This window comes from Mesorhizobium sp. M8A.F.Ca.ET.208.01.1.1 (assembly GCF_004791315.1).
GTDB lineage: Bacteria > Pseudomonadota > Alphaproteobacteria > Rhizobiales > Rhizobiaceae > Mesorhizobium.
In genome coordinates this window covers 111,545-223,172 of sequence record NZ_SRUT01000006.1, presented here as the reverse complement: position 1 = coordinate 223,172, position 111,628 = coordinate 111,545, and the positions used below count along the sequence as shown (strand labels likewise).

General features: G+C 62.9%; 114 protein-coding genes, 2 tRNA genes and 3 pseudogenes (2 of these 119 cut by a window edge). 58 read left to right on the top strand and 61 right to left on the bottom strand.

Features of this window, described 5'->3' with window-relative positions:
* Together EN851_RS25115 and EN851_RS25110 are read left to right on the top strand one after the other, a co-directional pair.
* Positions 1-389, top strand: partial view of a LacI family DNA-binding transcriptional regulator gene (locus tag EN851_RS25115; protein ID WP_189521931.1) — the end only. Its footprint begins 733 nt before the window's first position; the window shows 389 of its 1,122 coding nt (coding positions 734-1,122); the start codon falls outside the window, past its left edge; the stop codon is at positions 387-389.
* A gap of 109 nt (positions 390-498) precedes the next feature.
* Positions 499-1,299 carry a class I SAM-dependent methyltransferase gene (locus tag EN851_RS25110; protein WP_135921933.1) on the top strand — a complete coding sequence of 267 codons (801 nt, stop codon included), beginning with the start codon at positions 499-501 and terminating at the stop codon, positions 1,297-1,299.
* Positions 1,300-1,332: 33 nt separating this feature from the next.
* On the opposite strand, the gene EN851_RS25105 is transcribed toward EN851_RS25110, so the two are convergent.
* The 5 genes and pseudogenes from EN851_RS25105 to EN851_RS25085 form a co-directional block, all read right to left on the bottom strand.
* Positions 1,333-1,818, bottom strand: a complete 486-nt coding sequence (locus tag EN851_RS25105) for an SRPBCC family protein (protein ID WP_135921934.1) — start codon at positions 1,816-1,818, stop codon at positions 1,333-1,335.
* Positions 1,815-2,132 carry a metalloregulator ArsR/SmtB family transcription factor gene (locus EN851_RS25100; RefSeq protein WP_135862671.1) on the bottom strand — a complete coding sequence of 106 codons (318 nt, stop codon included), beginning with the start codon at positions 2,130-2,132 and terminating at the stop codon, positions 1,815-1,817. The genes EN851_RS25105 and EN851_RS25100 overlap by 4 nt, the downstream gene beginning before the upstream one ends.
* A 150-nt stretch (positions 2,133-2,282) precedes the next feature.
* On the bottom strand, positions 2,283-3,047 hold the full coding sequence (locus tag EN851_RS25095; RefSeq protein WP_135921935.1) for an SDR family NAD(P)-dependent oxidoreductase: 765 nt from the start codon (positions 3,045-3,047) through the stop codon (positions 2,283-2,285).
* A gap of 465 nt (positions 3,048-3,512) precedes the next feature.
* Positions 3,513-4,202: pseudogene (locus EN851_RS25090) on the bottom strand (HAD family hydrolase); the annotation flags it as partial.
* A gap of 579 nt (positions 4,203-4,781) precedes the next feature.
* A complete protein-coding gene (locus tag EN851_RS25085) occupies positions 4,782-5,465 on the bottom strand; it encodes a hypothetical protein (protein WP_210212391.1) in 684 nt (227 codons plus the stop codon).
* 87 nt (positions 5,466-5,552) lie between these two features.
* Here EN851_RS25085 and EN851_RS25080 point away from each other — a divergent pair, with 87 nt between their 5' ends.
* Positions 5,553-6,197, top strand: coding sequence for a TetR/AcrR family transcriptional regulator (locus EN851_RS25080; protein ID WP_189343555.1), 645 nt, complete (start codon positions 5,553-5,555; stop codon positions 6,195-6,197).
* 95 nt (positions 6,198-6,292) lie between these two features.
* Here the strand turns inward: EN851_RS25080 and EN851_RS37350 are convergent.
* The 3 genes and pseudogenes from EN851_RS37350 to EN851_RS25065 form a co-directional block, all read right to left on the bottom strand.
* A pseudogene (locus EN851_RS37350) lies at positions 6,293-6,382 on the bottom strand (DNA-3-methyladenine glycosylase I); the annotation flags it as partial.
* 3 nt (positions 6,383-6,385) lie between these two features.
* The gene (locus EN851_RS25070) at positions 6,386-6,670 is read right to left on the bottom strand and encodes a YciI family protein (protein WP_127275267.1); all 285 of its coding nucleotides are present in this window, start codon (positions 6,668-6,670) and stop codon (positions 6,386-6,388) included.
* Positions 6,671-7,012: 342 nt separating this feature from the next.
* A tRNA-Ser gene (locus EN851_RS25065) sits at positions 7,013-7,099 on the bottom strand.
* Between the two features lie 296 nt (positions 7,100-7,395).
* Here EN851_RS25065 and EN851_RS25060 point away from each other — a divergent pair.
* Genes EN851_RS25060 through EN851_RS25050 form a run of 3 tightly spaced genes read left to right on the top strand, consistent with a single transcriptional unit; the run spans position 7,396 to position 11,623 of the window.
* Entirely contained in the window at positions 7,396-10,317 is a 2,922-nt protein-coding gene (locus EN851_RS25060; RefSeq protein ID WP_135930203.1) for a DNA methyltransferase, read from the top strand.
* A 26-nt stretch (positions 10,318-10,343) separates the two neighbouring features.
* Positions 10,344-11,207, top strand: coding sequence for a hypothetical protein (locus EN851_RS25055; protein ID WP_135930202.1), 864 nt, complete (start codon positions 10,344-10,346; stop codon positions 11,205-11,207).
* Positions 11,204-11,623 carry a hypothetical protein gene (locus EN851_RS25050; RefSeq protein WP_135930201.1) on the top strand — a complete coding sequence of 140 codons (420 nt, stop codon included), beginning with the start codon at positions 11,204-11,206 and terminating at the stop codon, positions 11,621-11,623. The genes EN851_RS25055 and EN851_RS25050 overlap by 4 nt, the downstream gene beginning before the upstream one ends.
* 7 nt (positions 11,624-11,630) lie before the next feature.
* Here the strand turns inward: EN851_RS25050 and EN851_RS37735 are convergent, their stop codons facing one another.
* From EN851_RS37735 to EN851_RS24995, 11 genes are all read right to left on the bottom strand, one after another.
* Positions 11,631-11,762, bottom strand: coding sequence for a hypothetical protein (locus EN851_RS37735; RefSeq protein ID WP_281041096.1), 132 nt, complete (start codon positions 11,760-11,762; stop codon positions 11,631-11,633).
* 402 nt (positions 11,763-12,164) lie between these two features.
* Entirely contained in the window at positions 12,165-12,731 is a 567-nt protein-coding gene (locus tag EN851_RS25045) for a hypothetical protein (protein ID WP_135930200.1), read from the bottom strand.
* A 561-nt stretch (positions 12,732-13,292) separates the two neighbouring features.
* The gene (locus EN851_RS25040; protein WP_135930199.1) at positions 13,293-13,748 is read right to left on the bottom strand and encodes a hypothetical protein; all 456 of its coding nucleotides are present in this window, start codon (positions 13,746-13,748) and stop codon (positions 13,293-13,295) included.
* Between the two features lie 56 nt (positions 13,749-13,804).
* Positions 13,805-14,341 carry a thermonuclease family protein gene (locus tag EN851_RS25035; protein WP_135930273.1) on the bottom strand — a complete coding sequence of 179 codons (537 nt, stop codon included), beginning with the start codon at positions 14,339-14,341 and terminating at the stop codon, positions 13,805-13,807.
* Positions 14,342-14,441: 100 nt separating this feature from the next.
* Entirely contained in the window at positions 14,442-15,764 is a 1,323-nt protein-coding gene (locus EN851_RS25030) for a DUF6575 domain-containing protein (protein WP_135930198.1), read from the bottom strand.
* A gap of 1,278 nt (positions 15,765-17,042) precedes the next feature.
* Positions 17,043-18,905 (bottom strand): hypothetical protein, encoded by a 1,863-nt coding sequence (locus EN851_RS25020; protein WP_135930196.1) that lies wholly within the window; start codon positions 18,903-18,905, stop codon positions 17,043-17,045.
* Between the two features lie 224 nt (positions 18,906-19,129).
* Positions 19,130-19,537, bottom strand: a complete 408-nt coding sequence (locus tag EN851_RS25015) for a hypothetical protein (RefSeq protein WP_135930195.1) — start codon at positions 19,535-19,537, stop codon at positions 19,130-19,132.
* Positions 19,534-20,559, bottom strand: a complete 1,026-nt coding sequence (locus EN851_RS25010) for a site-specific integrase (RefSeq protein ID WP_135930194.1) — start codon at positions 20,557-20,559, stop codon at positions 19,534-19,536. Before EN851_RS25010 ends, EN851_RS25015 begins: the two co-directional genes overlap by 4 nt.
* Positions 20,560-20,659: 100 nt before the next feature.
* Positions 20,660-20,736, bottom strand: a tRNA-Arg gene (locus tag EN851_RS25005).
* A 199-nt stretch (positions 20,737-20,935) separates the two neighbouring features.
* On the bottom strand, positions 20,936-21,862 hold the full coding sequence (locus EN851_RS25000; protein ID WP_127275266.1) for a DUF1003 domain-containing protein: 927 nt from the start codon (positions 21,860-21,862) through the stop codon (positions 20,936-20,938).
* 403 nt (positions 21,863-22,265) lie between these two features.
* Positions 22,266-23,159 carry a D-alanyl-D-alanine carboxypeptidase family protein gene (locus EN851_RS24995; RefSeq protein WP_135930193.1) on the bottom strand — a complete coding sequence of 298 codons (894 nt, stop codon included), beginning with the start codon at positions 23,157-23,159 and terminating at the stop codon, positions 22,266-22,268.
* A 228-nt stretch (positions 23,160-23,387) separates the two neighbouring features.
* Here EN851_RS24995 and EN851_RS24990 point away from each other — a divergent pair, with 228 nt between their 5' ends.
* From EN851_RS24990 to EN851_RS24975, 4 genes are all read left to right on the top strand, one after another.
* A complete protein-coding gene (locus EN851_RS24990; RefSeq protein WP_135930192.1) occupies positions 23,388-25,199 on the top strand; it encodes a methyl-accepting chemotaxis protein in 1,812 nt (603 codons plus the stop codon).
* A gap of 123 nt (positions 25,200-25,322) precedes the next feature.
* Positions 25,323-26,414, top strand: a complete 1,092-nt coding sequence (locus tag EN851_RS24985) for a hypothetical protein (RefSeq protein ID WP_135930191.1) — start codon at positions 25,323-25,325, stop codon at positions 26,412-26,414.
* A gap of 81 nt (positions 26,415-26,495) precedes the next feature.
* Positions 26,496-27,122: a nucleoside triphosphate hydrolase gene (locus EN851_RS24980; protein WP_135882679.1), complete on the top strand. Its 627-nt coding sequence runs from the start codon at positions 26,496-26,498 to the stop codon at positions 27,120-27,122.
* 114 nt (positions 27,123-27,236) lie between these two features.
* Complete coding sequence (locus EN851_RS24975) at positions 27,237-27,584, top strand: hypothetical protein (protein ID WP_127871246.1); 348 nt, start codon at positions 27,237-27,239, stop codon at positions 27,582-27,584.
* Positions 27,585-27,610: 26 nt separating this feature from the next.
* Here the strand turns inward: EN851_RS24975 and EN851_RS24970 are convergent, their stop codons facing one another.
* From EN851_RS24970 to EN851_RS24960, 3 genes are all read right to left on the bottom strand, one after another.
* Positions 27,611-28,315 (bottom strand): glutathione S-transferase N-terminal domain-containing protein, encoded by a 705-nt coding sequence (locus EN851_RS24970; RefSeq protein ID WP_127275260.1) that lies wholly within the window; start codon positions 28,313-28,315, stop codon positions 27,611-27,613.
* Positions 28,316-28,497: 182 nt separating this feature from the next.
* Entirely contained in the window at positions 28,498-29,706 is a 1,209-nt protein-coding gene (locus tag EN851_RS24965; protein WP_127275259.1) for a beta-ketoacyl-[acyl-carrier-protein] synthase family protein, read from the bottom strand.
* A 4-nt stretch (positions 29,707-29,710) separates the two neighbouring features.
* A complete protein-coding gene (locus EN851_RS24960) occupies positions 29,711-29,965 on the bottom strand; it encodes an acyl carrier protein (RefSeq protein ID WP_127275258.1) in 255 nt (84 codons plus the stop codon).
* Between the two features lie 201 nt (positions 29,966-30,166).
* Here EN851_RS24960 and EN851_RS24955 point away from each other — a divergent pair, with 201 nt between their 5' ends.
* The 5 genes from EN851_RS24955 to EN851_RS24935 are packed head-to-tail and all read left to right on the top strand — an operon-like array spanning position 30,167 to position 32,528.
* Positions 30,167-31,009 carry an urease accessory protein UreD gene (locus tag EN851_RS24955; protein ID WP_127871248.1) on the top strand — a complete coding sequence of 281 codons (843 nt, stop codon included), beginning with the start codon at positions 30,167-30,169 and terminating at the stop codon, positions 31,007-31,009.
* A gap of 28 nt (positions 31,010-31,037) precedes the next feature.
* Positions 31,038-31,340 (top strand): urease subunit gamma, encoded by a 303-nt coding sequence (locus EN851_RS24950; RefSeq protein WP_127275256.1) that lies wholly within the window; start codon positions 31,038-31,040, stop codon positions 31,338-31,340.
* A gap of 10 nt (positions 31,341-31,350) precedes the next feature.
* Entirely contained in the window at positions 31,351-31,605 is a 255-nt protein-coding gene (locus tag EN851_RS24945) for a DUF1272 domain-containing protein (protein WP_135930190.1), read from the top strand.
* A 23-nt stretch (positions 31,606-31,628) separates the two neighbouring features.
* Complete coding sequence (locus EN851_RS24940; protein ID WP_135930189.1) at positions 31,629-32,216, top strand: HupE/UreJ family protein; 588 nt, start codon at positions 31,629-31,631, stop codon at positions 32,214-32,216.
* Positions 32,217-32,222: 6 nt separating this feature from the next.
* Positions 32,223-32,528 (top strand): urease subunit beta, encoded by a 306-nt coding sequence (locus EN851_RS24935; protein ID WP_127871251.1) that lies wholly within the window; start codon positions 32,223-32,225, stop codon positions 32,526-32,528.
* A 74-nt stretch (positions 32,529-32,602) separates the two neighbouring features.
* Here EN851_RS24935 and EN851_RS24930 read toward each other — a convergent pair whose 3' ends face one another.
* Entirely contained in the window at positions 32,603-33,097 is a 495-nt protein-coding gene (locus tag EN851_RS24930; RefSeq protein ID WP_135862650.1) for a hypothetical protein, read from the bottom strand.
* A gap of 114 nt (positions 33,098-33,211) precedes the next feature.
* On the bottom strand, positions 33,212-33,589 hold the full coding sequence (locus tag EN851_RS24925) for a hypothetical protein (RefSeq protein ID WP_135930188.1): 378 nt from the start codon (positions 33,587-33,589) through the stop codon (positions 33,212-33,214).
* Positions 33,590-33,753: 164 nt separating this feature from the next.
* On the opposite strand from EN851_RS24925, the gene ureC reads away from it, so the two are divergent.
* The 9 genes from ureC to EN851_RS24885 all read left to right on the top strand — a co-directional run bounded on the left by ureC (position 33,754) and on the right by EN851_RS24885 (position 40,058).
* Positions 33,754-35,469: an urease subunit alpha gene (gene ureC / locus EN851_RS24920; RefSeq protein ID WP_189521937.1), complete on the top strand. Its 1,716-nt coding sequence runs from the start codon at positions 33,754-33,756 to the stop codon at positions 35,467-35,469.
* Positions 35,470-35,567: 98 nt separating this feature from the next.
* On the top strand, positions 35,568-36,161 hold the full coding sequence (locus EN851_RS24915; protein WP_135930186.1) for a hypothetical protein: 594 nt from the start codon (positions 35,568-35,570) through the stop codon (positions 36,159-36,161).
* Complete coding sequence (locus EN851_RS37345; RefSeq protein ID WP_348630732.1) at positions 36,158-36,586, top strand: glutathione S-transferase N-terminal domain-containing protein; 429 nt, start codon at positions 36,158-36,160, stop codon at positions 36,584-36,586. Before EN851_RS24915 ends, EN851_RS37345 begins: the two co-directional genes overlap by 4 nt.
* Positions 36,513-36,839 carry a glutathione S-transferase C-terminal domain-containing protein gene (locus EN851_RS37340; protein WP_245520806.1) on the top strand — a complete coding sequence of 109 codons (327 nt, stop codon included), beginning with the start codon at positions 36,513-36,515 and terminating at the stop codon, positions 36,837-36,839. Before EN851_RS37345 ends, EN851_RS37340 begins: the two co-directional genes overlap by 74 nt.
* Positions 36,840-36,907: 68 nt before the next feature.
* Positions 36,908-37,471 (top strand): urease accessory protein UreE, encoded by a 564-nt coding sequence (locus EN851_RS24905; RefSeq protein WP_135930185.1) that lies wholly within the window; start codon positions 36,908-36,910, stop codon positions 37,469-37,471.
* Positions 37,464-38,135 carry an urease accessory protein UreF gene (locus EN851_RS24900; protein WP_135930184.1) on the top strand — a complete coding sequence of 224 codons (672 nt, stop codon included), beginning with the start codon at positions 37,464-37,466 and terminating at the stop codon, positions 38,133-38,135. Before EN851_RS24905 ends, EN851_RS24900 begins: the two co-directional genes overlap by 8 nt.
* The gene (locus EN851_RS24895) at positions 38,132-38,572 is read left to right on the top strand and encodes a DUF3995 domain-containing protein (RefSeq protein WP_135930183.1); all 441 of its coding nucleotides are present in this window, start codon (positions 38,132-38,134) and stop codon (positions 38,570-38,572) included. Before EN851_RS24900 ends, EN851_RS24895 begins: the two co-directional genes overlap by 4 nt.
* A complete protein-coding gene (gene ureG, locus EN851_RS24890; protein ID WP_127275244.1) occupies positions 38,569-39,210 on the top strand; it encodes an urease accessory protein UreG in 642 nt (213 codons plus the stop codon). The genes EN851_RS24895 and ureG overlap by 4 nt, the downstream gene beginning before the upstream one ends.
* 80 nt (positions 39,211-39,290) lie before the next feature.
* A complete protein-coding gene (locus EN851_RS24885) occupies positions 39,291-40,058 on the top strand; it encodes a class II aldolase and adducin N-terminal domain-containing protein (protein WP_127275243.1) in 768 nt (255 codons plus the stop codon).
* A gap of 217 nt (positions 40,059-40,275) precedes the next feature.
* Here EN851_RS24885 and EN851_RS24880 read toward each other — a convergent pair whose 3' ends face one another.
* Positions 40,276-40,908: an HAD family phosphatase gene (locus EN851_RS24880; RefSeq protein ID WP_127275242.1), complete on the bottom strand. Its 633-nt coding sequence runs from the start codon at positions 40,906-40,908 to the stop codon at positions 40,276-40,278.
* Positions 40,909-41,151: 243 nt separating this feature from the next.
* On the opposite strand from EN851_RS24880, the gene EN851_RS24875 reads away from it, so the two are divergent.
* Positions 41,152-42,111 carry a sugar-binding transcriptional regulator gene (locus EN851_RS24875; RefSeq protein WP_127275241.1) on the top strand — a complete coding sequence of 320 codons (960 nt, stop codon included), beginning with the start codon at positions 41,152-41,154 and terminating at the stop codon, positions 42,109-42,111.
* 25 nt (positions 42,112-42,136) lie between these two features.
* Here the strand turns inward: EN851_RS24875 and EN851_RS24870 are convergent, their stop codons facing one another.
* Positions 42,137-42,322 carry a hypothetical protein gene (locus tag EN851_RS24870; protein ID WP_127275240.1) on the bottom strand — a complete coding sequence of 62 codons (186 nt, stop codon included), beginning with the start codon at positions 42,320-42,322 and terminating at the stop codon, positions 42,137-42,139.
* A 110-nt stretch (positions 42,323-42,432) separates the two neighbouring features.
* On the opposite strand from EN851_RS24870, the gene gcvA (EN851_RS24865) reads away from it, so the two are divergent.
* The 9 genes from gcvA (EN851_RS24865) to EN851_RS24825 all read left to right on the top strand — a co-directional run bounded on the left by gcvA (EN851_RS24865) (position 42,433) and on the right by EN851_RS24825 (position 52,448).
* Positions 42,433-43,338 carry a transcriptional regulator GcvA gene (gene gcvA, locus EN851_RS24865; RefSeq protein WP_135930182.1) on the top strand — a complete coding sequence of 302 codons (906 nt, stop codon included), beginning with the start codon at positions 42,433-42,435 and terminating at the stop codon, positions 43,336-43,338.
* Between the two features lie 221 nt (positions 43,339-43,559).
* Positions 43,560-44,870, top strand: coding sequence for a sugar ABC transporter substrate-binding protein (locus tag EN851_RS24860; RefSeq protein WP_127871260.1), 1,311 nt, complete (start codon positions 43,560-43,562; stop codon positions 44,868-44,870).
* A gap of 124 nt (positions 44,871-44,994) precedes the next feature.
* Positions 44,995-45,867 carry a sugar ABC transporter permease gene (locus tag EN851_RS24855; RefSeq protein WP_127275237.1) on the top strand — a complete coding sequence of 291 codons (873 nt, stop codon included), beginning with the start codon at positions 44,995-44,997 and terminating at the stop codon, positions 45,865-45,867.
* Positions 45,868-45,878: 11 nt separating this feature from the next.
* The gene (locus tag EN851_RS24850; RefSeq protein ID WP_127275236.1) at positions 45,879-46,703 is read left to right on the top strand and encodes a carbohydrate ABC transporter permease; all 825 of its coding nucleotides are present in this window, start codon (positions 45,879-45,881) and stop codon (positions 46,701-46,703) included.
* A gap of 50 nt (positions 46,704-46,753) precedes the next feature.
* Complete coding sequence (locus EN851_RS24845; protein WP_135930181.1) at positions 46,754-47,758, top strand: ABC transporter ATP-binding protein; 1,005 nt, start codon at positions 46,754-46,756, stop codon at positions 47,756-47,758.
* A gap of 10 nt (positions 47,759-47,768) precedes the next feature.
* The gene (locus tag EN851_RS24840) at positions 47,769-48,539 is read left to right on the top strand and encodes an L-iditol 2-dehydrogenase (RefSeq protein WP_127275234.1); all 771 of its coding nucleotides are present in this window, start codon (positions 47,769-47,771) and stop codon (positions 48,537-48,539) included.
* Between the two features lie 148 nt (positions 48,540-48,687).
* Positions 48,688-50,166: a mannitol dehydrogenase family protein gene (locus EN851_RS24835; protein WP_135917085.1), complete on the top strand. Its 1,479-nt coding sequence runs from the start codon at positions 48,688-48,690 to the stop codon at positions 50,164-50,166.
* A gap of 15 nt (positions 50,167-50,181) precedes the next feature.
* Positions 50,182-50,865 (top strand): HAD-IA family hydrolase, encoded by a 684-nt coding sequence (locus EN851_RS24830; RefSeq protein ID WP_135862634.1) that lies wholly within the window; start codon positions 50,182-50,184, stop codon positions 50,863-50,865.
* Positions 50,862-52,448: an FGGY-family carbohydrate kinase gene (locus tag EN851_RS24825; RefSeq protein ID WP_135862633.1), complete on the top strand. Its 1,587-nt coding sequence runs from the start codon at positions 50,862-50,864 to the stop codon at positions 52,446-52,448. The genes EN851_RS24830 and EN851_RS24825 overlap by 4 nt, the downstream gene beginning before the upstream one ends.
* Positions 52,449-52,455: 7 nt before the next feature.
* On the opposite strand, the gene ugpC is transcribed toward EN851_RS24825, so the two are convergent.
* The 6 genes from ugpC to EN851_RS24795 form a co-directional block, all read right to left on the bottom strand.
* On the bottom strand, positions 52,456-53,541 hold the full coding sequence (gene ugpC, locus EN851_RS24820; RefSeq protein WP_127279274.1) for a sn-glycerol-3-phosphate ABC transporter ATP-binding protein UgpC: 1,086 nt from the start codon (positions 53,539-53,541) through the stop codon (positions 52,456-52,458).
* A gap of 2 nt (positions 53,542-53,543) precedes the next feature.
* Positions 53,544-54,590, bottom strand: a complete 1,047-nt coding sequence (locus tag EN851_RS24815) for an NAD(P)-dependent alcohol dehydrogenase (RefSeq protein WP_135930180.1) — start codon at positions 54,588-54,590, stop codon at positions 53,544-53,546.
* Positions 54,591-54,605: 15 nt separating this feature from the next.
* Positions 54,606-55,418, bottom strand: a complete 813-nt coding sequence (locus EN851_RS24810; protein WP_135930179.1) for a carbohydrate ABC transporter permease — start codon at positions 55,416-55,418, stop codon at positions 54,606-54,608.
* Positions 55,415-56,281: a sugar ABC transporter permease gene (locus EN851_RS24805; protein ID WP_135930178.1), complete on the bottom strand. Its 867-nt coding sequence runs from the start codon at positions 56,279-56,281 to the stop codon at positions 55,415-55,417. Before EN851_RS24805 ends, EN851_RS24810 begins: the two co-directional genes overlap by 4 nt.
* Before the next feature lie 145 nt (positions 56,282-56,426).
* Positions 56,427-57,698, bottom strand: a complete 1,272-nt coding sequence (locus tag EN851_RS24800; protein WP_135917084.1) for an extracellular solute-binding protein — start codon at positions 57,696-57,698, stop codon at positions 56,427-56,429.
* A gap of 242 nt (positions 57,699-57,940) precedes the next feature.
* Positions 57,941-58,858 (bottom strand): AraC family transcriptional regulator, encoded by a 918-nt coding sequence (locus tag EN851_RS24795; protein WP_135930177.1) that lies wholly within the window; start codon positions 58,856-58,858, stop codon positions 57,941-57,943.
* Between the two features lie 243 nt (positions 58,859-59,101).
* Here EN851_RS24795 and EN851_RS24790 point away from each other — a divergent pair, with 243 nt between their 5' ends.
* A complete protein-coding gene (locus tag EN851_RS24790) occupies positions 59,102-60,505 on the top strand; it encodes an MATE family efflux transporter (RefSeq protein WP_135930176.1) in 1,404 nt (467 codons plus the stop codon).
* A 29-nt stretch (positions 60,506-60,534) separates the two neighbouring features.
* Here EN851_RS24790 and EN851_RS24785 read toward each other — a convergent pair whose 3' ends face one another.
* From EN851_RS24785 to speB, 13 genes and pseudogenes are all read right to left on the bottom strand, one after another.
* Positions 60,535-61,116 carry a cupin domain-containing protein gene (locus EN851_RS24785; protein ID WP_135921947.1) on the bottom strand — a complete coding sequence of 194 codons (582 nt, stop codon included), beginning with the start codon at positions 61,114-61,116 and terminating at the stop codon, positions 60,535-60,537.
* A gap of 1 nt (position 61,117) precedes the next feature.
* A complete protein-coding gene (locus tag EN851_RS24780) occupies positions 61,118-62,374 on the bottom strand; it encodes a cysteine desulfurase-like protein (protein WP_135930175.1) in 1,257 nt (418 codons plus the stop codon).
* A gap of 64 nt (positions 62,375-62,438) precedes the next feature.
* Complete coding sequence (locus EN851_RS24775; protein ID WP_245520805.1) at positions 62,439-63,203, bottom strand: cyclase family protein; 765 nt, start codon at positions 63,201-63,203, stop codon at positions 62,439-62,441.
* On the bottom strand, positions 63,200-64,378 hold the full coding sequence (locus EN851_RS24770; protein ID WP_135921950.1) for an ABC transporter substrate-binding protein: 1,179 nt from the start codon (positions 64,376-64,378) through the stop codon (positions 63,200-63,202). The genes EN851_RS24775 and EN851_RS24770 overlap by 4 nt, the downstream gene beginning before the upstream one ends.
* Positions 64,375-65,424 carry a branched-chain amino acid ABC transporter permease gene (locus EN851_RS24765; RefSeq protein ID WP_135930174.1) on the bottom strand — a complete coding sequence of 350 codons (1,050 nt, stop codon included), beginning with the start codon at positions 65,422-65,424 and terminating at the stop codon, positions 64,375-64,377. Before EN851_RS24765 ends, EN851_RS24770 begins: the two co-directional genes overlap by 4 nt.
* Positions 65,421-66,323 carry a branched-chain amino acid ABC transporter permease gene (locus tag EN851_RS24760; protein ID WP_135921952.1) on the bottom strand — a complete coding sequence of 301 codons (903 nt, stop codon included), beginning with the start codon at positions 66,321-66,323 and terminating at the stop codon, positions 65,421-65,423. The genes EN851_RS24765 and EN851_RS24760 overlap by 4 nt, the downstream gene beginning before the upstream one ends.
* On the bottom strand, positions 66,320-67,051 hold the full coding sequence (locus EN851_RS24755; RefSeq protein WP_135930173.1) for an ABC transporter ATP-binding protein: 732 nt from the start codon (positions 67,049-67,051) through the stop codon (positions 66,320-66,322). Before EN851_RS24755 ends, EN851_RS24760 begins: the two co-directional genes overlap by 4 nt.
* Positions 67,038-67,853 carry an ABC transporter ATP-binding protein gene (locus tag EN851_RS24750; protein ID WP_189521930.1) on the bottom strand — a complete coding sequence of 272 codons (816 nt, stop codon included), beginning with the start codon at positions 67,851-67,853 and terminating at the stop codon, positions 67,038-67,040. The genes EN851_RS24755 and EN851_RS24750 overlap by 14 nt, the downstream gene beginning before the upstream one ends.
* 153 nt (positions 67,854-68,006) lie before the next feature.
* Positions 68,007-68,121: pseudogene (locus EN851_RS37335) on the bottom strand (amino acid ABC transporter permease); the annotation flags it as partial.
* A 145-nt stretch (positions 68,122-68,266) separates the two neighbouring features.
* Positions 68,267-68,914 (bottom strand): amino acid ABC transporter permease, encoded by a 648-nt coding sequence (locus EN851_RS24740; RefSeq protein ID WP_135930172.1) that lies wholly within the window; start codon positions 68,912-68,914, stop codon positions 68,267-68,269.
* Positions 68,911-69,567 (bottom strand): amino acid ABC transporter permease, encoded by a 657-nt coding sequence (locus EN851_RS24735; protein WP_135921955.1) that lies wholly within the window; start codon positions 69,565-69,567, stop codon positions 68,911-68,913. Before EN851_RS24735 ends, EN851_RS24740 begins: the two co-directional genes overlap by 4 nt.
* Before the next feature lie 6 nt (positions 69,568-69,573).
* Entirely contained in the window at positions 69,574-70,383 is an 810-nt protein-coding gene (locus EN851_RS24730) for a transporter substrate-binding domain-containing protein (protein ID WP_135930171.1), read from the bottom strand.
* 81 nt (positions 70,384-70,464) lie between these two features.
* A complete protein-coding gene (gene speB / locus EN851_RS24725) occupies positions 70,465-71,526 on the bottom strand; it encodes an agmatinase (RefSeq protein WP_135930170.1) in 1,062 nt (353 codons plus the stop codon).
* 210 nt (positions 71,527-71,736) lie between these two features.
* Here speB and gcvA (EN851_RS24720) point away from each other — a divergent pair, with 210 nt between their 5' ends.
* The 8 genes from gcvA (EN851_RS24720) (at position 71,737) to EN851_RS24680 (ending at position 80,531) form a co-directional block, all read left to right on the top strand.
* A complete protein-coding gene (gcvA, locus tag EN851_RS24720) occupies positions 71,737-72,708 on the top strand; it encodes a transcriptional regulator GcvA (RefSeq protein ID WP_127871275.1) in 972 nt (323 codons plus the stop codon).
* Positions 72,709-72,827: 119 nt separating this feature from the next.
* The gene (gene pncB / locus EN851_RS24715) at positions 72,828-74,132 is read left to right on the top strand and encodes a nicotinate phosphoribosyltransferase (RefSeq protein ID WP_135930169.1); all 1,305 of its coding nucleotides are present in this window, start codon (positions 72,828-72,830) and stop codon (positions 74,130-74,132) included.
* A gap of 181 nt (positions 74,133-74,313) precedes the next feature.
* Positions 74,314-75,582, top strand: coding sequence for a hypothetical protein (locus tag EN851_RS24710; protein WP_245520804.1), 1,269 nt, complete (start codon positions 74,314-74,316; stop codon positions 75,580-75,582).
* 157 nt (positions 75,583-75,739) lie between these two features.
* Positions 75,740-77,044 (top strand): ABC transporter substrate-binding protein, encoded by a 1,305-nt coding sequence (locus tag EN851_RS24705; protein WP_127278104.1) that lies wholly within the window; start codon positions 75,740-75,742, stop codon positions 77,042-77,044.
* A 220-nt stretch (positions 77,045-77,264) separates the two neighbouring features.
* Positions 77,265-78,146, top strand: coding sequence for a branched-chain amino acid ABC transporter permease (locus tag EN851_RS24695; RefSeq protein ID WP_135882705.1), 882 nt, complete (start codon positions 77,265-77,267; stop codon positions 78,144-78,146).
* On the top strand, positions 78,143-79,105 hold the full coding sequence (locus EN851_RS24690; protein WP_135930168.1) for a branched-chain amino acid ABC transporter permease: 963 nt from the start codon (positions 78,143-78,145) through the stop codon (positions 79,103-79,105). Before EN851_RS24695 ends, EN851_RS24690 begins: the two co-directional genes overlap by 4 nt.
* Positions 79,102-79,827, top strand: coding sequence for an ABC transporter ATP-binding protein (locus EN851_RS24685; protein ID WP_135921961.1), 726 nt, complete (start codon positions 79,102-79,104; stop codon positions 79,825-79,827). Before EN851_RS24690 ends, EN851_RS24685 begins: the two co-directional genes overlap by 4 nt.
* Positions 79,824-80,531 (top strand): ABC transporter ATP-binding protein, encoded by a 708-nt coding sequence (locus EN851_RS24680; RefSeq protein ID WP_135930167.1) that lies wholly within the window; start codon positions 79,824-79,826, stop codon positions 80,529-80,531. The genes EN851_RS24685 and EN851_RS24680 overlap by 4 nt, the downstream gene beginning before the upstream one ends.
* On the opposite strand, the gene EN851_RS24675 is transcribed toward EN851_RS24680, so the two are convergent.
* Together EN851_RS24675 and pncA are read right to left on the bottom strand one after the other, a co-directional pair.
* On the bottom strand, positions 80,532-81,956 hold the full coding sequence (locus tag EN851_RS24675) for a sodium:proton antiporter (RefSeq protein WP_189521928.1): 1,425 nt from the start codon (positions 81,954-81,956) through the stop codon (positions 80,532-80,534).
* A gap of 28 nt (positions 81,957-81,984) precedes the next feature.
* Positions 81,985-82,599 carry a bifunctional nicotinamidase/pyrazinamidase gene (gene pncA, locus EN851_RS24670; RefSeq protein WP_127871280.1) on the bottom strand — a complete coding sequence of 205 codons (615 nt, stop codon included), beginning with the start codon at positions 82,597-82,599 and terminating at the stop codon, positions 81,985-81,987.
* A 332-nt stretch (positions 82,600-82,931) separates the two neighbouring features.
* On the opposite strand from pncA, the gene EN851_RS24665 reads away from it, so the two are divergent.
* Genes EN851_RS24665 through EN851_RS24640 form a run of 6 tightly spaced genes read left to right on the top strand, consistent with a single transcriptional unit; the run spans position 82,932 to position 89,993 of the window.
* A complete protein-coding gene (locus EN851_RS24665; RefSeq protein ID WP_135930165.1) occupies positions 82,932-83,786 on the top strand; it encodes a xanthine dehydrogenase family protein subunit M in 855 nt (284 codons plus the stop codon).
* 2 nt (positions 83,787-83,788) lie between these two features.
* Positions 83,789-86,536, top strand: coding sequence for a molybdopterin-dependent oxidoreductase (locus EN851_RS24660; protein WP_189521936.1), 2,748 nt, complete (start codon positions 83,789-83,791; stop codon positions 86,534-86,536).
* Positions 86,533-88,074 (top strand): 6-hydroxynicotinate reductase, encoded by a 1,542-nt coding sequence (locus EN851_RS24655; RefSeq protein ID WP_135930163.1) that lies wholly within the window; start codon positions 86,533-86,535, stop codon positions 88,072-88,074. The genes EN851_RS24660 and EN851_RS24655 overlap by 4 nt, the downstream gene beginning before the upstream one ends.
* Positions 88,074-88,958 carry a UPF0280 family protein gene (locus tag EN851_RS24650; protein ID WP_135917073.1) on the top strand — a complete coding sequence of 295 codons (885 nt, stop codon included), beginning with the start codon at positions 88,074-88,076 and terminating at the stop codon, positions 88,956-88,958. The genes EN851_RS24655 and EN851_RS24650 overlap by 1 nt, the downstream gene beginning before the upstream one ends.
* Positions 88,951-89,535 (top strand): amino acid synthesis family protein, encoded by a 585-nt coding sequence (locus tag EN851_RS24645; protein ID WP_135917072.1) that lies wholly within the window; start codon positions 88,951-88,953, stop codon positions 89,533-89,535. Before EN851_RS24650 ends, EN851_RS24645 begins: the two co-directional genes overlap by 8 nt.
* Positions 89,532-89,993 (top strand): MarR family transcriptional regulator, encoded by a 462-nt coding sequence (locus EN851_RS24640; RefSeq protein WP_135930162.1) that lies wholly within the window; start codon positions 89,532-89,534, stop codon positions 89,991-89,993. The genes EN851_RS24645 and EN851_RS24640 overlap by 4 nt, the downstream gene beginning before the upstream one ends.
* Before the next feature lie 275 nt (positions 89,994-90,268).
* Here EN851_RS24640 and EN851_RS24630 read toward each other — a convergent pair whose 3' ends face one another.
* The 3 genes from EN851_RS24630 to EN851_RS24620 are packed head-to-tail and all read right to left on the bottom strand — an operon-like array spanning position 90,269 to position 94,130.
* Positions 90,269-91,237 carry a substrate-binding domain-containing protein gene (locus tag EN851_RS24630; protein ID WP_135930161.1) on the bottom strand — a complete coding sequence of 323 codons (969 nt, stop codon included), beginning with the start codon at positions 91,235-91,237 and terminating at the stop codon, positions 90,269-90,271.
* Complete coding sequence (locus EN851_RS24625; RefSeq protein ID WP_135930160.1) at positions 91,234-92,547, bottom strand: ABC transporter permease; 1,314 nt, start codon at positions 92,545-92,547, stop codon at positions 91,234-91,236. The genes EN851_RS24630 and EN851_RS24625 overlap by 4 nt, the downstream gene beginning before the upstream one ends.
* Complete coding sequence (locus EN851_RS24620) at positions 92,544-94,130, bottom strand: sugar ABC transporter ATP-binding protein (RefSeq protein ID WP_135930159.1); 1,587 nt, start codon at positions 94,128-94,130, stop codon at positions 92,544-92,546. The genes EN851_RS24625 and EN851_RS24620 overlap by 4 nt, the downstream gene beginning before the upstream one ends.
* 218 nt (positions 94,131-94,348) lie before the next feature.
* Between EN851_RS24620 and EN851_RS24615 the strand changes: the two genes are divergently transcribed.
* Complete coding sequence (locus EN851_RS24615) at positions 94,349-95,365, top strand: LacI family DNA-binding transcriptional regulator (RefSeq protein WP_135930158.1); 1,017 nt, start codon at positions 94,349-94,351, stop codon at positions 95,363-95,365.
* A 67-nt stretch (positions 95,366-95,432) separates the two neighbouring features.
* On the opposite strand, the gene EN851_RS24610 is transcribed toward EN851_RS24615, so the two are convergent.
* From EN851_RS24610 to EN851_RS24590, 5 genes are all read right to left on the bottom strand, one after another.
* Positions 95,433-96,227 carry an inositol monophosphatase family protein gene (locus EN851_RS24610; protein WP_135930157.1) on the bottom strand — a complete coding sequence of 265 codons (795 nt, stop codon included), beginning with the start codon at positions 96,225-96,227 and terminating at the stop codon, positions 95,433-95,435.
* Between the two features lie 84 nt (positions 96,228-96,311).
* Positions 96,312-97,313 carry an LLM class flavin-dependent oxidoreductase gene (locus tag EN851_RS24605; protein ID WP_135930156.1) on the bottom strand — a complete coding sequence of 334 codons (1,002 nt, stop codon included), beginning with the start codon at positions 97,311-97,313 and terminating at the stop codon, positions 96,312-96,314.
* Positions 97,310-98,143 carry an arylamine N-acetyltransferase gene (locus EN851_RS24600; protein ID WP_127278268.1) on the bottom strand — a complete coding sequence of 278 codons (834 nt, stop codon included), beginning with the start codon at positions 98,141-98,143 and terminating at the stop codon, positions 97,310-97,312. Before EN851_RS24600 ends, EN851_RS24605 begins: the two co-directional genes overlap by 4 nt.
* A 70-nt stretch (positions 98,144-98,213) precedes the next feature.
* Positions 98,214-99,383 (bottom strand): AI-2E family transporter, encoded by a 1,170-nt coding sequence (locus tag EN851_RS24595; RefSeq protein ID WP_127278269.1) that lies wholly within the window; start codon positions 99,381-99,383, stop codon positions 98,214-98,216.
* Between the two features lie 184 nt (positions 99,384-99,567).
* Positions 99,568-100,659, bottom strand: a complete 1,092-nt coding sequence (locus tag EN851_RS24590; RefSeq protein WP_135930155.1) for an LLM class flavin-dependent oxidoreductase — start codon at positions 100,657-100,659, stop codon at positions 99,568-99,570.
* A gap of 221 nt (positions 100,660-100,880) precedes the next feature.
* Between EN851_RS24590 and EN851_RS24585 the strand changes: the two genes are divergently transcribed.
* Complete coding sequence (locus tag EN851_RS24585; protein ID WP_127873285.1) at positions 100,881-101,309, top strand: DUF6481 family protein; 429 nt, start codon at positions 100,881-100,883, stop codon at positions 101,307-101,309.
* Between the two features lie 163 nt (positions 101,310-101,472).
* Here the strand turns inward: EN851_RS24585 and sugE are convergent, their stop codons facing one another.
* Positions 101,473-101,787 carry a quaternary ammonium compound efflux SMR transporter SugE gene (gene sugE, locus EN851_RS24580; RefSeq protein ID WP_135930154.1) on the bottom strand — a complete coding sequence of 105 codons (315 nt, stop codon included), beginning with the start codon at positions 101,785-101,787 and terminating at the stop codon, positions 101,473-101,475.
* Positions 101,788-101,989: 202 nt separating this feature from the next.
* Positions 101,990-102,115 carry a hypothetical protein gene (locus EN851_RS37730; protein WP_127278273.1) on the bottom strand — a complete coding sequence of 42 codons (126 nt, stop codon included), beginning with the start codon at positions 102,113-102,115 and terminating at the stop codon, positions 101,990-101,992.
* Positions 102,116-102,366: 251 nt separating this feature from the next.
* On the opposite strand from EN851_RS37730, the gene EN851_RS24570 reads away from it, so the two are divergent.
* Positions 102,367-103,326 (top strand): cation diffusion facilitator family transporter, encoded by a 960-nt coding sequence (locus EN851_RS24570; RefSeq protein WP_127278274.1) that lies wholly within the window; start codon positions 102,367-102,369, stop codon positions 103,324-103,326.
* A 116-nt stretch (positions 103,327-103,442) separates the two neighbouring features.
* Positions 103,443-103,847 carry a GFA family protein gene (locus EN851_RS24565; protein ID WP_127278275.1) on the top strand — a complete coding sequence of 135 codons (405 nt, stop codon included), beginning with the start codon at positions 103,443-103,445 and terminating at the stop codon, positions 103,845-103,847.
* Positions 103,848-104,092: 245 nt separating this feature from the next.
* On the opposite strand, the gene EN851_RS24560 is transcribed toward EN851_RS24565, so the two are convergent.
* A complete protein-coding gene (locus tag EN851_RS24560) occupies positions 104,093-105,346 on the bottom strand; it encodes a DNA recombination protein RmuC (RefSeq protein ID WP_127278276.1) in 1,254 nt (417 codons plus the stop codon).
* A gap of 103 nt (positions 105,347-105,449) precedes the next feature.
* On the opposite strand from EN851_RS24560, the gene def reads away from it, so the two are divergent.
* From def to truA, 4 genes are read left to right on the top strand one after another with little or no spacing between them, the layout of a single operon-like run.
* Positions 105,450-105,980 carry a peptide deformylase gene (gene def, locus EN851_RS24555; RefSeq protein ID WP_127278277.1) on the top strand — a complete coding sequence of 177 codons (531 nt, stop codon included), beginning with the start codon at positions 105,450-105,452 and terminating at the stop codon, positions 105,978-105,980.
* Positions 105,981-105,985: 5 nt separating this feature from the next.
* Positions 105,986-106,939, top strand: a complete 954-nt coding sequence (gene fmt, locus EN851_RS24550) for a methionyl-tRNA formyltransferase (RefSeq protein WP_135862582.1) — start codon at positions 105,986-105,988, stop codon at positions 106,937-106,939.
* Positions 106,936-107,442: an N-acetyltransferase gene (locus EN851_RS24545; RefSeq protein ID WP_127280837.1), complete on the top strand. Its 507-nt coding sequence runs from the start codon at positions 106,936-106,938 to the stop codon at positions 107,440-107,442. The genes fmt and EN851_RS24545 overlap by 4 nt, the downstream gene beginning before the upstream one ends.
* Positions 107,443-107,465: 23 nt before the next feature.
* Positions 107,466-108,215, top strand: coding sequence for a tRNA pseudouridine(38-40) synthase TruA (truA, locus tag EN851_RS24540; RefSeq protein ID WP_135930153.1), 750 nt, complete (start codon positions 107,466-107,468; stop codon positions 108,213-108,215).
* Between the two features lie 30 nt (positions 108,216-108,245).
* Here the strand turns inward: truA and EN851_RS24535 are convergent, their stop codons facing one another.
* The gene (locus EN851_RS24535; protein ID WP_135930152.1) at positions 108,246-108,878 is read right to left on the bottom strand and encodes a transporter; all 633 of its coding nucleotides are present in this window, start codon (positions 108,876-108,878) and stop codon (positions 108,246-108,248) included.
* Positions 108,879-108,883: 5 nt separating this feature from the next.
* The gene (gene dapE / locus EN851_RS24530; RefSeq protein ID WP_127873291.1) at positions 108,884-110,077 is read right to left on the bottom strand and encodes a succinyl-diaminopimelate desuccinylase; all 1,194 of its coding nucleotides are present in this window, start codon (positions 110,075-110,077) and stop codon (positions 108,884-108,886) included.
* A gap of 124 nt (positions 110,078-110,201) precedes the next feature.
* On the opposite strand from dapE, the gene EN851_RS24525 reads away from it, so the two are divergent.
* Positions 110,202-111,245: a 2-dehydropantoate 2-reductase gene (locus EN851_RS24525; RefSeq protein ID WP_135917059.1), complete on the top strand. Its 1,044-nt coding sequence runs from the start codon at positions 110,202-110,204 to the stop codon at positions 111,243-111,245.
* On the opposite strand, the gene EN851_RS24520 is transcribed toward EN851_RS24525, so the two are convergent.
* On the bottom strand, positions 111,145-111,628 hold the 3' portion of the coding sequence (locus EN851_RS24520) for a hypothetical protein (protein ID WP_127873293.1). 293 nt of this gene lie beyond the right edge of the window; only the last 484 of its 777 coding nucleotides appear in the window; its start codon lies off the right edge, out of view — the gene reads right to left on this strand; it ends in the stop codon at positions 111,145-111,147. The genes EN851_RS24525 and EN851_RS24520 overlap by 101 nt on opposite strands.

Sequence of the window (111,628 nt, the reverse complement as noted above, 5' to 3'; positions counted from 1 at the left end):
CGTTCGACGGCGAATTGGTGGTGGAGGGCGACTGGTCGGCCAGCGCCGGCTACGCCGCGACTGTGAAGCTGCTGGCCCTGAAGGACCGCCCGACCGCCATCTTCTGCCAGAACGACCGCACCGCGATCGGCTGCTACGAAGCGCTGAAGGAAGCCGGCCTGCACATCCCGCAAGATATCTCCGTCGTCGGCTACGACGACGAGGAAATCGCCCGCCATCTCTTCCCGCCGCTGACCACCTCGATCCTGCCGCATATGGCCATGGGCCAATGGGCGATCGAGCAGCTGGAAGCGCCGGCGGTGGCGGGACGGGGGCGCTATCCCATCACCAAGCTGGAGTGTCCACTGGTGGAACGGGAGAGCGTGGCGACGTTCAGGGGCTTCGCATAAACCGCCGGTCCCTTGTCCCGTCCCGGATGCAGGCATTCACCGTGCTCCCCGCGTCTTGGCTTCATCTCGATAGGGGTCTAGCCTGCGCCTGCAGCCGGGGGAGGCGCCTATGACATCGAGTTTCACCGTTCATGACGCGTCCGGCTACGAGCAACTCATGGGCCGCTGGAGCCGAAAGCTCGCGCCCAAGTTCATCGGCTTCGCCGGACTTGCCCCTGGCGAAAAGATACTCGACGTTGGCTGCGGCACCGGCAGCCTGACGTTCGAGCTGGCGAAATCCGCCGAACTCGCGTCGATCGAGGCAATCGACTTTTCGCCTGTTTTCGTCGAGGCGGCAAAGCGGCGCAACGCCGATCCGCGCATCGCAATCCAGCAGGCGGACGCCACCGCCTTGCCGTTCGCGGACAATGCGTTCGACCGTGCGCTGGCCCTGCTGGTGCTTCATTTCGTGCCGGAAGCCGGCAAGGCGGTTGCCGAAATGCGCCGTGTTACGCGGCCGGGCGGCGTGGTCGCGGCCGTGGTGTGGGACCATCTCGGCGGCATGGCGGGCATGCGCATGATGATCGACACTGTGGCGGCGCTCAGTGAGAGCGGACGCCAGCTGCGCGGCCGCTATTGCTTCCAGCCGATGATGCAGCCCGGCGAAATGAAGCGGAGTTTCGTGGAACAGGGGCTGGCCGACGTGACCGAAACCGAGCTGATGATCCGCATGGATTACCAGGACTTCGCCGATTTTTGGGCGCCGATATCAGCCGGCGAGGGCCCGCTCGGCAAATACATGAGCACGCTGGAGGCAGCCGAGCGCGAGCGCACCGAGGCTGCCGTCCGCGATGCCTATCAGGCCGGACGACCCGACGGGCCGAGGTCGTTCGCCAATGTGGCCTGGGCGTGCAGGGGCGTGGTGCCCTGACCGCAGGCGGCGAAGCGCCTTTAAAAGCTGCTGTCAGGCCTGCCGTGCAACCAGATCGACATAGCGTTGCAGGTAGAGCGGCCAGCCCTGATCGCCGGCGACGGCATCGCGGACGCCTTCCCAGCCCTGGCCATGGCGCTCCAGGTTCCTGTGCTCGATCTCGACGCGGGTACGCTCAGCCGTTTCGGCGGTGAACCGCACCTCCCATTCGCTGGTTCTGGCCGGATCGGTCTCGATGCGCCATTGCGGGCTGATGTCCCAGCTCAGGAGCACGCGGTTGGGCGGCTCATAGGCCAGCACGCGCGCCCAGCGGCACTCGCTGCCGTCGACGCCGCGATCATAGACGTGGCCACCGACCCGAGGCTCGAACACCGTCTCGGCGACCTCGGCTGCAAGCAGATTGTGCTCTGGCGGTTTGAAACTGCCGAATTCCTCGGTGAAAACCTTGAAGGCGCGTTCGATCGGCGCCTCGACCACGACGGACTGTTTCACGGAGGCGATGGGGACCTGGGTGTTCATGGTGACTCCTCTGGTGGGGTCTCGACAGCCAGCTTGTAGGCCGCGAGAGTCTTGCTCCAGAACCGGTCGAGCCAGGCGCGCATCTGGCCAAGCCCGTGCGGATCGATGTGGTAGACGTTGCTGGCGCCCTTCGGCTCCGCGCGCACCAGCCGCGAATCCCTGAGCACCTTCAGGTGTTGTGACACCGCGGACTGCGACACGCTGACCTGCCGCGTGACCTCCGCCACGGAGCGCGGCCGCTCCGCGATCAGCTCGAAAATCTGCCTTCGGGTCGGATCGCCCAAGGCGGCAAGCTGTGGACTATCAACAGTCATGACTTATGATTAGTGCAGACTGATGATTGAGTCAAGCGGGCGCACCTAGTAGGCCCTGTTTGGCAGTGCGGGAATTTCTCCCGAAAGAGAGATCGCATTCGTTTGGATGGAAGGAATTACGTCAGGTCGAGATCCACCCGGCCGCGAGATCTATCCCTTGCGTTCTTCAAGGCTGTTGCCGCCGTCGACGACGAGCAAGGCGCCGTTGATATAGCTGGCGCTCTCGGAGGCCAGGAACACGACTGCCGCCGCGACCTCGTCCGGCCGGCCGGCGCGGCCCGGCGGCGCATGCAGGGCCGCTATCCGCTCCGGCTCGCTCGAGGCGCCTGTCTCGATCCAGCCCGGCGCCACGGCATTGGCGGTGACGCCGTGGCGCGCCACTTCCAGCGCCAATGTCCGGGTCAGGCCGACCATCCCGGCCTTAGCCGCGGAATAGGCGGCGGTGCCCTGGTAAGAGACCAGCGGCCCGGTCACCGATGCGACATTGACGATGCGCCCATACCCCGCTTCGACCATCGCCGGCAGAAACGCCCTGGTGACGAGAAACGCCGTCTTCAGGCTGGTGTCTATGCCCTGGTCCCACTCGGCCTCGCTCATCGTCAGGAACGTCTTGTCGACGGACGGCGTCGCCAGCGATCCCATGCCGGCATTGTTGACCAGGATATCGACAGTACCGACCTCTGCCCGCAGCCGCTCCACCTCCGCGGCGATGGTGAGATCGGCGATAGCGGCTTTGGCATCGATGCCCTCGCCGCGAAGCCCGCCGGCGCGCTCAAGCACCCGCGCGCTGGCGCCGGTCAGGAAAACGGCATGCCCGGCCTGGCCAAACTGGCGCGCAATGGCGAAGCCGATGCCGTCGACAGCGCCGGCGCCGGTGATCAGGACACGCCTGGTTTTGGGGGTGGTTGCGGCCAAGTCAGGCTCCAAAACCCGTTCGGGCCAAACGTGTCACCTATGTCTCCGGTACAAACCGTAACCTGTGTGTCGGGAACGGACCCTATGGAACTGGCATCCCACGGTGGAGGAAAGCGACAACTAAGTCCACACCACACCCCAGCAATAACGGCCTCAATCACCCAGCTACGGCTTGCGGCGCGATGTGCTGCGAGGGGACGCTATGATAGGCCTGCTGCGATTGAGAGGCAAAAGCGCCTGCCGGCGCGAAGATTGGCTCCTGCCGAACGGACTCCCGGAGAGGCTGGGACGGTGGTGAGCGGTCGGCGCGAGCGAACCGGCCGACGAGCTCTTGCATCGGACCCTGGGGCCGCCCTTACGGCGAGGGTCCGGAACGGGAGGTCGGTATGGCAGCGAAAAGGAGCGATGGTTCGGTCCCAGGGAGATAGCGCGGCGTCACCACCAAGGCGCGCTGCCGAGCAAGCCTTAGTCGGCGATTTCGAATGGAAAGACCTTCTTCCAATCCTGCTTCATGTCGACGACAATCCAGCCCCGCTTGGTCGCCTGGTCCCAGGCCTTGTCAAGCTTGCCGACCGGCGAATTTCGGTCATAGGCGTATTCGCGCTTGGCGTCGGTGTGATGCACGATCCCCATGAATCGCGCTCCATTGCCGGAGGCGGTCCATTCCAACATCTGCTGGTCACCATCCGAATTGCCGAAGGCAAGGATCGGCTTGCGCCCAATGAACCTGTGGATACCGACAGGCTTGCCCGGACCATCGTCGATGAAATCGACTTTCGCATCCTTGACCAATGCCGGCGTTCCATCCGGCTGAACCGTGAATTTCGTAATCCCTGACGAGCCGACAATCCTTTCGGGCGGAATGCCGTAGACCTGCTCCACCCAGGGGCGCATGAAATCAATTCCACCGCCCGAAACGATGAACATCTTGAGCTCGTTTTGCCGCAGATACTCCAGCAACTCCAGCATCGGCTGGTAGACAAGTTCGACATAGGCGCGATTAAAGCGTGGGTGCCGGGCGTTTTTTGTCTATTCGACGACCGCCTTTGTGAACTCCTCCGTGGTCATTCCGGCGTGCGTCGCCGCCATGATCTCGAAAATCCCCTTCTCGCCCGAAGCGAGCCAGGCCTTCTGGTCGTTGGAAATCACCGATTTGGCGCCATCGATCAACTGCCTGATGGCGCGCCGCGCCGGGTGATGATGAGAACTACGTCTACGCTATAGCCCTCCTTTAGGCAGTTTCGCACCGAGGATTTCAGCAGACCGCCGATTGCCCCGTTGCACAAAGCGGCTGACGAAGGAGGACTCCATGCAATCGGGCAACGTTTGAAGGTCTGAATGGGGCCGACTCCAGAAAGGCCGGTTCCGGCCAGACGACCTGAATAAGCCGACATTCGGCTCACGGTCCCATGTCTGCCATTCAACAACCTATTGCCTGTCGCCAAATGGGCCATCGGAACTCGAGCAAGTGGCGACCTGAACCCGAGTGTCATTGACCGAACCGATTGGTCGGCAGCCCACCTACCCGCACCGCGACCGCAATGTCGCAGAGCGCGCATAGACGACAACTGGAAAAGTGCCAAGAGTGTTGGACAGGGCGTGGAAGACCGCTCCTCCCAACGCTTGGCAGCAGGGCTTGTTAGAGCTGTGCCTTATCAACGAGGCATCTTAGAAGGCCGAGCGTCTCTGATGCGCAGACGCTCGGCTATCTAGCGTTATTTCAGTCGGGAGAGGCTACCAGTTGTCGGCAGGTCGAGAATTTGCGAGATCACCATAATATACAGACGGAAGTGCCTTCGCGAGGAACGAGAACTCCGAATGGCAATGGCGCATCAGCCCCAGTCCGATCTCGTCCGGGACAGCGTGGCCGCCCTTGTCGCTATCGAGACCAAGAACGAATCTGCTTCGCAGAACGAGGCCATCGGGCGTGTCCCGTGTGACGTGCATCATCCGGCCGCTTGTTGGAATTCCATGCTCGTCAACCTCAACATCATCGCCAAAGCCAATTCCGGCGTAGAAAAGTGCGGATACGCCGCCCACCTTCTTTGCGGCATCGATGTCCGTGGCACTGAAGTATGCGGCTGGGCTTAGGAATTTGATGGTTGCTTTGACCGGAGGAACCTCTCCTAGCGACTCCGTCGCCCTTATCGTCGCGCCGATGTAGTTCTCACCTTTTTTCCAAAGCTCGTCCCAACCGAAATGGCGCTTGTGATCAATTGGGTGCCACCAGCGAAGGTGTTCGTCGGTTTCAAAATACTTGAACCACCATTCCAGCATCGCTCCATTGCACCCTGGCATTATCGTTCTGCAGGCGACCGTGAGGGTGCCGGAGGCGAAGCGCTCGATACCCATTTCGAGTCTAATTGGGTCGGCGTGCAGCAGTGCGACAGGGATTGCTGCGTCCAATTCATGTTGCATTTCCATCTCCCATATTTAGGAAACGTTCTTCGTTTCCTAAATATGATCGGTATACCGTTCGTACAACGTTGGTCAAGGAGATCAAGTTTGGAAAAGCGAGCGAGAGGGCGTCCGGCCCGTAATCGGCTTGAGGTGGAACGCAAAATTCTCCAAGCCTCAACACAGCTTCTGTTTGACCAGGGATTTGCCAAGTTCAGCATAGATGCGGTGTCGCGTAGCGCAGGAGTTGCCAAAAAGACTGTTTACGCTATGGCGGCCAATCGTGAGGAACTGGTCGGGAAAATCGTAGCGTCCTGGACTGAGCAACTCCAAACCAGTGGAGATCACCGGCCGGGCGAGCCGCGTCCTGATCCGGGGAGCTTGCGGGAGCTATTGAGCAGGATTTTTCGGATCGCCCTATCCAAGGAAGCTGTAGCCCTTTTCCGTCTCATCTGCGCTGACACGGAGGGCCGAGAACGGCTCGCAGAAATCTATAATCGAAACGGAGTCGAGCGGGGAGTGCTGGCCGTGGCGAACTGGCTGCGCGAGTACCAAGCCGATGTCCAATCATTTGATGGCATCCGATCTGCCCGGATGATCCTTGCCGCTCTTGTTGCTGAACCCTTGCGCAGGGCCGCTATCGGCCTTGAAACACCATGGAACGATAGCGATGAGGAAGTCACCGCACGGGTTGGAGAATGCGTGGAGTTCTACGCACGTATATTGTTCAAAGAGTTGGGCACGGCACCATAGCGGCCATCGTGGCGCGTCTGGTGATAAAGTTTCGTCTCTGATCGACTGGGATGAGCCGCATATCGACGTGCACGACCTTGACCCCGTCTTGCCCCATCGGTGTCGTGATAAGCGAGGAATTCGGGCGCGGCCGCGCACCAGCGGCAACGCGGGCGTCCGTCCGGCCCGAGGATCGTCGCGCTCATCACTCAGCCTTTCAGAAAGGCGAGGCGTTCGTCGGTACGGCCCGGTGTGATGGGGAGGATTTCAGCGCTGACAATCCCCTCGGCGACGAAGGGGTCATCCTGCACACGAGCCTCGATCTCTTCAGGAGACGCATTGTGCGCGAGGATCGCACCGCCTGCGCTCGGCTGAAGGCTGCCGGTCAGCAGGAAAACGCCATCGTCGAAGCCGCGTTTGATCCAGGCGTTGTGCCCATCCATGAATAGGGGCGCTTTGGTCTTGTCAGCAAAGCGAAGGGTGACGACGAACATGGTCTCTCCATCAGGCCGAGAAACGCCTTGTCCCGCTGCCAATAGAAGACGATCCCGCCAGCGTTCACGGGCCCCTGGTCATCCATGCCGCGCAGTTGCGAGACCGCCCCTTGGGCCGTGCAGGCACCTGGCTTCTCGACAATCTCAAGGCGCGGTTCAATGCGATCGCGGTGCGCCCCGGTTAGAACCTATGGGCAGCGGTCCGGCTGACTTCTCGGCCGTGTGGGAAAGAGATTAGTGAGCCCAGCTGAACGCGAACCGTCGATTCGGATTAGCAGCTTAAGGCGTGGCGCGATCCGGGGGATTTGAACCCTCGATCTCAACCTTGGCAAAAAAGAGAAATGGCGCACCCGACAGGATTCGAACCTGTGACCTCTGCCTTCGGAGGGCAGCTAGGCAGTGGTTGCGACCAAGTATTGAGCTGCTTGCATCCCGGAAATAACTCATTCGCTACAACCGGTTGACGGAAGCAGAGGTACCCCGACCCATATAACTCGTCAAGGTCGGAAGCTCCGAATTTTGTGACAGATGTGACTTAGTTGTGACGGCCGACAATCCACAAGGGATGGCATGGGGGGCAACCGACTTTGCGTGATTATTGATACCCTCGCGAAAAAATCTGTCGTTTTCGTAGGGAGGGCGCGGCAAGCTTGTCGTCTTCCAGCTCACTGGTTAAGGGTACTGCGCGGGCTGGCTTCTCGGCCAAATGGGGGGAATACGTGCAGATGACGCCACAGGCCTTCATTGCCAAATGGCAGAACTCCCAACTGAAAGAGAGGGCAGCAGCACAAGAACACTTCCTTGACCTATGCCGCATGTTGGGTGAGCCAACCCCTGCCGACGTCGATCCTACAGGCAAAGACTACGGATTTGAGGTTGGCGCATCAAAGTCAACGGGTGGAAACGGGTTCGCGGATGTCTTCAAACGCGGTCACTTCGGATGGGAGTACAAGGGGACCGCAGCGAACCTTGAGACGGCCTACGCTCAACTTCAGCGCTACGCGGTGGCCCTCGACAATCCTCCGCTGTTGATCGTCTCTGACATCGGCACAACCATTCGTATTCATACGAATTGGACAAACTCAGTTTCCAAAACCTACGACATACCAATTGCTGATCTCAATGATCCGGAGAAACGTGGCTGGCTTAAGTCGGCCCTATCCGATCCTGAGGTACTACGCCCGCAGAAGACCCGTCAGGAGCTTACTGAAGAGGTTGCAGGTGCTTTCGCGGACCTCGCACGCTCTCTTCGCAACCGTGGACACGCTCCGGACCGAGTGGCTCACTTTATCAACCGGCTAGTCTTCTGCATGTTCGCGGAGGACGTGAAGCTTCTTCCTAACATGATGTTCACCCATATGCTTGAGCGGGCAATGGAGGACCCCAACGAGTTCGCGAGCTTCGCCCGCGATCTGTTTGTTGCCATGAAGTCAGGCGGCCGCATCGGCTTTGAGAAAGTAGCTTGGTTCAATGGTGGATTGTTCGATGACGACCTTGTGTTCGAGCTAACCAAAGATGAAATCAAGCTGGTGCATCGCGCCGCGACCCAGTACTGGGGCGACGTCGATCCGTCCATTCTTGGTACTCTGTTCGAACGCGGGCTCGACCCCGACAAACGCAGTCAGCTCGGTGCACACTACACCGACCGCGAAAAAATTATGATGATCATCAACCCGGTGATCGTAGAGCCGTTGACTGGCGAGTGGGAGCGAACCAAAAACGAGATCGCCTCTTTGATGGCGAAAGCTGCAAACTCGAATGGGTCAGCCTCCACCCGCGCCCGCAATCAGGCGCAGGGCCTGTTGGAAACGCATCTGAAGCGGCTAAAGGACTTCAGGGTACTCGACCCTGCTTGCGGCTCAGGAAACTTCCTATACCTCGCTCTACGCGCCTTGAAAGACCTTGAGCACAAAACTCAGGTAGAGGCTGAAGCGTTGGGGTTACCGCGCGGTTTTCCGCAGATCGGACCAGAGGTGGTGAAGGGCATTGAGATCAATGCCTATGCTGCCGAACTCGCACGCGTGTCCGTATGGATTGGTGAGATACAGTGGATGCTAAGGAACGGCTTCGCTGCAAGCCAGAATCCTGTCCTGAAACCGCTGGACAACATCGAATGCCGCGATGCCCTTATGACACGTAGGAGCGACCCTGCAAACGGTGAGGAAAGATGGGTGGAAGCGGACTGGCCGAGAGTTGACGTTATCGTTGGAAATCCACCGTTCTTGGGATCGAAATTCTTCCGCAAGGGTCGTCCCCAAAAGAAGGGCGCACCACGTAGCGGACTTGGGGACGGATACACAGACACACTGTACCGTGTGTTCAAAGGAAAGGTCAGGGGCTCCGCCGATTTGGTGACATACTGGTTCTACAAGGCTGGCCAAGCGGCTGCGAAAGGCGATGCGCAAGCATTCGGTTTGATAGCTACCAAATCCATCACGAAGGGCGCGAGTAACCAAGTTCTGCGTGCCGCATTGAAAACTAGCCATTTTCGTATCTTCAGCGGGGCAACAAATGAGCCTTGGGTAGTGGACGGTGCCCAGGTTCGTGTTTCCGTAGTATGTGCCAGCCGCTCACCAACAGGGTTTGTGTTGAATGGCTGCGAGGTTTCGGCAATCAATCCTGATCTGACAGACGGAACTGCATTAGCAGACGCCCACAAGCTGAGGGAGTTAGCTGGGCTCGCCTTCCAAGGTGTTAAACTCAATGGTCCGTTCGCATTGGACGGAGCCACCGCACGGAACATGCTACTTGAGCCTCAGAACGCAAACGGCCGGTACAACCTAGAGGTAGTGCGCCCATTCCTTCAAAATGACGATGTTACAGCGAGACCAGAAGATGAGTGGGTCATCGATTTCACTGAGCATTCCGCTGAAGCTGACGCGTCTCTGTATCAGGTCCCGTTCGAGTGGGTCACCGCTCGCGTCAAGGAGCATCGAGCAAAGCAGGACATAAGTGCGGCGACTGAGACCGCGAGACTTGCACGGTATTGGGTGATGCAACGTCCCCGGCCCGAGCTGCGGGCCAAGCTTCATGGCATGGAGCGGTGCATCATCGTCCCAGAGACTTCCGAACACCTACTGTTCGTATTCCGCGGTACGCGCGCGGTCTTTAGCGGTAGTTTGTTTGTCATCGCACGTGATGATGATACGACCTTTGGCATTCTCTCTTCCCGAGCGCATTGGCTTTGGTCGCGCGCACAAGGCAACCGCATGGGGAAAGGCAATCAGAGCAGATATAACGCCACACGCACTTTTCAGACCTTCCCGTTTCCTCAAGGTCTGACTCCCAACATTTGCTCGGACGACTACAAGCATGACGCTCGATCAGTTGCGATTGCAGACGCTGCCTTTCGCCTGAACCAGTTACGCGAGAATTGGCTTAATCCGGCCGACCTCGTAAGGCGCGAGCCGGAGGTAGTTCCGGGCTTTCCTGATCGTCTCTTGCCGATTAGCGAGGAAGCCGCAGGGAAGCTCAGAACGCGCACTCTAACCAGTCTCTACAACGATCGCCCCTCGTGGCTTCAAAATGCACACAAGGCGCTGGATGACGCCGTGGCGACTGCATATGGATGGCCAACCCATCTGTCTGATGATGAAGTGCTCACGAGGTTATTTTTGCTAAACCAAGAGCGTGCCAATCACGCTTAGCCGTGGCGGAAATCAGGGAAGCGCAAATGGCAAATCCTACAGTCGCATACCGGTTGACGCTTTGCCTATATCTGCTCAGCACGGGAGCATTTGCCGCTGAGCATTGCCAAGGGCAAGCCCCTTTGACTCATGACTTAGGAGTAGAGAACTTCCTGACCACCAGCCGCGTGTACAGGGGCAACGGCGTTGAAATCTATGAGACATGCGTTGAAAACCGGGGCGCGGGCGATCTCTGGGTAAACTGGCTTGTACCCGGCCCCACAACTTGGCTGCCACCCGGCACTGCGGTTGCGCAACCGCGCCCGTTCATTGAGCGCAACACTATCGACGCCAGTGGCTGCCTTGAATACGGGAATATTGGGGCAACCATTAGAGAGCGATTTATCGGCCACGCGTCCGACGCTGACGCCCTAAAAAAAGAAGAGGCAGCAGGCTGTGCAGCTGCCATATCCGCTTCCTCTCACGTTGCAGGTCAAACAGCTCCCCAAGAAATTGCCGCTCCAATACGGTTGTTTGTACCCTCTGACAAACACAACCCATCAAGTACGATGCTGGAATTCACGGCATTGGCCACGGCCAGTTCGAGCGGTGCCGCGCAACCATACAAGCTTGGAATAGCCTACTCGCTCAGCCCTCTGGAAGGACGTAGCGCCGGCAACCCCAACACGATGACGATTCGACTATCCCCGGGCTACTTAACGGGTTGGTTGATGGACAAAACAGAGAGTACAGACATCTTCAAAGGTGTCACCCTTGGTTACAAAAACGAGATCGGTCTTCAGCTTCTCCTCAACGAAAAACCCCAGTTGCGATCTGCAAGATACGAGATTCTAGATCAGAACAACGAACTAGTGGGCGCGTTCATGGCACCAACCTGGGGGCCTCCATGAAGATTGATTGGGTGAATGCATTAACGACGGCGGGTCCCGGCGGAGTAGTAGCCTGTGTTTCCAAGTGGACCGACTTACTGACCGACATCGGACTCGCACACCCTCAATGGAAAGCTCAGGCGGATAACTTAGGTTTCGTGCTTGCTGTGATTTTGGTTCTGATCACAGCCTTAGTCCTGACCCTGCATGGGGCACGCTATCTAACCCGGTTTGCCGTGACCCTTGTCGGCGTATTCTTGATCGCTCTCGTGCTCGGGTTCGTATTACGACAGTACGCTCATATCGCCGCTACCCAGGCTAGCGCAGATATGTACAAGTCGTCTTGGTATTGGGCTTATGTGGCCGTAGTCGCCACCTTCGCTCCCGCAGCCGGTACACTCAGCACCGCAATTCGCTATGCAGTGGCCAGACCTTGATTGAGCCTCATACACGGTTCCATGGTGCTCGGTGGGCAAACCGAAGCGCGGTCTCGATTGCTTTGTACTCGTCAGTTTGATGGAACCAGAGTGACAGCACTTCCTCCCTGAGGGCCGACTGGAAGATCAGGTTGTTCATGCGGACGTTCGTCTCTTGACCACCCTGGTAGCAGTTCTTCGGAGAGATGCTTCCATATCCCGTGTTGTAGCGTCGCGACAGGTTGTTCGTCTCTCCGATGTATCTAATCTCATCACCTACGGTCAGCGCATAGACGGCCCGGATTGGTATATGTAGTGGGGATTTTGAACTTACAGAACGGGCCAGCGCCGTACCTGTTCAATGGATAGATGTGGCGCTTTTCATACCTGTCCTGAGGTAACAGCGTCAGAACGTCTCCGTCTGATGATCGCATCGCTTCGATGTTACAAACATGCACGAACGTGTAGCCACTAATTACCATTTCCTCTGACCCAATGGCTCGACTGCGCGAACCTGAGAGCTATCCAGTAGTCGGGCCGCTTCAGTTCTGGCAGATGCAGGTCATTTGTGGAGTAGCCAAAAGAGAACAACCAACCCAGCGATAGTTATCAAAGCTAGTTTTCCGCCCCCGCCACTGTTGACTGAGGGCGTACGGTAGCCAGGGGCTTCTAGCCGTACACCGGATACGCTCTTGTCGATGAGAAGTTCAAGCTCGTGCTTGCCGACTTTTACGACCTGAGCAAGCCGAGAAGTACGACCTCCATGCTGCCCCTTAATATGTTCTAGGAGAACCGGCATTTGGATGCGAGCTGCCTCAACCACCATAGCACGTTCCGTTGATCTGAGGTGGTTGAGCAGTTCCTGCTTCACGCCAACATCGCCGGCCGCAAGCCAATTGAATCTGCGCTCGATCTGCTCGGGTATGCGATACTGCGTTACAACCTCGTCTATGTGCCGCCGTGCAAGTTCGACTACCTGCTCAAGGTCCGCGTCGAGCCCTACTCGCATGATACGTTTTGAGCTTGGTCCGAAGTGATGCCAGAGGCCTTCAGTGAGCTTGTACTTCTCTGTAAGAGGCATTCTCGGCGGTAGAAGATTGAACAGTCGCTCAGCGACGGTCCCGCTCATCTTTGTCTGCCCGGTCCGCCATTTGTGCATAGTATCTGAGGCATACTCTTGCGCCTGATACCCGTACCGGCGTCCGTACTCGCCCAAAATGGTGGCCAGCTCTGAGTTTGGAAGTGAAAAGAAATATCGCTTTACGTCCTCGTCAGTCCCGCCCAACTCGTGGCTTAAGCGTCTCGCATCTTCAATATGCTGAAGCGCTCTTTCGCGCCCATAGTCCCGACCATAGGTACGCTTTGCGTAACGGCGATCGTATCTCGGCATCATTGACCCATCAGGCTACGCGCAATGCGGCTCAACCAAGACTTTGGGGTGCCGACTCCATAAAGAAGCTGCAACTCGTACTCTTCACCCTTTATCTCTCGGGAGAGCGACATCTGGCTGCCTTGCGCAGCAAGGTTTGATCCTCGCTCGGTCACTATGCGAAGGACAGCCCGTACCTGCCCCATCATTTCCGCGACTGTCGAATCTGGGAGACCTGCCCTAGTGCCATCTTTATGCAGGGCAGCTAACTTGCCCTCAATGTCCACATTGTCAGATAGCTCCAGAGTTGCTCTGTACACGTCAGCGACCACCCAAGGCGATCGCTATCACGATCAAAGCGACTATCCCCGCGATGACATAGTAAGGGGTCCAATCTCGCTCTCCTGTCTGAGAACGTGAAAGCTTCCCGGCCGTGGCAGCGTCGGTGTTGCCCATAATCACTTCGGTACGACCAAACTGGCTGTTCTGGACGTGGGTGAGCGTTACTGAGTTGCCATCCTGCGCGACCTGTTTCGTCGTCTCTCCTAGGGTGCCAAGCGTACTGCGAAGGACCGAGACCTCGATGCCCAATTCCTGCGCTCGCTTGCTGACGTCCAGCGCGCCCTTGGCATAGTCGGTTAGTAGCGCCCTACGCTGGTCTTCTGGCATCCACGAAAGATCGATCTGAGTACTCTGACCTAGCGGAATGGTGGTTGGAACTTGCCCCAACGGTTCCGTATTCGTCGTAAGGCTCTTCGATTCGTTCTTGTCTGCCATCACACACCCCTACCTTTCGAGAATTGCAGCCTATAGAACCCCACGTTCGGTCCGTCTCAATTCTTCTTACCCGCTCGACGGTACTCCGCAGGATTCTCGAATGAGCCGGCCCATAGGCCGACGCCCATAGTTCGTGCCGCGTCTTCAAGCGGTACGTACTCAAGAGAATATTTTCTGTATGCTATAGCCCACCCCCTACGAACCATTTCAGCGCTGACGTCAGTCTGCGCGACAGTACACTTCGCTATGGTTCGCCTATATCTATCCGTGTCTAGTTTGACACATACTACCGTCTTGTCAGCAAGAATCTCGTCAAGTGCAAACGCGGCCTTCTGTCCGCAACGGTAGGACGTTCCATTTGCATCGCACTTTTGCGAAGCCTCAGGCGCGTCGATACCATTCAGGCGGATACGAATGCCGTGAATTTCCAGCGTATCGCCATCAACTACGGAAGCCTGGCCTGTGATAGAATTTTCCGTTGCGACGCTCTGCGGACCACCGCCCGGCACGGCCACACTGCTAGGTGAGACTACGCTGGTAGGTGCGGCCACGCCGGCACTCTCTTGTGCAGTCGGATGCCTGTGCAAGACCATCAGGGCAACCGCGAGCGCCAGGGGCGCGCAGAACGCCACTACCGCAACACGATTCATCGAAAGTGTATTCTGGGCACTCGACCCCGCAGTGCCAAGGATGTCATTGAGGTTGCTCGTCGTCGAGAGCCGAAATTTTTTTCAACGTGTAGCGCTGATACTCTTCACCTGTCGCTTCGTTCAATTCAGTGCGAACGCCGATGATAGCAACATGCATCATGTTAACACGTTTCTGATCAACTTCTTTTAGGCACTCTTCCGCAATTCGACCTTCATAACTCTCTTTCTCATTTTCTAATAGAAACGTTCTGCTCTTCAGACTGACGCCCACAAGCCGCCCCTCAAAGGTGATGTCCGCGTCATCCTTTTGCACTACCGAATCGAGCCATTGGTAGACAGCTTCTGCCTCATTAGCTCGCATGCTTGCTTCAAGGATGGATGGGGTGCCTGGAACGCCAGCCGAGAAATTCAAATCTGATCCGGTCTTCGCGACAGCCTTAACAAACATCTTGTAATGCAAAAGTGCCCTTTTGTGCACATTCTCCAAAGCTGCGCGCAGCACGCTTTCGTCTCGTATCGCTATCAACGAAACCATTAGTTCCACGGCGCGTTGTCCGCCCGTATCGCCAAACATGCTCGTCTCACGAGTTTCGATACGTATGCCAAAGGACGAAGGGAACGGTGCGACCGCGTCAAGCTTCGTCCATTGCGCAAGAGCCGATCCAATCGGCCCTCTCATACCACCTGAAGGCGGCTGTCCCAGCGCGTCAACTAACCTCTGCGTCGTGGCAAGCAGTGCGCCCAGAGCAGCCAACGGAACATTTGCCGCACTCTCCGCCTGCTTCAGAACAATATCAGCCACAACTCTATGACTCCGCTCGGCAGCGACGTGAACCGGAGTCCGCATTCTCTTTAAATAGTCTATTACAACCGGAGAAATCTCCCACATAGGCGCAGATTCAGAGGCGATAGCCAAAACGCGGCCCGCATCCAAATCCTCAAATTCATACGATTCATTACTCAGCGTCGCATAGTTCGATGCAGAATCAACTTTCTGAATTGGTTTAATTATGCTTGTGAGAAATGTATGCCTTTCCGGCATAATTTCATTTTGTATTTTGTCGGATCGTGTCGTTTCGATTCGGTCAAAAAATCCATTCTTGAAATACACGATATCAATATGCCCAGATTCTGCTTTTCGAAAAGCGTCATAAAGGTCCAAATGACCCTGTTTCAACTGACGCAAGCGCCTAGTGCTAAGACGGACATAAATCCACTGATCACTTCGCTCGTCTTCGAACGCATGCACCGCCAGAAAATGCGAACCGGTAGCATCCTTGCAAGTGAACAGTTGCGGGCTGTCGTACTCGATAAACACCTTATCAAGTTTTAGCGGTCCAAGCGGAGAGCTGGGAGGCGGCAACATTAGGGAATCACAGCGAAGTAGGTGTGTCTAGGCAAACCTTTTCTTGGCCACCATGACCAATGATCGTCCTGGACTTTCTCTGAGGTATCCATTATCACACCAACTAGAGGGGTTATGACACCAGAAGAAATCTTCCGATCTTTGAAGGCAGGCACGAAACGTCGAAGTTCTTTACTAGCATCCAGTGATCCCGAGACCGACAGACTGCAGCGCTGGCAAGGATCTTTGTCTTTGTGATTGTTCAGTTCATGCGCAGTCCGAAAATCGTGCGCCGTGGGCGGGTCATTTCGCACAAGACGGTAGACCACCTTTTGTATCTTCTGCGCGCTATCGGGCGGGCAGCCAAGGGGCAGATAGTCCTCGTACGAATCGGGCAGCTGAACCAATTCAGTTCCAATGGAAGGAAGCCCAGTTTGCCCCTCCGAGTTCTTTGCCATAGTTCCATCGGCCAAGCTTGTAAGCGCGCCTATGTCCTTACCTGCCATTTCTTACTACCCGTTTTTCCCAGCATGTCTGCATATGCTAATCTAGAAGAGCCGGAAGTAATAGATGCGTCAACGGTCGACTGATAAACCTCGTGAACAGCCTACGATTGCGGCCCACCGGACCGAATTGCCCCAAGTCAGCGTTGCTGATACCCAGCGGGACATCGAAGGGAGGCATTTCGCCTTCCTGCCTTGCCGGCATGCCGGCCACATTGGGCTATAGCCGATGGGTGGCTAGCCTGTTATGCCCGCCAGCTACGCTGGATTGTACGCTTCATACAGATATTCGGCGAAAGACGGGGCACTAGGCCCCGCCCTTCATTCGGTTTTCCCGCCGCCAGAGCGGTTGTAGGTTCGTGTAATAACAAAGCTGGATGAGGTGATCTAAGTTCCTGGCCAATGCCAGCGGTACTATGTGATCAACCTCCCACTGCCGGTAGCTGTCCCACGACATCCCGACTCGGAACTGTGCCACGATATGATCTCGGAGCTTGGAGTGATTGCAGCCGAGTGCATAGGCAGGACTAGCGCGCCCGCTAAGGGCCATTCCGGTGCGGCGGAGGGTATTCCTGTACATTCTAAACGAAGGGTCTCGATACCCTCTCTGAAGATCGCGATTGCGTGCCTGATGGGCATTGCAGACCACGCACTGCCGGTTGCCGACAAAGCGTTCGGCGCGATGGCCTTCTCTGCACAATTGCCCCGTATAGAAACGAGAAAGGCCGCTCATGGCGGCCTCTGTTCTGCTCAGCACGGTTGGTGTGCTGACACTATGTAGTGACATTTGAGTCTCCTATTGTTTGGTGAAATACGCCTCCCTTCCTCGTCCTGCGGTCGAGTGATAGCGGACTCTGAGTGCCGCCAATTTTTCTGCCATTGGCGATGGTTTGCGAAGTTCGGCAGTCATGCGCTCAAAACTTCGGGTATTGGTTCGCAATCCGCTTACAACAGCAGACTTCAAGTGGATGCCCTCAGGGGCTTGCTCGAAGTATGCCAGCAGCCGCGCTTCTGCCGGTGCCTTACGTGCCTTCCGCTTTGTGGCGCCCGTTTCCCATTCTCTGACATCTATGCCCGGCATTTGGTGCCGAATGGCCTTGGTGATCAGATCGCTCGTCTCGCCTTTCGCAGGAAGAAGCAGGTAGACGTCCGTAGGATCGCAGTTCCCAGCTCTGTCGATGGGCTTGCGACATCTCGTGCGATTTATGGCTTGCACCATGCTTGTGGCGATGAAGCCATCTTGCAGCGATCGTCGTATGTCAGCGAACTCACCGAAGCTGCGATTGCTGGTGAACCAGTCATCGCTCTTAGGCCCTTGATGAGCAAAATAGGCGTGTGTAGGCGCTATATCGTCGAGGTAAGGGAGCCCGAAGAAAACAGCAGCGTCACAATCACCCCACTCATTCTTCCCATCAAGGTTGCCCCAGTGGGCAAGCTCCAAGGGACTGTTGGTGCTAAATTGCTGCACCACTGTCTTCACGTCTCTGTGTGTGCAGACCAAGGGCCGCTTGGCGGTTAACGTCCGTGAGAGCTGGCCCCAGATGACCGGCCAATGCTTAGCCGCAGTCTGAACGAGATGTTCTTTCCCTACGCGATGCCCATATGACAGGTGAAGCCTCACGTTGGTGTAAGAACGAATGCCTTCCGGACGTGGAAGCACCCGTACTTGCGTCCCCATCAGCGAATAAGTGGGGTCGATGTCGGCAGTGGCATCGAGGATCACACCATGTTTGCCACCCACTTCAAGCAGTGACCTAGAAGTATGTAACAACGCCTTACCGCGCCTATTGGTGGTCCAGGCAAAGCCGATCCGTGCGATGGTTTCCAACTCCGACATTAGGTTCAGGTATCGGGTCTTAAACGGAGTGCGGGTTTGAGCTACACCAAACACTTGATCGGTGCGCTCCTGGGTATCGTCCCAAGCCGCGAATGCATTCTCAGGCAAGCTCGCAATAGCTTCTTGCAGGCTTCCGAACTCAATTCGGGCTAACAAGTCGAACTGCTCGCCACCCAGCATCTTGTCGGCTTTTGCACGAGTGTCTTCGGTTAATGCAGTCGCCAGACTGTGTAGCCGTTCTGCATCAGCTCGTGCCGATCCCTGTACCAATCCCGCAAGGTCTCCGCACATGGAACGCATGTCACCAAGCTCGATGTCATGCGCATCAACCCAGTCAAAGGCTTCGTCTATGATGACCCATTGGCGGCCGATCATGCCGGCGTAATAATGATCCAGCCTAGGGCTGTTCCCGCTGTCAGCCACCTCCTTCAGAGCCAGCCTATATGCTGAATGGGTTATCACTAGGACTGGAATGGACCCTAGTTGATCAAATGGCCAAGGTGCCTCGCTATGCACTGATCTAGCCATGGCCCAACCTGCTAGCTCATTGATGCCGAGAGCGATTTGGTCCGCCTCATCGTTGAACTTGGTGACGATGAGAATGTGAGGATGCGATATCGGGTGCTGTACAGAACACAGGACTTTAAGAGCCTCGGTCTTTCCTGAGCCCGTTGGTAGCTGCACTACCTGCCATTGTTCGGCACCGTCGGCTATCCGTTCAGTAGCTTGTTCGAGCTGCAGCCAGCCTTCGACAAGAGGTTCTGAGAGCGACAATCCCAGTTTATAAGTCCAGTGTTCGATCATGCGATTAATAAATGTCATGCCTTGATTCTCCCCATTAGAAACGGAAAAGGCCCACCGGTTTTGAAGCCGGCAGGCCCTACAGCGAAAATCCCGCAGATATCCTAAGTAATTTATAGGGAGAAATGCGGGGGTTTACGGACCAGATGTGGCTAGCCCGAATAGCAGCAGTTCTGGAGGGTGAGACCGTTTCACAAATCTGGCCCCAGAACGTTTTATTCCTTATAGGGAGCAATAGGATTTTCTTAGCCAGCCGGTGTGAGCGGACGACCTGGCAAGCTGATGCATTCTCCCATTCTGGTAGTCGCTGCAACTGTCCAGGCCATGGCCCGGATATTGGTATTTAGCGCCAGTAGGAACTGCAAATCGCTTGGACCATAGGGAACTGGCATCACCTCCCGTAGGTAGATGTCGGTTGCCCTCATGCTGGCATCCAACTTCGCTATCGCAACAGACACCATAGGCTTTTCGCGAAACCAACCCTTCTGGGCCATGCACATAATAACTACGGAAAGCTCCGTCCCATCTTGATAGCGAAGCTGTGCGGTTATGACGTCCTTGTGCTCGTCTGACGGGTTCAATCCAAGCTGCGTCAGACATAGCTTTACGAGCTCGGCAACGTAGTCAGGCATCAAGAGTGCTGTGTTCGTCATGCCGCCACCTGCTGGCTGGCTTTCCTAAGTTTCGCAACGATATCTTCTGGCTTGAGATGCGTGTACCGGAACAGCATTCTTGGGTCCTTGTGCCCGCTGATGGCTGCGACCTCTGGTACGTTCAAGCCTAGCTCAAAGAACCGGCTTACAGCCTCATGCCTGAGGTCGTGGAATCTCAAGTCTACAATGCCCGGCTTGTCCTTTGCGGCTCTGCGCTTGCACCTTTCCCATGCAAGGCGGAACGCATTTGCCGAGACCGGGAACAGTCGGTCGTTAGTTGCCGCGTCCATCAAGCTTCGCAGTATGACCACTGCGTTTTCAGACAAGGGAATGGTGCGCGGAATGTCGGTCTTTGTTTCCGGTATCGACAGCAGGCCATTGGCTAGGTCGAGGTCCGCACGGCGTATGTTTAGAAGCTCGCCACGACGCATCCCAGTCTCGATCGCAAGCTTGATACCCGGCTCCAGCCATTCTGTCCGGCCATCTGCGCAAGCAGCCAACAGCGCCGCAAACTCATCAGCGTGAAGCCGCCTGCTACGTCCGCTAGCTGCCTTGGGCTTGCGTACGCTGGCAACTGGATTTGCATGTAAGGGTATGTCCCATTCTCGACGTGCGACCTCAAACACGGTGCGCAATAGGCCGAGTTCCCGGATGACCGTTCCGGCTTCTACCTCTCTTAGCCTCTTGTCTCGGTACCGGGTGAATGCCTGCGGAGTGATCCGAGCTAGGGTTAGGTTGGCCCAGTCGTACCGTAGAAAAACCTCTATGCGTTTGGCTTCCGAAGCATGGCCGCGTTTGCCCGGTGTTACATCACCCCCGTAGCGGCGTAGTAGGTCTGCAACCGTCGTACGTTGTAAGGTAGATGGATCGTAAGCTAGCGCTGAGCGGTCTAGCTCCTGTTCCGTCTGTCGTATCCATCTCAGTGCGTCAGCACGGTTGATGAAGGTTTTGCTTATCAGGGTATGCCCAGTGCGGCGGACCTGTGCCTGCCACTTGTCGTTTCGCTTGCGTAGAGACGCCATCGGCGCTGCTCCTTGTGACCAGATTGTGACTGGCTGCTTTGAGAAGCATTTCAAGGAATGAAGCAGTCGCTCGAAACCCTTGCTGTATAAGGGTTTGAGTTGGCGCACCCGACAGGATTCGAACCTGTGACCTCTGCCTTCGGAGGGCAGCGCTCTATCCAGCTGAGCTACGGGTGCTTTCGGGACAAGGAGTCCGGAAAACGAACCAGCCGGTGAACCGGCAAGTCACGGCTTCTTAGCGGAAGCCGGCGCGGGCTTCAACGGGCAATTGGCGATTGCCCTCTCACGGCGTGCGCTTGTTGGATATGGCGCTCCCCCTCTCCGTCTCGGCTTCGCCGAGCCATCTCTCCCCCACTGCGTGGGGGCGAGGAACTCCTCACTGTGGCCCCGCCGCACCCTTCGCCGTGCGCCGCCGGCGCACCGCGCGTTTGGCTTTCTTGGCGCCGGCCAGCTCGTTCATCGCATCGAGCTGCATCTGCTGCATTTCGGCCAGCCGTGTCCATTGGCGCGAGATCAAATAGTCGAGCTTTTCGTGCAGGTGGCGCACTTCGAGCTCGGCCTTGAGGTTGACGCGGTATTCGTTGAAGGAGCGCAGGCGGTCTTTCACCTCCTGGCGCTTCTGGCTCATCATGATGACCGGCGCCTGGATGGCGGCGATGCAGGAGAGCAAGAGGTTGAGCAGGATGAACGGGTAGGGGTCGAAGGCGCCGTTCAAGCCCTCGAACAGGTTGATGCCGATCCAGACCAGAAGCACGGTGGCGAACGAGATCAGGAACCACCAGCTGCCGCCGAAGGCCGCCATGTTGTCGGAGACGCGGTCGGGAAAGGTCCTGTGCTCCTCGAATTCCTCTTCCGAGTTTTCGGAGATCGTGTCCTGCTTGGCGATCGATTCCACCACCTGGCGGTCGAGCTCGGAGAATTCGCCGTGCTCCTGCTGCAGGAGCTCCTCCATGTAGCGCATGCGGTAGCGGCCGAGCTCCTCGCGGCTGACGCGCGCGCCCTTGGGCAGGTCCGGATGGTCGGAGCGGATACGGTCGGCAAGGCTCGGGCGCAGCGTGTCGATGCGCACCAGGTCGCGCTTGCGGAATTTGCGGCCCGAGATCGCCGACGGTTTCTTCCTGGGCTTTATCCGCGACGCGTCGGGCGGCGTCGGTTCGGAGTCCGGCACTTCGGGTGTGTCGAAATGCTCGTCCGAAACCTCCTGCAGATTGGCCTCGGTGGTCGGCGCCTCGAAATACTCGCCGCCGCTGTCGTTCTGGTTGTCGGCGCCCTGCTGCTCGGATGCCTTGGGAACGGTGCTCATGATGGGCTCCTGCTGTCGCGCTGTAAGTTAGGATACGCCATGGCGGCGGGGCAGTGCCACCATGGGTTTTCGCAGCGTATGGCATGCCTTCCGCACGATTGCGTGACAATCGTGAAACAATAGCCGGCTGCAGGGTTTTTGTTAGCTTCTTGGCGGCGACGGCCTCCGCAGGCGCTTCGTCATCCACGGGCGGAGCAGCCGCGCAGCGGCGTCGCGGAGACCCGAGGATCCATGCCGCGACTTTTGTCGGAGGGTGCAACGGTGCAGAATTCTGGACCGTGGCGACAGCTTCAGAGTCCCGGCATGGATCCTCGGGTCTGCGCCGCGTCGCTACGCTCCTTGCTCCGCCCGTGGATGACGAATTCGGGGGAGGCTCCGCGCAATCGCCGGCAACAAGGCCAGTTTACTGCTGTTCGGCGTACATCAGCCTTGTCTTGGTGTCGGCCATGGTGGGCGACAGGCTGCGCTGGATCAGCGCTTCGACATGGTCGTTGCGCTGGCGGGCTGAGTCGGCGCCCATCACCACCACGATCAGCTGACGGCCGTCGGCATCGTAGGAGGTGACGATGTTGAAGCCGGAAGCCCTGATATAGCCGGTCTTGATGCCGTTGACGCCTCGCACGCGGCCGAGCATGTCGTTATGGCCGCGCACCAGCCTGCCGCGGAACATGAAGTCGCTTTCGGAGAAATAGTGGAAGTGCTGCGGGAAGCGCCGCTGCAACGACATGCCGAGCACCGCCATGTCGTGCGCGGTCGTCATCTGGCCGTCGTCGGGCAGGCCGGATGCGTTGCGGAAGGTGGTGCTGCTCATGCCGAGCTGGCGCGCCTTGGATGTCATCATGGCGGCGAACTGGTCTTCCGAGCCGCCGAGATATTCGCCCACTGCCACCGCCACGTCGTTGGCCGATTTGACGACGATGGCGCGGATGGCGGAATCGACGTCGATCGTCTCCCCGCGCCGGAAGCGCATCTTGGTCGGCGGCTGCGAGGCGGCGTGATCGGAAACCGGGATCTGCGTCTCCTTGGTGACGCGGCCGGTGTCCATCGCCTCGAACAGCAAATAGAGCGTCATCATCTTGGTCAGCGACGCCGGATAGCGCTGCGCCGTCGAATTGACCTCGAACAGCTGCTTGCCGCTCTTTCCATCGACGACGATGGCGGCGTATTTCTGCGGCGGCGCCGGCACGGCCAGCACCGAGTCGGGGGGGGCTGTGGTCGAGCAGCCGGCAACCAAGGCCGCCAGGGCCAGGACAGCCAGGATTTTCTGGAAGAGCGGAAAGAGACGCGGAAAGGACAAGGGCTGACTGTTCTGGCGATGCTGTTGCTGAGATAAGGCGAAGCTAACGTAACGCGGCGGATGCGTCCATTTGGTTAATGCCGGTTAGCCCTGGGAATGTCGAGTGGGGCGAGGAACTCGAGCTCCGCTTCCGCCGCCCCGAAATCGCCCCGTTCCTGTCTTTCCTTGCCAGAGCCGCGTTTCCCGTGGGAAGGAGCGTGGCATCCGGCGGCTTGGGGGGGTGCAAAAATGACTGACATCGGGGCTGGCGCCACGCCGTCATTGATCAGGGCATCGCTCAGTCGCACCGGCAAATGGGCCGGCAGCGTCGCCTTCATCGGCGGCGCCGTTTCCGACATCCTCAACCCGCTGGCGCCGTTTGCCGCCTATATCGCGCTGGTTGCCTCGATCGCGGCCGTGATCATCGCCATTGCCATCGTGCTCAGGCTGGTGCTGGCGGCCAAGGCGCTGCCGGCGCTGGTGTTCGCCACCAGTGCGGCGGCGGTTGCCGGCGGCGTCTACGCCGTGCAGAAGGAGACCAGTTCGCAGAACGGCATCATCGCCGGCCTGGTGCCGGCGGTCGCGCAACTGCAGAAGTCGATGGGCATCGTCGCCGAAAAGGTGGCCAGGATCGAGCAGACCGTCACGCAGACACAGAAAACCGTCGAAGAGGTCAAGAAATCGACCGACACGGCTGCGCAAAAAACCGATCAGATCGCCTCCAACCAGCAGCGGCAGACTGTACAAGGGGCCGAGACGCAAAAGACCGTCGAAGCGGTCAAGCAGACGACCGAGACGCTCGCCGCAGGCCAGCAGCAGCAAGTGGCCCAGGCCGAAAAGCTGCAGGCGACGACCGAACAGATCGCCGCCTCGATCGACACGATCGCCAAGGGGTTTGCCACCTTGGCCGCGCAAGGCGGCGCCATCGCCGAACCGAAACGGCCGGACGAATTCTACCACAATGCCCGTGTCTACGAGCTGTCGGGCGACATGCTCAACGCGCGGCGCTCCTACCTCGCCTTTGCGGGTTTCGACGTCGACGCCATCGACCCCTATACGCGCTTTGCCACGCTGCTGCGGGTCCAGGACGGCAAGGCGGGCGCCCGCGAAGTGTTCGGGGCACTGGCCGACAAGGGCAAGGCGCTGTCGATCAAGCTGGTGCATATCATGCAGTTCGACGACGCGCAGCGGCTCGACAAACTCAGCGCCTTCATATCGGCCAATCCGGATTTCGCGCCGGCCTATTACCTCGAGGCGCAGGAGTTTTCGGAAGATCGTCTCGGCAGCCAGACGCTGGCCGACAAACGCAGCGAAGCCCAGGCGCTGACCAAATTCGTCTCCTACGAAAAAGATGGCGGGCTGCTCAAATATTTCGTCGACCAGACCCAGCTTGCCGACTGGCTGGACCGCAGCCGCAGCCGGCTGGCGGCCCTTGGCGACGTCCTCGACCCCGCCCGCTTCGTGCCTTCGCTGACGCCGATGCGCTCCAACCAGGGCTGGTCGATGACCATTTCGCTGCCCGAGCCGGCAACCGCGATATCCTGGCGTCTTGGCGACACCGGCCCCTTCACCGACACCGGCCCGCTGGCGCTCAACGACCAGCGCACCGGCAAGCCGATGCCCAATCCGAGCTTTGAGCTGCCCGACAGCACGGCGGCGACCACCATCGCCATCAAATATATCGACATCAGGGGGCGCGAGGCCGGCCCGTTCGACATCCGCTTCGATCCGGATGCCGCCCTGCAGCAAGGCAACAAGCAGATCCTCGACCAGTTCTGGACGTCATGGATCGCCTTCGACGCCAGCGGCAATCATGGGCTGGTCTATTTCACGCAGATGCTGTCCTACCGCTGCGCCATCAAGGAGGTGCGTTACAGCCTGAATGGCGCCGTGCTCGACAAGGCGCTTGCCATGCCGCCCTGCAATGCCAAGGACCCCTACGCCATCCCCGATGATTTCCAGCCCTATTTCAAGGTTGCCGACAGCGTGAAATCGATGTCGGTGCAGGTGACCTATACCGACGGGACAAAATCCCCGGTGCGGGAATACAAGCGGCAGTAGGGCCGGCACCTTTAGGCGTGTGGGAAGGCGGATATAAATCTGATGCAAAATGCGCGCCCGCGCGCTTGCGCGGTGCGCCGAACCGGTTCTTCTTGGCACCCGTCAGATTCGGGTGAGAGCGCCATGGATACAGTTACGATCAAGGCCAAAGGCATTTCGGTTTCGCTCGACCTCACGGTCGGCCACGTCGCCGACATGAGCATCGAGAGCGGCGGGCGCCAATTGCGGCCACTGCACCGCGCGCCATGGGTCGACGCAAGCGAGACGCTGCCTCAAGACCTGCCGCAGGGCACCGTCCGGCTCTCCGGCGACTTTCTCTGCGCGCCTTTTTCGCGCAGCGATGTCGAGGAGGCGCCGCTGCATGGCTGGCCGGCCAACAGCGCCTGGGATGTGGTCGAAAGCGGCGCCACGGATGGCGGATGGCGCGCCGTCTTCCGGCTGCGCCACAAGGTGATGGGCGCCAGCGTCGACAAGATCTTCACGCTGCGCGACGACCATCCCTTCCTCTACCAGGAACACGTATTTTCCGGCGGCCATGGCGGGATCTCGGTCGCCCATCACCCGATGACGGCGATGAAGGGCGGCGGCAGGCTGGCTTTCTCGCCGAAGCGGTTTGCCGCCACGCCTGCCGATCCGCTGGAGCCGGATCCTGCACGTGGCCGATTCATGCTGGCCTATCCCAGCCGGTCGTCCGACCTAGCGCACTTCCCCGCTGCCGGCGGCGGCACGCTGGATCTCACGGACTACCGCATGGAGGATCGGCGCGAGGATTTCCTCACCTTGGTCGAGGCCGATCATGGCGGACCTGGCTGGACCGCGCTTGCGCGCCAGGCCGAGGACGATCTGGTGCTGGTGCTGAAGAACCCGGCCGAACTGCCGGTCACCATGCTGTGGTTCAGCAATGGCGGGCGCGACTACGCGCCGTGGAGCGGCCGCCATCTTGGCGTGCTCGGCATCGAGGATGGGCGCACGGCGATCGGCCATGCCGCCTCGCTCGGCGACAACTGGCTGAAGCGCGAAGGCGTGGCGACGGCATTCGCGCTCGGCGAGGGCGTCTCGTTCCGCCATGTCATCGGTGCGTTGCCGCTGTCGGGTGGCGAACCCCCACGAGAGATCACCACGGCGGATGGCCGCCTTCGGCTGGCTGGCTCCGCGGCCTCGGAGGTGCCGTTCGACAGTGATTTCCTGCGCATCGGCCAGCCAGCGGCGGCATAGTGCAACTCAGCCAACGGCAGGGTTTGAAATTTCCGCCAACTGCCGACAAGATGCGTCTGAAATCGTGCGGAAGGAGCCAAAATGTCCGAAATCGCCCACCTCGCCGCCACCATCTTCAAGCGCGCCGGCAAGGCCAAGCGCTTCATTGTTGCCATTGCCGGACCGCCGGGCGCCGGCAAGTCGACACTATCGGCGGGCCTGCACGACCTTTTGCCGGAAGGCGCGGTGGAAGTCGTGCCCATGGACGGCTTCCACTTTGACGACATCGTGCTCGAGCGGCGCGGCCTGCGCGCGCGAAAGGGTGCGCCGGACACGTTCGACTTCGGCGGCTTCGAGACGCTTCTGAAGCGCATCCGCGCCGGCGAGCCCGACATTGCCATTCCGGTCTTCGACCGCAGCATGGAATTGTCGCGCGCCGCCGCGGCGATCGTCGATGCCGAGACCAAATTCATCCTGGTCGAAGGCAATTACCTGCTGCTCGACGAGGAGCCGTGGTCGCGCCTTGCGCCGCTGTTCGATTTCTCGATCTTCGTCGACGTACCGCGCAATGAGCTCGAACGCCGCCTGATGGAACGCTGGCACGAGCATGGCCGTTCCGAAGCCGACGCGCGGGCCTGGATAGCTTCCAACGACATGCCCAACATCGAACGCGTGCTGGCACGACGCCGGGCGGCCGACCTGGTCATTGGTCAACCCGGGTTCGATTAACCCGGGTCAATCTGGATTAACCTGTTTAATTTTCAGTATTTTTCGACGGGAACCTTAAGACTTACAAGGCGTTATCCTGGTCAGGCAATCATGCCAGAAGAGGGATTCCGTCCGATGGCAACCAAGGCAAAAAAGCCCGTCAGGGGCAAGTCAGCTCAACCGAAAGCGACGCAATCGAAGGCCGGGGCTGGTCCAGCGGTCGCCCAGCGCTCAAAGGATGCCAAGCCGGCCTTCGGCAAGGCATCGCCCAAGAAAGTCGTGCCAGGCAGCGCGTCGAAGGTGACCGCGCCCAAAGCGGCAGCGAAGACCGCCCAGGCGAAGAAACCGGCTGCGGCCGGCGGCTCGAAGGTTCGCACGGCAGCCAACGTCGCGGCCGGAGCGGTCGTGGCCACGGCGCGGAGTGTCGCGTCTCTCGCCGCATCCGTCGTCGGCAAGGGCGGGTCCAAGGCGAAAGCAAAGTAGCGACGCGCTTCCCGGCGGGGGCAGATTCAGCTTCGCGCCGGGATGGTCAGGCCCTTCTGTACCGCCGGCCGCGCCAGGCCGCGCTCCAGCCACGCTGCCAGATTGGCGAAATCGTCGAAGCCGACCAGGTCGCGCGCCTCGTAGAAGCCAATCAGGTTGCGCACCCAGCCGAGCAGCGAGATGTCGGCGATGGTGTAGTCATTGTCCATGATCCACTTGCGGCCCTTCAGCCTGACGTCGAGAACGCCGAGCAGGCGACGCGATTCGTCGCGGTAACGCTCCAGCGGCCGCTTGTCGGCGATCTCGCGGCCGGCGAATTTGTGGAAGAAACCGACCTGGCCGAACATCGGCCCGATCGCCGCCATCTGGAAGAAGACCCACTGGATCGTCTCATAGCGCCGCGCCGCGTCAACGGGCATGAGCAGGCCGGTCTTCTCCGCCAGGTAGAGCAGGATGGCGCCGGATTCGAAAAGGCCGATCGGCGCGCCGTCCGGGCCGTCGGGATCGATGATCGCCGGGATCTTGCCATTGGGGTTGAGCGACAGGAATTCCGGCGTCCAGCTCTCGTTCTTGCCGATGTTGATCAGATGCGGCTCATAGGGCAGGCCGAGTTCCTCCAGCGCGATCGATATCTTCACTCCGTTCGGCGTCGTTGCCGAATAGAGCTGGATCTGGTCGGGATGCTTGGCAGGCCAACGGGTTGCGATCGGAAAGGCGGACAGGTCGGCCATCGAGAACTCCTGAGCGGGGGGATTCGCACCAAGCGGCGCGGTGTTGGCGGGTCGGCCAAGAATTAGGGCTGCGGTCGGGCCGGATCAATATGGCGGCGACGCTTTCACCGTGCATGGATAGTCAATCGATCGGATCGCCCGGGCGGATAGTAGCCGCCCGAACAGGTGGTGACCGCCCGGTACTAGATGGCCTTGAAGGCCAGCACCGCATTGGTGCCGCCGAAGGCAAAGCCATTGCTGATGGCGGCGCGCACCTTGCGCTCGCGCGCGACATTCGGCGTCACGTCGAGATCGCAGTCGGGATCGGCCTCGCGGTAATTCGCCGTTGGCGGCACGACGCCTTCGCGGATCGCCATGACGCAGGCGATCATCTCCAGCCCGCCCGAGGCGCCGAGGCAATGCGCGTGCATCGACTTGGTCGATGAGACGGAGAGCGCGCGGGCATGGTCGCCGAAGACGCGCTTGATCGCGAGGGTTTCGATCTGGTCGTTGGCCTTGGTGCCGGTGCCGTGCGCGTTGAGGTAGTCGACATCCTCGGGATTGAGGCCGGCATCGGCCAGGCAGAAGCGCATGGCGGCTTCCGGGCCCTCGACGGTCGGCGCGACGATATCGGAGGCGTCGGCCGAAAGGCCGGCGCCGGCGATCTCGGCCAAAATGGTGGCGCCGCGCGCCATCGCGTGGTCGTAGCTTTCCAGAACCGCCATGCCGGCGCCTTCGCCCAGCACTAGGCCCTGGCGGTCGGCCGAGAACGGCCTGCACGTGTCGGGCGACAGAACGCGCAGCGCCTCCCAGCCCTTCAGCACGCCCCACACCAGCGGCGCATCGGTGCCACCGGCCACCATGACGTCGGCGCGGCCGAGCCTGATCTGGTCGACCGCAGAGGCGATGGCATGATTGGCTGACGAACAGGCCGAAGTGACGCCGAACACCGGTCCGCGCAAACCCAGATGCATGCTGACCTGGCCGGCGGCCGCGCCCGGCATGACCCGGGGAACGGTGAAGATGCCGGCGCGATTCTTGCCCTCGATCAGGATGGCGCGATAGTTCTCCTCGACCGTCTCGAACCCGCAGACGCCAACACCGACGATGGTTCCCATCCGATAGGTATTGTCCGCATGCGGCACCAATCCGGACTGCCGCATGGCTTCCTTCGCCGCGATCACCGCCAGCAGGCTGAAGCGATCCATCGACACCAGTTGCTTGCGCTCGATGCCGTGATCCGGCAGTGCCTTGATCTCGCAGCCGGTCTTGACCTTCAGGTCGTGCAGGAAGGGATTGTCGATCGGGCCGATCGCCGACCGGCCGGCCCGCATCTCGGCCCAGATTGCCTGCGCATCGGTGCCCAATCCGCACAGCCCGCCGATGCCGGTAATGACGACGCGCTTCAGCATTCGGTCAGGCTTTTTTTTCGATCAGCGCGCGAACGGCCTCGACCATGTCGCCGACATTCTTGAGATTGCTCCAGGCATCGACCGTGTTCATCTCGATCTCGATGCCGTATTGCTCCTCGAGGTCGAAGATGATCTCGGTCAACTCCAGCGAATGGATGCCGAGCGCCGTCAATTCGGTGGTGGTGGTGATTTCCTCGCCGCCCGGCTCGGCATGGGCCTTGATCTTCTCGATGATGTCCGTTGCCAGCTGGTCAGCCATTCGGTTTCTTCCCCACTTGTCGTTTCCCGGCGCCAACTGAACAGCGCCTTCTTATCCTCGATATCAGGCCGCGATCTTCGCCTTATACCCCCGTCAAGCGTCGCCCGACCGTACCAAGGTGGTTCCCTCTATAGAAACGGAAACGCCATCAAGCAACAAGCTATATGTCGACAAAACCGCCACAGTGCTTAACCTGACGGCGTGGATACGATCGAAAATACGAAGTTATCAGGTCAACTGGCCCAGCGCGCGGCGGGCAAGGCGCAGCTTGGTTGCGCCAGCGTCGACGGCCGCACGCGGCTGCGGCGCCTCTATCAGGACGGCTCGGCCAAGATAAGGCTGCCGGCCGTTTCGGCCGGTCCGCTGGAGGCCGTCCTGATCAACACCGCCGGCGGGCTGACCGGCGGCGACCGCCTCGGTTGGGACGTGGATGTCGGCGCGGATGCCAGCGCCGCGATAACAACCCAGGCCTGCGAAAAAGTCTATCGCGCCGCATCGGACCATGCCGAAGTGCGGGTCAAGCTGACCGTCGGCGAGAACGGCAGCATCGCCTGGCTGCCGCAGGAAACCATCGTCTTCGACCGCGCCGCCTTTGCCCGCACGCTCGATGTCGAGCTTGCGGCCGGAGCCGAGGCGCTGGTGCTGGAAGCGGCCGTCTTCGGCCGCCTGGCCATGGGCGAACGTGCCGCGCAGGGCACTTTTCGCGATCGCTGGCGTATCCGGAGGCAAGGAGCCCTCATTCATGCCGAGGATTTCCGCATCGGACCAGCCATCGCCGACACCCTGGCCCGTACGGCGATATCCGGTGGCGCGATCGCCGTGGCAACGCTGCTGCTGGTGTCGCCGCGAGCCGAGGCCCTGCTCGATCCGGTCCGGGAGATCATTGGCGACCGAGGTGGCGCCAGTGTCTGGACCGTGAAGACATCTGGCAAGCTTCTTGCGAGGCTCTACGCCGAGGACGGCTACCAGCTGCGCCAACGGCTGGTCCCGCTCGTCGGATTGCTCAACGGAAGGGCGGGGTTGCCCAAATTATGGTCACTGTGACTGTGTCCGCATCATTTCAGGAAGACGCATGAACCTGACGCCAAGGGAAAAGGACAAGCTGCTGATCGCCATGGCGGCGATCGTGGCGCGCAAGCGGCTGGAGCGCGGCGTCAAGCTCAACCATCCGGAAGCCATCGCGCTGATCACCGATTTCGTCGTCGAGGGCGCCCGCGATGGCCGCCCGGTGGCCGAACTGATGGAGGCCGGCGCCCATGTCGTCAGCCGCGCGCAGGTGATGCAAGGCATCGCCGAGATGATCCATGACGTGCAGGTGGAAGCGACCTTTCCCGATGGCACCAAGCTGGTGACCGTGCACGAACCGATCAGGTGAGGAGGCCGACATGCTTGAGCTGCGCCCGAACTGCGAATGCTGCGACAAGGACCTGCCACCGGAAGCCCGGGATGCGCGGATCTGCACCTTCGAGTGCACCTTCTGCGCCGGCTGTGTCGAAAACGTGCTTGGCGGCGTCTGCCCGAACTGCGGCGGCGATTTTACAGCCCGGCCGATCCGTCCCGCCGCGATGCTGAAGAAATATCCGGCTTCGACCAAACGCGTGCTCAAGGCCGAGGGCTGCGGTCCCCGCAAGGCCGCCTGACACCGCAAACGAAAGGCAAGTAAATGATCCCTGTCAAACGCCTGTGCCTCTCGGCGATCCTGCTCGTGGCGGCAGCCATGCCTGCCTACGCCCATGTCGGCATCGGCCCGACGTCCTCCCTCATGGCCGGCTTCACGCATCCATTGTCGGGCCTCGACCACATGACGGTGATGCTCGCTGTCGGCCTGTGGGCGGCCCTCAAGGGCGGCAAGGCGATCTGGGCCTGGCCGGCGGCGTTCGTCGGCATCATGCTGGCCGGCGCGGCCCTTGGCATGGCCCATCTGCCGTTGTCGTTCGTTGAGCCGGGCATACTGGCCTCGGTCGTGGCGCTCGGGCTACTGGTCGCGCTGGCGGTCGATCTCCCCGTTTCGGCCGGTGTCGCTATCATCGGCCTGTTTGCGCTGTTTCACGGCCACGCCCATGGCACGGAAGTGCCGGAAAATGCCGGCGGGCTCGAATATATGGCCGGCTTTGCCACCGCCACCGTGCTGCTCCATGCCATAGGCATCGCCGCCGGGCTTGGCCTCGGCATGAGATTTCGTGGTGTGGCCCGCATCGTGGGTGCCGCCTGCGCGGCGATCGGCGTCGGCCTCGTCTTCGGCGTCGTGTGAGGTCCGATGATCCCCGGCGAAATCATGCCTGCCCAAGGCGACATCGAACTCAACAAGGGTCTGCCGACCGTCACCCTGAAAGTGGCCAACAGTGGCGACCGGCCGGTCCAGGTCGGCAGCCATTATCATTTCTTCGAAACCAATGAGGCGCTGACATTCGACCGCGAGAGCGCGCGCGGCATGCGCCTCGACATCGCCGCCGGCACCGCCACGCGCTTCGAGCCGGGGCAGGAACGCGACGTCACGCTGGTGCCGCTTGGCGGCAAGCGCGAGGTCTATGGATTCCAGCAGAAGGTAATGGGTAAGCTGTGAGGACGTCTCGTGCTTCGCGCGCAAGGCCGGCGAGCGACTTCAGCGCAGGCATGAACGCACGCGCTGCGCGTCGCTCAGTCCGATGGCTTGGCGGCCGCGTAGATGACGATCTTTCCGGGATCGTCGAATTCCACGGCGAGAACGTCTTGCGCAAGCACGCGCCGCGACTCGATGGCGTTGAAGAGCAGCGCGTTGGCCTCGATCTCCTTGCGCAGCTCGGTAACATCGTCCTGATGCTGCCGGACCTTGTTCTCGATGACCGGCGGCGGGCCGCCTTCGCTGCGCGCCGCATCGGTCAGGAACACGATATCGACCTTGTCGAGCTTGGAAGTCTTGCGCACCGTGCTGATATTTTCCCGCGTGCGGTCGATCGCCGAATTGACCTTTCCAATCTCAGCGGTCGTCTTGGCCTCTTCCTGGTTGACTTGCGAGCCGACGATGCGGTCGACGGTTTCCGGGCTCTGAAGGCCCTGCGCGTTCAGCGCGGCCTGGGGGAGGCTCACTGCCAGAAACGCAGCGGCTGCAACGGCATGCAGCCAACGGATATCGGGCAAGGTGGTATCGGTCATCGGTCACTTCCGCGGTTTGTTCCAACGCTCAGGAAACAAAACGACGCCAGCCCTGCCACGGTTCCCTCTCCGATTCGGTGGGCGGACCGGATACCGGCCCGCCGCGCCGGGCCTTTAACTCGCCTTCTTGGTGATCAGGGTCAGCGCGCCGTTTGGCTCCATGCTGGCCGCGACCACCTGAGCCGAGGTCATTCCCTTGGCCTGGAGGGCGGACTTCACCTTGGGCGTGGCATCGATCGAGCTGCGCAGCTTCTGCAGGCCGGCATCGCCACGCTGGGAGATCACCTGGTTGACCTGCGTCTGGGTGTCCTTCGGCAACTCGCTGATGTCGACGATGTTGACGCTCTGAATCGCCGGGGCGGCCTGCTGGCCGCCAGGGGCGGCTGGGGCCGGCGCGGTCGGAGCGGGCTGTTGAGCAGGCTGCTGCTGGGCACTGGCGGCACCCGCCAGCATCATGCTGGCGGCGGTTGCAAGAACTATCGTTTTACGCATGGATTTTCCTTCCATCGGTTTGGCAAACGGTCGTTTTGGGGTGGCCTGCCAACCTCAACCGCCAAATGGGATCAGAAGGTGTCGCCCAGCGGGTCATTGCGTGACCATTGGGTGGCGGCAATGTGCAGCCGGGTTTCGACCATACCGCATTTCGGGAGCAATCGCTGATGGCCAGACTAAGCCGTGCCGCCTACGCCCAGATGTATGGCCCAACGGTCGGCGACAGAGTGCGGCTTGCCGACACGGAGCTGATCATCGAGGTCGAGAAGGATTTCACCATCCATGGCGAAGAGGTGAAATTCGGCGGCGGCAAGGTCATTCGCGACGGCATGGGCCAGAGCCAGGTTTCCCGTGCCCAAGGAGCGGTCGACACCGTCATCACCAACGCGCTGGTGATCGATGCCAGCGCCGGCGTCTTCAAGGCCGACATCGGCCTCAGGGACGGCCGCATCGCCGCAATAGGCAAGGCCGGCAATCCCGACACTCAAGGCGGCGTCACCATCATCATCGGACCCGGCACCGAAATCATCGCCGGCGAAGGCAAGATACTCACCGCCGGCGGCTTCGACGCGCATATCCACTTCATCTGCCCGCAGCAGATCGAGGAAGCGCTGATGTCGGGCATCACCACCATGCTCGGCGGCGGCACCGGCCCGGCGCATGGCACGTTGGCCACCACCTGCACGCCCGGGCCATGGCACATGGCGCGCATGATCCAGTCCTTCGACGCCTTTCCGATGAATATCGGCCTGTCGGGCAAGGGCAACGCCTCTCTGCCGGCAGCGCTCGAGGAGATGGTGCTGGGCGGCGCCTGCTCGCTCAAGCTGCATGAGGACTGGGGCACGACGCCGGCGGCGATCGATTGTTGCCTGTCGGTCGCCGACGACTACGACGTGCAGGTGATGATCCACACCGATACGCTCAACGAATCCGGCTTTGTCGAGAACACTGTGGCGGCGATCAAGGGCCGCACCATCCATGCCTTCCACACCGAGGGCGCCGGTGGCGGCCACGCACCCGACATCATCAAGGTCTGCGGCCTACCCAACGTCATCCCGTCCTCGACCAATCCGACGCGGCCCTACACGGTCAACACCCTGGCCGAGCATCTCGACATGCTGATGGTCTGCCATCATCTGTCGCCATCGATTCCCGAGGACATCGCTTTTGCCGAAAGCCGCATCCGCAAGGAGACCATCGCGGCCGAGGACATACTGCACGACATCGGCGCCTTCTCGATCATCTCGTCGGACAGCCAGGCCATGGGCCGCGTCGGCGAGGTGGCGATCCGCACCTGGCAGACCGCCGACAAGATGAAGCGCCAGCGCGGGTCATTGCCGCAGGAGACCGGCGACAACGACAATTTCCGCGTCCGCCGCTACATCGCCAAATACACGATCAATCCTGCCATCGCCCATGGCCTGTCGAAGGACATCGGCTCGATCGCGGTCGGCAAACGCGCCGACCTGGTGCTATGGAACCCGGCCTTCTTCGGCGTCAAGCCGGACATGGTGCTGATCGGCGGCATGATCGCCGCCGCCCCGATGGGCGACCCCAACGCCTCGATCCCGACGCCGCAGCCGATGCACTACCGGCCGATGTTCGGCGCCTATGGCAAAGCCCGGACCAATTCGTCCGTGACCTTCGTTTCGAAAGCCGCGCTCGAGTCGGGGCTGCATGGCCGGCTCGGCGTCGACAAGCAGTTCGTCGCCGTCGAAAACACACGCGGCGGCATCGGCAAGCACTCGATGGTGCTCAACGACGCGACGCCGCATGTCGAGGTCGATCCCGAAACCTACGAGGTGCGCGCCGATGGCGAACTGCTGACCTGCGAGCCGGCGACCGTGCTGCCGATGGCACAGCGGTATTTTCTGTTCTGACGCGAAATCGGCGACTGCCTCAAGTGGTTCAAAATCCATTGCAGGAGAGGATTCCACACCGCAATATGCGGCCTCGAAAAGCCGTATTGTGATTAGGCATGGCCAGCGAAATAGCCTCCGCCCACGACATCTTCCCGCATATTCGCATCGTCATGGGCATGGTGATCGGGCTCGGCGTCACTCGCCTTCTGTCGGGGCTGGCTCGCATCGTCCAGCATCCGGGCCAGTACCGGCTCTATCCCGTGCACCTCGCCTGGGTCGGTTCGGTGCTTCTGATGATGGTGCATTTCTGGTGGTGGGAGTTCGGCCTTTACGCCATCGAAACCTGGACCTTCGGCAAGTACCTGTTCATCATCTTCTACGCCATCACGCTGTTCCTGCTGTGCGCGCTGCTGTTTCCGGATTCGATGCTCGATTACACCAGCTACGAGGATTTCTTCTATTCGCGCCGCGCCTGGTTCTTCGGCCTGCTGGCGGCGACTTATCTGCTCGATGTGATCGACACCCTGCTGAAAGGGCCGGAGCATTTCGCCCGCTTCGGCGACGAATATCTGTTCCGAACGCCGATCTTCGTCGCGCTCTGCATCGCCGCGATCCTGGTGCGCGACCGCCGCTTCCACATCGCCTTCGTCACGGCGGCGCTGATCTACCAGATATCGTTCATCCTGCGGCTCTTCGACACGATCGTATGACGCCAGCCGATGATCTAGAGTTTCGGGGAAAGGCAGGTTCAGCGATGTACAAGGCCATTGGATCGCGTGGGTCCCGGGTCAGCCGCGTCCTCTGGATGCTCGAGGAACTCGGGCAGCCCTATGAATTCGTCGAGGTCAAGCTCCGCTCGCCGGAAGCCTATGCGCTCAATCCGTCGGGCAAGGTGCCGATCCTCATCGACGGTGAGCTGATCGTGACGGATTCGCGGCGATCTGCGTCTATCTCGCCGACAAGCACGCCGATAAAGGCATGGGTGCCAATCCGGGCCTTGCGGGCCGTGCCGAGATGGATTCCTGGATGCATTTTGCCCAGAGCGAATTCGAGGCGCCGCTGTGGAACAAATTGCGCCATCGCTTCCTCTTACCCAGGGAAGTGCGGGTCGAGTCGGCCCCGCGGCGGCCTATGACTTCGCCACAGAACTCAAGGCGCTGGATCGCCGGCTCGGCGACAAGCCTTTCGCACTCGGCGACCGGTTTTCCGCCGTCGACGTGCTGCTCGGCGATATGGGCGGCTGGGCCCGAGCCGGCCGCTTCCCGATCGAATCCGACCGCGTCAACGCCTATTTCGACCGCGTGCTGGGCCGCCCAGCCCGCGCCCGTGCCCAAGCCAATGCATCGGCCCGAAAATCGGAATCGATTTTCGGAAAGCACGATGCATAGATTCAAACATGTTAGAGCGTCCTGCGCGTCCAAGGGGACGCGCGGCGCTCTAATGGCGGAGCCATGAAATGAAGCTCAACCTCAACACCGACTTCACCAAATTTCCGCGCGCCGTCTCGGTGCTGCCCGCCGGCACGGCCGCGACCACCGTGCCTTCCGGCCGTGCGATCCTCGCCCATGACGAGCGGCATCTGCGCCGCCGCGCCATCGAACTTGCCGACGGCGGCAAGGTGCTGGTCGACCTGCCCGAGCCCGTTGCCCTGAACGACGGCGACCGGCTGGTGCTGGAGGACGGCGGTCATATCGAGATTATCGCGGCGCCCGAAGAGGTCTATGACATCCGCGCCCGCGACGCCGTGCATCTGACCGAACTCGCCTGGCATATCGGCAACCGCCACCTCGCCGCCGGCATCGAGGCGCACCGTATCCTCATCCTGCGCGACCATGTCATCAAGGCGATGCTGGAGGGGCTCGGCGCCACGGTGCGCGACGTCTCGGAGCCGTTCAAGCCGGTGCGCGGCGCCTATTCCGGCGGGCATGGCCATGCCCACGCCGAGGCGCACAGCCATGGCCACGGCGAATCCCATTCGCACAGCCATGCGCATTCGCATCACGATCATCATCATGACTGACCAGCCCTCCGGCATCGCCCTGCTGCGGCTGATGGCATGGCTGTCGCCGGCCTTTCCGGTCGGCGGCTTTGCCTACAGCCATGGTCTGGAGCGCGCGGTGCATGACGGGTTGGTGGCCGATGCCGCCGGCCTTGCCAGCTGGCTGGAGACGCTGGTCGAGATGGGCTCCGGCTGGAACGATGCCGTGCTGTTCGCCGAGAGCTGGCGCCGCGCCCGCGAAGGCAGCGATCTGGCCGAGGTCGCCGCGCTGGCCGAGGCACTGGCCGGCTCGCGCGAACGCCACGCCGAGGCCACGCTGCAAGGTGCGGCCTTCCTTAAAGCGGCCGGCGCCTGGCCCAATTCCGTGCTGGAGCGGTTGCCGGCCGAATGCGCCTATTGCGTCGCTGTCGGCGCTGTCGCCGGGGGCAATGGCGTTGCGCTGCAGGACGCGCTGTCCGCCTTCCTGCAAGCCTTCTTTTCCAACCTCGTCCAGGCCGCCATCCGGCTCGGCGTCATCGGTCAGAACGAAGCCACCGCGCTGCTTGCCGGCTTCGAGCCGCTGGCGCTGTCGACCGCGGCGCGCGCGTCCCGCTCGACATCGGACGATCTCGGCGGCTGCGCCTTCGTCTCCGACGTCATGGCGATGAAGCACGAAACCCAGTATTCGCGATTGTTCCGCTCATGATCCTACTCGCCTTCGTCCTCTCATTCGTGCTGCTGCTGATCACGGTACTGCATGTCTATTGGGGCATCGGCGGCATCTGGCCGGGCAGGGATGCCGCGTCCTGCGCCCATGCCGTCGTCGGTTTTCGCGGCGTCGACGAGATGCCGACGCCATTCGCCAGTTTTGCCGTTGCCGCCTGCCTTGGCCTGGCTACGCTGTGGCCGCTGGCGCTCATCGGGTTCTTCGCCTCGCCCTTTCCCAAGGAGGGCCTTGCCGCCACGTCGATGCTGATCGGTCTGGTGTTCCTGGGGCGCGGCATTGCCGGTTTCACGCCCTGGTGGCGCCGGCTGGCGCCGCAACAGCCTTTCGCGTGGCTCGATACCAGTCTCTATTCGCCGCTGTGCCTGCTGATCGGGCTCGGCTTCGCGGCTCTTGCCATTATGGAGTTTCCGATATGACACAAGCTAACGGTCCTCTTCGCATCGGCATTGGCGGCCCCGTCGGTTCCGGCAAGACGACGCTCACCGAAAAACTCTGCAAGGCGCTGCGCGACGAGTTTTCCATCGCCGTCGTCACCAACGACATCTACACCAGGGAAGACGCCATGATGCTGGTCCGGCTGCAGGCGCTGCCGGAGGACCGCATCGTCGGCGTCGAAACCGGCGGCTGCCCGCACACCGCCATCCGCGAGGACGCCTCGATCAATTTGCAGGCGATCGCCGAACTGAACCGCAAATTCCCCGATCTCGACATCATCTTCATCGAATCCGGCGGCGACAACCTGGCCGCCACCTTCTCGCCGGACCTTGCCGACCTGACGCTCTATGTCATCTCGGTCTGCCAGGGTGAGGAGATTCCGAGAAAGGGCGGCCCGGCGATCACCCGTTCCGATTTCCTCATCATCAACAAGAGCGACCTGGCGCCCTATGTGAACGTCAATCTCGATGTCATGGAGAGCGACGCCGGCCGCATGCGCGGCAAGCGGCCGTTCGGCTTCACCGATCTTTCACGCGGCAAGGGCCTGCGGGAGGTGATCGATTTTATCGTCGAGCACGGCGGACTGCGGACCATTGGCGCCGCAAGCACCGCGGCATAGCTGGCCGTCTGCACCAAGCGAAAGCGGTTGCGGGCACCAGCGGAGCGCGGCATTCTTGCCGAAACCGGAGGAATTTTAGCATGAGCATTGCCCGCCTGCAGAAGGAAAAGCTGACCAACCTGCCCTTCTACGAAGAGCGCGTCGATCTCGCCTGCGCCTTCCGCTGGACGGCGCGGCTCAACATGCACGAAGCGGTGGCCAACCATTTCTCGCTGGCCATCAACGACGACGGCACCAGGTTCCTGATGAACCCCAACCAGGTGCATTTCTCACGCGTCAAGGCGAGCGACCTGATCGAGATCGACGCCAACGACCCCGACACGCTTTCGGGGCCTAATGCACCCGACCCGACGGCATGGGGCTTGCACGGCGCCGTCCATCGCAACGTACCGCACGCGCGCTGCGTCATGCATGTCCATTCGATCCACGCCACCGTGCTGGCCTCGCTGGCCGACTCGACGCTGCCGCCGATCGACCAGAATTCGGCAATGTTCTTCAACCGCCATGTCGTTGACGCGCACTATGGCGGGCTGGCCTTCGAGGAAGAGGGCGAACGCTGCTCGCAGCTTCTCGCTGACCCCAAGGTCAAGGTGATGGTGATGGGCAACCATGGCGTGCTGGTCATCGGCGACACCGTCGCCGACGCCTTCAACCGCATGTTCTATTTCGAGCGCGCCGCCGAGACCTACATCAAGGCGCTGTGGACCGGTCGCCCGCTGCGCACGCTCTCCGACGCGATCGCCGAGAAGGCGGCGAGCGAGATGGACGACTATCCCGGCCAGGCCGAGCGTCACCTCGCCGAGTTGAAGGCGATCCTCGACGAGCAGGAGCCGGTGTACCGGAATTAAGCGATCATTTCGCAACGCCGGTAATTGGCGAAACCGTCAGCACCGCCACTTTCTCCCCGTCACTATACGGGGAGAAATGTCCGGCAGGACAATGAGGGGCGGCACCAAGGTCTCAGAAATCAGAACCTGCACGCCGACGTTTTGCCAAGTCAGCGCTGCCCCTCATCCGCCTGCCGGCACCTTCTCCCCGTATAGTGACGGGGGAGAAGGAGGCTACTCACAGCCCGAGCTGAGCCCGCAATTCCCCGGCGCTGTTGATGACGATGGCGCCGGGCGGTCCTTCCATCGGCTTTTCAGGCCAGAAGATGGTCTTCATTCCCGCCGCCAGCCCCGCCATGGCGCCCGGCCAGCTGTCGTCGACCGCGACGGCGTGCGCGGGATCGACGTCGGCCAGATAGGCGGCGCGCAAGAAAGGCTCGGCGTGCGGCTTGCCGTCGCGCACGTCGTTGCGGCTGATCGTCTTCATGCCGGGATAGGTGAGGCCGACCATGCGCAGATTGGCGTCGACGATCATCCGGTCCGAATTGGACACCACCGCCTGCTGCACGCCGAGCGCGTGCAGTTCGTGGAAGACCTCGATAGCGCCTGGGCGCGGCTTCAGCCCTTCGACCAGCGGCAGGTAATGCTCATATTTGTGAACGATCCACTCGTCGAAGGGCAGTCGCAGCCCGAACTCGTCGCGCATCATTTCGTAGACCGGCCAGGCGGCGACGCCCAGCACGCGCTCATGCAGATCGTCAGGCGGCGTCAGGCCGGCATTGCGCATCGCTGCAATGAGGGCTGCCTCATGCAGCGGTTCGCTGTCGACCAGCGTGCCGTCCATGTCCCAGAAAACCGCCTTCGGTGTCATGCAGCGCTCCTTTTTGCGATCCCTTAAAGGGTTTGCGGCGGGAGATAAACCTTTGGCGGCCATAGAACATGCCTTCAAAGCGAAACGGAACCGGCCGCGTTTTCTCCGACCGGGTATTGGCCGAGAAACCTCCGCTGTATCAGCGTAGGCATTTGCTCTTGAGATTGACAATTGCGCAGGCGGCCATTCCCTGCGAAACTGATACGGATCGCCTGATGATCGGCGGGTTTCGGGAGGCAGGACGTGAATAGCCGGCAGGATGGCGGCAGCAACAGGCTGGACGACGCGGCGCGCGCCGGCTGGCTCTATTATGTTGCCGGCAACACACAGGACCAGATCGCCGCCACGCTCGGCATATCGAGGCAGACGGCGCAGCGGCTGGTGTCGCTGGCGGTGTCGGAAGGCTTGATCAAGGTCCGCGTCGATCATCCGATCGCCAACTGCCTGGACCTTGCCGCGCGGCTGAAATCACGCTTCGCGCTCGACCTTGTCGAGGTGGTGCCGAGCGATCCCAACTCATCCTCCACCACCATCGGCATCGCCGAAGCGGCCGCCGCCGAGATCGAACGGCGGCTGCGGTCGCCGACACCGATCGTCATGGGCATCGGCACCGGACGCACGCTGAAGGCGGCGATCGAACAATTGCCGCCGATGGAATGCCCGCAGCATAAGGTGGTGTCCTTGACCGGCAACATCTCGCCGGACGGTTCGGCCGCCTTCTACAACGTCATCTTCACCATGGCCGACAGGGTCAAGGCGCGGTCCTTCCCGATGCCGCTGCCGGTCATCGCCTCCTCGCCGCAGGAGCGCGAAATGCTGCTCAACCAGCCGATGATCCAGCCGACGCTGGCGCTTGCCGCCGAGGCCGATGTCACCTTCATCGGCATTGGCGACCTCGGCCCGAAGGCGCCGCTCTACGAGGACGGCTTCATTTCCGAAAGCGAGCTGAAAGCCTTGCAGAAGGCGGGCGGCGTCGCCGAAATCGTCGGCTGGGTGTTCGATCGCGAGGGCCGCATGATCGAAGGCATCACCAATGACCGGGTGTCGTCGGCGGCGCTGCCGTCGCGCGAGAAGTCGCTGGTCATCGCGCTCGCCATGGGCGAGCGTAAGCTGCCGGGAATCCTGGCGGCCGTGAACCGGCGGCTGGTCAACGGGCTCATCACCGACGAGCGGACGGCGACCGCCCTGCTGGCCGGTATTTGACGGCTTCCTGATAAAGCCAGGAAGGCTATTGGTGCCGGCCGAAAGGGTCGTTGCCGTCGAGAAAACCGAGGTCGCGCTGCAGATGGGGTGACAGGTCCCTGATGTCGAGATGCGCCTTTTTTCGGGGCGCGAACCAGCCGAATCCGTCCACCAACCACGAAATCCAGCGATGATCGGGAGCGGGAGTGCATTTTTGCTGCGTCATGGTCATGATCGTCAACCTTCGCTATCCTGAACCCGAATGACGGGTTGAGGATGAATGTCGGCCTTGCCGGCCGCCTTTGCCAATCGAACGTCGATAACGACCCATAAGGAGGCTTTATGCCTGACCTCAGCGCGCCGCAGGTTTCGCAACTGCCGCCATTGCAGGCGATCCGGGTGTTCGAGGCGGTGGCGCGGCATCTTTCTTTCACCAAGGCCGCCGGGGAACTCGCCATGACGCAAGCCGCGGTCAGCTACCAGATCAAGGTGCTGGAGGAGCGCGTCGGCGCGCCGCTGTTCCTGCGCCGGCCGCGACAGATCGAACTGACCGAAGCGGGCCAGCGCCTAGCGCCGGCTGTCAGCGAGGCCTTTGCCATCCTCAGCCAGGCCTATGCCGCCGCGCGCGGCGGCGCGGACGGGCTGCTATGTGTCACCACGGTGCTGACCTTTGCCTCGAATTGGCTGGCGCATCATCTGGGCGCGTTCCAGATCGCGCATCCGTCGCTTGCCGTGCGGCTCGAGACGTCGAGCCGGCTGACGGATTTCTCCCGCGAGGACGTCGACCTCGCCATTCGTTCTGGCGGCGGCAAATGGCCCGGGCTGGAAGCCCACAAGCTGCTCGATGCCGATTTCACGCCGATGCTGAGCCCGAAGCTCGCGGCGAGCATCGGCGGCATCAACGAACCGGCCGATCTGCTCAAGCTGCCGATCCTCGATCCCAGCGATATCTGGTGGACGCAATGGTTCGAGGCCGCCGGCGTGCACAGCCACGACCTTGCCAGGCGGCCCGGCAGCAGCATGGGCGCGCAAGCCTATGAAGCCAACGCGGCCATATCGGGCTATGGCGTGGCCATCCTGACCCGGGCCCTGTTCAAGGCCGAACTCGCCGACGGCCGCCTGATCCAGCCGTTCGACCTGGTCGGCGACGACGGCCACGCCTACTGGTTGGTCTATCCGGAAGCCCGCCGCAACGTGCCCAAGATCCGCGCCTTCCGCGATTGGCTGCTGGCCGAGATCGCCTGCTGACCGGTTCGTCGCGCCCGCTTCGATCCTGGACCCCTTCCTGTCCCGTTGCCTGATATCCGGCACGCGCGCGGCTCGTCGTCTCCAACTTCCATCCGTCGGCGGTCCATCGGCAAGCCCGGTGCTGCGCTGCAGCATCGAATCCGGCTTGACATAATTCACACTTAGTGAGTAATTGCTCACAGCCAAGGCAAATGCTCATCTTGGTCCATGGGAGGAATTTGATGAAACTTCGTACGCTCATCCTGGGCTTGTGCTCGGCCAGCGCGCTGGCTTTCGCCGCACATGCCGAATCCATCACCATCGCCACCGTCAACAATGGCGATATGGTCCGCATGCAGAAGCTGACCGACGACTTCACCAAGGCCAACCCCGACATCCAGCTCAACTGGGTCACGCTCGAAGAGAACGTGCTGCGCGAGCGTGTCACCACCGACATCGCCACCAAGGGCGGCCAGTATGACGTGATGACCATCGGCACCTACGAGGTTCCGATCTGGGCCAAGCAGAGCTGGCTGCTGCCGCTCGACAAGCTCGGCGACGACTACGACGCCAAGGACATCATCCCGGCCATCGCCGGCGGCCTCTCGGTCGACGGCAAGCTCTATGCCGCGCCGTTCTACGGCGAAAGCTCCTTCGTCATGTACCGCAAGGACCTGATGGAGAAGGCTGGGCTGAAGATGCCCGATGCGCCGACCTGGGACTTCATCAAACAGGCCGCCGACAAGATGACCGACCGCGCCAATGGCGTGAACGGCGTCTGCCTGCGCGGCAAGGCCGGCTGGGGCGAGAACATGGCCTTCCTGACCGCCATGTCGAACTCGTTCGGCGCCCGCTGGTTCGACGAGAACTGGAAGCCGCAGTTCGACCAGCCCGAGTGGAAGAAGACGCTGCAGTTCTATGTCGACCTGATGAAGGCCGACGGCCCCGAAGGCGCGTCCTCCAACGGCTTCAACGAAAACCTGGCGCTCTTCCAGCAGGGCAAGTGCGGCATGTGGATCGACGCCACAGTCGCGGCGTCCTTCGTCTCCGACCCGAAGAACTCGACCGTCGCCGACAAGGTCGGTTACGCCTTGGCGCCTGACAACGGCCTTGGCAAGCGCGGCAACTGGCTATGGGCGTGGTCGCTGGCGATCCCCGCCGGCACGCAGAAGGCCGACGCTGCCGAGAAGTTCGTCTCCTGGGCGACCAGCAAGCACTATGCGGAGCTCGTCGCGTCGAAGGAAGGCTGGGCCAACGTACCTCCGGGCACGCGCTCCTCGCTTTATGCGAACGCCGAGTACCAGAAGGCGGCTCCGTTCGCCAAGATGACACTGGACTCCATCAACGCCGCCGACCCGACGCATCCGACCGTCAAGCCGGTGCCCTATGTCGGCGTGCAGTTCGTCGCCATCCCTGAATTCCAGGGCCTTGGCACAACCGTCGGCCAGCTCTTCTCGGCGGCACTTGCCGGTCAGTCGAGCGTCGACGATGCGTTGAAGCAGGCCCAGGACGCCGCGACCGCGGCGATGACCGAGGGCGGTTATATCAAGTAAGGCTCCTCCCGGTGCCGAATGCCGGTCACCTCCTCGACCGGCAACGGCCGCCCGAAACCCAGTTCGGGCGGCCGCCTTTCCAACGCCTGTGAAAATTCAGTCTGATCCTTGAAGGGTGACCGTCATGGCTACTCAGCAGACCCGTTCGCTTGCCCGATTCATGATGGCGCCATCCGTGGTGCTGCTGCTGGTCTGGATGGTTGTTCCGCTCGCTCTCACGCTGTGGTTCTCCTTCCAGCAGTACAACCCGCTCAATCCGGTTCGCGATGGCTTCGTCGGCCTCTCGAACTACGCGCTGTTCTATTCCAACCCGGCTTTCCTGCAGTCGATCCTCAACACGCTGGTCCTGGTGGTCAGCGTGCTGCTGATCACGGTGATCGGCGGCATCCTGCTGGCACTGCTCATCGATCAGCCGATGTGGGGCCAAGGGATCGTGCGCATCCTCGTCATCTCGCCGTTCTTCGTCATGCCGCCGGTCGCCGCTCTGGTGTGGAAGAACATGATCATGCACCCGCAATATGGCGTCTTCGCCGACATAGCGCGCTTCTTCGGGGCGCAACCGATCGACTGGTTCGGGCAGCATCCTATGACGGCGATCATCATCATCGTCGCCTGGCAATGGCTGCCTTTCGCGACATTGATCCTGCTGACCGCGCTGCAATCGCTCGACGGCGAGCAGAAGGAAGCCGCCGAGATGGACGGCGCCGGCTTCATCAGCCGCTTCATCTATCTGACGCTGCCGCACATGTCGCGAGCGATCACCGTGGTCATCCTGATCCAGACGATCTTCCTGCTCTCCGTCTATGCCGAGATCCTGGTCACCACCAATGGCGGCCCCGGCTATGCCTCCACCAACCTGCCCTTCCTCGTCTACCAGAAGGCGCTGCTGGAGTTCAAAATCGGCCAGGCATCCGCGGGCGGTGTGATCGCCGTCATTCTCGCCAACATCGTCGCCTTCTTCGCCATGCGCGCCGTCGGCAAGAACCTGGACAAGTAAGGGAGGACAAGATGGCACGCGCAGTCACCACCCAGCACAAGACCATCGCGACGGCAGCCGCCTGGATCGTCGCCCTGCTGATCTTCTTTCCGATCCTGTACACGATCATCACCTCGTTCAAGTCGGAACAGGAGGCGATCCAGGGCTTCAACCTGATCCCGTCGGGAACCTTCGAAAGCTATTCCGAGGTCCAAGCGCAGAGCGGCTATTTCAAGTTCTTCTTCAACTCGGTGCTGCTCTCGGTCGGCTCGACCGTCCTGGCCCTGCTCGTCGCCATTCCGGCGGCATGGTCGATGGCCTTCTCGCCGACCAAGCGGACCAAGGACATCCTGATGTGGATGCTGTCCACCAAGATGATGCCGGCGGTCGCGGTGCTGTTTCCGATCTACCTGATCTTCCGCGACACCGGTCTGCTCGACAGCCGCATCGGCCTGATGGTCATGCTGATGCTGATCAACCTGCCGATCGTGATCTGGATGCTCTACACCTATTTCCGCGAGATCCCCGGCGAGATCCTGGAAGCGGCCCGCATGGACGGCGCCTCGCTGTGGAACGAGATCATCTATGTGCTGACGCCGATGGCGGTGCCGGGCATCGCCTCGACGATGCTGCTCAACATCATCCTGGCCTGGAACGAGGCATTCTGGACGATCCGGCTGACGACCACGGAAGCAGCACCGCTTACCGCCTTCATCAGCTCCTTCTCCAGCCCGCAAGGCCTATTCTGGGCCAAGCTTTCGGCGGCCTCGACGCTGGCCATCGCACCGATCCTGATCATGGGCTGGTTCAGCCAGAAGCAGCTGGTACGAGGCCTGACCTTTGGTGCGGTGAAGTAACGGAAATTGCCTGAAGCAATCGGCGAAAAATAGCTCTCGGGGAGGAAACCATGGGAAACATCACGCTCAAGAACGTCTCCAAATCCTTTGGATCGACGTCCATCATCCCCGGTCTCGACCTGGTGATCGAGAATGGTGAGTTCGTCGTCTTCGTCGGCCCGTCGGGCTGCGGCAAGTCGACATTGCTGAGGCTGATCGCCGGCCTGGAAGACACCAGCGGCGGCACCATCAACATCGATGGCCGTGACGTAACCGGCGAGGCGCCGGCCAAGCGCAAGCTCGCCATGGTGTTCCAATCCTATGCGCTCTACCCGCATATGACGGTTGCCAAGAACATCGCCTTCCCATTGAAGATGGCGGGCGAGGATCAGGCGACCATCGACAGGAAGGTGAAGGACGCGGCGCGCGTCTTGAACCTCACCAACTATCTCGAACGCCGTCCCGGCCAGCTCTCCGGCGGCCAGCGCCAGCGCGTCGCCATCGGCCGCGCCATCGTGCGCCAGCCCTCGGCCTTCCTGTTCGACGAGCCCTTGTCCAACCTCGACGCGGCACTGCGCGGCACAATGCGGCTCGAAATCAGCGAGCTGCACCATCAGCTCAAGACGACGATGATCTACGTCACCCACGACCAGGTCGAGGCCATGACCATGGCCGACAAGATCGTCGTGCTCAACGCCGGCAACATCGAGCAGGTCGGCTCGCCGATGGAGCTCTACAAGACGCCGCGCAACCTGTTCGTCGCCGGCTTCATCGGTTCGCCGAAGATGAACCTGATCGAGGGCGCACCGGCCGCCAAATATGGCGCCACGACGATCGGCATCCGGCCTGAACATATGCAGATCTCGACCACGGCGGGCGACTGGAAGGCCGCCGTCGGCGTGGCCGAGCATCTGGGTTCCGACACGTTCCTGCACGTCCAGGCCGATGGTGTCGGGCCGCTGACGGTGCGCGCAGACGGCGAACTGGCGGTCCGCCATGGCGACACCATCTATCTCACGCCCGACCAAGCCAAGCTGCACCGCTTCGGCCCCGACGGCAAGGCGATGGCCCAGTGAGGATGGAGCGGTGAGGCTGACAGGCAAATCGGCGCTGATCACGGGGTCGGCGCGCGGCATCGGCAGAGCCTTCGCCGAAGCCTATGTGCGCGAAGGCGCCACCGTGGCGATTGCCGATATCAACCTCGACGCAGCACGCAAGACCGCGGCTGAAATCGGTGACCACGCCTATGCGCTAAAGCTTGACGTCACCGATCAGGCATCCATCGATGCCGCGGTCAAGGCGGTGGAGAGCAGGACCGGCGGCCTCGATATCCTGATCAACAACGCCGCTCTGTTCGACCTGGCGCCGATCGTGGAGATCTCGAGGGCGAGCTACGAAAAGCTGTTTTCCGTCAATGTCGCCGGCACGCTGTTCATGTTGCAGGCAGCCGCCCGGTCGATGATCGCGCGGGGCAAGGGCGGCAGGATCATCAACATGGCGAGCCAGGCCGGGCGTCGCGGCGAACCGCTGGTCGCGGTCTATTGCGCCACCAAGGCCGCGGTCATCTCGCTGACGCAGTCAGCCGGACTCGACCTGATCAAACACCGCATCAATGTCAACGGCATCGCGCCCGGCGTCGTCGACAGCGACATGTGGGACGAGGTCGATGCCTTGTTCGCCAAATACGAGAACCGGCCGAAAGGCGAAAAGAAACGGCTGGTCGGCGAGGGCGTACCGTACGGCCGCATGGGCAAGCCGGAAGACCTCGCGGGCATGGCCGTGTTCCTCGCCAGCGACGAGGCCGAATACATCGTCGCCCAGACCTACAATGTCGATGGCGGCCAATGGATGAGTTGAGGGGGAAGGCGCTTCTCTCATTTCCTCCAGAGAAGTGCCGAGGGGCGGTGAGGGGCAGCATACTGGAACATCAGGTGCGGCCCCTCATCCTCGCCCTCCCGAAGGAGGCGAAACAGTCGGGCTGCAAATCGGCCAAAGGGTAAAGCAGATGACCGTGAAACTCTCTTCCTCGAGCCTCGCCACGCTTCCGTCCAAGGTCGCAGGTCCGAACTATGACCGGTCGGCGTTGAAAGCCGGCATCGTGCATTTCGGTGTCGGCAATTTCCACCGCTCGCATCAGGCCGTCTATCTCGACGACCTGTTCGGTCAGGGCATCGGCCATGATTGGGCGCTGGTCGGCGCCGGCGTGTTCGACGGCGAGAAGATCGGCCGCGGCAAGCTCGAAGAGCAGGACTGGCTGACCACCGTGGTCGAGCAGGACGAAGGCCACATGAGCGCCCGCGTCACCGGCGCGATGATCGATTTCCTGATGCCGGGCGATGCCGCCGCCATCATCGAGCGGCTGGCCGATCCGGCGATCAGGATCGTATCGCTGACCATCACTGAAGGCGGCTATTTCATCGATCCGGCCTCCGGAGTCTTCAACCCAACTCATCCTGATATTGTCGCCGACGCGCAGCCGGGCGCCTCACCAAAGACCGTGTTCGGCATCATCCTGGCTGGCCTCATGCGCCGCCGTCAGGACGGCATCGTGCCGTTCACCGTCATGTCCTGCGACAACATTCCCCATAACGGCCATGTCACGTCGGACGGTGTGATCGGCCTTGCCCGCCTGATCGACGAGGACCTGGCGAGCTGGGTCAGCGACCACGTCGCCTTCCCGAACGCCATGGTCGATCGGATCACGCCGGCGACCAGCGACCGCGAGCGCAAGATCCTCGCCGACGATTTCGGCCTCGAAGACAATTGGCCGGTGTTCTGCGAGCCATTCCGGCAATGGGTGCTGGAAGACCATTTCACCGATGGCCGCCCGCCGCTGGAAAAGGTCGGCGTGCAGTTCGTCAGGGAGGTCGCCCCTTACGAGCTCATGAAGATTCGCATCCTCAATGGCGGCCACGCCACCATTGCTTATCCGGCTGGGCTGATGGACATCCATTTCGTCCATGAGGCGATGCAGGAGCCGCTGGTGCGCGGCTTCCTCGACAAGCTCGAGCATGACGAGATCATCCCGACCGTGCCGCCCGTGCCGGACACGGTGCTGGAAGACTACTACCAGCTCATCGAGAAGCGCTTCTCCAATCCCAAGATCGGCGACACAGTGCGCCGGCTCTGCCTCGACGGCTCCAACCGCCAGCCGAAATTCATCATCCCGACCATCGCGGACCGGCTGAAGGCGGGCAAAGGCGTTACCGGACTGGCGCTGGAATCGGCGCTGTGGTGCCGCTACTGCTTCGGCACGACGGACAGCGGCGCCGTCATCGAACCCAACGACCCGAGCTGGGATCGGATGCAGGCAACGGCAAAGGCGGCAAAGGCCGCGCCTGCCGCCTGGCTTGCGATGGACGACATCTATGGCGATGTCGGCCGCGCCACCGCCTTCGTCGAGGCCTTCGCCCACGCGCTCAACGTGCTCTGGGCCAATGGCACGCGCGCCACGCTGACGCGCTACATCGCCGGCAAGCTCTGAGAGCCAGCCGGCACCATGACGCCTGAACTGGTCATCTTCGACTGCGACGGCGTGCTGGTCGACAGCGAGGCGCTCTCCGTCTCGGCGCTGCTCGGCATGATCGAACTTGCCGGTGGCAGCATAGGCGAAGACGCCGCCTACGAGCATTTCCTAGGCAAGAGCATGAAGAGCGTGCGCGAGATCCTCGGCCGCGACTTCGGCCTGGAGATCACCGACCGGCATCTCACCGCCCTGCGCGTTGACCTCATGCGAAAGTTCCGCGAGGAGCTGAAGCCGATCGCCGGCGTCAGGGAGATGTTGCCGAAGCTCCGCCTGCCGTATTGCGTTGCCTCTTCCGGTACGCTGGAACGGATTCGTTACGCGCTCGACGTCACCGGTCTGCTCACGCTGATGGAGCCGCATCTGTTCAGCGCCGCCATGGTTGCCAGGGGAAAGCCGGCACCGGACCTTTTTCTCCACGCTGCCGCCAGCATGCGGGCGCGTCCGCGCAACTGCCTGGTCATCGAGGACAGCCCCGCCGGCGTCGCGGCGGCACGCGCGGCCGGCATGCACGTCTTCGCCTTCACCGGCGGCGCGCACGCCGGCAATCCGGGATTGAAAGCGCGGCTTGCGTCGACCGAACCGGACTTTATATTCGCTGACATGCTGCAATTGCCGGATCTGATTGCAGGCCTGGGAGCGAGAGTTAGAGCATCTTGACGAAACAGTTTGTCTGCGCGGTCGATGTCGGCACCGGGAGCGCTCGCGCGGGCATTCTCGACGCCAGTGGCGCCTTGCTCGGCCGTGCCGAGCGGCCGATCGCCATGAATCAGCCGAAGCCCGATCATGCCGAGCATGATTCACGCGACATCTGGTCCGCCGTCTGCACCGCCGTGCGTGCCGCGCGGGAAAAGGCAGGCGTCGCCGCCGAGCATATCGCCGGTATCTCCTTCGATGCCACCTGTTCGCTGGTCGTGCGTGACAGGCAAGGCGGCCAGCTCAGTGTTTCGACCACCGGTGACAAGCGCTGGGACACCATTGTCTGGCTCGACCATCGCGCCATCGCCGAGGCCGACGAATGCACCGCAAGCGGCCACGAGGTGCTGAATTATATCGGCGGCGTCATGTCGCCGGAGATGGCGACGCCGAAGCTGATGTGGCTGAAGCGTAATCTGCCCGGCACGTGGAAAGAAGCCGGCTATTTATTCGACCTGACTGATTACCTGACCTGGCAGGCGACCGGCTCGCTGGCGCGCTCGCAATGCACGCTGACCGCCAAATGGACCTACCTGGCGCACCAGGAAACCGCGTGGCAACGCGATTTCTTCGAACTCGTCGGCCTCGACGATCTTTTTGACCACGGCAATCTGCCGGAGCGGGCCAGCCCGGTGGGTGCCTACATCGGCCCGCTGACGGCGCGGGCAGCGGCAGAACTCGGCCTGACCGAAAACTGCCGCGTCGGCGCAGGCGTTATCGACGCCTATGCCGGCGCGCTTGGCGTGCTCGGCGGCTTCGCCGGCGACGACCAGAATATCGGCCGCCATCTGGCGCTGATCGCCGGTACATCGAGCTGCGTGATGGCCATGTCGCCCGACCCGCAGCCTTTCGCCGGCGTCTGGGGCCCGTACTACGGCGCCGCCCTTCCGAAGCTGTGGCTGTCGGAAGGTGGCCAGTCGGCAACCGGGGCGCTGCTCGACCACATCATCCGCTGGCATGGCGCCGGCGGCGAGCCGAACGCGGCCATGCATGCCAGGATCGCCGCGCGCGTCGCCGAACTGCGCGCCGCCGAGGGTGAGGGCCTTGCCGGCCGGCTGCACGTGCTGCCGGATTTCCATGGCAACCGCTCGCCGCTCGCCGATCCGCACGCGGTCGGCGTCGTCAGCGGTCTGACGCTGGATTCGTCCTTCGACAGCCTGTGCAAGCTCTACTGGCGCACCGCCGTCGGCATTGCGCTCGGCGTGCGCCATGTGCTGGAGGCGCTGAACGAGAATGGCTACCTGATCGACACGCTGCATGTCACCGGCGGCCACACCAAGAACCCGCTCTTGATGGAGCTCTATGCCGACGCCACCGGCTGCACGGTGGTCGAACCGCTGGCCGACGAGGCGGTGCTGCTCGGCACCGGCATGGTCGCCGCGACCGCCGCCGGGCTGTTTCCCGACCTCAACGCCGCCTGCCTTGCCATGCAGCAGGGCGGCAAGAGGCGTGCTGCCAACCCGGCCGCCGGCGCCCGCTTCGATCGCGACTACCGGATCTTCCTGGAGATGCACCGGCAACGCCAGGCGCTTGACGCGATCCGGTAGGCTTTGCCTATTGCTTGCGGAGCGACGCGCCTGATGTCGCGTCGAACAAATGGATGCTTTCTTCCTCGAATGTGTAGCGGACAGGGGCATGCAGCACCGGGCATTCGCGTGCCGGTACCAGTGCGCTGATCTCCTTGCCGCCGGAGCCGAATGTCACCAGAGCGTCATTGCCGTGGAATTCGATGAGATCGGCGGTGCCTTGCAATATGCCGGCGGCGCCGTCACTGCCTGTCTTCAGGTCCGGGGGCCGGATGCCCAGCACGGCGCGATCGCCAGGCTGGAGATGAAAGCCCGCCCCGTCTAACGAAAGCACCGTTCCGGCGCCGGTCAGCGTCCAGCCGTTCGCCGCTCTGCCGACCGTCACCTCGATGAAATTCATGTTCGGCGTGCCGATGAAGCCGGCCACGAACATATTGCCCGGCCGGCCGTAGATCTCCGCCGGCGAGCCGACCTGCTCGATGACGCCATCCTTGAGCAGCACGATACGGTCGGCTAGCGTCATCGCCTCCAGCTGGTCATGGGTGACGTAGACGGTGGTGGTCTTCAGCGACTGGTGCAGCCGCGCGATCTCGACGCGCATATGGTTGCGCAATTTGGCGTCCAGATTGGACAACGGCTCGTCGAACAGGAACACCTTGGGCGTCTTGATCATCGCCCGGGCGATCGCCACGCGCTGCTGCTGGCCGCCGGAGAGCTCGGCCGGCTTGCGGCCGAGATAGGGGTCGAGCCCGAGCGTCCTCGACACCGCTTCGACCCGCTTGCGGATTTCGGGCGCCGGCACCTTCTGGCGCCGCAGCCCGAAGGCGATGTTGTCGAAGATCGTCATATGCGGGTAGAGCGCGTAGTTCTGGAACACCATGGCGATGCCGCGGTCGCCGGGATCGAGGTCGTTGACCACCTTGCCGCCGATCGAGACCTCGCCGCCGCTGATGTCCTCCAGCCCCGCCAGCATCCGGAGCAAGGTCGACTTGCCGCAGCCGGACGGGCCGAGGAAGACGACGAATTCGTGCTCCTCGATCGCCAGGTTGAGGTCGCGGATCACCGTGGTGGCGCCATAGGCCTTGTCGACATGGGAGCAAACGATCGCGGACATGGTCAGTCCTTTTCGCCGGTAAGCAGGATTTGCAGTTTGACGTCCTGGGGGTTGCCTTCGGCCGCCCGTTCGAACGCCTTGATGCTGTCGGCGAAATCATAGGTACCGGTGATCAGCGGCTTGAGATCGACCTTGCCGGAGGCGATGAGTTGCAGCGCGCGGTCGAAGATGTTGGCGTAGCGGAACACCGTCTCGATACGCACTTCCTTCGAGATCGCCGCCGGAACGTTGAGGCTCACCGGTTCGACCGGAAGCCCGACCAACACCACCGCGCCGCCCGGCCGCACGACGTCGAACAGGTCGGCGAAGGCCTTCGGGCTGCCGCTCGCCTCGAAGACGATGTCGGCGCCCCATTTGTCGGTCGCGGCGGCGACGGCATCGACCAGCGACCGCTCGCCGATATTGACCGGCAGGATGCCGGCATATTGCGCGGCGATCTTCAGTTTCGGCGCGGAAAAATCGGAAATCAGCACTTTCGAGCAGCCGCCGGCAAGGGCGGCAAGCGCGATCATGATGCCGATCGGGCCGCAGCCGACGACGACGGCGACATCGCCCGGAACGATGCGGGCACGGCTTGCCGCCTGCATGCCGATGGCGAAGGGCTCGACCATCGCGCCCTCGGCGAAGGAGACATTGTTCGGCAGCCTGTAGGTGAAGGCCGCCGGGTGGACGGCGAAGGGCGCCAGCACGCCATGCACCGGTGGCGTCGCCCAGAAGCGCACGTCGGGATCGACATTGTAGATGCCGAGTTTTGTGGCGCGCGACGACAGGTTGGGCACGCCCGGCTCCATGCAGACGCGGTCGCCGACCTTCAGGCTGGTCACATTGGCGCCGACCTCGACGATGGTGCCCGCCGCCTCGTGGCCGAGCACCATCGGCGCCCGCACGATGTAGCTGCCGATGGCGCCATGCGTGTAATAGTGCACGTCGCTGCCGCAGACGCCGACGGTGTGGATGGCGATCCTGACATCGTCGGGCCCGACATCGAGCGGCAATGCGATCTCGCGCAGCGACAATTCACCTTTTTTCTCAAGCACCAAAGCCCGCATCGGGTCGTCCTCACTTCAACTCTTTTTTTGCCGGAAAACGGAATTCAGGAAACCGCTGAGCACGCCGAGGAACAACAGCGGCGGCAGCGACAGGAGCACGACCGAGGCGTTGAGAATGCCCCACGGTACGTTCATGCCTTGCTGGGACAGTTCGGAGGCGACGATCGGCAAGGTCTTGGCGTTGGAGCTCGACAGCATCAGCGCGATCAGGAATTCGTTCCAGACCAGCACGAAGCTGAAGGCGACCGCGCCGATCAGCGAGCGCGCCGCGACCGGCAGCGCGATCCGCCAGAACACCGCGTAGGCGCCGTAGCCGTCGACGAAGGCGGCTTCCTCGATCTCCTTCGGCACGCCCTGGAAGGCGGGGATCGCGAGCCACATGATGACCGAGGTGGTGAGCAGCGAGTAGGTGACGATCAAAGCCGGCAAAGTGTCGTAGAGCCCGAGCTGCAGCCAGATCACCATCAGCGGGATCGCCACCGCCACCGGCGGCAGGAAGCGCAGCGACAGCACGAAGAACTGGATGTCGCCGGCCCAGCGGTTGGGATAGCGCGCCACCGCGTAAGCCGCGGGCAGGCCGAGCACGACGCCTATCAGCACGGCTGTGCCGCAAGCGACGACCGAATTGTAGAGGCCGGTGATGACGCTGTCGCGGCCAAGGATGTAGCTGATGTTGGCAAGCGTCGGCGTAAACACTAGGCGTGGCACGCGGGTGATGATGTCGACGCTGTTCTTCAGCGAGTTGAGCGCCGTCCACAGCAGCGGGAACACCGCGATGAAGCCGGCGAAGGCCAGGATGGCCTTGGCTATGATGCGGCCGGGCTTCATGCCTGCACCCGCTTCCACAGCATGGTGAAGGTGATGACGGTGGCGATCATCATCAGCACCGCCATGGCCGAGGCATAGGACACCTTGCCGGATTCGATGAAGCCTTGCGAGAAGGCGTACATGTCGAGCGTTTCGGTCGCCACGCCCGGCCCGCCGCGGGTCATCACATAGATCAGGTCGAAGGAGCGCAGCGACTCGATCATCTTGACGAACATCAGGCTGATCAACGGCGCCTTCAGCATCGGCAAGGTCACATAGGCGTGGATCTGCCAGCGTCTGGCATGGTCGAGCCTTGCGGCCTCGATTGGCTGCGGCGGCAAGGTCTCCAACAGCTTCAGCACGATGACGGCGAAGAACAGGCCCCATTGCCAGACATCGACCGAAGCGACGGCGAACAAAGCCGTCGACGGCTTGGACAGCGGGTCGAAGATCAGCCCGCCGGTCAGCAGGCGGTAGGGGTAGGTGGCGATGCCGTAGAGCGGGTGGTAGGCGAACTTCCACACGAAGGCCGCCGAGACGCGCGGCAACAGCACCGGAATGATGAACAGCAGGCAATAGAGGTTCCGCAGGCGCGGCGCGGCGACCTCGAACATCAGCACGCCGAGCCCGATGGCCACCACCATCGTCGCGACGACGGTGACGACCTCCCACTTCACCGATACCCAGACGGCGTTGAGGAAGCGGCGGTCGGAGAACAGGTCGACAAAATTCGAGAACCAGACCCAGGAATAGGCCGTCGAACTCAGCTCGCGGTTCTGCAAGGCGATGATGATCGCGTAGAGCGTCGGCACCATCGACAGGATCAGCAGAATGACCAGCGTCGGCACGACAAAGGTCACCGGCAGGGATGAACGTCGAGGCATTGGTCTCAGGCCTTGCTGTGTCTCGAATGTCCGGCGTGGCGGAACCGGCACGCGGATGTTTCAGGGAAAGGCAGGCCCTCCTGCGACGCACAGGTCCCGGCATTTTCCGGGAATGCTTGGACCGCGCGCCGCAAGAGGGAGGGGGCTATTTCTTCACCAGCTCATTGGCATAGGCCTCGAGCTCGTTGAGGCTGCCCTTGACGTCGGTGCGTGTGCCGGCGATCAGCTCCTCAAGGATAATGCCCCAGCGGTCGCCGAGATCAGGCCAGCGCGGGTCCTGCCAGAAGTTGACAGCCGTCACCTTGCCGGTTTCGGCCAGCGCCTGGCCGAGATCGGCGCCGTAGATATCGGCGAACTCCTTGCTGGACAGGATGCTGGTGCGGTTCAGCTCACCGAACTGGTGGGCGTCGAGCCGGCGCTTCTCGTTTTCCTTCGACGTTGCCCAGGCGATGAACAGGCCGGCGCATTTCTTGGAAGCGTCGTCGGCATTGGCCTTCGCCGCGATGGCGAGGCCATGGCCGTAACCGCCGCCGGGAAGCGGTGAGGGCGGCGGCAGGAAGCCGATCTTGCCGACCACCTGCGAGGTCTTCGGGTCCACCGCCATGCCCGAAAGCGGCGTCGATTCGACGAGGATCGCGACCTGACCCGACAGGAAGGCGCCGGTCGATTCATCCCAGCTGCCGGTCTGCGTGCCGGGAGCGGAATCCTTGAACAGTTTCAGATAGGTCTCGGTCGCCTTGACGGCGGCGTCCGAGTTGAAGGCCGGCTTGTCGCCGTCGAACCATTTGCCGCCATAGGCCTTGAAGAACGGCATCCAGCGCCAGACATTGGCGCCCGAGCCGCGCGCGCCACGTAGCGCGATGCCGTACATGCCCTTGTCGGCGTTGGTCAGTTTCGGCACGTCAGCGATCAGCTCGTCCAGCGTTTTTGGCGGCTGGATGCCGGCGGCCTCCAGCACGTCCTTGCGGTAGACCATCAGGTCGCCGCCGCCGGTCAGCGGCGCGAACCAGACCTTGCCGTCATAGGTGGCAACCTTCTGGCGGCCGGGGTCGAAGTCGGCATAGTCATAATCAGCCGGATAATAATCGGTCAGCGGCACGATCCATTTCGACGAGGCGAACAGCGCCACGTTCGCTTCATCGACATAGTAGACGTTGTAGTTGCCGACCGTGGAGGCGTCCGCGCGCGACTTCGCGCGGCGATCGTTTTCATTGAGATAATCGATCTTGAAGCTCGCGCCGGCAAGCTTCTCGAACTCGGCCTTGGAGTCCTCCAGAAGCGTCAGGCCGTCGCGCGGCTGCGCCAGCACCTTGACCGGTGCCGAGCAGACCGGCGCCTGTGCCAGGGCAATGGTTGAAACGGTAGCGGAAAGCACGAAAGCTGCGCCAAGGCTGGCAGCGAGCCGAACTGGTTTCATGATCTTTTTCTCCTCCAGGAATATTTCGCGGGAAGCGCAGGTCCTCGGGTTACGCGATCCTCACCATCGCCCGAACGACATGCCGCCCATCGCCAAAATGCGCAGTTGCGATGGGCCAAGCTAGAAGCCCCGTTGCAGCAGACCTGTACTTTTATGCATTGTGCAGCGCAAAACCCGGCCTCCCTATGGGGAGCCTGTCACACGAGTATCGATCTGGTCCAAAACGATGATTCAGGAAGCGCTTATGCGCGCATCGCCAGACGCTGTCGCGACAGCTTGCGATAGGATGACGGCGTCATCTTGTGCTTGCGCAGGAAGGCGCGGTTGAAATTGGAGATGTTCATGTAGCCGACCTGGAAACAGATATCGGTGATCGGGACGTCGGTATCGGCCAGAAGCTTGCAGGCCTGCCAGAGCCTGAGCTTGGCAAGATGGTCGCTGAACGAATTGCCGGTGTTCTTCTGGAAGAAGCGCGAGAAAGTGCTTTCACTCATGCCGGCCAGATCGGCCATGTCAGGCAGTTTGAGATCCTCGGCGAAGTGCTGGAATAGATAGGTCAGCGTGCGCTGGATGATATCGAGCGAAGCGGCGTCGAGAACCGGCGAGAAATCCGGCGACGACAACAGCTCGTATTCGTCGGTCCTGGCCAGCAGGTCGACCAGTTCGAGGAACAGGCAGAGGCGGGCGAGCCCCTGCACCGTGCCCATCCGCTCCATGAGCGCGGCGCCTTCAAGCGCGGTTCGGCCGTGGAAGACGATGCCGCGCAGCGACCGCTCCAGGAACGGCTCCAGTTCGCGCAGTTCCGGCAACAATCCCGCCGATCCGCGCAGCCGCTCGGGATCGAATTGCAGCACAATGTCACGGCCCTCGATCAATTCGTCCGGCTGCACCGCGGTGACCCAGTCATGCGGCAGGCCGCCGCCGACGATGGTCAGGTAGCCCGGGCCGAACTCGCCGATATGGTCGCCGACCAGCACGACGCCGGAGGACTTCCTGAGCAGATGGATCTCGTATTCCGGATGAAAATTCCAGACATTGCGCTCCCAGGGATAGTCGTCGAGGCGCCACAGGAAACTGTCGCTCGCCTCGGTGACGATATGCTCGAAGGAAGGCACCGTGCGCGGGATCGCGGCCGGGTTCTTTCTGCGCCTGAACGCCATCCTGCCTCCCACATTCGCCGGTTGCCGATGTCCAATCCGTAGCAGCCCCCGGCCGGCAAGGGAACGAGGCGACGCCTGCCGGGCAAAGCCGCTGGCTCAATCTGTTCACGCGCCTCCTCCCTTGCCTTCATGTCGCATTTCGTTCAATAGACGGCGCAAACGCCGCGAAACCGAAGGTTTTGCCGTTTGCAATGCGGCTTCCGGCTCTTTGCCGATGCGCCGCAACCTTGAAAGAGCAGGACAATGTCCGCGATCGAAGCCGGCGCCCGCGCGCCGGAAAATCTTTGGCGCCAGGAAATCAGGGCGACGCTGGCGCTGGCCTGGCCGATGGTGCTGACCAATCTCGGCCAGACGGCGATGACCGCGACCGACGTCATGATGATGGGGCGCCTCGGTGCCGATACGCTGGCCAGCGGCGCGCTTGGCGCCAACCTCTATTTCATGCCGCTGATCTTCGGCCTCGGCCTGATGCTGGCGACCTCGCCGATGATCGCCACCGAGCTCGGCCGCCGCCGCCATTCGGTGCGCGATCTGCGCCGCACCGTGCGCCAGGGTCTATGGCTGGCGATCCTGATCTCGATCCCGATCTGGCTCGTGCTGTGGCACGGCGAGGCCATCCTGCTGGCGATGGGCCAGGAGCCTGTTCTGGCGCATCAGGCCGGCATCTATTTGCGCTGGCTCGAATGGGCGGTGCTGCCCTTCTACGGCTACATCGTGCTGCGTTCGTTCATCTCGGCGCTCGAGCGGCCGGGCTGGGCGCTGGTCATCGTCTTCGTCGCCGTGGCTTTCAACGTGTTTGCCAACTGGGTGTTCATGTTCGGCAATCTGGGTGTTCCGGCGATGGGCATCGCCGGCTCGGGCCTTGCCACCTCGCTGTCCAGCACGCTGATGTTCGTCGGCATGGCTGTCGTGGTGATGTGGGAGAAGAAGTTCCGGCGCTACCATCTGTTCGGCCGCTTCTGGCGGTCCGACTGGCCGCGCTTCAAGGGCCTGCTGCGGCTCGGCCTGCCGATCGCCGGCATCCTCGCCTTCGAGGTGACGATCTTCAACGCGGCGGCGCTGCTGATGGGCCTGATCGACGCCGATTCGCTGGCCGCGCACGCGATCGCCATCCAGATCGCCTCGATCTCCTTCATGGTCCCGCTCGGCCTCAACCAGGCGGTGACGGTGCGGGTCGGGCTGGCGCATGGCGCCGGCAATCCCGAGGGCGTGTCGCGTGCCGGCTGGACCGCCTTCGTCATCGGCGTTTCGTTCATGGCGCTGATGGGGCTGGTGATGGTGCTTTGGCCGCATCTCCTGATCAGCGCCTTCATCGACCTGGGCAATCCCGCCAATGCCAGGGTGATCGCGCTTGCCGTGTCGTTCCTGGTCTTTGCCGCCCTGTTCCAGGTCTTCGACGGCGCGCAGGCGGTTGCCGCCGGCATGCTGCGCGGCCTGCACGACACCAAGGTGCCGATGATCTATGCCGCGATCGGCTACTGGGGCGTCGGCCTGCCGCTCGGCGTGCTGCTCGCCTTCCATTTCGGCTTCCACGGCGTCGGCATCTGGATCGGCCTGTCATCGGGGCTGGCCGTGGTGGCGGCGCTGCTTCTGGCGCGCTGGCTGCGGCGCGACCGCATCGCGCCGTCGCTGGCGTTCGGACATTGAATCCCGAGGGCCGCCAGGCCTGGCGGCGGTCAGAATGTCGGCGGCGTGTTGACCCAGAGGATACGGACGGTGGTCGAACCGACATTGCGGTAGCCATGGCCGAGTTCGGAGTTGAAGTAGAACGCGTCGCCGGCCTCCAGTGCCACCACGTTCGCCTCGACCAGCAACTCGACAGAACCTTCGAGCACGTAGCCGAATTCCTGTCCCTTATGGCGGATCAACTCGAGGCTGCCGCCGCCGGCCTCGATCACATGGACGTTGATCTGCAACAGATATTCCGGACCGGACGGCACCAATTGCTCGAGTACGACATGGTTGCCCGAACGCCGATGTCCCGTCTCCATGTGTGGACGCTCGTTTTGCCTTAACACGAACACTTCCGAGGCATTGTGCTGCAGCGTGCCGAACATTGCGTTCATATTGATGCCCAGCGCCTGCACAAGCCGGTGCAGGGCCGCCATCGAGGGCGTCGCCAGGTCGTTCTCGATCTTCGACAGATACCCTTCCGTCAGGCCGATGCGGGCGCCGAGCTCCTCCAGACTGAGGCCAAGCACCTGTCTGGCATGGCGCAGCTTGACGCCGATCTTCGGGGTTTCGTTTCTGTCGCGCATCTCAGGTCCGCATCTTCATCCAGTCCGCCAGCTTCGCCAACAGGAAATCGACCTCCGCCTCGGTGTTGTAGTGGGCGAGCCCGATCCGCACGACGCCGTTTCGGTCCGCAAGCCCCAGCCGCCTGATCGGCTCCAAACCGTAATTGTGTCCGTGCCAGAGATAGATGTCTTCTTTTGCCATTGCTTTGGCAATGTCGGCGGGATCGGCCCCGTCGACGGTGATCGACACGGTCGGCACCCGGCGCGCCTGCGCCGCCACATCGGTTATGCCCTGGATGACGACGCCATCGATTCTGGACAGTCCGGCAATCAGCCGTGCTGTCAGGACGCGCTCATAACGGTCGGCGGCTTCAATGCCGGCGACGATGCGCTCACGCCGCGTCGCATGCGGGTGGATATTGCCGAAGGACTGTCCGAGCCAGGCATAATGCTCGACCGCGCCAAGCACTCCAGCAAGCGCCTCGCGGCTGGTCGTCCCCGTCTCGAATTTCCCGGGCGGCGTGTTCGAAGCCGCACGCACCTTATAGGCGGTCAACGCCTGCAGCAGATTCAACCGGCCCCACAACACGCCGTGATGCGGTCCGAAAAACTTGTAGGCCGAGCAAACCAGGAAATCACAGCCAATCGCCTGGACGTCGATCACCCCATGCGGCGCGAACTGCACAGCGTCGACATAGCTCAGCGCCCCAACCGCGCGGGCGCGCCGAGCGATCCGCTTCACGTCGTTGATCGTGCCGGTCACGTTGCTGGCATAACCGACGGCGACAAGCTTGACCTGCTCGTCGATCGTTGTCTCCAGCGTGGACAGGTCGAGTTCGAAGGTTTTCGGATCAAGGTCGATCCAGCGGACTTCAAGCCCGCGGTCCTCCGCCAGCATCAGCCAGGGCGCGACGTTGGCGTCATGATCCATGCGCGTCAGCACGATCGCGTCGCCGGCGTTCAGGTCGCGGCCGATGGCGCGCGAGACGGCGAAAGTCAGGGTCGTCATGTTCTGGCCGAACACCACTTCACGGAGGTCGGCGGCGTTGAAGAAATCGGCCATCGCCTGATGCGCGTCGTCGACCATCGCCTGGGCAGCGAGCGAGGTTTCGAAATAGCCGCCGAGATTGGCGTTGGTCTCGATCATGGCGCGCGTCATGCGCTCGATCGATCGGCCCGCCATCTGGGTCCCCGCCGGATTGTCAAAGAAAATCCGCTTCGTCGGCGCGGCATCTCTCGCCATCGCCGGAAAGGCATCGCGGACTGTGTTTACATCCATGTCTGAATTCCGTGTCTGACTGGTCGTTGTGCGGGGTCCTGCCGCCGACAGAGGCTTCAGGCGTTCAGCCGGTCGCTTCGTGGATCGCGACAGCGCGAGCCGGGAAGCCGGATCCGGCCTTCGGCTTTGGCCAGCTTGCCATTATCAACGCACCGGCTTCGGGCACCTTGTCGAGATTGGCCAGGAGCTCGATCTGCCAGCAGTCGCGGGACAACACATAATATTCCAGACTTGCATCGCCCGCCGAAGTGGCGCGGCCGGGGTCGGTGTCCATGCCCTCGTGCCCGATCGCAGTGACACCGCGGCGCTCCAGAAGTTCCTCCAGCACCGGCTTCGACCAGCCCGGCGCATGCGAGATACCGTCGGCCGACCTGTTTTGAAACGTCACCGGGTCCGGCCAGCGCGGCCACCACCCGGTGCGAAGCGCGACAAAGCACTTTTCCGGGATGCGGCCGTTCCGGGCCTCCCAGGCGGAAATGTCGTCCAGCGTCGGCGTCGCATCGGGATCAGCCGCTACCCTGTCGGTGATGTCGAGGATGACCAGTGGCAGAAGCATCTCCGACACCGGCAGTTGATCGATCGAGCGGCCGCCGTCGATGAAGTGCACCGGCGGGTCGACATGCGTGCCCCATTGCCCGACGAAGGCGTAGTGGTGCACCTGAAAGGCGTCGCCCTTCGAAAAGTCGAGCAACGCGTTGCGCTCTTCATCCGGGAAGGCCGGGAAATGCGGCTGGCCCGGACGAAAGGCATGCGTCAGGTCGGTGAAGGTCGCGGCGGAGAGCCGCGACCTGTAGATGTCCCAAAGCGAGCCCCGAGTCGACAAGATCACGGCTCCGCGACGAAGGTCGGTGCCGCTTCACTCGCCAAGACAAGCTTGCCGTCCTTGACACCGATGACCGAAACCGACTTGTCCGGCACCGAAATGCCCGGACGGTAGGTGATGGTGCCGGTCACGCCGTCGAGCCCGGACGTGGCGGCAAGCGCGTCGCGGATCTTGGCCGGATCCGGTGCGCCGGCGCGCTTGATCGCGTCGGCCATCAGCTTGACCGAGTCGTAGCCGAGCGCGGCGAAGGCGTTCTCGGGCGCATTGCCGACCGCCTTGGTGTAGGCGTCGATGAAGGCCTGCACTTTCGGGCTGGCGCCCTCACCGATATAGGCATGGGTGGTGAAGTAGGTATCCTTGGCCGCGTCGCCGCCGACCTGGATCAGCAACGGCGTGTCGTAGCCGTCGCCGCCGACCACCGGCAGATTGATGCCGGCCTGACGCATCTGCTTCAGGATCAGCCCGATTTCCTCGGCATTCGACGACGAATAGACGAAGTCGGGCTGCGGCGACAGCGCCTTCAGCTTGGCGATCTGGGCGGTAAAGGTCTTGTCGCCGATCTTGTAGGTGTCGCGCTCCAAGATCTTGCCCCCGCCATGCTCGTAGGCGGAGACGAAGTAGTCCGACAGCAGCGTTGTATATTCGGTGCCGATGTCGGTCAGCAGATAGGCTGTCTTGCCGTTCAGCTTGTTCAGCGCGAATTCCGCGCCAACCGCGGCCTGAACATTGTCGCCGAAAGCGGCGAGGAAGATCTCGTTGCCGAGCTGGCTCGGCAATTTCGGCGAGGTCGCGCCGGGCGTGATGAATGGTATCTGCGCCTTCTGGACCTGCGGTCCGATGGCCAGCACCGAGTCGGAATCGGCGAAGCCGATGATGCCGACGACCTTGTCGCTGTCGATCAACTGGCTGGCGACGGTCGAGATCGTCGTCGAATCGCTCTTGGAGTCGTAGATCACCAGTTCTATCTGCTGGCCCAGCACGCCGCCGGCGGCGTTGATTTGGCTCGCTGCCAGCTTGGCGCCATTCAGCATCGGACCATCGAGCGAGGCCTGAATGCCGGTCAGGTTCGCCGGATATCCGATCTTGATCGTGTCGGCAGCAAGTGCCGTACTGGCCGAGGCAAGCGCGAAGAATGCGCCCAGTCCCAGGCCGATTGTGCCGCGTCGAGTGAGTCTGATCATGGTTTTCGTTCCTCTCTCTGGTTCACCGTTGCCGATCTTTGGGTTAATCCGAACGTGAGCTCCCGGTCGCCCATGATCCCCTTCGGCCGGAAGATCATGATTAGAATGAAAATGAAGCCGAGCACGATCTGGCTGGCGCCAAAAAGCGCCGGCACCGCGAAATCGCCGATGGTGAAGCCGCGTTCGACCGCGCGCAAAACCTCCGACAACAGCGAAACGCAGATGACGCCTACAATCGCGCCGGTCAGGGAGCCCATGCCGCCCAGCACCAGCATGGTGATCAGGCTCATCGTCAGCGCGAAGTAAAAGGTGTTTGGCGAAAACGAACCGAGATAATGCGCGTAGAGCGAACCGCCGACCCCCGAGAAGAACGCGCCGGTAACGAAGGCGATCAGTCTGGTCCGCAGCACGCCGATTCCGACGGCGCTGGCCGCGATGGTGTCGTCGCGCACCGCCTTCATGGCGCTCCCGAAAGGCGAATAAACCAGGCGGGCCAGCACGAACAGCGTGATGGCGAGCCAACCCATCACCCATGGCAACGTCGTCTCCAGCGGCACGCCGGTGAAGGTGCGGGCGCCTCTGGTGAAATCCGAGGCATTGATCAGCACCACGTTGACGATGATCAGGAATCCCATCGTCGCCACCGAAACGAAGTAGCCCGACAGGCGCATCAACGGATACCCGACGACCACCGCAAGCAGCGCCGTCAGAAGACCCGCCACCAGCGTCGCCGGCAGGAAGGGGAGGCTGAAAGCATGCAGAAACGCCGGCAGATGCGGCAGCAATGCCATCTTCTGCTGCACCGGGATCGACAGGATCCCCGAAATATACGCGCCGGCGCCGATGAATCCGACATGGCCGAGCGAGAACACGCCGGTAAAACCATTGCTCAGCGACAGTGCCAGCACCAGGATCGCATTGAGCGCGATCAGCAGGATGATCCGGACGAAATAGTCGCTCAGCACGTGCGGCGCACCAAAAGCGATGGCAGCGCCTGCCACCAGGGCGGCGAGGACGAGGAGTGTGATCCGCGCTTCCCGGCTCACAGCTTTATCTCCCGGTTCGGCTGGAGAAGTCCGCCCGGGCGCACCAGCAGGAAGGCGATCAGCACTGCGAAGACGATTGCGTCGCGATAGGACGAGACGGCGCTCGGCAGGAACGCGACGATGAAGATCTCCAGCGCGCCCAATATGTAACCGCCGACCAGGGCGCCCGCGATCGACCCGAAGCCGCCGATGATCGCCGCCACGAAGGCCTTCAGGAGTGGCGTGAAGCCCATCTGCGGCTGCACCACGCCGGCTTGTGCCGCCCACAGAATGCCGGCTAGGCCGGCATAGGCGGACGCGACGAAGAAGGCGACGATGATCAGCCGGTTGACGTTGAGGCCGACAAGCTGTGCCGCCGACATGTCCTCGGCCGCGGCACGCATGCCAAGCCCCGTCGTGGTGCGCGTGATGAACCAGCCGAGCAGCAGCAGCGACACGAAGGTCAGCGCGATGGTCAGGAGATTGATGCTGGTGAAGGTGATGGCGCCGTTCGACACTTCCCAGGAGGTGTTGAGAATATCGGGGAGTGGAAAATTGCGCGGCGAGGAGGTGAACACCAGGATGCCGACGTTCTCGATGATGTAGGTGACGGCGAGGCTTGTCAGCAGTCGCGCGACGTCTGGCGCGTCGCGGATCGGGCGATAGGCGATGCGTTCGATGAGGAAGCCCGCGACGGCGGCCGCGGCGATGCCGCAGATCACGGCGACCGGGAATGGAACGCCCACTCCCGCCAGCAGTGCTACTCCGAATGCGCCGACCATCATGACGTCGCCATGCGCGAAATTGGTCAGCTTGAGGACGCCGAAGACGATCGACAGGCCGACCGCCACCAGCGCGTAGAGGCTGCCGAGGCTCACCGCATTGACGATCTGCTGCAGGATATAGTCCAGCTGGGTCATGTTGCCGCCCCGAGATACGCCTGCGCCACGCGCTCGCTGTCGCGCAGTTCCGCGGACAGGCCCGACAGCGCCACCTGACCCGTGCGCAGCACATAGGCGCGGTCGGCGAGGTCCAGGGCAAGCGCGATGTTCTGTTCCACCAGCAGCATCGTCATGCCCTGGCGCTTGAGTTCGGCAAGTGCGCTGAAGATGTGGCGTACCAGCAGCGGCGCAACGCCGAGCGAAGGTTCGTCGAGCAGCAGCAGGCGCGGCGCCGCCATCAACGCTCGCGCCAGGGCAAGCTGCTGCTGCTCGCCGCCCGACAGCGTGCCGGCCAGCTGCCTCAGCCTCTGCTTGAGAATCGGGAACAGCGTGAACATGCGCTCGCTGTCCCGGGCGACGGCCTCCTTGTCGGTGCGGGTGCAGGCGCCGAGCCGCAGATTGTCGGCCACCGTCAGGCCGCCGAACAGCCGCCTTCCCTCCGGGCTCTGCGCTATGCCCAGACTCACGATCTGCGACGGAGCGACACCTCCAATCGGCTTGCCATCGAAGATGATCTTGCCGCCACGCGGCCGCGACAGGCCGGAAATGGTGCGCAAGGTGGTGCTCTTGCCGGCGCCGTTGGCCCCCACCAGCGCCACCACCTCGCCGGCATGGACGTCGAGCGAAATGCCCTTCAGTGCCCGCACCGCGCCGAAATTGACCTCGAGGTTCTCGACGCTGAGCAGGGCAGGGCTAGGCGTGGCCAAGATACGCCTCCCTTACTTTCGGGTGTTCGCGTACCTGCTCCGGTGTTCCGACGCAGATCACCTCGCCGGTCGCCAGCACCTGGATGCGTTCGCACAGCGCCATGATCAGGTCCATGTCGTGCTCGACGACGACCACGGTCACACCGTAGCGGTCACGGATCGTCCGGATCAGCCCCGCCAACACCTTGGTCTCGTTGGAATCAAGGCCGGCCGCGGGCTCATCGAGCAGCAGCAGTTGCGGGCCGGTCGCCAGCGCACGCGCAATCTCCAACCGTCGCTGATCGCCGTAAGGAAGATCCGCCGCGATCCTGCCGGCCTGATCTGTCAGGCCCATGAGGTCGAGGAGTTCGTCGGCCTTCTGGCGCGTGGCGTCCACCCGCTGGCGATAGCGCCGGCCGCGCAGCACCGTATCGGCGAAGCCGACAGGATGGCGCAACTGCGCCGCCGTGAGCACGTTCTGTGCGACGCTGAGACTGCCGAACAGGCGAGACCCCTGGAAGGTGCGGGCGATGCCCATCGCGACGATCTGCGATGTGCGCAGGCCGACGATCGAGCGGCCCTTCATCTCGATGCTGCCGGAATTCGGCTGGGAAAAACCGGTGACGAGGTTGAAAAGCGTGCTCTTGCCGGAGCCGTTCGGGCCGATCACCCCGACGATTTCACCTTCGTGGAGCTCGATGGAATGATCCCGGAGTGCAACCAGGCCCCGGAAGGCTTTTGTCAGCCCGTCCGTCCTCAACAGCACTCGGCTCGACTGTCTGTCCACGCGCAGGCTTGCCCCTGTCCGCCCTTGCCGCCCCATTCGGCATGGCCAAGCTTCGAATGGACAATTCGCACGACGACATGTCAAGGCCTATTCCTAACAGGAATGCTCTATGCCTGCCATCGCCGCGACGACACCGGCATCGATGCGGAGCCACTCCAAGCCGACTTTGCGATCGCGGCGCCGTCGACCGATACCACGCACTAGGAAGCCAGCCCTTGGGCGCACGGGTGATCGAGAACGCCTGCGACAGGATGATCAACCGGAATTCCTGCAGACATTGCAGGCCGACGCTGGCGCCGGCATTGGCGTTCAGGCATTGAACCGCATAGCCGCCGTTGCCAACGCCGTCGTCATTGGCGGTGAAGACCAGTTCGTGGAGCTCTGCGCGTCCGCGCTGCGGCTTGCGACACGTCGCAGTCGCGCGGCGAATGCTCCGCGCCGATATCGCCCTAGCGGGCCGCCGCCCGCCGCTCCAGCCGCCGTGCATATTGCGTCAGCGGAAAACACATCAGGAAGAAGATGAGCGCCACCAGTCCGTAGACTTTGAACGGCTCGAAAGTGGCGTTGTTGATGGCGTTCGAGGTCCGCACCAGCTCCTCGAAGCCGATGATCGAGGTCAGCGCTGTCGACTTGATCAATTGCACCAGGAACCCGACGGTCGGCGCGCGGGTGATGGCGAACGCCTGCGGCAGGATGATCAGCCTGAGTTCCTGCAGATAGTGCAGGCCGAGGCTGGCTCCGGCATCCCATTGACCAAGCGGCAGCGCGTCGACACCAGAGCGCCAGATCTCGGCCAGATAGGCGCTGGCGAAGAAGGTCAGGCCGAGCACGGCCGCCGTCCAGGGCTCGATGCGCAGGCCGAGCATCGGCAGACCGAAGAACATCAGGAAGAGCTGCATCAGGAGCGGTGTTCCCTGGAACAGGGCGATGTAGCCCGAGGCAAGGCGCGGGCTCCATTTGTTCTTGGCGATCCTGAAGAACAGCACCACCATTCCGACCAGCGCGCCGCCGACGAAGGCGGTCAGCGACAAAAGCACCGTCCAGCGGGCGGCGAGCAGAAGGTTGCGCACGATGTCCCACAGCGTGAACTCGATCATGACACGCCAGCTCCGAGCGCGCGGCGCCCGCCTGTAACCAGCAGCCGCCGCAAGGCCATCGACAGGGCGAGATAGACCAGCGTCACGACGAAATAGGTCTCGAACGAGCGAAAAGTGCGCGCCTGCAGCATGTCGGCCTCATAGGTCAGCTCACGCACCGCGATCTGCGACACAACGGCGGATTCCAGCATCATGATGACGATCTGGCTGGTCAGCGCGGGATAGATGATCTTGAGCGCCTGCGGCAGCACGATCTTGATGAACACCTGGCGCGGCCGCAGTCCAAGCGCCAGGGCCGCCTCCGTCTGCCCGTGCGGCACGGCGTCGAGCCCGGCGCCGACGATCTCGATCGTGTAGGCCGCCATGTTGAGCGTCATCGCCAGCATGGCGGCCAGGATCGGGTCGAGCCTGATGCCGAGGCTCGGCAGGCCGAAGAAGATGAAGAACAGCTGCACCAGGAACGGCGTGTTGCGCATCACCTCGACATACCAGGCGATGGCGTGGCGCAGCAGCGCGGGGCCGTTTCGCCGTCCGGCGGCACCCAGAATGCTGAGCAGCGTTCCCGCCAGCGTTGTCACGGCGATCAAAAGGATCGTCGTGGCGGCGCCGTGCGCGATGTCGCCCACGGCACCTGGAAGCCAGCCGAAGGCCACGGCAACTCAATCCTTGAGATTGTCGGGGTTGAGCGGCGTCTTCAGCCAGGCCTTCGAGCTTTCATCCAGCTTGCCGTCAGCCAGCATCTTGGCGACGGCATCGTTGACGGCCTTCTTGAGGGCATCCTCATTCTTGTTGAGGCCGATATGCGAGGGCGAGGTCAGAAGCTGGAACTTCTGCTCCGGCTTCAGCACGTCCTGCTTCGCCAGAACCTGGGCGCCGACATCGTTGCCGACGACCATCAACTGGGTCTGGCCGGAAATGAAGGCCTGGATCACCGAATTGTAGTTGTCGAAGCGCTTGATGTCGGCAGAAGCGGGCGCTGCCTCGGTGAGCGAGGTGTCTTCCAGCGTGCCGCGATTGACGGCGATCGACTTGCCGGCAAGGTCTTCCTTGCCCTTCACCGACATCGCCGCCGGACCGATCACCGCGATGTAGTACGGCGCGTAGGCGGCGGCGAAGTCGATGACCTGCTCGCGTTCCTTCGAGTAGCCGACGCTCATCAGGATGTCGACGCGGTGGTCGTTGAGGTAAGGGATGCGGTTCTGGCCGGTGACGGCCACGGTGTTGAGCTTCACCTTGAGCGTGTCGGCGATGTACTGCGCGACGTCCATGTCGTAGCCCTTGAGGCTCATGTCGGCACTGGCCGAGGAGAAAGGCGGGAAGTCGGCGAAGACGCCGACATTGATCGTGCCGGCCTTGGTGATATCGGCCAGCGCGTCGGCCTTGGCCGCCTGCGTGGCGAGGCCGAGACCTGCCGCGCCTAGTACCAGGACGGCGGCGATGGATGATTTGAACGTCGATCGGATTGTCATTGTCATTCCCCTTCTGGATGCTTTTGATTGTTTGGGTCGGCCGCCGGCTCCAGCGCGGCGGCCGCCTTTGCTTTCCGGCCGTCAGGCTCCCTTGCCGGTCACGGCCGGGCTGAACACCATCAGGCTCAGGATTTCGAACAGCACCTGGGCGCCGGCATGCGCGGTGTTGGTGGTCGCGTCATATTGCGGCGCCACCTCGACGACGTCGCCGCCGACGATGTTGAGGCCCTTGAGGCCGCGCAGCAGCTCGAGCACTTCGCGCGTGGTCAGCCCGCCGACTTCCGGCGTGCCGGTGCCTGGCGCGAAGGCCGGATCGACGCTGTCGATGTCGAAGGACACGTAGGTCGGGCCTTCGCCAACGATCCTGCGCGCCTTCTCGATGATGGCGGGAATGCCGAGACCGGTCACCTCCTCGGCATGGACCACGGTCATCCCGGACTCGTAGGTGAACTCCCACAGATACTCGGCGGCGCCGCGTATGCCGATCTGGATGGTGCGCGTCGGATCGAGCACGCCGTCCAGCACCGCATTGCGGAACGGTCCGCCGTGGTGGAATTTGGTCAGGTCGAACAGCCCGCTGGTGTCGCAGTGGGCGTCGATGTGGATGAGCCCGACCGGCGCCTTCTTGCCGACAGCCTTCAGGATCGGGTGCGTGATCGAGTGGTCGCCACCGACCGACAATGGGATGACACCGGCGTCGACGATCTGATTGATGCGCCGCTCGATATCCTCGTGGCTGGTCTCCAGCCTGTAACGGCTCTGGAACGGAACGTCGCCGATGTCGGCGACCCTGAGCTCATGCGTCGGCGCGCATTCCAGCACATGATTGTAGGGGCCGATGCGCTCGATGGCCCGCAATGCGCGCGGCCCGAAGCGTGAGCCCGGCCGGTTGGTGACGCCGAGATCCATCGGCACGCCGATGATCGCCACCTGCAGGTCGCCGAAGTCCGGGTTGTCAGCCGCGATTTCGCGATAGGGCGCCGTGAGGAAGGTCGGGATGCCGGAATAGGGCGCCAGCCGCGTGCCGCTCTTGGAAAAGATCTTGTCGGCGACCTTGCGGAATTTCGGGTCGAACATCTCGCCGCCATGGCTCTCGCCATATTTGCGACGCAGCGCGTCGAGCTTGCCGCGATCGTATCCCATATCCGCTCCTCCTCAAGTGATGCAGTGTTGCCGTCGGTGATCTCGGGCGAACCGACCGTCATCCGGCCGGGCCGCTGTCCCGCTGGCTGAATGCAGATTTCACGTCTTGATGTTGTTCCGGGCAAAAGTGTCCGGCAGCCGCATTGAAAAAGCAATTGATATTGTTAGGGTGGTTTCTGTGAGAAAATCTCACAATGAAGCCGAGCGCCCATGGCCAAGCGCCTGCCACCTCTCAACCCGCTGCGCGCCTTCGAGGCCACGGCGCGCCATGCCTCGCTGACCAAGGCGGCGAGTGAGCTGAATGTCACGCATGGCGCCGTCAGCCACCAGATCAAGGCGCTGGAGCAATCGCTCGGCGTCAAGCTGTTCGAACGCGTCGGCCAGCGGGTCAAGTTGACCCCGCATGGCGCCGAACTTTTGCCCGCGGTGTCGACGGCCTTCGACGGCATCGCCGCCGCAACGCAAAGGCTGACGCGGCCGGCAAGCAGCGGCGCGCTGTCGGTGTCCTGCGTGCCGGCACTGCTGCTTTTGTGGATGACGCCGAGGCTGGGCAGCTTCACCGCGCAATATCCCGATATCCAGCTGACGCTCATTCCCTCCAACGACCCCAGGGATATCCGGGCGCCGCATATCGATGTCTGCGTGCACTATGGCGATGGCAGCTGGACCGATTGCTGGATGCGCAAATGGTCGGGCCTGGAGCTGTTCCCGGTGGTCAGCCCGACGCTGATCAACAACCGGCCGATCCGCAATGTTCGCGACCTCGCCGACCATGTCTTGCTGCATGGTGACGATGGCCGCGAGTGGCACACCTGGCTGGCCGCCGCCGACGCGCTGGACCTGGAGCGCGGTCGGCGCCATCATCTCGGCGATGCGCGCATGACGGCGGAGGCCGCGGTGCACGGCCATGGCGTGGCGCTGGGCGACTCGGTGACGGCAAGCGCGCTGCTGGCCAGGGGCATGCTGGTCGCTCCGTTCAGCCTGTCGGTGCCCGCGGTCGATGATTTCTATGTCGTTTGCCGCAACGAAATGCGGGCGACGCCGATCGTGCAGGTGTTCATGGACTGGCTGTTCGCCGAGAAGGCCGGGGATGACGGCCGCGCCGGCGCCCCCGTGGCGGGCCGCCTCGTCACCCGCCGCAAACGTCCAGCGCTCAAGGTGATGGGCGGCAAACCCTCGTAGCCGCACGCAGGGCTTTCTTTTTGTCGGGCCAACCTGAAAGCGGGCAGCGTTTTGGTCAATTCGATGCTATGAGGCCTGTCGCTATTGTGGTGGCAGGGCAGCGAAGGCGGTAACGAGATATGGCCAAGACCGATATTGCACGGCGCGTCTATAACCACACTTGGAAGCTCGACCCGATCGTGCGCAGCCTGCTCGACACCGACTTCTACAAGCTTTTGATGCTGCAGATGATCTGGGGGATGTATCCCAAGGTCGATGCCACTTTTTCGCTGATCAACCGCACCACCTCGGTGCGGCTCGCCGACGAGATCGACGAAGGCGAGTTGCGCGAACAACTCGACCATGCCCGCACGCTGCGCTTCTCCAAGAAGGAGATGATCTGGCTCGGCGGCAACAATTTCTACGGCCGCAAGCAGATTTTCGAACCGGAATTCCTCGCCTGGCTGGAAGGCTTCCGGCTGCCCGATTATGAGCTCTCCAGGCATGACGGCCAGTACGAGCTCTCCTTCTCCGGCCCGTGGATGTACACCACGCTGTGGGAGATCCCCGCGCTCGCCATCATCAACGAATTGCGTTCGCGGGCCGCATTGCGGTCGTTCGGGCCGTTCGCGCTCGACGTGCTCTATGCCCGCGCCAAGGCCAAGATGTGGGCCAAGACCGAACGGCTGAAGGCGCTGCCCGGCATCCGCATTTCCGATTTCGGCACCCGGCGGCGCCATTCCTTCCTGTGGCAGCGCTGGTGCGTCGAGGCGCTGAAGGAAGGCATTGGCGAAGCCTTCACCGGCACCTCCAATGTGCTTCTGGCCATGGACAACGACCTCGAAGCGCTCGGCACCAACGCGCATGAACTGCCGATGGTGTTTGCGGCACTCGCCAATTCGGAAAAAGAGCTGAAGCAGTCACCCTACAAGGTGCTGCAGGATTGGCAGCGTTACTATGGCGGCAATCTGCTGATCGTGCTGCCCGACGCCTTCGGCACCGCTTCCTTCCTGCGCGACGCGCCGGACTGGGTCGCCGACTGGACGGGCTTCCGTCCCGACAGCGCGCCGCCGATCGAGGGCGGCGAAAAAATCATCGACTGGTGGCGCGAGAAGGGCAAGGACCCCAGGCAGAAGCTGCTGATCTTCTCCGACGGGCTCGAGGTGGAGAGCATCGAGGAAACCTACCGCCACTTCAAAGGCAAGGTGCGCATGTCCTTCGGCTGGGGCACCAACCTGACGAATGATTTCGAAGGCTGCGCGCCGACGGAGACCAACAGCCTCGATGCCATATCGCTGGTCTGCAAGGTGACCGAGGCCAATGGCAGGCCGGCGGTGAAACTGTCCGACAACCCGGCCAAGGCGACCGGCGATCTCAGGGAGATCGAGCGGTATTTGCGCATTTTTGGCGCTAAGGATCGCGTGGAGCAACTGGTCAAGGTTTGAGGAGGTAGGCGGGATCTTGGAGAGGTCGAGTTCCGCCGTAGAGGGCTGTCGCTGGTCATTAGCGTTGCTGTCTGCCGCTTTGGGGCTCGTCTTACCCACCCCCGCTTTCGCCCATGCCTCCGACCGTGGCCACGTCCTCCTCCTTCCCACCGGCTATTACCTGATCGGCGGCGCGTTCGCGGTGGCCGTCAGCTTCCTTGTCCTTGCCCTGCTGCCGCCCGACACCCTCGACCGTTTCTGGCGTCGGTGCCTGCCGCTTTTCACATTCAGCGACGGCGCCCGGATCGTTATCAGCCTGATTTCCTTTGCCGGCTTGGTAATCCTCATCACCGCCGGCTTCATCGGGAGCCGCGATCCGCTTTCCAATCCGCTGCCTTTGGTGGTGTGGACGCTGCTATGGGCCGGGCTGACCCTGCTGCAAGGCGTGTTCGGCGATCTCTGGTCGTGGCTCAACCCGTGGTACGGCCCGTGGCGCCTGCTGTCCCGCCTGACGGGCAAAGGCGATGAGGTGGCCAGGCAACTTCCGCAATGGCTTGGCTGCTGGCCGGCCGTCATCCTGTTCCTAGCCTTTGCCTGGTTCGAACTCATCGATCCGGCGCCGGACGATCCGGCACGGCTTGCCTTTGCCGCCGGCCTCTATTGGCTGGTTACTTTTGTCGCCATGCTGGTGTTCGGCTACGACAAGTGGAGCCGCGGCGGCGAATTCCTCGGCATCTTCTTCTCGATGGTGTCGCGCTTCGCGCCGGTCGCGCGCGACGATGACGGCCGGCTCGCGCTGTGCTGGCCAGGTGCCAAGCTGCTCACGGCCGAACCCTTGCCGGCCAGCGGCATGGCGTTCCTGCTGCTCGCTCTGTCGTCGGTCTCGTTCGACGGCCTGTCGAAAACCTTCTTCTGGCTCGGCCTGTTCGGCATCAACCCGCTGGAATTTCCCGGCCGCACGGCGGTGATCGACAGCGGCACGCTGGGACTCGGTATGACATTCGCGCTGCTGACAGCGGTGTTCCTTCTCGCCGTCTTTCTCGGCCAGCGTCTTGCCCGCAGCGATCGGTCTCTCGCCCAGTCGGCGGGACTGCTGGTGTGGTCGATCGTGCCGATCGCGCTCGCCTATCATGTCGCGCACTATCTGACGGCGCTGCTGGTCGACGGCCAGTATGCGATCGCCGCGCTATCCGATCCTTTTGCCAGGGGCTGGAACCTGTTCGGCACCGCCGACATGCAGGTCGAAGCCGGCATCGTTGCCGGCGCCGGCTCCGCATGGTGGCTGTGGAATGTCCAGGCCGGCGCCATCATCCTTGGCCATGTGCTTGCGGTTCTCGTCGCCCACGGCCTTGCCTGGCGCCTGCATCCCCAGCCCGCCCGCGCCGCGCTCAGCCAGTTTCCGCTCACTGTTTTGATGATCGCCTACACCATTTTCGGTCTTTGGCTGCTTGCCACGCCGACGGTCGGATGAGACAAGCCATCCCGTGCGGGCTTGCCCCCACGGAAAGCTCGCTTGCCAGGCCAAGCCTTTGGTGATTTAGTTTGTACACATGCAATTTTGCATCCTCTTGCCGAGGATGTTCGAACCGCCTTATCGTTGGTCAAAACGCAAAAACAGGGGAACGAACGTGACTGACAAGAACGGATTTTTCGACCTCTCCAAAACCACACTTACCCGCCGCAATGCGCTGAAGGGTCTCGCCGCCGGCGCCGGTCTCGCCATGGCGCCCGGCTTTGTCCGCTATTCCCAGGCGCAAAGCTCGGCGCCGATCAAGATCGGTTTCCAGTCGCACCGAACCGGCATCGGCGCCGCCTATGGCCGCTGGTATGAGAAGACCACCGCCGCCGCGATCAAGGCGATCAATGCCGCCGGCGGCATCAATGGCCGTCAGGTCGAGGTCATCATCGAGGATGACGGCACCGATCCTGGCCGCGGCGCCGAGGTGGTCGGCAAGTTCGCCACACAGCACAAGACCGACATCGTCTTCGGCACGCTGTTCTCGCATGTCGTCATCGGCTCGGCGCCCGCCGCCGGCGAAGCCAAGATGCCCTATTTCGTCGTCAGCGAAGGCCACCACGTCGCCTCGACCAAGCTCAACCGTTACGTCTTCCAGCCCGGCATCACCGACGTGAAGAGCCAGATCCAGTCGATGGCGCCGTGGATCGCCGCCAATGCCGGCAAGAAGGTGACGCAGATATTCCCCGATTTCGCCTTCGGCTACGACCATCGCGATTACCTGCCGCCGGCGCTGAAGGCGCAAGGCGCCGAGGTGATTGCCCAGATCGCCATTCCGCCGACGGAATCGTCCTTCACCAAATATTTCCCGCAGATCCCGGCCGAGACCGAGGTCATCTACCATGTCATGGTCGGCCCGGCGGTGCTCACCTTCGTCAAGGAACTCGGCGAATTCTACGGCTCCAACCGGCCGCAATTGTTCGGTTTCATCGATTCGCTCGAAGCCACCGACATCAATAGCCCCGGCCTGGAATTCCTCGACGGCAGCCACTTTTGGGAGGGCTCGCCGCGCTATGCGCAACCGGATGATTCCGCCGCGCAGAAGGCCTATCGCGCCGCTGTCGGCATCGACGACAATGGCGCCGCTGTCGGCGATCCCAAGGACGTCTCCACCGCCGCGCACATGTTCGGCTGCTGGGAGACGCTCTACGTCGTCAAGAAGGCTATGGAAGATGCCGGCTACAAGGGACCGGAAGACCGCGCCAAGCTGGTCGAGGCGACCGAGGCGCTGAAGGAATTCGCCGAAGGGCCTGAGCATCCGCAGGGGCCGAAAACCTTCAACGGCAAGATCCATCAGTGCTTTGGCATCCAGAACATCTCCAAGGTCGAAGGCGGCAAGCTCAAGGTCGTGCACAAGACCAAGATCGAGGACGGGCTTTACGAGGCCGAGGGGGATTACACGACGCAGGCGCTGTAGGTCTGGCTAACCAGCAAGCGTGAGCGCGAAGCGACCCCCCTCTGTCCTGCCGGACATCTCCCCCTCAAGGGGGGAGATCGGCCGGGATGACTGCTTTCGCCAATCGTCAAAGACGATAGATCGCCGCCGTCGCAGGAGCTGCCAATCTCCCCCCTTGAGGGGGAGATGCCCGGCAGGGCAGAGGGGGGCGCTTCGCGCCGCCCTATCGAGCGTGTAATCAATGCACTTCGGACCTCATCTCCTCCTGGCAACCCTCGAAGGCCTCGTCACCTCGGCCGTGCTGGCGCTGACGGCGCTGGGCTTGTCGCTAGTGTTCGGCGTCATGCGTGTCGTTAACGTCGCCCATGGCGAGTTCTTCATGCTCGGCGCCGTGCTTGCCTGGGCGATCACATCAGCAATCGGCGGCCACCCCGCGCTCGGCTTCCTGGCAGCGCTGGTGATCGCGCCGCTGATCGTCGGCGCCATCGCGCTGGTCGCCGAACGGCTGGTGCTGCGCCGGCTCAATTACAACCCTGAAGCCACCATCGTCGCCACCATCGGCATGCTCTACATCATCCAGCAGCTGGCGTTGACTTTCTATGGTCCCGAAGCGCGGCCGGTGGAGCCGCCCTTCAGCTATCGCATCCTTCTGCCGTGGTTCGGCTATTCCGGCTACAAGCTGTCGATCATCGCCGCATCCGCTGTCCTGTTGATCGCGACATGGCTGGTGCTGACGCGCACGAAGATCGGCCTCATCATGCGCGCCACGCAGTACGACAGCGAGACGGCGCAAGCCTTCGGCATCTCTGTCGGCCGCGTCTATGGCGGCGTCTTCGCGCTTGGCGCCATGCTGGCGGCGATCGCTGCGGTGCTGATCGTGCCGATCAGCCAGGCGCACTACCTGATGGGACAGGACCCGCTGCTCTTGTCCTTCATCGTCGTCATCATCGGGGGCCTCGGCTCCCTGCGCGGCACCGTCGTCGCCGCCGTGCTGATCGGGCTGTCCGACGGCATCATCTCGATGTTCTTCTCGCCGACCTTGGCCAAGATCATCGCCACGCTGCTGGTCGCCATGGTGCTGGTGTTCCGGCCGCAAGGCCTGTTCGGGACGGCATCGCGATGAGCGAAGCTTCGCCGGCAAAGGCCTACGCGCTGCATCTCGGCGTCATCGCCCTGCTCTTCGTGCTGAGCTTCCTTTTGCCGGAGTACTATCACGGCCTGCTCGCCCGCATCATGGTGCTAGCGGTCTTCGCCATGGGCTACAACATGCTGTTCGGCTATGTCGGCCTGCTCAGTTTGGGCCACGCCATGTTCTTCGGCGCCGGGCTCTATGGCGCCGGGCTCGCCGTCATCCAGCTCGGCTGGAGCGTGCCCGCGGCATTCGCCGCTGGTCTCGGTTGTGGTGCCGTCCTCTCCCTGATCATTGGCCTTTTGGCGCTGCGCACCACGGGCGTTGCCTTCATGATCGTCACCATGATGTTCGCCCAGGTGTTTTATCTCGCCATCCTCTATTTCGCGGCTTGGACCGGGGGCGACCAGGGCATGGTGGTGCCGCAGCCGACGCGGGTCCTCTCTTTCGGTGCAACCTCGCTCGACCTCACCAACCCGACCGTGCGCTATATCTGCGCGCTGTCGCTGTTCTCACTCGTGCTGCTGATCACGCTCGCCATCGTCCGGTCCCGCTATGGCCGCGTGTTGGTCGCCATCCGCGAGAACGAAGAACGCACGAAGATGCTGGGCTACGACACCTTCTCCAACAAGCTCGCCGCCGTCGTCGTCTCCGGCATGATCTGCGCTGCCTCGGGTGCCGCCTACGCGCTGCTGTTCGGCTATGTCGGCTCAAGCTTCGCCTCGGTGCAATACTCGATCCTGCCGCTGCTGTGGGTGCTGCTCGGGGGTGCCGCCACGACGCTCGGACCGCTGATCGGCACGCTGTTCATGTACTATGTCATCGACGTCACCAGCGGCTACACATCGGCCTATCTGCTGATCGTCGGCGTTGCGCTGATCCTGCTGGTGCTGTTCTTCCCCAAGGGCATTCTCGGCAGCATCCGCCAGCGCTGGCTCGGGTGGTTGCCATGACGCCGCTTTTGACCACCAAGGGCCTGTCGCGCAATTTCGGCGGCCTGCGCGCCGTCGACAGCGTCGACTTCACCTTGATGCCCGGAGAAATCCGCGCCGTCATCGGGCCCAACGGGGCAGGCAAGACCACTTTCGTCAGCCTGGTCAGCGGCCGCATCCGGCCATCTTCGGGAGCGATCCTCTTCGACGGCGCTGACATCACCGGCCTGCCGGCCTATGTCAGGGTCCGCCAGGGCATCGCCTACACCTTCCAGATCACCAGCGTTTTCGCCAACCTGCCTGCCTACGACAATGTCGCGCTGCCGGTGCAGCGCACGTTGAGCGACGGCCGCTCGAAGGGTGCGGTGCGCGCCGGCGTCATGTCGGCGCTCGAACGCACCGGGCTGGCCGACCGCGCCCATATGCCGGCCGGGCAGTTGTCCTACGGGCATCAGCGATTGCTCGAAGTGGCGATGGGCCTGGCGCTGAAACCGCGCCTGCTGATCCTCGACGAGCCGACGCAAGGCCTTGCCGATAGCGAGATCGACAATTTCGTCGAGCTGGTACGCGACATCGCCAAGAGCGCCACCGTGCTGCTGATCGAGCACAACATGCCTGTGGTCATGCATCTGGCTGACCGCATCACCGTCTTCAACGCCGGCAGGATCCTGGCCGAGGGCGCGCCCGAAGCGATCCGAAACGACGCGGCGGTGCAGGACGCCTATCTGGGGACCGCCCCATGACCGATGCATTGGTGATCTCGGGGCTGGACTGCTTCTATGGCGAGGTCCAGGTGCTCTACGGGCTCGATCTCGTGCTGAACAAGGGCGAGGTGCTGTGCCTGTTCGGCCGCAATGGCGCCGGCAAGACGACGACGCTGAAAGCGATCATGGGCCTGGTTCCGGCGAGTGCCGGTTCGATCAGGCTCGCCGGCCGGGAGTTGACCGGCCTGCCGGCGCATGAGGTGCCGAAGGCCGGCGTCGCCTACGTGCCGCAGGGAAGGCGGCTGTTCGCCGAGATGACGGTGGCCGAGAATATCGAGATCGGGCTGATGGCGCGCGGCAAGGGCAAGGCGACGAAGGAGAACGTCCTCGATCTTTTCCCCCTGCTGCGCCAGCGGCTGAAGCAGCGCTCCGGCACCTTGTCCGGCGGCGAGCAGCAGATGCTGGCCATGGCGCGTGCGCTCTGTCTCGAGCCGCAGGTGCTTTTGCTCGATGAGCCGACCGAAGGGTTGATGCCGTCCATGATCGCCAAGATCCGCGAGACTGTATCGAAGCTGCGCGAGCTGGGCGTCTCCACCATCCTGGTCGAGCAGCGGGTCGACGCTGTGTTGTCGGTCGCCGACCGAGTCTCGTTCATCGAGAACGGCCGCAACCGCGAGACGGTCGATGTCGACGCCCTGCGCGCCGACCCGTCAGCGGTCAGGCGCTATGTCGGCGTCGGCTGATCAACCGAGAAACAGAAAGCCGGCGATCAAGAAGGTCGGGATCAACACCAGCCCGGACCACAGCATATAGCCGAAGAAACCTGGCATCTTGACGCCGCGGTGCCTGGCAATGGCATAGACCATGAAGTTGGGCGCGTTGCCGATATAGGTGTTGGCGCCCATGAACACGGCGCCCGCCGAGATCGCGGCAAGCGTCGAGGCGAACTCCGTCATCAGGTGTTGGGGGTCGCCGCCGGCCAGCTCGAAAAACACCAGATAGGTCGGCGCATTGTCTAGGAAGGACGACAGCGCCCCGGTCAGCCAGAAATAGGCGAGGTCGTTGGGCGTGCCTTGCGCCGAGGTGACGAGCGCGACCAGCGGCGCCAGCGCGCCGTCATGGCCGGCTCTCAAAATGGCGACGACCGGAACGATGCAGATGAAGATGCCGGCAAACAACTTGGCCACTTCCGCGATCGGTCCCCAGTTGAAGCCGTTTGCTCGGCGGTGGCTCTTGTAGGAGAGGGGGAGCGATAGCAGGGCCAGCGCGAGGATGATGGCGTCGCGTACCAGGTTCTGCAGTTCGAGACTAACGCCGAACACGGAAAAGCTCACACCCGGCTTCCAGGCCGCCGACAGCAGGATGGCGCCGATCACGCCGGCCAGCAGCGGAAGGTTGGCCAGGCCGCGCAGGCGCACTTTCGTGTCCGGTGTCGGATCCTTGATCTTCGGTGCCCCGGCCTCGCGCCGGTGCAGGATGAGGTCGATCGCCAGGAAGACGGCGAGCACGACCACAACGACGAACAGCATCTCTCGCCAGAGATTGGCGGTCGTCCAGAAGAAATCGACGCCGCGCAGGAAGCCGACGAACAGCGGCGGGTCGCCGAGCGGCGTCAGCGAGCCGCCAATGTTGGACACCAGGAAAATGAAGAAGATGACGACATGGGCATTGAAAGGCCTGTTGTCGTTGGCGCGCAGGATCGGCCGGATCAGGATCATCGAGGCGCCCGTCGTGCCGATCACCGAGGCAAGCAGCGCCCCGACGATCAGCAGTCCGGCATTGACCAGCGGTGTCCCGTGGATGTTGCCGGCAAGCAGGATGCCGCCTGAAATCGTGTAGAGCGCAAACAGCAGGACAATGAACGACATGTATTCGGTGAGCAGCGCGTGCAGCACCGCCTCGGTTGCCGCCGGGGCGCCGAAGGCGACCGCGAGCGGCACGATCACCAGCGCCGCCCACAAGGCAGTGATCTTGCCGTAGTGGTGTTCCCAGACATGGTGGAACAGCAGCGGACCGGTGGCGATCGACAGGAGCAGTCCGGCAAAAGGCAGCGCCCACCAGAGCGACATGGCGGCGCCCGGCAGGCCATGCTCCTCTGCCGCCAAGGCCGATGCCGGAAACAGCAACGCGACGATGATCGCGCCGGCCGCCCCGATCGCCATCGGCATGCATCCCCCTCTGCCCGCCACGGTGCGGTCAGTCCGACGTGTGATCTTCGAGCGTCACGCCGGCGTCGCGCATTCTCGCCAGCATGGTCTCGAGCGATCCGTTGAGATCGATGCCACGGCAGGCATCGAGCCTGACGGTGGTCCTAAACCCCTGTTTGACCGCATCCAGCGCCGAGAAGGCGACGCAGAAATCGGTCGCCAGGCCGACCAGGATCAGCGTGTCGATGCCGCGTTCCCGGAGATAACCGGCGAGTCCGGTGGGCGTCGCGTGATCGTTCTCGAAGAAGGCGGAGTAACTGTCGATGGCGGGACGAAATCCCTTGCGGATGACGAGTTCGGCCTTGGTCCAGGCCAGCCCCGAGTGGAAATCCGAACCGAGACTGCCCTGGATGCAATGGTCCGGCCACAAGGTCTGCGCACCGTATGGCATTTCGATCGTCGAATAGGGCTGCGAACCCGGATGGCTGGAGGCAAAGCTGGAATGGCCGGCGGGGTGCCAGTCCTGCGTCAGCACGACATGGTCGGTTCGCCGGATCATGTCGTTGACCAGCGGCACGATCTCGTCGCCGCCGGCAACGGCCAGCGCGCCGCCCGGGCAAAAGTCGTTCTGCAGGTCGATGACAACGAGCGCTTCGTCGGCCATGGAGTTTCCTTCCTGTCAGGCTGCGGTCGGGCTCCGAATGAGGCGCCCGGCGAAAGAAGAAGCCGCTGGCGCGACCGGAGGGAGAAACTTGACCAGATGGCGGGCCGCGTCAACCTCCAGCGGAATAACAAATACGTGGCGATGCCAGCCACATGGACACCGGCGTAAACTCTGGCTTTGACAAATTCCGCCGTCTTGATATCATTTGCATACGAATGAATTTGCCGGATCGAAAACCGGCAGGATATTCCCAGGCGAAACGTCTTGGGAGGGCCGATCTCGGGGAAGGCCCCCATCTTGTTGGGAAGGCCCATCTTACTGGGAAGGAAAGCGTGATCCGTTACGCGAAACCCACCACGGTCGACGAGGCGCTCGCGCTGCTTGGCGGGGGCACCTGGCGCATTCTTGCCGGCGGCACGGATTTCTATCCGGTACAGGGAAGCAAGCCGTTTCGCGACAATGTCCTCGATATCAACGGACTGACAACGCTGCGCGGCATCGTCGAAACCGCCAGCCATTGGATCGTCGGCGCGCGCACGACCTGGACCGATGTCATCCGTCACCCCTTGCCGCCAGCCTTTGACGCCTTGAAACAGACGGCGCGGGAGGTCGGCTCGGCGCAGATCCAGAACGTCGCCTCGGTCGCCGGCAATCTCTGCAACGCTTCACCTGCCGCCGACGGCGTGCCGGGCCTGCTCGTGCTCGACGCCGAGGTAGAACTGCGCTCGGTGGCGGCGACACGCCATCTGCCCTTGTCGCAGTTCATCCTCGGCAACCGCCGTACCGCCTTGCAGCCTGGCGAGATGGTGACTGCCATCCGCGTGCCGAAACTCTCCGGCACATCGGCCTTCGTCAAGCTCGGCGCCCGGCGTTATCTCGTCATCTCCATCGCCATGGTGGCGGCGCGGCTGGTTGTCGAAAATGGCACTGTCGCGGATGCGGCGGTGGCCGTCGGCTCTTGTTCCGCCGTCGCCAGGCGGTTGCCCGGGGTCGAGACGGCGCTGCGCGGCCTTGCCGTGGACGCCGGGCTTGTCGCCGCGGTCCGGTCGGCGCCGATGACTGAGCTGTCGCCGATCGGCGATGTGCGCGGCAGCGCCGAATACAGGCTGGACGCGGTGCGCGAGATCGTTGCCCGCGCCGTGCTCGCGGCCACGCAGACGCCAGCAGGCGACAAGGTGGCCGCATGAGCATGGATCGCGCCGATATCGCCTTCGCGGTCAATGGCGCCGCTGTCTCGGTCAACGTGCCGCCGCTGCGCAGGCTGTCTTCGGTATTGCGCGATGAATTGCGGCTGACCGGCACCAAGGTCGGCTGCGATGCCGGCGACTGCGGCGCCTGCACGGTGCTGGTCGACGGCGATCCCGTCTGCGCCTGCCTGATGCCGGCGGCCTCGGCCGCTGGCACCGCGGTGACGACGGTCGAAGGACTGGCCAATGGCCGGCTGTCGGCGTTGCAAGCCTCGTTCCTGGCGCATGGCGCCGCGCAATGCGGCATCTGCACGCCGGCGCTGCTGGTCGCGGCAACCGCGCTGCTGGACACGAAACCCAGGCCGACCGAGACCGAGGTGCAGGATGCGCTGGGCGGCATCCTCTGCCGCTGCACCGGCTACCGGAAGATCATCGCGGCGGTGATGGAGGCTTCCCTCCAGACCGCGAGCCTGGATTTCCGTCTGCCTCGGTCCGGCCACGCCATTGGCGCGTCGCCGATCAGGCTCGACGGCGTGCCAAAGGTGACCGGGGCCGAGAAATTCGGCGGCGATTCCTTCCCGGCCGATGCGCTTGCGGTGCTGGTGGTCCGCTCGCCGCACTATCATGCAAAGTTCGATTTCGGCGACCTCGACGGCTGGGCCAAGGCGCATCCAGGCATCGCGGGCGTTTTCACGGCCGCCGACATCCCGGGAAAAAACTGTTTCGGCGTTATCGGCCCATTCGCCGACCAGCCGGCGCTGGCCGAAGGCTTTGCCCGGCTTCGCGGCGAGGCGGTCGCCCTGGTCGCCGGCGAGCGAGAGGCGATCCTCGATCTCGATCTGTCGGATCTCCCTATCCGCTGGACCGAACTGCCGCATGTTCTCCAGCCTCGTGACGCGCAGGCCGAGGGTGCTGCGCTGATCCACGGCAACCGGCCGGACAACCTGCTGACCAAGGGCTTTGTCGAACGCGGCGATCCCGAGGCGGCACTTGCCAATGCGGCCGTCACCGCGAGCGGCGCGATCGACACCTCCTATGTCGAGCACGCCTATATCGAACCGGAAGCCGGCTATGCATATGTCGACGGCGACACGCTTGTCGTCGTCGCCTGCACCCAGGCGCCTTACATGGACCGTGACGACACCGCGAAAGTGCTCGGCCTTGCCGTCAACAAGGTGCGCATCGTGCCGACCGCGACCGGTGGCGGCTTTGGCTCCAAGCTCGACGTTTCCTTGCAGCCTCTGATCGGCCTCGTCGCCATCAAGACGGGACGGCCCGCGGCCCTTGCCTACACCCGCAACGAATCGATGATGTCGACCACCAAGCGCCATCCGGCGCAGATGAAGGCCACCATCGGTGCCGCCTCCGACGGCTACGTCACCGGCATGGTCTTTACCGGCGATTTCAACACCGGCGCCTATGCCAGCTGGGGTCCGACGGTCGCCAACCGCGTGCCGGTGCATGCCTCCGGCCCTTATCTCACGCCCAACTATCGTGCCGAGGGCCGCGCCATCCACACCCATGGTCCGATTGCCGGCGCCTTCCGTGGCTTCGGCGTGCCGCAGGCGACGATCATGCAGGAGACGCTCTATGACGAGCTTGCGGGCAAGCTCGGCATGGATCGGCTAGACTTTCGCCTGAAGAACTGCCTTCGGAACGGCTCCGAAACGGTTACCGGGCAGCTTCTGGTGTCTGGCGTCGGCATCGCCGAATGCCTCGAAGCGCTGCGGCTGCACTGGGCGCGGGCGACGGCCGACGCGGATACGTTCAACAGCACCAGCATAGATAGAAAGCGCGGTGTCGGCGTCGCGTGCTGCTGGTATGGTTGCGGCAACACCTCGCTTCCCAATCCGTCGACCATCAGGGTAGGCATCGCGCCATCGGGCGACGTCATCCTGCACCAGGGCGCCGTCGATATCGGCCAGGGGTCCAACACCGTCATTACGCAGATCTGCGCCGACGCGCTCGGCCTGCCGCTGGAGAAATTCCAGCTGAAGAGCGCCGATACGGCAATCAGCCCAGACGCCGGCAAGACTTCGGCCTCGCGACAGACTTTCGTGACCGGCAAGGCGGCTGAAAAGGCTGGGCGGGCCCTTCGCGAAAAAATCCTGCGCTTTGCCAATGTCTCGGATAGGGCTTCCCTTAAATTGGATGGCGCGGTGATCGTCATCCGCGAAGGCGAGGCGACACGCCGCATCGACCTTGCCGCGCTCGATGCGAATGCCGACGGCTTCGTCTTCCGCGCCGAAGAGACATACGATCCGCCGACGCTGCCCCTCGATGCCAAGGGCCAGGGCAAACCCTATGCGGTCTATGGCTATGGCGCGCAGATTGCCGAACTTGAGGTCGACCTCAAACTCGGCACTGTCAGGCTGATCAAGATCACGGCGGCGCATGACGTCGGCAAGGCGATCAATCCGTTGCTGGTCGAGGGCCAGATCGAAGGCGGCATCGCGCAAGGCATCGGCATGGCGTTGATGGAAGAATATGTTCCCGGGCGCACCGAGAACCTGCACGACTATCTCATCCCGACCATTGGCGACGTGCCGCCGATCGAGACCATCCTTATCGAGGTGCCCGATCCCGAAGGGCCGTTCGGCGCCAAGGGCCTGGGCGAGCACGTGCTGATCCCGACGGCGCCGGCGATCCTCAACGCCATCCGCCACGCCACCGGCGTGCTGGTCACCAAGGTGCCGGCAACGCCAAGCCGCATCCTGGCGGCCATCCGCGAGAAGGAGGCACGCGCATGAGCGAGCTTGCCGAACGCTTCGAAACCCATGATCCCGGCGAGAAGCTGGTGGCGCAGAAGATCCGCTGCGATGCCTGTCCCGTCATGTGCTACATCGCCGACGGCCGCACCGGCGCTTGCGACCGCTATGGCAATGTCGCGGGCCGGATCGTGCGCATGGACCCGCTGACCATCCTCGACCATGCGGCCGAGACCGGCGCTGCCATGGTGCCCTTTGTCGCCGAGGGCGAGCAGTGGGACGGCGAACTCATCAACACCGGCCGCCGCTTCGTCACGGCAATCGGCGCCGGCACCACCTATCCCGACTACAAGCCTGCTCCCTTCATCGTCAGCCAGGAGGTCGAGGGCGTCGATCTCGTCACGGTGGTGACGGAAGGCATCTTCTCCTACTGCGGCGTCAAGGTGAAGATCGACACCGACCGTCATATCGGACCCGAAACGGCTGTCGTGCGGGCCGAGGGCGAGGCCATCGGCCATGTCACGACGGGCGAGTACGGTTCGCAGATGCTGTCGCTGGGCGGCGTGCATCATCTGACCGGCGGTTCCAAGGCGGAAGGCCGCGCCACCTGTGACGCCCTGCTCAATTTGTGCAACCGCAAACCGGTGGAACTCAGCATAGACGGCGGCGCCACGGTCATCGTCGAAGCCGGCAAACCCCCCGTCATCGACGGCAAGCAGGAACACCGCATGCGGGTCGGCTGCGGCTCGGCCACGATCGGCATGTTTGCCACGCAATGGCGCGGGCTGGTCGACGAGGTCGTGGTGGTCGACGATCACATCACCGGTGTCGTCTCCGAACACCAGGCCGGCAAGGTGCTGGGCTGGCAGGATACGGGCATCAAGATCGTTGGCCGCCGCTCGACACCGGGCCGCTATTTCAAAGTGTCCGAGCCAGGCCTCGGCTGGGGCGGCACCAGCATTTCAGATCCGCTGTCGATACTCGGCGAATGGAACGCCAAGAAGGGCGCGCGCCCGGGCCTGTCGCTGCTGATGGTTTCGACCACCGGCGAGCAGTTCGCCTATTACGAGCTCGATGACGACCTGAAGCCGGTCGAAAAACCGTTTCCGGAACGGCTGCGGAAATCGGTCAACCTGATCGAGGACAATTGCGAGCCGGCCTTGTGCACCGTGCTGTTCATCGGCGGCGCCGGCGGGTCGCTGCGCGCCGGCGTCACCGAAAACCCGGTCAATCTCACCCGTTCGGTGCAAGGCCTGACTACCTATGTCACCGTTGGCGGCGCCCCGGTCTATGTCTGGCCGGGCGGGGGCATCACGCTGATGGTCGATGTCACCAGGGTTCCGGAAGGCGCCTTCGGCTATGTGCCGACGCCGGCGCTGGTGGCGCCGATCGAGTTCACGCTGCGTCGCGACGACTATGTCAGGCTCGGCGGCTACGAGGCGGAGATCCGCAGCGTTGCGGACATCGTCGCCAAAGGTGGCGAGTATCTCAATCCCCGACACGGCACAGGCGCCGCAACCCAAAACCCATGGCCGCCGCTGGCGCAATTGCGCCGCGCGGGTTCGAACGGGGCGGGGTGATGGAAGATCCGCAAGCGCACTGGCTGCAGGACGGCAAGCGGCTGCATCTCAACCATGGGCCGATCGACCTGATCGTCGAGGCCTTTGGCGAGGCTGATGAGTGTCGCGCCGCCTACGTCCAGGCCGTCGCGCGCTTCCAGACGATCCTGATCGAGCTGGTCGAGGAGCTTCCCGAATTGCGGCTCCCGGCATTTTTCTTGGCGCCGCGAACCTTCACCGGCCCGACGGCGCGCCGCATGGAAGCAGCCGTCATGCCCCTGGCGGAATGCTTCATCACACCGATGGCCGCCGTTGCCGGATCGGTAGCCGACGAAATGCTTGCCGCGCTGCTAGCCGGACGCAAGCTCGATCGTGCCTATGTCAACAATGGCGGCGACAGCGCCCTCCACATCGGCAGAGGCCGCTCGATGGGATTGGCGGTCGCCGGCACCGGTAACGGCATGGCCGACCGGATCACGATCCGTGCGCAGGATGGCGTGGGTGGCGTTGCAACCAGCGGCTGGCGTGGCCGCTCCTTCTCGCTTGGCATTGCCGACGCCGTCACCGTGCTGGCGCGGACCGGCGCGGAGGCCGATGCGGCGGCAACGCTCATCGCCAACGCGGTGGACCTGCCCGGCAATCCCGCCATCAGGCGCGTTCCCGCACGCGACCTGTCGCCCGACAGCGATCTTGGCGCGCGGCTGGTGACGCAAGCCGTCGGCACGCTTGCACCTGATGAGGTGGCACGCGCCCTGGACAATGGCCTTGCCGTCGCCGAAGATTTTCGCCGGCGCGGCCTGATCGCCGCATCGGCGCTGTTTCTTGGCGGGGAAGCCCGCATCAGCGGCTCCGTTGCACTCGTCGCGCCCAACAAGCATGAACCGGAGGAAGTTGCCCATGCCTGAATTTCCGATCCGCAAGATCGCGGTGCTGAGCGAAGAAATCTTCCACGATGGCGGACCGGCCGCCGCGGTGCCGCGCCGGCGTGCCGCTGCCATGGCCGTGGTCAGGAACCCGTTCGCCGGGCGCTATGTCGAGGATCTGCAGAGCGCCATGGATGATCTGAAGCCGCTCGGCCTGCTGCTCGCCGACCGGCTGATCGCCGCCCTCGGCGGCGACGTCAAACAGATCGACGGCTACGGCAAGGGCGCCATCGTCGGCAGCGCGGGCGAGCTGGAACATGGCGCGCTGTGGCATGTGCCGGGCGGCTATGCGATGCGCGAGCGGCTGGGCGATGCCAAGGCGATCGTGCCGTCGGCCAAGAAGGTCGGCGCCTTCGGCTCAAAGCTCGACGTGCCGCTCGGCCATATCAACGCCGCCTATGTGCGCAGCCATTTCGACGCCATGGAAGTCGGCATCAGTGACGGCCCGCGTCCTGACGAGATCCTGTTCTGCCTCGCCATGACCTGCGGCCCGCGCGTCCATAATCGGATGGGTGGCCTCGCGGCGGATGACATAAAAGCCTGGGACGGGCTGCGGTGAGCGGCGAGGACAACCTGCTCAAGCTGGTCGAGGTCGAAGAGGCCGATGATCACGACTACCTCCTGCAGGAGCAGGTCGGCTTCATCCTGCGCAAGGCGCACCAGCGCCATGTTTCGATCTTCGCCTCCCGTATCGCCGATCTGACGCCTCCGCAATTCGCCGCACTCGCCAAGTTGCGCGACGTTGGCGAAACTTCGCAGAACCAGCTCGGCACATTGATCGCGATGGACGCGGCAACGGTGAAAGGCGTCATCGACCGGCTGAAGGCGCGTGGCCTGGTCGAGCTTTCCAGGCATGAGGTCGACAAAAGGCGGCTGCTGGTAAACCTGACGCCGGAGGGCAGGCACGCGATCGAGCGCCTGATCCCGCTGGCCCGCGAGATCACAAGGGAAACGCTGGCGCCGCTCTCGGCCAAGGAGATCGTCACCTTCATGAAGCTGCTAGCCAAGCTGGCGTAGATGCGGATCTTACCAGCCTGCAGAAGCTGGTCACCGAAACGATTGAGTTGAGTAGAATTGGTTGGTCTGCGCTGCCCCTCATTGTCCTGCCGGACATTTCTCCCCGTATAGGGACGGGGAGAAAGGCGCTGTCATCGACGGCTTCGCTAGTCGCCGGCGTTGCAGAAGGGCGCCGGCTTCACCACAGCTCCCTTCTCCCCGTCACTATACGGGGAGAAGGTGCCGGCAGGCGGATGAGGGGCTGCGCCAACCGAGGCCCCTCAAGCTCCACTATCTCACAGGCCGTTGTCTTTCAGCACCTGGGCGGCGTTTTCCTTGGTGATCTTCTGCGTCGGCAAGGTGATGGTCTTCTCGACCTTCTCGCCGTTCAGGAACTTGATCGCCTGGCGCAGGCCTTCCGCACCTGGGGTGACATAGGTGAAGGTCGCCGTCAGCTCGCCCTTGTTCACCATCTGCACGCCTTCGTTGGGCAGGCCGTCGATGCCGATGAACTTGATGTCCTTCTCGCGGCCAACATCCTTGGCCGCGAGATAGGCGCCGTAGGCCATCGGGTCGTTATGGCCGTAGACGAGATCGATCTTCTCGTTGGTCTTCAGCGCGTTGGCCATCAAATTGTAGGCCTGATCCTGTTTCCAGTCGCCCGACTGCTGGTCGAGCAGATATTTGATGCCCGGTTCCTTGTCGGTGAATTCATGGAAACCGTCATGGCGGTCATGCGCCGGCTGGGTACCCATGCCGCCCCAGATCTCGACGACATTGCCTGCCGCCTTGCCTTTGCCGCCGAGCAGTTCGACGGCATATTCGCCGGCCGCGCGGCCGATCAGCTTGTTGTCGCCGCCGACGAACTGGGTGAAGTCCTTGGTGTCGACATTGCGGTCGAGCACGAAGACCGGGATCTTGGCGTCGATCGCCTGCTGCACGACGCCGGTCAGGCCGGCCGATTCCTTCGGCGACACCAGGAGCGCGTCGACTTCCTGGCGGATCAGGTTCTCGACGTCGGCGACCTGCTTCTCGGTCTTGTCCTCGCCGTCGGTGATGATCAGCTCGACATTGGGATGCTTGGCGGCCTCGGCAATGATGTCCTTGTTGAACTGGGCGCGCCAGGGCTCGATGGTGGTCACCTGCGAGAAGCCGATCTTCCACTTCTTGTCCTGGGCGAAGGCATGTCCGGTGGAGAGCAGTGCCGTGGTGGTCAGCAGGGCCGCGCCGAATGCGGCAAGCTTCAGCATGTCACGTCGTTTCATTTCTTGTTTCCTCCGAGATTGAGAGACGGTGTCTCTTGCGACGGCCGTTTTGCGGCGGCCGTTTCCTTGTGCGCCGCTCCGGGCAGGCGCAGATAGGCCAGCAGATCGCCGGCATTGCGCTCCTGCACGAGCACGGTGCCGATGATGATCATCCCCTTCAGCACCAGCTGAAGGTTCGAATTGATGTTGTGGAGCTGCAATATGTTGGACAGCAGCCCGAAGATCAGCACGCCGCAGAAGGTGCCTATCAGGCTGCCGCGCCCGCCCATTAGGCTGGTGCCGCCGATGACCACGGCGGCGATGGCGTCGAGCTCCAGCCCGGCGCCGGCGTCCGGCTTGCCTTGCCGGTACTGCGCCACGTAGAGCACGGCGGCGATGCCGGCGAGCAGTCCTGATATGGCATAAGTGGCGATCTTGACGCGGCCGGCGGCGATGCCGGAAAGCCTGGCCGCCTCCTCATTGCCGCCGATGGCATAGACATAGCGGCCGAACGGCGTGAAGCGCAGCACCGCGCCGTAGATGACGATGGCGCCGAGGAAGAACAGGCCGGGCATCGGGATGACGCCGAATACCAGCGAGCGCAGCAGCTCGAAATCGGCGGTGGCGTTGGAACCGGTATAGACCGGCAACACGGCATTGTTCTGGCCGGCGGTGAGCCGGGCGATTCCGAGCGCCGTCACCATCATCGCCAGCGTGACGATGAAAGGCTGCAGCCGTCCGCCGACGATGATGAAACCGTTGATGGCGCCGAACAGCAGACCAACGCAAGGCGCCACCAGAAGCACGCCGAGAACGCCGAATTTGGGCTCGATCTGCGGCAGCAGGTACGAGAGCGAAAGGCAACACAGGACGATGCCGACGATTGCCGGCGTGACCAGGCCGCGAACGGTGTCCAGCCTCACGTCGCGGGCCACGGCATCAACGCCGGCGCGGGACTTTTCCACGTTGAGGAAGATGAAGCGCGTGACCACGAAGCCGAGACACAGCGCAACCAGGGCAACCGTCGGCACGCCCAGCACGACGCCCGGCGTCACGCCCGGAACCGTCAGCAGCATGGCGCACACCACCGAGCAGATGGCCATCAGCGAGCCGACGGAAAGGTCGATGCCGCCGGTGATGATCACCGCCGTCATGCCGGTGGCGATCAGCCCGGTGGTCGACACCTGGCGCAGCACGTCGAGGAGATTGCCGTAGGACAGAAAGATGTTGTTGCCCTTGGAACTCACTGGCGAGCCCAGCACGCCGATCAGGAAGATGGCGATCAGGCCCCAGTAGAGCTTGGTGCGGGACAGGAGTTTCAGTGCGGTCATGCGGCGGGTCTCGATAGGGTCCGGCGCGGTGCCGCGAGGCGCATGATGGCCTCCTCGCTCGCCGCTTCGCGGGAAAGGATGCCTGTCTGGCGGCCGTCGGCCATCACCAGGATGCGGTCGGAAAGATGCAGCAATTCCGGCAGCTCGGAACTGATGACGGCGATGGCCAGGCCATCGCCCGCCAGCCGGAAGATGAGGTCGTAGATCTCGCGCTTGGCGCCGACATCAATGCCGCGCGTCGGCTCGTCGAGCAACAGCACCCTCGGCCTGGTCGCCAGCCACTTGCCGATGACGACCTTCTGCTGGTTGCCGCCCGACAGCGTGCCGGCGGGCTGGTCGATATCCCGGCAGCGGATGCCGAGCGCCTTGACAGCCTGCCGCGCCAGCCCCTGTTCGCCGGCCAGCGAACGGATGCCGAAGCGGGCCAGCGCTCCGACCAGCGGCAGCGCCACATTGTCCGATATCGAGGCCTGTAGATGCAAGCCTTGCGTCTTGCGGTCCTCGGTGACCAGTGCGATGCCCAGCCGCCGCGCATCGCGCGGTGAGCGGATATCCACCGGCTGGCCGTCGAGCCGGATCTCGCCGCCGGCACGGCCATCGCTCGAGCCGAAGATCGCTTCCATGATCTCGGTGCGGCCGGAGCCCAGCAACCCGCCAATGCCGAGGATTTCTCCGGCGGCCAGATCGAAGCTGATGCCGCCGATCACCTGCCGCCAGCCCCGGCGGTCTGGCTTCGACAGCGACAGATCGCTGACCGAAAGTACGGTCCTGCCGCCGGGATCCCGCTCGTCCTGGGAGGATGCGAGCAGGTCCCGTCCGACCATCGCCGAAATGATGGCATTTTCGTCAAGCTCGGCCATCGGCCGCGTCAGCACATGGCGCCCGTCGCGGAACACGGTGACGCGGCCGGCCAGATGCATGACCTCGTCGATGCGGTGCGAGATGTAGACGATGGCGACACCGCTGTCGGCAAGCTGGCCGATGATGCGAAACAGCCGTTGGCATTCGGCCGGCGACAGTGCCGAGGTCGGCTCGTCCATGATCAGCATACGCGCCGACATCGACAGTGCCTTGGCGATCTCGACCAACTGCTGTTCGCCGACACGCAGCGCGCCGACGCGTGCGTCCGGATCGAGTTCGATGCCGAGCCGCTGCAGGAGGGCGCTTGCCGCGCGGCTGCTCGCCTTGCGGTGGACGATCAGACCGGCGATCAGCTTCTCGCGCCCGAGAAAGATGTTGTCGGCGACGCTGAGCTCCGGCACCAGGTTGAGCTCCTGGTGGATGATGGCGATGCCCGCGTCCTCGGCGTCGCGCACGCCGGCGAAGCTGACCGGCCTTCCGTCGATGCTGACCGTGCCTTCGTAGCCGGTATAGACGCCGGAGAGGATCTTCATCAGCGTCGACTTGCCGGCGCCGTTCTCACCCATCAAGGCATGCACTTCGCCGCGCCGCAATTCGAAGCCGACATCGACGAGGGCGGCGATGCCGCCAAAGCTCTTCGAAATATGCTCGGCGCTCAGAACGGTGTCCGAGCGATCCGATGTCGCATTGCGCGCCGAGGAAAGGGAATTGCTCTGTTCCATGACAATGGCGGCCTCCCTTCCGTCTTCGTCAGCTTCTCGAACGCTAATCTAAACGTTTCGATCCTGTCAAGCCGATATAGGGTGACGAAACTTTGATGCATTTCAATTCTTGCCTAAAATGACGGGATTCCGTAGGTATTGCTGGCAAGGGGTGACGAAACGTTTCGAAAATGACAGCGTCAGGGCCAAAAAAACAACGCAAATCCACCGCGCCCACCATGTTGCACGTGGCCGAAGCGGCGCGTGTCTCGGTCGCCACCGTGTCTGCGCTGATCAACGGCACCGCAACCGTGAGTCCGGAGCTCAGCGCCCGCATCGAGCATGCGATCCGCGATATCGGCTACAAGCGCAACGCCATCGCCCGCAGCCTGAAGATGGGTACGACGCGCACCATCGGCTTGACCGTTCCCCACATCACCAACCCGTTCTTCACCGCCGTCGTCTCGGTCATCCAGCAGGCCTTCGACCGCGCCGGCTATGCTGTCATGCTGTGCTGTACGGACGAGGATTTGAACACCCAGGACGACCAGATCAGGCTGCTGCTCGACCGCATGGTCGACGGCTTGATCGTGGCGCGCGTCGGTGACGGCGCGATCCTCGAGCGGATCGTCGCCGATGCCAACGTGCCGGTGGTGCTGATGGATCGCCTGTGCGAGGGGGTCGACACCGACGCCGTGGTTCTCGACAACCAGCGCGCGGTGTTCGACGCCATCAGCTATCTGATCGACCTCGGCCACCGCCGCATCGGCTACATCACCGGCACCTCGGATATTTCACCCATGCATGACCGCATGACCGGATATTGCGAGGCGCTCCAGGCCGCCGGCTTGCCGGTGGCCGAGGAACTGGTTCGCTCCGGCAATTTCCACGAGATCGACGGCTACAACGCAACCATGCAGCTGCTGTCGCTGCATGACCGGCCAAGCGCGATCTTCTCGGCCAACAACCCGATGGTGATCGGAACCATGAAGGCGATCCGCGACATCGGCTTGTCCTGTCCGGAGGACATTTCGGTCGCTTGCTTCGACGATTTTCCTTGGTCCGACGTGTTCCAGCCGCAGCTGACCACGGTGGCGCAGCCGGTGCAGGCCATCGGCGAGCAAGCGGCCAATCTGCTGCTCGACCGCCTCGCCGGCAACCGGGACGCGCCGCCGCGCAAGCTCGTGCTCAAGGGCCGCCTGATGATCCGCAATTCATGCCGGCCGCTGGGGGCGGTTCAGAGCGTCAGTGCCTAAAGCATGATGCCGAAAAATGTGAAGCGGTTTTCGGACGCCATCCTGCTTCCCGAGATTTGGAGCCTGATCAGGGCGTAAAGACACCGGAACACAGCGCCTGCAGCTTCGAAAACACGCCCTTGCCGCCCGTGATGACCTGCGTGCCGCTCTGCAGCACCGTCTTCGGGTCCGCCTTCAGAACGGTGCCGCCAGCCTCCTCGATCAACAGCATGCCGGCCACGCAGTCCCAGGCGTTCATGTGTTCTTCGACATAGCCGAGCAGCCGGCCCGAGGCGACATAGGCGAGCATCAGGGCGCCTGACGCGTTGCGGAAGAAGACGCCGCCTTCGGCGAGGATCTTCTTGATCAGCACGGCGATGTTTTCGGCCTCGGCCCGGTTTGAGAAGCCGGTGCCCACCGAGCCCTCTTCCAGGCCGGTCGCCGTACTCGCCTTCATCGGTCTGCCGTTGACGAAGGCGCCGCCGCCCAGCCTTCCGTGGAAGGTCTCGCCGGTCGATGGCTCGTGGATGACGCCGACGATCGTCTCCCCATCCCGGGCGCAAGCGATCACCACGCACCAAGCCGGAATGCCGCGCACGAAATTGGCGGTGCCGTCGATGGGGTCGATCACCCAGACATGGCCGGTAGAGCCGGCGACCGAGGCATGCTCCTCGCCGACGATGCCGTCCCGCGGATAGTCGGCGGCGATCGCCGCGCGGATGAACAGCTCGACCTCGCGGTCGGCTTGCGAGACCAGGTCCTGATGGCCCTTGCTCTCGATGGTCAGGCTGTCGAGATCGCGGAAATACCTCAGGCCGAGTTCGCCGGCGCGCCGCGCCAGATCGATGGCGAACCGCATGCGTGCTTCGAGATCATGTGTCACGGGAAAGCTCACTTGCTGCCGATGGATGCCTTGCACTTAGCAGAGCATTGTGACCGGCAAAAGCACCCGGCGAAGTACAAGACGTCAGGCCGCTTGCGACAGCGATTTGTGCGCCTCGGCCAGGATTTCGAAGGAACGCACGCGGGCGGCGTGATCGAATATCTGCGCGGTGACCATCAGCTCGTCGGCGCCGGTGCGGCGTACGAACGCATCGATGCCTTGGCGGACCGTTTCCGGCGAGCCGACGACGGCGCAGGACAGCGCCTGGCCGAGCATGGTCTTGGCCATCGGGTCGAGATCCCGGTCATAGCTCTCGACCGGCGGCGGCAATCTTCCGGACCTGCCGGTGCGCAGATTGACGAAGGCCTGCTGCAGCGAGGTGAACAGCAGACGTGCCTCGGCGTCGGTGGGCGCTGCAAAGACATTGAGGCCGAGCATGACATGTGGCTTGTCGAGCTGCTCGGACGCCTGGAAGCGCGAGCGGTAGATGTCCAGCGCGTGATCGAGTTCCGCCGGGGCGAAATGCGAGGCGAAGGCATAGGGCAGGCCGAGCATGGCGGCGAGCTGCGCGCCGTAGAGGCTCGACCCGAGAATCCAGATCGGCACCGTCTGCCCTTCGCCAGGCACGGCGCGCAGGCGCTGGCCCTCCTCGGCCGGCAGGAAATAACCCATCAGCTCGACGACATCCTGCGGGAAATTGTCGACGCCGGCCTCGAGATTGCGGCGTAGCGCCCGCGCCGTGTTCATGTCGGTGCCGGGAGCGCGGCCGAGGCCAAGGTCGATGCGGCCTGGAAACAAGGCCGCCAGCGTGCCGAACTGCTCGGCGATCACCAGCGGGGCATGGTTGGGCAGCATGATGCCGCCGGCGCCGACGCGAATGGTTTTGGTGCCGCCGGCAACATGGGCGATGACAACCGATGTGGCCGCACTGGCAATGCCTGGCATGTTGTGGTGCTCGGCCAGCCAGTAGCGCTTGTAGCCGAGCCGCTCGGCGTGGCGGGCGAGGTCGAGCGAATTGGCGAGCGATTGCGAGGCATCGCTGCCTTCGACGATCGGCGACAGGTCGAGGACGGAAAGTTCGGTCATGTACTGGTCTCCACGATCTTCTTCTCACGCACCCGAGCCTCGAAGGCCGTGCGGTCGGGAATGGTGATGCCGAGCTGGCCTTCCAGCGTGTCGGCGAGTTCAGTGGCTGTGGCGATCTGCTTCTGTTCGGTGTGGCCATCAATGTGATGGATCGACAGGCGATTGCCGCGCAGCGCGTAGCGCCGGTCGGGCGCGGCGCGCGCCGCCAGAACCGAGGTCAGGAAATGCGATGCCGGGTTGGTCGACAGGAAATAATTGGTGACGGAATAATCGACCTCATAGTGCGGCTGCAGATCGAAGCGATACAGCGAGCGCCAGCCGCCGCCGATGGCGGCCTGCAGGCGAAAGTGATCGCCGGTTTCAACGATGCGGAACGTTTCGTGCGGGGTCGTCTGTTCGAGGCCCGGCTCGAGCAGCAGCGGGGCGGTCAGCGTCAGGCCGCCGAAGCCGACATCGGCTATATAGGTCCGGCCATCGAGCTCGGCGCGCAAAAGCATGTGGCTACGCGCCGTGATCGCGTCCTCGCTCTGACCCCAGAGCACACGCGCGGCGAGGCCGCCGACCTCGAAGCCAAGCGCCTTCAGCGCGTGCATGAAAATGAGATTGTGCTCGAAGCAATAGCCGCCACGCCCGTCGAGGACCATCTTGTCCTGCAGCGATGCGGCGTCCAATCGGACCGGGCGCCCCAGAAACGGATCCATGTTCTCGAAGGGGATCGCCTGCGGATGCAGGAAATGAAGCGTCTTCAGCGTGTCGAGCGAAGCATCACTGGAACCGGCATGGCCGATCCGGGCGAAATAGGCGTCGAGGTCGAAGGGAGCGTCGTTCATCGGGAAGGGCACCGGGCACTGATCGGGCGGATATAGGCATTCGATCCCGCCGCCGCAAACGGTGCGCCTGTTATGCGGCGGCCGTGCCGTCCTGTTCGTCGGCGTCCTCCTCCACGACCGCCGTATGTTGGGCGGCGAGAAAATTGCCGACATGGCTAAGGCTCTCGAAATGGTCGCAGAACACCTTGACGACGACCAGCAGCGGCACAGCCATCAGCGCGCCGACGAAGCCCCACAGCCATGACCAGAATGCGATGGCGATGAAGATCGCCACGGCGTTGATCTCGAGCCGCCGCCCGACCACCATCGGCGTCACGAACTGGCCTTCGACGATGTCGCACAACACCAGGAAGGCAGGCGCCAACAACGCGTAGGCGATCGTGTCGAAGCTGATCAGCGCGATGACCGTGACCAGGACGAGCGTGATCATGGCCCCGACATAAGGCAGGAAATTGAGCAGAGCGGCCGCGGCGCCCCAGACCAGCGGATTGGGCATGCCAAGCGCCCACAGGCCGAGGCCGATGACCGTGCCGAGGCCGGTGTTGATGATTGTGACGGTGAGCAGATAGTGCGAGATTTCCCGCTCGACGTCGTAGACGACGCGCAGCGCCCGCTTCTTTTCGGTGAGGCTGGCGAAGGACTGAATGATCTTCTCGTAGAACATCGTGCCCGAGGCGAGCAGGAACAGCGACAAAACGAAGATGATGGTCAGGCTTGTTCCGGCCGACAGGATGTTGCTCGCCGCCGACGACAGGAAGCCGGACTGCGCCACCGCGACCTTCTGCACACCCGGTTCCTGCGATGTTTCGGTCAGCCCTTCGATCTGGTGCGCGATCTCCATGATCCTCTCGACCGGCCGCCGCAACTGCGCCAGCCGTTCGGTCAGTTGCTGGCCGATGGACGACGTGTTGTTGATGAGATCGATGACGGGGCCGCTGAGCACATAGCCGGCGCTCGCGAAGACGAAGATGGATACAAGCACCAGAAGCGTCGCCGAGACCACTTCGGGAATGCCGCGCTTGCGCAGCAGCCGCACGATCGGCGTCAGTGTCAGCGTCAGCAGAAAGGCCAGGATGACCGGCATGAAGAAGGCGCGCGCGAAATAGAGCGCATAGATGCTCATGAACAGGAAGATGCCGATGAGCAGCGAGCGCATCAGGCGTGTGTCGGCGCGCGTTGCCAAACGTGACTCCTCGGCCTCGGCAACGCCTGCGCCCAAAGCGGCGGGTTCGGCTTTCATCGTGGCCCCCTCGGCGGCGCACCACAACTGATGCAATCCGCAGACGAAAACGCCGGCACGGCTTCAAGGTTCCGTTAGCCGGCACTGCCGTGCGGGCCGCCGTCGAGGGATCGTGCCGCCAATTGCGCAACCGGAGACTCGGCTGCGAGTGCGCCATATTACATGCGATGCAAAGATTTACCCTTCAGACAATCGAGTCGGCGCCGGAGAAATCCAAGCCCGCAGGCGCCGCCACGGCCGGCACGGATTTCGCCGTTTCCTTGCGCACGATCGGCGCCACCTTGGTGCCATAAAGCTCGATCGCCTTCATGATCTTGGCGTGCGGCATGGTGCCGATCGCCATTTGCAGCAGGAAGCGGTCGTTGCCGAAAATCCTGTGCTGGGCGACGATCTTTTCCGCCACCTGCTCCGGATTGCCGACGAACAGCGCACCATCGGGACCACGCGACTGGTCGAAATGCGCGCGCGATGTCGGACCCCAGCCGCGCTCACGGCCGATGCGGTTCATCACCTCGGCTTGCGGGCCGTAGAAATCGTCCGCCGCCTGCTCGGTCGTGTCGGCGATGAAGCCATGCACGTTGATGCTGGTGGCCAAGCCTGCCGGATCGCTGCCAGCGCGCTTGGCTGCATCACGGTAGAGGTCGAACAGCGGCGCGAAGCGCGCCGGTTCGCCGCCGATGATGGCAAGCGCCAGCGGCAGGCCGAGCGCGCCCGCGCGGGCTGCCGATTGCGGCGTTCCGCCAATCGCGATCCAGACCGGCAGCCTGTCCTGGAAGGGTCTGGGATAGACGCCGCGATCGTTGATCGGCGCGCGCAGACTGCCCGACCAGGTCACCTTCACCTGATCGCGGATGGCAAGCAAAAGGTCGAGCTTTTCGGCGAACAGCTCGTCATAGTCTTCGAGGTTGTAGCCGAACAGCGGGAAGGATTCGATGAACGATCCGCGCCCGGCCATGATCTCGGCGCGGCCGCCTGACAGAAGGTCGAGCGTGGCGAATTGCTGGAAGACGCGTACCGGATCGTCGGAAGAGAGCACGGTGACAGCGCTGGTCAGTCTGATGCGCTTCGAACGCTCCGCCGCCGCGGCCAAAGCCACGACCGGCGCCGAGGCGGCATAGTCGGGCCGATGGTGTTCGCCGAGGCCAAAGACGTCGAGGCCAACCTGGTCGGCCAGTTCGACCTCCTCGACCAGGTTGCGCAGCCGCTCATGCGGGCCGATGGCGCCGGGACCCGGCACAGGGCTCACATCGGCAAAAGTGTAGAGGCCGAGTTCCATTTGAATGTCATCCCAGTGTGTTGATTGTCGCCCTAGAGGTAGCGACGCGTCCGTCGCGCCGCCAGAGGGTGGCTGGTGAACAGTGCATGTCGATTTCGGCCGGAAATGCGTCTCCCCGGTGCAACATCCCGGAATTTCATGGCTGCCATACCGTTTTGGCGCTTGAACTCCCGGTTTTCACGCGTATGTAAGCCTCGCGAATAAACTTCAAGGAAGTGGACTTGGCTATCTACAGGGAAAAAGACATTTTCGAGCGGCGCAATGCCGCGACCGAGGCAAAGAAGGCGCTTCTGGAGCGCTTCAAGTCAAAGCCGGCAGCAGACGATCCCGCGGTGCTGGCACGACAGGCCGAACGCAAGGCAATTCTTGCGGCACGTGAGATCCGCGAGGCCGAAAAGGCCAAGCTGAAGCAGGAAAAGCTGGCGCGCGAGGCGATCGAGAAGGCCGAGCGTGAGGCAGCAGCTGAAGCGGCGCGCATTGCCGCCGAAGAGGCAGCGGAGGCGGAAGCAAAGCTTCGGGAGGCTGAAGAGAACGAGCGTATTGCTCGCTTGCTTGCCGATGAAGCCGAGCGCAAGGCAAAGCGCGACGCGCGCTACGCAGCACGCAAGCAGCGCACCGGCAGGACTCCTCCCGGCTTTACGGGTCGCTAATAGCGCACTCGCCTCGACGGATGACCAACAAGGGACGCGCCAAGGCGCGGCCCTTTTTTCGCTTGTCCATGTCGCCGACCGGAAGCCCCTGCATCCGGGATGTCGGCTTGGACATCCGGGGATATCGGCTCGGTCGATGTCGCCCGCCGGCGGACAAGGCCATTCAGGCCGCGAATTTCAGCCCCATGATGCCGCAGACGATCAACGCGATGCAGCCGAGCCTGATCGCCGTGGCGGGCTCGCCCAGCAGCCAGATGCCGAGCAGCGCCGTGCCGACGGTGCCGATACCGGTCCATACCGCATAGGCGGTGCCGACAGGCAGCGCCTTCAGCGCCAGGCCGAGCGAGGTGAGGCTGACGATCATCGACGCGACCGTGAGCACGGTTGGAACCAGCCTGGTGAACCCGTCGGTGTATTTGAGGCCGATTGCCCAGCCGATTTCGAACAGGCCGGCGAAAAACAGAAAAGTCCAGGACATCGCAACGCTCCATCGGAGCATCCAGGCTTTCCGGCCTTGGCTGCTCAGTCGACAATGGCGGGTCGTCCCGGCCGAATTTTTCGGAAAGTGCGAGGTCGTCCCCGCGCCGTCGATATAGGGCTGTCCGAATGCCCGATCAACACGTGCCGGCGGCATTGTCGAATGCCGCCGGTGAAATCCCGCCGCGCCGGGTTGCCGGGACTTACTTTTCCTTGAGCCTCATCGCCTTGACCGGCGGCGCCTTCAGGGCCGGAGCGGCTACAGGCTTCTTGGCGTCTTTCTTTGGTTTGCGGGCTTCCTTGCCTGCTTTCATCGCACCTTTAGCCATGATTCGTTCCTCCAGTTGCGGGAAACGGAGTGAAACAAGAGAAGCGTCTCTAGGCAAGGGGCTGTTTCCGTCCCGCCACCACTGCCAATGCCCGTGTCAACCGCTTTCCGGTCCCATTGGCCTCGGGCGGGCAACGCCGAGGCCTGAACGGATCGACGGGTTATGCGTTCAGGATGGATATGGAGCTTCCGCGGGCGGGTGGCTAAGCTCCCCGGCACAAGCTCGCGAGTATCGGAGACGGCGAGGAAGCGATGGCAGGGCACGGCGGCTCCAGAACGGTCATCTATGCGGCGCTCGCCGGCAATCTCGCCATAGCGCTGACCAAGTTCGCCGCCGCCTTTTTCACCGGCAGTTCGGCCATGCTGTCGGAAGGCGTGCACTCGCTGGTCGACACCGGCAATGGCGGCCTGCTGCTCTACGGCATGCACCGCGCGGCGCGCCCCGCGGACAGTACGCACCCGCTCGGCCATGGCCGCGAACTCTATTTCTGGAGCTTCATCGTCGCCCTGTTGGTCTTCGCGCTGGGCGCCGGCGTGTCGTTCTACGAGGGCGTTGTCCACATCATGGCGCCGGAGCCGGTCGCCAACGTCAAGGTGAACTATATCGTTCTGGGCCTGTCCTTCCTGTTCGAAGGCAGCTCCTGGCTGGTGGCACTGAAGGAGTTCCGCAAGCAGAAGGGAAGGCAAGGCTGGCTGCAGGCCGTGCAATCGAGCAAGGACCCAAGCGTCTATACGGTGCTGTTCGAAGACAGTGCCGCGCTGCTCGGCCTGACCGTCGCCTTTGCCGGCATCCTGGCGGCGGAGATTTTCGAGATGCCCGAACTCGACGGCGCCGCCTCGATCGGCATCGCGCTCATCCTCGGCGCGACGGCAATCTTCCTGGCGCGTGAAAGCAAGGGCCTGCTCATCGGCGAGCCGGCCTCACCCGAGGTGCAGAGGAAGGTACTGGCGATCGTCCAGCAGGATCCGGCGGTGCAGCGGGCGAACGGTGTGCTGACGGTGCATATGGGACCGGAAGAGATCGTTGCCGCCCTGAGCATCGAATTCGAGGACCATCTGGCGGCGCCGGAGATCGAGGCCTGTGTCGAACGCATCGAGGCGCGGCTGAAGAAGGAAATGCCTGAGATCGCGCGGCTGTTCGTCAAGCCGCAGACCACGGGCACCTGGGAAAAGCGGCGTAAGGTGATCGAATCCGCGTCCGATGAAAGTTGAGCATGATCCCGAAAACCCTCTTCGTGATCCATGCCCTGGCCTCTGGACCAGCGCCGCGCCGTTGCCTCGCATCCCCGCGTCGCTAAGATCAGCCGATCGATTTTGGAGGAATGACGATGAAGATAGACGGCGGCTGTCATTGTGGTGCCATCACCTACGAGGCGGAGGTCGACCCGGAAAAGACCTCGATCTGCCACTGTACCGATTGCCAACAGCTGACCGGTACGGCCTTTCGCGTCACCGTTCCCGCGCCGCAGGATCACTACCGGATCACCAGGGGCGCGCCGAAAATCTATATCAAGACCGTGGCGAGCGGCGCCAAGCGCGCCCAGGCTTTTTGTGCCGACTGCGGCTCGCACCTTTATGCGACATCGGTCGGCGACGGTCCGAAGGTCTATGGGATCAGGGTCGGGACCTCGCGGCAGCGTCAGGACCTGGTCCCGAGACACCAGAAATGGCACCGGTCGGCGCTGCACTGGCTTCCGGACTTCGAGGGCATGACGACGGTGGAGGAGCAGTAGGGTTAGTAGGCTCCCACAAGACCTCTGCGATTAGCGAAGCCTCCCATCGCTTCGTCATCCTCGGGCTTGACCCGAGGATCCATGCCGTGACCTTGCCGAAGGATGCCGTGGAACGGAATTCTGCACTGTTGCGGCGCGCCGCGGTCGCGGCATGAATTCTAGGGTCTGCGCGCGTCGCTCCGCTCCTTGCTCCGCCCTAGAATGACGATGGGATAGACGCTTCGCTAATCTCTGGCGTCGAGCGACTACTCTCCATCTTCGACGACCCTCAGCCTCAACTGCCCCGTCTTGGAATCAGCCACGCGCGGTGCGGCTTCCGCCTTGGCGGCGCCGCCGTGTGGGACGTCGGCCTCGCCTTCTCCGAACTCCAGCGCCTCGATCTTCTGGCCGCGCTTGGTCACTTTCGAGGTCGAGACGAGGATGTCTTCGATATCCTTGGCCGACTGGCCGAAATGGCCCTGCAATTTGCGCACCCGCTCGTCGACACGCTGGACATCTTCCATCAGCCTGATGACTTCACCCTGGATCAGATGCGCCTGCTCGCGCATGCGGGCATCCCTCAGGATCGCCTGGATGACCTGGATCGACAGCATCAGCAGCGAAGGCGAGACGATGATGACGCGGGCGCGGTGCGCCTTCTGCACGACCGCCTCGAAATTCTCATGGATTTCGGCGAACACCGATTCCGACGGCACGAACATGAAGGCCGTGTCCTGCGTCTCGCCCTGGAGCAGGTATTTTTCCGAAATGTCGCGAACATGGACCTCGATGTCGCGGCGAAAGGCCTGGGCCGCGACCTTCTGCAGGTCGGCGCCGTCGGCGGCGCGGATGGCATTCCATGCTTCCAGCGGAAATTTGGCGTCGATGGCAAGTGACGGCGCGCCGTTCGGCATTTTCACCAGGCAGTCCGGCCGGCTGCCGTTCGACAGCGTCGCCTGGAATTCATAGGCCCCATGCGGCAGGCCGTCGGCGACGATCGCCTCCATGCGCGACTGGCCGAAGGCGCCGCGGGTCTGCTTGTTGGAGAGGATCGCCTGCAGCTGCACGACCTGGCCGGCCAGCGACTGGATGTTGCCTTGCGCGGTGTCGATGACCGCCAGCCGCTCCTGCAGTTTCGCCAGGCTCTCATGCGTGGATTTGGTCTGCTCGGTCATGGTCTGGCCGATGCGGCCGGTCATGGCGTCGAGGCGCTGGCCGATCGATTGCGTCAATTCGGCCTGCCGGGCGCCGAACACTTCGGCGATGGCCCCCATGCGGCCCTGCATCTCAGCCTGCGACTGCAAAATACCAGCCATGCGTGTCTCGGCGTCGCGGGCATGGTCGGCGGCCTCCGCGGCGGCGACCGCGCGCGCCTTGGCCGACCGCCACAGCGCAACGACGAGCGCCACGAACAAGCCGAGAAACAGCAAGGCGCCGAAGGCCAGCGCGTGACCCAGCGTGATTGTCGAGGCGCCGAGCCGTACGACAGGCTCCGAAAAGATGGTGCTGAGATCATTCATGTGGACAGCATAGCCGATTCGGCGGGCTGGCACAGATCAAAACGTGAACGAGGCTCAGGCGCACCGGTTGACGCCTTTCCTTGGAGGTCTTAGGTGAAACGCCATGCCGATCAAGCCGCTCATCATCCTTCCCGACCCCATCCTGCGCCAGGTTTCCAAGCCGGTGGAGCGCGTCGACGCGCCCTTGCGCAAACTGGCCGACGACATGCTGGCGACCATGTATGACGCGCCCGGCATCGGGCTGGCGGCAATCCAGATCGGCGAACCGCTGCGCATGCTGGTGATCGACCTTGCCAAGGAAGACGAAACGCCGGCGCCGCACGTCTTCATCAACCCGGAGATTCTCGAAAGCGCCGACGCGCGGTCGGTCTACGAGGAAGGCTGCCTGTCGATCCCGGATTACTATGCCGAGGTCGAGCGCCCGGCTTCCGTGCGGGTCAAATATCTCGACCGCGACGGCACGCTGCAGGAGATGGAGGCCGAGGGCCTGATGGCGACCTGCCTGCAGCACGAGATCGACCACCTCAACGGCGTGCTGTTCATCGACCACATCTCGAAGCTGAAGCGCGACATGGTGGTGAAGAAGTTCAGGAAGCTCGCCAAGGACAAGGCGCCAGGCAAACTGGTGGGATAGGGGAAATGCCCCTTCGTGTCGTCTTCATGGGTACGCCGGAGTTTTCGGTGCCGACGCTGCGCGCCATTGCCGAAGTGGGACATGATGTCGCCGCCGTCTACACGCAGCCGCCGCGCGCCGCGGGCCGGCGCGGGCTGGAGCTGACGCCGTCGCCGGTGCAGCGCGAGGCCGAGCGGCTGGGCATCGAGGTGCGCACGCCGGCATCGTTGAAAGGCGAGGCCGAACAGGCTGCCTTTGCTGCGCTCGGCGCCGATATCGCCGTGGTCGTCGCCTATGGTTTGCTTCTGCCCAGGGCGGTTCTGGAGGCGCCCCGGCTCGGCTGCATCAACGGCCATGCATCGCTTTTGCCGCGCTGGCGCGGCGCCGCCCCCATCCAGCGGGCCATCATGGCAGGAGACCTGGAAAGCGGCATGATGGTGATGCGCATGGAGGAGGGCCTCGACACCGGACCGGTGGCATTGCTTGAAAAATGCGCCATCGACCCCGATATGACAGCCGGCGATCTGCATGATCGATTGATGAGCGTTGGCGCTGCCCTGATGGTGGAAGCGCTGGAACGGCTGGAACGGAATACCCTGACATTTACCGCGCAAGCGGCCGAAGGGGTGACTTACGCCAGGAAAATCGATAAATCCGAGACGCGCGTGGACTGGACGCGGCCTGCGGCCGACGTCCACAACCACATTCGTGGCCTGTCGCCCTTTCCCGGCGCCTGGTCCGAAATTGAAATTGGCGGCCGCATGGAGCGGCTGAAACTGCTTCGCTCGACTCTGTCCGAAGGCCTGTCGCCTTCGGAAGATTTGGGCGAGTCGGGAGGAATTCTCGATGACCGGCTGACGGTCGCCTGTGGAAAAGGCGCGATCAGGCTGGTCGAAGTTCAACGTGCGGGCGGAAAGCCCGCCGCCGCGTCGGAATTCCTGCGCGGAGCCAAGATCGAAAAAGGACTGAAATTCTCATGAGCATGATGTCGATACGCGCGGCGACGCCGCGGGACCGCGAGGCCATCCGCCTCGTCGAGGAACACGCTTTCGGCCAGCAGGCGGAGGCCGGACTGGTCGACGCGCTGGTGACCGGCGGTGATGCCGTCGTCGAACTGGTGGCGGAAGAAGACGGGCAGGCCGTTGGCCACATCCTGTTTTCGCGCCTGTTCGTGCAGAACGGCGGCAAGAGTTTTGCCGCCGTGGCGCTTGCCCCGCTGGCGGTGGAGCCGTCTTTTCACGGCTCCGGCATCGGTGGCGCGCTGATCCGCGAGGCCCATATCCGGCTCAAGGATGCTGGCGAGACGCTAGCCGTTGTGCTTGGAGATCCGGCCTATTACGGCCGTTTCGGCTATAGCCACGCCCGGGCTGAAAAGTTCGACAGCGAATACCAAGGCGAGGCGCTGCAGGCGCTGGCCTGGGGTGACGCACCCGAAGCCGGCAGGCTGGTCTACGCCTCCGCCTTCACCGCTCTCGCCGCCTAGGCGAGAGCGTACAGCCGACCGGCATGCCGCGTTTTCGCCTCGACATCGAATATGACGGCAGCCTGTTTGCCGGCTGGCAGCACCAGGCCGATCAGCCTTCGGTGCAGCAGGCGATCGAACAGGCGATCGAGAAATTCTGCGGCGAGGCGGTCCGGCTGCGCGCCGCCGGCCGCACCGATGCCGGCGTGCACGCCACCGCGCAGGTCGCGCATGTCGACCTTGCCAAGGCGTGGCCCGACGACAAGGTGCGCGATGCCATCAATGCGCACCTGCAGGCGGCGCGCGCGCGCATTGCCATCCTGAAAGCTGCAGTCGTTCCCGACGATTTCGATGCCCGTTTCTCGGCCACTGGCCGGCACTATCTCTACCGTGTCCTCAATCGGCGCGCGCCTTCGGCACTGGAACAGGGCAAAGTGTGGTGGGTGCCGAAGCGGCTCGATGCCGCCGCCATGCACGAGGCGGCGAAGTTCCTGCTCGGCCGGCACGACTTCACTACTTTCCGCTCCACCCAGTGCCAGGCCAACAGCCCGATCAGGACATTGGAGCGGCTCGATGTCAGCCGAACGGGTGACGTGATCGAGGTGAGAGCCTCGGCGCGGTCCTTCCTGCACAACCAGGTGCGCTCCATGGTCGGCTCGCTGAAGCGGGTCGGCGACGGCGGCTGGACATCAGGCGACCTCAAGGCCGCGCTCGAGGCGCGAGACCGCGCCGCCTGCGGCCAGGTGGCGCCGCCCGATGGGCTTTTCCTGATAGGCGTCGATTACCCCGGATAGACACCAACTCTGCCCTGGTAGAACCGGGCTCTACCCCGGATAGAGTCCCGAGAGGCTCTGAGCCCCGATATCGTCTGGCACGGCGATGCCGAGCAGCATCTGCAGCCCGAACAGCACCAGCAGCGAAGCGATGAACATGCCGACGAAAACGGCGGTGCCGATGGCCGCGCCCTTGCCGATCGTGGCATTGGTCATGCGCCAGGTCAGCACCATCGACAGGGAAAACAGGAGCAGCGACACAAGGCTCGAAACCTGGCTTGTCGATGACAGGAAAAGCCTGATCAGCGCCGAGGGCAGCATCAGCCAGGCGGTGATGGCCGAGGCCCAGTTGCTGGCGACGACATAGTGGACGAAGCGCCCGCCAATGCCGGCGCGCGGCGCCACCAAGGCGAGCGCGACCAGCGGCAGCACCCAGGAGCCGATATCGACCGTCGCCAGCCGCACCAGCATGGAGAAGCGGCCGGCGAAGGCATCGGGATCGCCGATCTGGTTGGCGATGCCGACCCAGCCGACGATCAGCGCCGGAGCCGCGATGATGATGGCGAAGAACGAATTCCAGAAGCCGTCGGCCGACAGGTCGAGCAGGCGCAGCCCATCGGCCTTGCCGAGCATCAGCCGCCAGGCGCCGGTCAGCGAAGCTTGGGTTTCGTCCGCCGAAAGCATGCCGGTCAGCCCTGTCCGAACCAGTCGTCGATGAAGCGCTGGTAGATTCGCGTCAGCGTTTCCAGATCGGCAATGGCGACGCGCTCGTCGACCATGTGCATGGTCTTGCCGACCAGGCCGAATTCGACCACCGGGCAATAATCCTTGATGAAGCGCGCATCCGATGTGCCGCCGGAGGTGGACAGCGCCGGCTTTTTGCCGACCACCGCACCAACGGAGCCGCTCAGCGTCTCGACCAGCCTGTCGTCGCGGGTCAGGAAGACATGGCTCGGCCGGTCGCGCCAGACGAGGTCATAGTCGACCGGCGTCTTCTTGCCTGGCCGGTACTTCTTGCGCCCCGCCGCCTGATCGAGGCGGTTGTGGATTTCGGCCTGGACCGTCTCGGCCGTCCAGCTGTCGTTGAAGCGGATGTTGAAGGTGGCGGTCGCCTTGGCCGGAATGACGTTGGTGGCCGGGTTGCCGACATCGATGGAGGTCACCTCCAGATTGGTCGGCTGGAAATCCTTCGTGCCCTTGTCGAAGACCGGGTGCAGCAAGGCATCCACCAGGCTCATCAGGCCGCGCACCGGATTGTCGGCAAGCTGCGGATAGGCGGCATGGCCCTGGCGTCCATTGACGGTGATGCTGCCCGACATCGAGCCGCGCCGGCCGATCTTGATCATATCGCCAAGCGTGTCCGGATTGGTCGGCTCGCCGACGATCGAGGCGTCCCATTTCTCGCCTTTCGATGCGGCCCATTCGAGCAGCTTGACCGTACCGTTGATGGCAGGCCCTTCCTCGTCGCCTGTGATCAGCAACGACACCGAGCCCTTCGGGCCGCCATTTGCCTCGACATGGCGCGCCACCGCGGCGATGAAGCAGGCAATGCCGCCCTTCATGTCGACAGCGCCGCGGCCATACATCTCGCCATTGGCGATCTCGGCGGCGAAAGGCGGGTGCGTCCAGGCGGCTTCGTCGCCGACAGGCACCACGTCGGTATGGCCCGCGAACATCAGGTGCGGGCCGTTGCCGGAGCGCCGTGCATAGAGGTTCTCGATATCCGGCGTGCCCTCCTCCGAGAACACCGGCCGGTCGACCAGGAAGCCGAGCGGTTCCAGCATCGCCTCCAGCGCGCTCAGCGCGCCGCCTTCGGCTGGTGTCACCGAGGCACAGCGGATGAGAGAGGCGAGGTTTGCGGCGGGATCAGTCGGCAGCGTCATGGCAAAAGCGATAGTCGAAAGCGAAAGGCCTGTCACGGCCAGACGTAGGGGCCAGCCCCATGGCCGACGATACCGCCGACATTATGGTTTTCATGTCGTATAGTCGACCGATGCGGAGCAAGAGATGGAAAACGGGGAAAAGAGGATCGTCATTGCCGGCGCCGGCAGCATTGGCTGTTATGCCGGCGGCTGCCTGGCACTCGCCGGGCGGCAGGTTGTCCTGCTCGCCCGACCGCGCATCGAGGCAGCGCTGCGGCAGGGCGGATTGCGCGTCAGCGACCTCAAGGGCCGCGATCGACTGATCAAGCCGGAATCGTTCGCCGTCACCGTGGATCCCGCTGTCGCCTTGCCGGTGGCCGATGTGATCCTGGTTACAGTCAAGAGCGGCGCGACGCAGGATATGGCGGCCCTAATCAAGGCCCATGCCCGTCCCGATGCCGTGGTGGTGAGCCTGCAGAACGGCGTCGACAATGCCGACAGGCTGCGCGCGGCGCTTGGCCGGCAAACGGTGCTGGCCGGCATGGCGCGGTTCAATGTCGTGCAATCGCCGGACGGCGAACTGCCGCTGCGCGTCCACCGTGCCAGCGACGGCAAGGTAATGGTTGAAGATGGGGACGCCGGCCTTGCCGGCCTTCTCGACGTCGAAGGCCTCGCCGTCGAAGCGCATGGCGACATGAAGGCCGTGCTGTGGGGCAAGCTTCTGATGAACCTGAACAATGCGCTGGTGGCGCTGTCGGGCCTGCCGCTGGCGACCGAACTCGCCGACAGGCGCTGGCGGCTGATCCTCGCCGGCCAGATCGATGAGGCTCTCCGGGCGATGAAGGCCTCGGGCATCGAGCCGGCGCGCATCGCCGGCCTGCGCCCTGCGCTGCTGCCGAAGGTGCTCAGGCTGCCCGACTGGCTGTTCAAGCTCTTGGCGCGGCGCATGCTGGCGATCGACCCCGAGGCGCGTTCGTCGATGTGGGATGATCTGCGGCGCGGCCGGCCGACCGAGATCGACGACCTGCAGGGTGCTGTCTTGCGGCTCGCCGAAAAAGCCGGCACGCAGGGGCCGACGGTCCAGCGGGTCAGCGCCTTGGTGCGCGCGGCGGAAGCCGAGCGGCTTGGCTTGCCGGGCCTGGTGCCGGAGAAGGTTCTGGCGCCGCCGGCCGGCCGTCGATCAACGTGATCTTCTGCCAGATCTTGCGCGACAGGTTGGACGCCAGGTTCTCGATGTCGTTGACGCCGTCGATGACGACGGCGTCATTGACGGACTGGGCGAACAGCGCCGCGATCTTGCCGGTGATCGACAGCATTTCGGAGCAATAATCGAGATAGCGCGCGAGATCGGCGGCATTGGTGATGCGGGCCGGCGAATGCGAGGTCGGCTTGAAACTGGCCGACAGCGCCGCCGGATCCTTGGTCAACTGGTGCATGTCGATGACGTGGATCAGCGAACGCAGGCCGTGCAGCTGGCGAAACACCTGCTTGCGCTTGATGCGCTCCTCTGTGCGGATCAGGGCAAGGAAACCGAGCACGGCGAGGATGATCATGTTGATCGTGGCTTCGATG

Coding starts and splice junctions, on each gene's coding strand:
- EN851_RS25110 (WP_135921933.1), top strand. CDS start 499: ATGACATCGAGTTTCACCGTTCATGACGCGTCCGGCTACGAGCAACTC.
- EN851_RS25105 (WP_135921934.1), bottom strand. CDS start 1,818: ATGAACACCCAGGTCCCCATCGCCTCCGTGAAACAGTCCGTCGTGGTC.
- EN851_RS25100 (WP_135862671.1), bottom strand. CDS start 2,132: ATGACTGTTGATAGTCCACAGCTTGCCGCCTTGGGCGATCCGACCCGA.
- EN851_RS25085 (WP_210212391.1), bottom strand. CDS start 5,465: ATGCAACATGAATTGGACGCAGCAATCCCTGTCGCACTGCTGCACGCC.
- EN851_RS25070 (WP_127275267.1), bottom strand. CDS start 6,670: ATGTTCGTCGTCACCCTTCGCTTTGCTGACAAGACCAAAGCGCCCCTA.
- EN851_RS25060 (WP_135930203.1), top strand. CDS start 7,396: ATGACGCCACAGGCCTTCATTGCCAAATGGCAGAACTCCCAACTGAAA.
- EN851_RS25055 (WP_135930202.1), top strand. CDS start 10,344: ATGGCAAATCCTACAGTCGCATACCGGTTGACGCTTTGCCTATATCTG.
- EN851_RS25050 (WP_135930201.1), top strand. CDS start 11,204: ATGAAGATTGATTGGGTGAATGCATTAACGACGGCGGGTCCCGGCGGA.
- EN851_RS37735 (WP_281041096.1), bottom strand. CDS start 11,762: ATGAACAACCTGATCTTCCAGTCGGCCCTCAGGGAGGAAGTGCTGTCA.
- EN851_RS25045 (WP_135930200.1), bottom strand. CDS start 12,731: ATGAGCGGGACCGTCGCTGAGCGACTGTTCAATCTTCTACCGCCGAGA.
- EN851_RS25040 (WP_135930199.1), bottom strand. CDS start 13,748: ATGGCAGACAAGAACGAATCGAAGAGCCTTACGACGAATACGGAACCG.
- EN851_RS25035 (WP_135930273.1), bottom strand. CDS start 14,341: ATGGTCTTGCACAGGCATCCGACTGCACAAGAGAGTGCCGGCGTGGCC.
- EN851_RS25030 (WP_135930198.1), bottom strand. CDS start 15,764: ATGTTGCCGCCTCCCAGCTCTCCGCTTGGACCGCTAAAACTTGATAAG.
- EN851_RS25020 (WP_135930196.1), bottom strand. CDS start 18,905: ATGACATTTATTAATCGCATGATCGAACACTGGACTTATAAACTGGGA.
- EN851_RS25015 (WP_135930195.1), bottom strand. CDS start 19,537: ATGACGAACACAGCACTCTTGATGCCTGACTACGTTGCCGAGCTCGTA.
- EN851_RS25010 (WP_135930194.1), bottom strand. CDS start 20,559: ATGGCGTCTCTACGCAAGCGAAACGACAAGTGGCAGGCACAGGTCCGC.
- EN851_RS25000 (WP_127275266.1), bottom strand. CDS start 21,862: ATGAGCACCGTTCCCAAGGCATCCGAGCAGCAGGGCGCCGACAACCAG.
- EN851_RS24990 (WP_135930192.1), top strand. CDS start 23,388: ATGACTGACATCGGGGCTGGCGCCACGCCGTCATTGATCAGGGCATCG.
- EN851_RS24985 (WP_135930191.1), top strand. CDS start 25,323: ATGGATACAGTTACGATCAAGGCCAAAGGCATTTCGGTTTCGCTCGAC.
- EN851_RS24980 (WP_135882679.1), top strand. CDS start 26,496: ATGTCCGAAATCGCCCACCTCGCCGCCACCATCTTCAAGCGCGCCGGC.
- EN851_RS24975 (WP_127871246.1), top strand. CDS start 27,237: ATGGCAACCAAGGCAAAAAAGCCCGTCAGGGGCAAGTCAGCTCAACCG.
- EN851_RS24970 (WP_127275260.1), bottom strand. CDS start 28,315: ATGGCCGACCTGTCCGCCTTTCCGATCGCAACCCGTTGGCCTGCCAAG.
- EN851_RS24965 (WP_127275259.1), bottom strand. CDS start 29,706: ATGCTGAAGCGCGTCGTCATTACCGGCATCGGCGGGCTGTGCGGATTG.
- EN851_RS24960 (WP_127275258.1), bottom strand. CDS start 29,965: ATGGCTGACCAGCTGGCAACGGACATCATCGAGAAGATCAAGGCCCAT.
- EN851_RS24950 (WP_127275256.1), top strand. CDS start 31,038: ATGAACCTGACGCCAAGGGAAAAGGACAAGCTGCTGATCGCCATGGCG.
- EN851_RS24945 (WP_135930190.1), top strand. CDS start 31,351: ATGCTTGAGCTGCGCCCGAACTGCGAATGCTGCGACAAGGACCTGCCA.
- EN851_RS24940 (WP_135930189.1), top strand. CDS start 31,629: ATGATCCCTGTCAAACGCCTGTGCCTCTCGGCGATCCTGCTCGTGGCG.
- EN851_RS24935 (WP_127871251.1), top strand. CDS start 32,223: ATGATCCCCGGCGAAATCATGCCTGCCCAAGGCGACATCGAACTCAAC.
- EN851_RS24930 (WP_135862650.1), bottom strand. CDS start 33,097: ATGACCGATACCACCTTGCCCGATATCCGTTGGCTGCATGCCGTTGCA.
- EN851_RS24925 (WP_135930188.1), bottom strand. CDS start 33,589: ATGCGTAAAACGATAGTTCTTGCAACCGCCGCCAGCATGATGCTGGCG.
- EN851_RS24915 (WP_135930186.1), top strand. CDS start 35,568: ATGGCCAGCGAAATAGCCTCCGCCCACGACATCTTCCCGCATATTCGC.
- EN851_RS37345 (WP_348630732.1), top strand. CDS start 36,158: ATGACGCCAGCCGATGATCTAGAGTTTCGGGGAAAGGCAGGTTCAGCG.
- EN851_RS24905 (WP_135930185.1), top strand. CDS start 36,908: ATGAAGCTCAACCTCAACACCGACTTCACCAAATTTCCGCGCGCCGTC.
- EN851_RS24900 (WP_135930184.1), top strand. CDS start 37,464: ATGACTGACCAGCCCTCCGGCATCGCCCTGCTGCGGCTGATGGCATGG.
- EN851_RS24895 (WP_135930183.1), top strand. CDS start 38,132: ATGATCCTACTCGCCTTCGTCCTCTCATTCGTGCTGCTGCTGATCACG.
- ureG (WP_127275244.1), top strand. CDS start 38,569: ATGACACAAGCTAACGGTCCTCTTCGCATCGGCATTGGCGGCCCCGTC.
- EN851_RS24885 (WP_127275243.1), top strand. CDS start 39,291: ATGAGCATTGCCCGCCTGCAGAAGGAAAAGCTGACCAACCTGCCCTTC.
- EN851_RS24880 (WP_127275242.1), bottom strand. CDS start 40,908: ATGACACCGAAGGCGGTTTTCTGGGACATGGACGGCACGCTGGTCGAC.
- EN851_RS24870 (WP_127275240.1), bottom strand. CDS start 42,322: ATGACCATGACGCAGCAAAAATGCACTCCCGCTCCCGATCATCGCTGG.
- gcvA (WP_135930182.1), top strand. CDS start 42,433: ATGCCTGACCTCAGCGCGCCGCAGGTTTCGCAACTGCCGCCATTGCAG.
- EN851_RS24860 (WP_127871260.1), top strand. CDS start 43,560: ATGAAACTTCGTACGCTCATCCTGGGCTTGTGCTCGGCCAGCGCGCTG.
- EN851_RS24855 (WP_127275237.1), top strand. CDS start 44,995: ATGGCTACTCAGCAGACCCGTTCGCTTGCCCGATTCATGATGGCGCCA.
- EN851_RS24850 (WP_127275236.1), top strand. CDS start 45,879: ATGGCACGCGCAGTCACCACCCAGCACAAGACCATCGCGACGGCAGCC.
- EN851_RS24845 (WP_135930181.1), top strand. CDS start 46,754: ATGGGAAACATCACGCTCAAGAACGTCTCCAAATCCTTTGGATCGACG.
- EN851_RS24835 (WP_135917085.1), top strand. CDS start 48,688: ATGACCGTGAAACTCTCTTCCTCGAGCCTCGCCACGCTTCCGTCCAAG.
- EN851_RS24830 (WP_135862634.1), top strand. CDS start 50,182: ATGACGCCTGAACTGGTCATCTTCGACTGCGACGGCGTGCTGGTCGAC.
- ugpC (WP_127279274.1), bottom strand. CDS start 53,541: ATGTCCGCGATCGTTTGCTCCCATGTCGACAAGGCCTATGGCGCCACC.
- EN851_RS24815 (WP_135930180.1), bottom strand. CDS start 54,590: ATGCGGGCTTTGGTGCTTGAGAAAAAAGGTGAATTGTCGCTGCGCGAG.
- EN851_RS24810 (WP_135930179.1), bottom strand. CDS start 55,418: ATGAAGCCCGGCCGCATCATAGCCAAGGCCATCCTGGCCTTCGCCGGC.
- EN851_RS24805 (WP_135930178.1), bottom strand. CDS start 56,281: ATGCCTCGACGTTCATCCCTGCCGGTGACCTTTGTCGTGCCGACGCTG.
- EN851_RS24800 (WP_135917084.1), bottom strand. CDS start 57,698: ATGAAACCAGTTCGGCTCGCTGCCAGCCTTGGCGCAGCTTTCGTGCTT.
- EN851_RS24795 (WP_135930177.1), bottom strand. CDS start 58,858: ATGGCGTTCAGGCGCAGAAAGAACCCGGCCGCGATCCCGCGCACGGTG.
- EN851_RS24790 (WP_135930176.1), top strand. CDS start 59,102: ATGTCCGCGATCGAAGCCGGCGCCCGCGCGCCGGAAAATCTTTGGCGC.
- EN851_RS24785 (WP_135921947.1), bottom strand. CDS start 61,116: ATGCGCGACAGAAACGAAACCCCGAAGATCGGCGTCAAGCTGCGCCAT.
- EN851_RS24780 (WP_135930175.1), bottom strand. CDS start 62,374: ATGGATGTAAACACAGTCCGCGATGCCTTTCCGGCGATGGCGAGAGAT.
- EN851_RS24770 (WP_135921950.1), bottom strand. CDS start 64,378: ATGATCAGACTCACTCGACGCGGCACAATCGGCCTGGGACTGGGCGCA.
- EN851_RS24760 (WP_135921952.1), bottom strand. CDS start 66,323: ATGACCCAGCTGGACTATATCCTGCAGCAGATCGTCAATGCGGTGAGC.
- EN851_RS24750 (WP_189521930.1), bottom strand. CDS start 67,853: ATGGGGCGGCAAGGGCGGACAGGGGCAAGCCTGCGCGTGGACAGACAG.
- EN851_RS24740 (WP_135930172.1), bottom strand. CDS start 68,914: ATGATCGAGTTCACGCTGTGGGACATCGTGCGCAACCTTCTGCTCGCC.
- EN851_RS24730 (WP_135930171.1), bottom strand. CDS start 70,383: ATGACAATCCGATCGACGTTCAAATCATCCATCGCCGCCGTCCTGGTA.
- speB (WP_135930170.1), bottom strand. CDS start 71,526: ATGGGATACGATCGCGGCAAGCTCGACGCGCTGCGTCGCAAATATGGC.
- gcvA (WP_127871275.1), top strand. CDS start 71,737: ATGGCCAAGCGCCTGCCACCTCTCAACCCGCTGCGCGCCTTCGAGGCC.
- pncB (WP_135930169.1), top strand. CDS start 72,828: ATGGCCAAGACCGATATTGCACGGCGCGTCTATAACCACACTTGGAAG.
- EN851_RS24695 (WP_135882705.1), top strand. CDS start 77,265: ATGCACTTCGGACCTCATCTCCTCCTGGCAACCCTCGAAGGCCTCGTC.
- EN851_RS24690 (WP_135930168.1), top strand. CDS start 78,143: ATGAGCGAAGCTTCGCCGGCAAAGGCCTACGCGCTGCATCTCGGCGTC.
- EN851_RS24685 (WP_135921961.1), top strand. CDS start 79,102: ATGACGCCGCTTTTGACCACCAAGGGCCTGTCGCGCAATTTCGGCGGC.
- EN851_RS24680 (WP_135930167.1), top strand. CDS start 79,824: ATGACCGATGCATTGGTGATCTCGGGGCTGGACTGCTTCTATGGCGAG.
- EN851_RS24675 (WP_189521928.1), bottom strand. CDS start 81,956: ATGCCGATGGCGATCGGGGCGGCCGGCGCGATCATCGTCGCGTTGCTG.
- pncA (WP_127871280.1), bottom strand. CDS start 82,599: ATGGCCGACGAAGCGCTCGTTGTCATCGACCTGCAGAACGACTTTTGC.
- EN851_RS24660 (WP_189521936.1), top strand. CDS start 83,789: ATGGATCGCGCCGATATCGCCTTCGCGGTCAATGGCGCCGCTGTCTCG.
- EN851_RS24655 (WP_135930163.1), top strand. CDS start 86,533: ATGAGCGAGCTTGCCGAACGCTTCGAAACCCATGATCCCGGCGAGAAG.
- EN851_RS24650 (WP_135917073.1), top strand. CDS start 88,074: ATGGAAGATCCGCAAGCGCACTGGCTGCAGGACGGCAAGCGGCTGCAT.
- EN851_RS24645 (WP_135917072.1), top strand. CDS start 88,951: ATGCCTGAATTTCCGATCCGCAAGATCGCGGTGCTGAGCGAAGAAATC.
- EN851_RS24630 (WP_135930161.1), bottom strand. CDS start 91,237: ATGAAACGACGTGACATGCTGAAGCTTGCCGCATTCGGCGCGGCCCTG.
- EN851_RS24625 (WP_135930160.1), bottom strand. CDS start 92,547: ATGACCGCACTGAAACTCCTGTCCCGCACCAAGCTCTACTGGGGCCTG.
- EN851_RS24620 (WP_135930159.1), bottom strand. CDS start 94,130: ATGGAACAGAGCAATTCCCTTTCCTCGGCGCGCAATGCGACATCGGAT.
- EN851_RS24615 (WP_135930158.1), top strand. CDS start 94,349: ATGTTGCACGTGGCCGAAGCGGCGCGTGTCTCGGTCGCCACCGTGTCT.
- EN851_RS24605 (WP_135930156.1), bottom strand. CDS start 97,313: ATGACCGAACTTTCCGTCCTCGACCTGTCGCCGATCGTCGAAGGCAGC.
- EN851_RS24600 (WP_127278268.1), bottom strand. CDS start 98,143: ATGAACGACGCTCCCTTCGACCTCGACGCCTATTTCGCCCGGATCGGC.
- EN851_RS24595 (WP_127278269.1), bottom strand. CDS start 99,383: ATGAAAGCCGAACCCGCCGCTTTGGGCGCAGGCGTTGCCGAGGCCGAG.
- EN851_RS24590 (WP_135930155.1), bottom strand. CDS start 100,659: ATGGAACTCGGCCTCTACACTTTTGCCGATGTGAGCCCTGTGCCGGGT.
- sugE (WP_135930154.1), bottom strand. CDS start 101,787: ATGTCCTGGACTTTTCTGTTTTTCGCCGGCCTGTTCGAAATCGGCTGG.
- EN851_RS37730 (WP_127278273.1), bottom strand. CDS start 102,115: ATGGCTAAAGGTGCGATGAAAGCAGGCAAGGAAGCCCGCAAACCAAAG.
- EN851_RS24570 (WP_127278274.1), top strand. CDS start 102,367: ATGGCAGGGCACGGCGGCTCCAGAACGGTCATCTATGCGGCGCTCGCC.
- EN851_RS24565 (WP_127278275.1), top strand. CDS start 103,443: ATGAAGATAGACGGCGGCTGTCATTGTGGTGCCATCACCTACGAGGCG.
- EN851_RS24560 (WP_127278276.1), bottom strand. CDS start 105,346: ATGAATGATCTCAGCACCATCTTTTCGGAGCCTGTCGTACGGCTCGGC.
- def (WP_127278277.1), top strand. CDS start 105,450: ATGCCGATCAAGCCGCTCATCATCCTTCCCGACCCCATCCTGCGCCAG.
- fmt (WP_135862582.1), top strand. CDS start 105,986: ATGCCCCTTCGTGTCGTCTTCATGGGTACGCCGGAGTTTTCGGTGCCG.
- EN851_RS24545 (WP_127280837.1), top strand. CDS start 106,936: ATGAGCATGATGTCGATACGCGCGGCGACGCCGCGGGACCGCGAGGCC.
- truA (WP_135930153.1), top strand. CDS start 107,466: ATGCCGCGTTTTCGCCTCGACATCGAATATGACGGCAGCCTGTTTGCC.
- EN851_RS24535 (WP_135930152.1), bottom strand. CDS start 108,878: ATGCTTTCGGCGGACGAAACCCAAGCTTCGCTGACCGGCGCCTGGCGG.
- dapE (WP_127873291.1), bottom strand. CDS start 110,077: ATGACGCTGCCGACTGATCCCGCCGCAAACCTCGCCTCTCTCATCCGC.
- EN851_RS24525 (WP_135917059.1), top strand. CDS start 110,202: ATGGAAAACGGGGAAAAGAGGATCGTCATTGCCGGCGCCGGCAGCATT.